Below are 113,552 nucleotides of genomic sequence, written 5' to 3'. Positions count from 1 at the left end.
CGCCGCATCGGCATGATTTTTCAGGAATATGCCCTGGTCGAACGGCTGACCGTCATGGAAAATGTTCTGTCCGGCCGGCTGGGCTATGTCGGGTTCTGGACCAGCTTCACCCGCCGCTACAGCGCGGACGATATCGGTCTTGCCTATCGGCTGCTGGATCGCGTCGGCCTGATGCACCAGGCCGACAAGCGCGCCGACGCGCTCTCCGGCGGCCAGCGGCAACGTGTCGGCATCGCCCGCGCGCTTGCCCAGGAACCCGAACTGCTGCTGGTCGATGAGCCGACGGCCAGCCTCGATCCCAAGACAAGCCGCCAGATCATGCGGCTTCTGATCGAAATCTGCGCCGAACGCAATCTTCCCGCCATTGTGAACATTCACGACGTGCCGCTGGCGCAGCAGTTCATGCAGCGCATTATCGGACTGCGTGCCGGCGAGGTGGTGTTTGACGGCCCCCCCGACGCGCTGAGCGAGACAGCGCTGACCGAGATTTACGGCGCGGAAGACTGGAACGCGATGCGCAAGGGCGCGCAGGAAGACGAGAGCGCCGAAGCCGAAGAGGCGGCCGTGCTTGCGAGGCTCGGCGCATGAGCAATTATCCGACGACTTATCCGACGACATGGAAGCGTCCGCCGCAGGTATTCACCCATCGCGGCTGGCGGATAGGGCTTCAGATCGGGTTTGCGGCCTGGTTCGTTCTCGCGCTTGCCACGCTCGACCCGAACTGGGCGCGGATCGTCGAAGGCTGGTCGCGGGGCGCGCGCTTTCTGGTCGGCTTTCTGCAACCCGATTTTACCAGCCGCTGGAGCGATATCTCAAAGGGGCTGATCGAGAGCCTGACAATGACGCTGACCTCGACGGTGGCCGGCGTCATCATCTCCGTGCCGGTCGGCATCGGCGCGGCGCGCAATGTCTCGCCCAAGATTGTCTATCTTGTCTGCCGTTCGATCATCGCCGTCAGCCGCTCGCTGCAGGAAATCATCATCGCGATCTTCTTTGTGGCGATGTTCGGCTTTGGCCCGTTTGCCGGGTTCCTGACGCTGAGCTTTGCCACGATCGGCTTTTTGTCGAAGCTTCTGGCGGAAGACATCGAGGATATCGACGAGGCGCAGGCGGAGGCGATCAGGGCAACCGGCGCTTCATGGATGCAGATGATCAACTACGCCATCCAGCCGCAGGTCATGCCGCGCCTCATCGGCTTGTCGCTCTATCGCCTCGACATCAATTTCCGCGAAAGCGCAGTGATCGGCATTGTCGGCGCGGGCGGCATCGGCGCGACCCTGAACACCGCCATCGACCGCTATGAATATGACAGCGCCGGCGCGATCATCCTGGTCATCATTCTCCTCGTCATGGCGGCGGAGTACGGTTCCAGCTATATCCGGAAGTTCCTGCAATGAGCGACGCCCCTTATCCCGCGGTCTGGCGCCGCCGCACATCCCGGCAATCGCTGATGATCTGGGCCGGCTGGTTTGGCCTCGTTGCGCTGACCGTCTGGTGCTGGCAGGTTATGACGCGCGACACGATCTGGGCTTTCGTGAGCGATGCGCCGAAGCAGGCCGCCGATATCGGCAGCCGGATGTGGCCGCCGCGCCTGTCTTACATGAACGAGCTCTGGGCGCCGCTCTGGGACACTTTGAACATGGCCACGCTCGGCACCATGCTGGGTGTCGTTCTTGCCGTTCCGGTCGCCTTTCTGGCGGCGCGCAACACCACGCCATCGGCCATGATCCTGCGGCCTGCGGCCCTGTTCGTCATCGTGGCCAGCCGTTCGATCAATTCGCTGATCTGGGCGCTTCTGCTGGTCGCCATCATGGGGCCGGGCCTCCTGCCCGGCGTCATAGCCATCGGCCTGCGCTCGGTCGGCTTCATCGGCAAGCTGCTCTATGAGGCGATTGAAGAGGTTGACGCGACGCAGGTCGAAGCCATTGCCGCGACCGGCGCCAGCCACGCCCAGATCCTGGACTATGCCATCGTTCCGCAGGTGCAGCCCGCCTTCTGGGGCATCACCGTGTTCCGCTGGGACATCAATATCCGCGAAAGCGCGATCCTCGGCCTTGTCGGCGCCGGCGGTCTCGGTCTGAAACTGCAGTCATCGCTCAATGTGCTGGCCTGGCCGCAGGTCACGATGATTCTCGTCGTCATTCTCGCAACCGTCATTGTGTCGGAATGGGTATCGGCAAGGGTGCGACAGGCGATTATCTAGATGTGGACTGTCAGGAGGTTGTCCGCTCGGAGCGGCGAAGGAATGGCCGGAGCATCGCCCGATGCTCTGGTGCGCACCTGGTTTCCTGCGTCAGCAGAGTTGAGCGGGACAGCGGATAGTGCTGCCCCGCTCCTTCATTCTACGCCGACAGCCAGGCCTCGAGTTTGGCCTTGTCCGGCAGTCCCCCCGCGTGAACGAGCCTGCCGTCAACCGCTATGCCCGGTGTCGACATCACGCCTGCCATCGCTATTGATTTCGGATCGGTCACCTTTTCAATGTCGGCGGCAATGCCGAGCTTTTCGGCGGCGGCTTTCACCATGGCTTCCGTTGCTTCGCAGCGTTTGCAGCCGGGGCCATAAATCCTGATCGATTTCATGATCGTTCCTTTCAGAGGATGAGGTTGAACAAGAAGCCCGTGGCCAGAATACCGGCAGACACAACGGCGATGAAAATCGCGATCAGCCGGTAGGTCAGCACCTGTTTGAGGATGATCATCTCGGGCAGGGAAAGCGCGATGACCGACATCATGAAGGCCAGCGTCGTGCCAAGGGCAGCGCCCTTGCCCAGGAGCGCTTCGACGATCGGGATAACGCCCGCGGCATTGGTGTACATCGGCACGCCGACGATGACGGCAGCCGGAACAGACCACCACGCCTCGCCGCCCATGACCCGGAGCATGAGCGCTTCAGGAACATAACCGTGGATCAGCGCCCCGATGGATATCCCGACCACGACCCAGATCCAGACCTTGCCGACAATCTCCCGGACCTGTTCAAGGCCGATCTTCAACCGGTCGGCAAAACTCGTCCGCTCCTCGGGGAGGTCGCCCGCCGGTCCCGCATTGATATCCCGCACCCACGCCTGAAGGTAGCGCTCCAGCCGCATCTTCCCGAGAGCCCAACCGGCAATCGTGGCGATGGTGAAGCCGAAGACGAGATAGATCGTCGCAATTTTCCAGCCGACAAGGCCATAAAGCAGGCCTAGTCCGACAGGTCCGACCATCGGACCTGCGATCAGAAAGGAAAACGTGACGCCAAGCGGAATCCCGGCTGAAACGAAGCCGATGAAAAGCGGTACGGAGGAACATGAACAAAAGGGTGTGAGAACGCCGAGAGCCGCGGCCATGGGGTAGCCGAAAATCTGGCGTCTTCCGGCAAGCAGTGCGCGGGTTTTCTCCGGACTGAACCAGCTGCGCAACACGCCGGTGACAAACACGATGCCGGTCAGAAGCAACAAGACCTTGGGAACATCATAGAAGAAAAAGGCAATCGCCTCGCCGGTGTGGCTTTGGCGGTCGACGGGAAAAAGCGTGGTGGCCCATTCGGAGAAGGCGATCAGTTGACCATAGGCCAGCCACCAGATCACCGAAGCGCCCGCGATGCCGAGATACCATCTGAGGGCGGAACCATCCCGCCCGCTTTTCAACCTCTGCGTCGCGATAGTCATGCGCTTTGCCTTTCCGCATAAGCTTCAGCGGCCAGAACCGCATCGATCACCGCCGCGAATTCGGGCCTGATGTCCGGATTCTTGCGATAGCGCACCCATTGTGCATCGCGCCGGTCGAGGATCAGCCCGGCATCCCGCAGCACTTTCAGATGGCGCGACATGCGGCTCTGGGTGGCCCCCAGCCGCGTCATCAATTCACACACGCAATGCTCCCGATCATTCCAGATCAGGGCCAGCGCCGCGCGGCGGGTCGGGTCGGAGATCGCGTCCAACAAATCCTGCATGACTGTTTCTTATGCGTATCAGCGCATATGCGTCTTGATTCATATCAACGGCGCGCGTGAAAAGCGCCCCGCGGTACCCGCAAGCGTGGGAGGCTCTCCGAAACCATGCCTCGATTTTGAAGTTCAGCTGAAGTCGTTGCTGATCTCGCTTCGCTTTGGACGCTATGACGGAAAACCAGAAGGATATGCATTCTGCACCGGCATTTCGGCCACAACGCCGGCGCAGAGTTTTAAAATGAATTAGGAGTTCTCGGAGGTGACAGGTCCCGGCGCCTGCCTGCCGGCAGGCAGCACGACCACCTTTGCACCGTCCGGCACACGGCGATAGAGATCCATGACGTCCTGGTTCATCATCCGGATGCAGCCTGACGACATGGACTGGCCGATCGACCATGGTTCGTTGGTGCCGTGGATCCGGTAAAGCGTATCCTTGCCATCCTCGAACAGATAGAGCGCCCGGGCACCGAGCGGGTTCGTCGGCCCGCCATCCATTCCGCCTGCCCATTTCTGATAGGTGTCCGGATCTCGCCTGATCATGTCCTGCGTCGGCGTCCATGTCGGCCATTCGCGCTTGTAGGCGACATTGGCCGTACCGGACCATTCCATGCCTGCACGACCGACACCCACGCCGTAGCGCATGGCCTTGCCGTCATCCATCACCAGATAGAGGAACCGGTTTTCCGGATCGACGACCAGCGTGCCCGGCTGCTCGCCGGTCGGATCATCAACGATCTGGCGCCGGAATTCGGGGTCGAACTGCCTCAGATTGACGGCCGGTACATTGAACGGCTCATCGGTGACGGCCGCGTATCGCGCGTCCTCAAGAACCGGCTTCGGCATTTCCGGCTGAGGGGGCGCACCAGTTGATGCGCAGGCAGAAAGACCTGCGACCACGAGCACCGGAAGCAACCTGACGGGAAGATACCTCATTCGACGCGTTCTCCCGCGGCATGACGGCGCCGGGCCTCCGCCACCGTTTCCCTGAAGCCATCGTAATCGAGCGTCGACGTCATCATCGGGCCAATCAGATAGGTCGGCGTCGACACAAGGCCGAGCGCGTCGCCCTGTTCCATCGTGCGCCCCAGAAGCGCGGCGATCTGGTCGTGATGGCCGGTGACGTCATCCTGCAACTGCTGCATGTCGACGCTCGTCGCGCGCACCGCTTCGAGCATCTGGTCCTCGCTGACCTGATGACCCGGCACGGCCATCAATGCGTGATGCACTTCGTCATATTTGCCCTGATACTTGGCCGCGAGCGCCAGTTGCGCGCCATAGACAGAAGCCTCCGAAAGCACCGGCCAGTCCTTGTAGACGAGCCGGATATTGCCATCCTCTTTGACGATGCGGTCGAGGTCGGGCGCCGACTTCTTGCAGAACGGGCAGTTATAATCGAGGAAGGCGACGATGGTGACGTCACCCTCGGGATTGCCCGCCTCGGGCGCGTCGGGGTCGTGCAGAATGGCGTTGATGTCAATATTCTGGGTCATTGCGGGCATGCCCCCGACAACTGTGAAAGCCGCCAGCATGGCGGCGGCCAGGAAGGTCCTGCGCTTCATATCGGTCTCCTTCATTGGTCCTCAGGCGCCGGCCCGGGACAGGTTTTGAGCGATGGTTTCGGTGGTGATGGCGCCGGTGATCCGCGAATTGCCGACCTCCTGGCCGTCGCGATCGACGAGGAAGAGCGTCGGCGGGCCGACGACGGAAAACCGGTCCATCAATGCCCGCGCGTCGCGGTTCTGACGGGTGACGTCGACAATGATCACGGCAACGTCCCGAAGGCGCGCGGCAATCGCCGGTTCGGCCATGATCTTCTCGTTGGACTTGCAGATCGTGCACCAGTCAGCGGTGAACGAGACCAGCACCGGCGTTCGCCCGGAGCCGGCAAGCGCTTCGTCAAACGCAGACAGAGAAGTGACCTGCTTTTCAGCGACCTGATGCCGGGGTTCAGAAGCGCCGGCCAGAAATGCCAGCGGACGCAGCGGGTCGCCTTCGCCGGCCGCCGCGCCGACAAGCATGACCGCGCCGGCAATGAACGTCACGAGACCGCCGGCCTTGGCTGCGCGCTGTCCCCAGCCGCTTGTGGCAGAAAGGCGATCAAAGGCGCCGGCAAAGACGGCGAGACCGATGGCCACCGCGCCCCAAAGGGCAAGCGAGACGGCCGGCGGCAGAAGCCGCGCAACGAGCATCACGGCGACGCCAAGAAAGACGATACCGAAGGCCTGACGGATCACGACAAGCCAGGGACCGGATTTCGGCAGGATACGGGCCCCGAAGGTGCCGAAGGCAATCAGCGGCATCCCCATTCCGAGCCCCAGTGCAAAAAGCGCGATGGCGCCCTTGGCCGCCTCGCCGGTCTTGATGGCATAAAGCATGGCCGCCGCCAGAGGCGGGGTGACGCAGGGGCCGATGATGAGCGCGGAGCCAAAGCCCATAACAGCGGCGCCCGCCACCGAACCACCGCGACCGTGACCGGCAAGACGTGAGGCAAGCCCCGGGGGCAGTTGAAGCTCGAAAACACCGAACATGCCGAGGGCAAGCACCACGAACACGGTCGCCGACAGGCCAAGCGCCCAGGGCGTCTGGAGCGCCGCCTGCAGATTGGCGCCGGACAGGCCGGCGAACAGGCCGACCAGCCCGTATGCCGCGGCCATCGCCAGCACATAGGAAAGCGACAGGATAAACCCCCGACCGGTCGAAAGCCTTTTGCCCGCTCCGGCCAGCGTGGCCGACAGGATCGGAATCATCGGGAAGACGCAGGGCGTCAGCGACAGCAGCAGGCCGAAGCCCAGAAATCCCGCAACCATCAGGAATAGATTGCCGGTGAGATAGGATGCCGTCCGATCGGCTTCACGCGTTCCGTCCGCCTTGCCGGTGGTGTCCGGATCGGTTTGTCGAATGATCGTCGGGGTTTGCCAGGGACCGCGCTCGGCCGCGGCAGCGCTCAGCCGGCTCTCGCTCCCCGATATCGAAAGGTTTGCCAGATCAAGGGTCTTTTCGACCGGCGGGTAGCAAATCCCCTGTTCGGCACAGCCCTGATAGGTCACCGTCAGCGTACCGGTTACAGGCTGTTGCGGGAGCGCGGCCCTGACACGATTGTGGTAGACTTCCACACGGCCGAAGTTCGGATCCTGTTTTTCTTCGCCTTTAGGCAAGGCGAGTGGAACCGGTGCTCCGTCCTCGCCTGCCTTCAGGCTGTCGCGATAAAGATAGGTGCCTGGCGCGATCGTCCAGTCCAGCGTTACGGCGCCTTTGCTGTCGCGGTCGGCCTGCAGGCGAAAGACCTCATCGGCTGGTCGTGGCATCTCAGCGCAGGAAACGCCCGCCATGCCGGCAAGCAGCAAAACGGCGACAGGGAAGGCAAGCAGGAACCTGATCATTGCGGTCATGGGCCATTCTCGATTGAGCAAGTGGCCCCAGATCGTTGCGTCAGCTTAAGCCAGTCTTAAGCTTTCGGGAAAAGAAGGGTCCCGTTCATACGGGAAGACGGAAAACGCCATGCGCATACTTGTGATCGAGGATGATCCCGTCCTGGCCGATGGCCTTGCCGTTGGCCTGGGGCTGAATGGCGAGACTGTCGATGCCGTCGCCACCTGTGTGGATGCGCGCGCGGCAATCAGTGCCGGCCGGTTCGATGCGATCATCCTCGACCTCATGCTGCCGGACGGCTCCGGGCTCGACCTGTTGGCAGAGATAAGACGGGCCGGCAACCGGACGCCCGTGTTGATGCTGACCGCGCTTGACGAAACGTCGGACCGGATCCGCGGGCTTGATGTCGGCGCCGACGATTACATCGGCAAGCCCTTCGATCTGGAGGAACTCGCCGCGCGTCTGCGCGCCGTCACGCGCAGGGGGCATGGGCGCGCCGGACCGACCCTGACCGCCAATGGCATCGCGCTTGACCCTTCCAGGATGCTGGTGAGCGTTGACGGACGGGACGTCATCCTTTCACGCCGCGAATTCGCGATCCTGATGGCGCTGATGGAGCGGCCAGGCGTTATCCGATCCCGGCAGGAGCTCGAAGACCGGCTCTACGGCTGGCAGGAAGAAATCGAGAGCAACGCCATCGAGGTCCACATCCATAACCTGCGGGCCAAGATCGGCCGGACCAGCATCGACACGGTTCGCGGGCTTGGCTACCGCATGAGGCCGGTCTGATGAACTCTCTGCGCCGCCGCCTGTTCATTCTTCTGGTTGTCGCTTCCGCCGCCATCTGGGCCGCGGGCGTGATCTGGATTTCCACATGGAGCCGGCTGGAGGTTCAGCACGTGCTCGACACCCGCCTCCAGGAGGCCGCACGCATGGTGCATTCGCTGGTTTCCACCAGCGATATCAATGCCGCGCGCGAAAATGGCGCGTTTGCGCCGGTTGACTATGAAAAGCAGCTTTCCTGCCAGATCTGGTCGCTCGACGGACATCTTGTTGCCCGTTCCAGCGGTGCGCCGGCTGAAAGCATCGCGCTGAACGAAGCGGGTTTCGGTGACGCCGAGGTCAATGGCGAGGCATGGCGGGTTTACACCATCATTGATGTCGACAAGGGCGTACGCGTGGCGGTGGGCGACCGCATCGGCCTCAGAGACCGGCTGGTGCGCGACCTTCTGGCCGGCCTGGTGATCCCCGCAGCGCTGATATTGCCGGTGTTCGGCTTCCTGATCTGGCTCAGCCTCGGGCGCGGCCTTCGTCCGCTCAACCGTATCGCCCATGATATCACGGCCCGCGATGGCGAAGACATGCGCGCCATCGATGCCGAGGACGCGCCGCTGGAAGTGCGGCCGCTCGTGGATGCGCTGAATGGCCTGTTCGGCAAGGTCGATGCTGCCCGCAGACACGAGCGCGAACTGACAGCCTTCGCCGCCCATGAGCTGAAAACCCCGCTTGCCGGACTGCGCATGCAGGCCCAGATCGCCCGCGCGGCCAAGGACGACACGATCCGCGACCAGGCGCTTGGCCAGATCCTCGTCTCGGTCGACAGGACCGACAGGCTGGTTCGTCAGTTGCTGACGCTGGCGCGACTGGAGGCCGAACCGGAGAAGGTCAGGCGTGAGCGGCTCATCATCGGCGACATACTGGACGATGTCGTCGAAGGCATTCCGAAGAGTGGCGAGACGATGTTCGATGATGAACTCGCCCGCACGGCTTTGGTCACCAACGCCGAGATGCTGCATCTCGTCCTGCGCAACCTGCACGAAAACGCGCTTCAGCACGCCGGGAAGGACGGTCGCGTGCGATGGCGCGTCACGGCCAATGGCGCGGGAATTTGCGTCGAGGACAGCGGGCCAGGCGTGCGCGAAGACGATCTGGCATTGCTGACGCGGCGCTTCTATCGCGGTCGCGACAACAGAATGCCGGGAACCGGCCTCGGGCTTACGATAGCAGCGATGGCCGCAAGCCGCCTGGGCGCGGCACTCACCTTCGATAATCTCCCTGACCGCAAGGGCTTCCGCGTGACCATCAGCCCGCTTTGAGATGGCATCGGGAAGGCCAGAAAAGCCGCGAGGTTTCGGCGATTTACCTCAGTCGGCAAACTGCTCATCCGGGGATCGAGAGCCGGACAGGAATTCACACTTGGTCGATTGAGCGGTATTGCACCGCTGAATCCTGGGCGCTTCCTGCACGCTCAGGCACCGGGTTGGGGGGTTCAGAATAAGGAAGCCGCCGCCCTCACGGAAAACGGCCATTTCAGAACGAAATGGTTACCGTTCCCATATGGTCCCGATCAGTGTTGCCTCCGGCGCAGCCTTGTGTGACGACGCAGCACTTTGCAAAGCCATCCGAGATGACGTCTTTCGGCAGATTGCGGCCGATAAAGACCAGCCGCGTCGTGCGCGGCTCTTCAGACTTCCAGGCGCGCTGATGATCGCCTTCGAGCAGCATGTGAACACCCTGGATGACATAGCGATCATCATCGCCGTCAAACGAGACAATCCCCTTCATACGCAGCAGATCGATACCGAAATTCTGAACGGTGGACTGAATCCAGGGAAAGAATTTTTCCGGGTCCATCGGGCGACCTTCGACGAGGGAAAAGCTGTTGATGTGGTCGTCATGCTCGTGATCATGCGCCTCGTCGAGGAATTCGGGTTCGACCTCGAGAACCCGGTCGAGGTCGAAAGCCTTGCGATCGAGAAGACTGGCGATATCAAGGTCGCAACGTTCCGAGCGCAGGATGCTGGCGGTTGGATTGAGCCGACGGATCCTGTCTTCGGCGGCGGTCAATACGCGCTCGTCGACGAGGTCGACCTTGTTGAGGACGATCGTATCCGCAAACGCGATCTGTTCCTGCACTTCATGCGCCTTATCGAGTTCGTCGAGAAAGTGCTTAGCGTCAACGAGGGTGATGATCGAGTCGAGTCGCGTTTTTGATCGGACGTCTTCATCGACAAAGAAGGTCTGAGCGACGGGTGCCGGATCGGCCAATCCGGTCGTCTCGATCAGAATGCCATCGAAGCGGCCACGCCGACGCATAAGGCTTTCTAGGATACGGATCAAATCGCCGCGAACCGTGCAGCAGATGCAGCCATTGTTCATCTCGAAAACTTCTTCGTCTGTATCGACGACAAGATCGTTGTCGATGCCGACCTCGCCGAATTCATTGACGATGACAGCGAATTTCTTGCCATGCGGCTCCGTCAGTATGCGGTTCAAAAGCGTTGTCTTTCCCGAGCCAAGATAGCCGGTAAGCACCGTAACGGGTGTTTTGGTATTGGCGATGCCAGCCATAATTGAGCCTCGTTCAAACTTGGCGATACGTTATAACATTATAATTATTGACTGATGTAATACCATTACATGCCCACTATCTGTCAATGCCAAGTGCGGCGGCGCAATGCCAACATGTCCAACGCAAGGAGGAATGGTTTGAAACAGCTTTACGAACCGGTTGCCGTAACGCTGCTGACCGGTTTTCTCGGCTCGGGAAAGACTACGCTGATCAATGACCTTGTCGGCGATCCCCGCATGGCCGACACAGCCGTCATCATCAACGAGTTCGGCGCCATCGCCATTGATCACGATCTGGTTCGCACCGGTTCGGAGCGCTACATGCGCACCACGACAGGCTGTCTCTGCTGCTCGGCCGCCAGCGACATCCGCACCTCGCTTTACGAATTGCACGAAGCCCGCATGAAAGGCGAGATCAGTTCTGTCGGCCGGGTCGTGATTGAAACCACGGGGCTTGCCGATCCCGCTCCGATCATCAATAGCGTGATCCCCGGTGGCGCCCCCGCCCTGGGGCTGCGCGACCATGCCGTTGCCCGCCACTTTTATCTCCAGAGCGTCATAACGACCTTCGACACGATTGACGGACGCTCCACGCTCGCAAGTTTCATCGAAGGCTGGAAGCAACTGGCCTTCGCCGACGAGGTGATCCTCACAAAAACCGATGCCGCCAGGGAAGAGCGGGACTGGGCGGCGGAGCTTGGCGTCCTCAATCCCGCAGCGCGCTTTCATGACCGGCACGCGCCCGGCTTCGACCTCGTTTCGCTTTTCGGCGCCACGCCTTACTCCGTCGCGCACAAGGCGGAGGATGTCGTAGGGTGGCTGGCTATGGAGCGTCTTTCCCCCCACCCCGAGCACGAACACGACCCCAATCGCCACGGCGACGAGATCGAGGTCTTCTCACTGTCGAGCGACGTCCCGCTTGATCCCGATGCGATCGGCATCTTGCTGGCCGTGCTCGTCAGTCCGCAAAACAGCGGTCTCCTGCGCATGAAAGGGCTGATCGCCGTCAGCGATGACCCCGAAAGGCCGATGGTGGTCCATGCCGTCCAGCACAAGATGGACCCGACCGTGCGCCTGCCGCGGTGGCCGGGCGAAGAGCGCGGCACACGGCTCGTTCTCATCGGCATGGATCTGCCGGAAAAGCAGATCCGCGAACTGTTCGCCGCCCTCACAGCCCGGTCTCAAAAAAGCAGGAGGAAGCCCGCTTGAGCAATGCATTTGTGAACCCGCTCGCGCCGAAAAAGCCAAGTGTCGTTGAGGCGGCTCGGAAAATCAAAAGCTGGACGCGCGAACTCCTTGAACTGGAGGACGCTGCCGTCGTCTCGACAAGCGAACTGGCCTGCCATCTTCCCGGCTGCCCGCCAAGGGAAACGGTGGTTCTGGTCATGCAACACAGGCAAAACACCGTTCAGTTTTCCATCCACAAAGCCATGATAGACGTCACGCGCGATGATGTTCGAAGGGCCGCGACGCACGAGGAGCGCTGAGGCTGCGCCTTGCGCATCCTGAGTCTGGCTTGCATTTCGCTTGCGTCAAATTGACAAGTTGCAATAAATAGCGGCTTGCATTCTTGTTCTGCGGAGATTGTGAGGCGCACTGCGCCTCGTCAGAACGGCGGGGAGGCTTGAGGCTTGCGGGGATTGAAGGCAGCATTGCGGGAGCTGGCGGCGGCACTGGCCGTGATCGCCGTCTTCGCGCTGTCCTTCGTTTATCAGCCCTACATGTCGGCCCTGACGAACCATGACGACAGTTCGCTTCTGGCGTCTTCCCAGACCGTTCTCTGCGGCAGCGGGCCCGCCGATGACGGCGGCTCAAGCCACGGCCCCTGCCATGCCTGCCGCCTGAAAGCCGCCATCCTGCCGCCGCCGCCGGACGAGGCCGTCCCGGCCTATACCCGCCTTGTCGCGCATCACTTCGCCGTTCAAGACGAAACGCCGTTCCGTGTCGTCCACACAGACCACTACAATCCGCGCGCACCACCGTTTGCAGTCTGATTTTGCAACCCGGCCATCACTGGCCCGAAAATCCAGACAATTGCAAACGGAGTATTTTCCATGAACGCTTTCATGAACCGGCTCGCATGGGCAGGCGCGCTCAGCCTTGCCGGCCTTTCCGCAGCCAACGCCCACATGACGCTCGGAACCGGCGAAGCCGCTGCCGGCGGCAGCTACAAGGCCGTCATCCGCGTGCCCCATGGCTGCGACGGCGCGGCCACGACCGAAATCCGGGTCAAGGTGCCGGAAGGCTTTTACAGCGTGAAGCCGATGCCGCATGCCGGCTGGCAGCTCGAAACCGTCATCGGCGCCTATGCCAACACCTACATGAACCACGGCACGCCGGTCAGCGAGGGCGTCACCGAGGTGATCTGGAACGGCGGCGAACTGCCGGATGCCTTTTACGACGAATTCGTGATGCGCGGCTCGCTCTCGGCCGACATTGCACCCGGCACGGTGCTCTATTTCCCCGCCGAACAGCTTTGCGCCGATGGCAGCGCCAATCACTGGACGGGCATGGGCGAGACCGGCGACGCCGAACCCGCGCCCAAGCTGACCGTCACCGCTGTTGAAGTCGGACAAGGCCATCACCATCACGGCGACCAAGAAGCCATGGCGCCGGAGCATGTCACGCTCGGCGATCTCGACATCACCGATGCCTTTGCCCGCGCCACATTGCCCGGCGCTCCGGTCGGCGGCGGTTTCCTCACGATCACCAACAATGGCGATACCGACGACCGCCTCATGGCCGCCTCTTCCGACGCCGCCGGCGAGCTGCAGCTTCACAACATGCGCATGGATGGGGAAGTGATGAAGATGTACCGGATGACCGATGGCATCCCGGTTCCCGCCCATGAAACCGTGACGCTTTCGCCCGGCGGCATGCATGTGATGTTCATGAAGCTCAACGGGCCGCTCGCCGAAGGCAGCATCGTCGACGTCGAGCTGACCTTCGAAAAGGCCGGCACGGTGACCGTGCCCTTCGCCGTGAAAAGCATCGCAGCGAAGGATGCCGGCCATTCCATGCATGGCATGGACCATGGCGCGATGGACCACGGTGACATGAAGATGGATGCCGGATCCCGGTAACCCCTCCCGCGCGAACGGCCGGACACGCTCCGGCCGTTCATCGTTTTCAACGCCGCGTCATGCGGCGGGCGACATGCCTGCTGCATGTATCGCTGTGGCAAGAGGCAGGATACCAGGATGAAAAATTTTCGACGCGCCCTGTGGGCCGCCATCGTCGTCATCTGCGCCGTGATCGGCTGGCTGGTCTATCAGATCGACGAGACCAACACGGCGATGATGCATGTCCCGATGGGACCGGACTTCACGCTGACCGCCGGTGACGGCTCGCAGATTACCGAGGCCGCCTTCCGCGAGAAGCCAACCGCGCTGTTCTTCGGCTTCACCCATTGCCCGGAGGTCTGCCCGACGACGCTCTACGAGCTCAACAACTGGCTGCACGAGGTCGATCCCAATGGCGACATGATCGACGCCTACTGGGTGACGGTCGATCCCGAACAGGACACGCCGGAGATGATGCGGCTCTACCTCGCCAACGTCACCGACCGCGTCACCGGCATTGCCGGCGATCCGGACAAGGTCCGCGCCATGGCGGACGGTTTCGGCATCTTTTACGAAAAGGTGCCGCTCGATCCGAACGACCCCGACGGCGACTACACGATGAACCATACGGCTTCGGTGTTTCTGCTGAACGATGGCGGCGTGCTGCAGAGCACCATCGCCTATCAGGAGGATCACGATACGGCCATCGAGAAGTTGAAGAGGCTGATCGACACCGACGATGGCTGAGTTGCGCCGAAACCGCGATCTGATCGGCGGTATCGTGCTGGCGTTCTTCCTGCTGTTCTCGCTGGCGCCGGCCGGTATCATGCCGGTTTCGACGCCGGAAGGCGTCAAGGTCGTCATTTGCACGGTGACCCTGCTGACCTTGGCACTCGGCACCCTAGGCCGTAAACCCATAAATGGGGTTCACATGGGTGCGATGACTTGATTCAATGGTTTCTGGAAAGGAGACCATTGATGCGCCGACGTTTTGACCTGACGGATTTCGAGTGGGCGGTGATCGAGCCGCTTCTGCCCAATAACAGCCGCGGCGTACCGCGGGTCGATGACCGCCGTGTGATCAACGGCATACTCTGGCGCTTTCGTACCGGCAGCCCATGGGCCGATGTTCCGGAACGCTATGGCCCTCACACCACCTGTTATAATCGCTTTGTCCGCTGGCGGCGGGCTGGTGTCTGGGATCACCTTCTCACGGCGATTTCTTCCGCCTTCGACGGCGATATTCAGATGATCGACTCGTCTTGTGTTCGCGTGCATCAGCATGGCGCCACCGGTAAAAAGGGGGCGCCAATCGAAGCATGGGACGTTCCAGAGGCGGCCTGACAACGAAGATCCACGCTCTCGTCGATGCCGATGGGCTGCCGATTGATCTTCGCCTCTCAGAAGGTCAGCATGCTGATTGTCGCTACGCCGAAGATCTGCTCACCAGACTTCATGCCGGAACGACGCTTTTGGCAGATCGTGGCTATGACACCAACGCCATCCGCGCCACGGCAACTCAGGCGAAGGCATTCGCCAACATCCCGGCGAAGCGAAACCGAAAAAAGACCTTCGCTTTCAGTTCGTTCCTCTATCGCTATCGAAACCTCGTCGAGCGGTTCTTCAACCGCATCAAAGAAGCGCGTGGAATTGCAACGCGTTACGACAAACGCGCCGACAACTATCTCGCGGCAATCAAGCTCTTCTCTGTGCGACTATGGTTAAAGCGTTACGAGTCTACGGCCTAGGATGCCAATCCGGTTTCGGCGCATTTCATTGCGGCGTTGATTTGCGAAAAGAGGTCGCTCACCTCTTCATCGCTTATCGAGATATGAAGATATCGTTCCAGAGAGGCAAATAGTCCGGATATCGAGTCGTTGCATCGCCTAAGAGCTGCCCCCGCCTCGACTTCGGTAATGCCCAGCCTCTGCGAAAGGAAGGTTTGCAGGATCTTCATCGCGTAAGGGTTTGGCAGGATAAACTCGGGCCTGGTATGCGGCCCGACCTGTCTCCAGGGCAGATCCGACGGCATGAGACGCAAGTCGATGCTCGCCTTGATGTTTTCGCTGGATGTGCCGATCAACAGACGGGCATTCTCATCCTCCAGCACCCATTTGCCTCGTTCGGGATGCCAGACGGCCAAGTCTCTTCCTTCGATGCAAACAGTGACCTGTCGGGACTCGTTCGGGTGCAGAAATGTTTTTGCAAATCCCTTGAGTTCACGCACGGCTCGACCGACCTGTTTTCCTTTTGCGTCCAGATAGATCTGGGATATTTCCGCGCCCGCAACATTGCCAATATTGGTCAGGGTGAACGATACGGAAATAGTTCCGTCGATGGAAATGCCATCACTGGAAAGCGCAGGCTGATCGTATCGGAATTGCGTGTAGCTTAAGCCGTGGCCGAATGGAAACAGGGGTCTTACTTTCCCTTTTAGATACCCCCTGTAGCCGACATGAATGCCTTCCGAGTAATAGTACTTATCGAGTTCGCCCGGATAGGACAGATGTCCCGGCACGTCCTCAAGCCTTTGCGGGAAGGTGACGGAGAGCTTGCCGGAGGGCGTGACTGCTCCCGAAAGCAGGTCGGCCACGGCGCCTCCCAAGGCCTGGCCGGGGTAAAAGCAGATCAGAAGAGCTGCGATCTTGTCGATCCAGGGCATTTCGACAGCGTCTGGACAGCTCAGGACAACGACAAGCCTGTCGCTGACGGCGGCCAGCGCCTCGATCATGTTATCCTGGCCGGGACCGAGACCGAGCGTGACGCGGTCCCGCCCCTCTCCATCGCCAAGACCTTCCGTAGACACGAAGGCAATGACCGCATCCGCCGCTGCAGCACATTCCAGCGTGTCTGCGTCCAAATCGGGCCGATGGCTGATCTTTACCTTCTCACCCAGCGATTTTCTCAATTCCTCCAGCGGGGCATCGATCATCGTGGGCAAGGTCGTGGCGCAACCAGATCCCTGAATCACCGGGGTCAACGCATCGCGCCCCACCACCAGAACGGATTGCACGTCACGCAGGGGAAGGAGGTTTCCCTCATTTCTGGCGAGAACGATCGAGGCGGCGGCCATGGCGCGTGCGCGTTGATGATGCGCCGCGTGATCACATCGCTCGACGGAATGCGCGCGGCCGCGTTCGATCCGGCCCAATAGGTCGAACATACGGGCACAGGCCTTGTCTGCGGCTTCCTCGGGAATTTCGCCATCCTCGAGCGCCTGTTCCAGCCGGGCAATGCGGCGCGGACTTTGAGGCATGTCGAGGTCGCAACCGGCCATCAGGGATGCCGGTCGATCCTTGATCGCGTTCCAGTCGGAGACGACAAGCCCGTCAAAGCCCCATTCATCCCGGAGAACCTCCGTCAGCAGCCAATGGTTCTGGGAGGCTTCGACTCCGTTGAGGAGATTGTATGACGACATCACTGTCCAGGGACGGCTCTCGCGAACAGCGATTTCGAACCCCTTGAGATAGATTTCCCGCAACGCCCTCTCATCGACGATGCTGTCCATGGTCATGCGTTCGTTTTCGCAATTGTAACAGGCAAAATGCTTCAGCGAAGCGCCAACGCCCTGGGACTGTATTCCACGGATGACGGACGCCGAAAGCTTGCCGGCCAGAAACGGATCTTCCGAGTAATATTCATAGGCGCGGCCGGCAAGCGGCGTACGACGGATGTTGATCCCCGGTCCCAGCAGAAGATCGACGCCCAAAGACCGGCATTCCCTTCCAAGCAGGATCCCGAGTTCCTCCATCAACGCCGTGTCCCAACTGTTTCCCAAGGCAGATCCATTCGGGAAACAGGTTGCCGGTTTGATTTCGCCCGCCGCGTCCTCGATCTCGCTGGCGCGCTGATTGACGGTGTTCAGAAAGGCATCCAGCTCTTCTCCCGGCGCAAGTTCACCGTCAATCTGCGCAATATCATACCTCAACCCATAAGTGCCGTCCGTCATGACCACCGGATCGATGCCCAGCCGCTGGAGCCTTGCGGACTTCCACATGCCGTTGCCAGACAGGAACGCGGCCTTTTCGGCTGCGGTCATGCTGGCAAGCAGCTCCGGGGCTCTTTTATCTTCCATGAGGTCAATAGAGGGCGAAGAAGGCATGTTCGGTTCCTGGTCTTGCGGGTTGGGCGCTGGGCGAGCGGTTCAGGATCGTTGTTTGCAGAGATCAACGAGCGCTGCCGGAAAGGCCGTCTTCAGGCGGCATCGTGTTGCCTTTCGATGGGCGCGGCTTCCCAGTCGGTTCGAAGCAGGGACATCAGGATGAGATCCATCCTCCGGCCATCCGGATAGCGCAGTGCGCTGCGCATCAGGCCCTCTTCGACGAATCCCACCTTGGAATAGAGATGCCTGGCACTCAGGTTGGAAGGCAGGACATCGAGCCATAGTCTGTCATTGTCGAGATCTGCAAAAACCTCTCCGGCGATGCATCGGACAAACTCGGTTCCAATCCCGCGATCCTCGGGATGGACGGCGATCCGGTTCAGATTGACCACGCCCATGCCGTCGTCATTCTGCCGCAGAACGGCAAAGCCAACCGGCTTGTCGCCGAACACCGCAATGTAATAACGGCATCCAGTCGTGCCCAGCTTCTTGGCATGAGCCTCCGCATCATAGGCGCCGACGCGTTCGGCATAACCGGGCTGCCGTTCGACTGTCATGATAAAGCCGATATCGTCGGCGGTTGCCCGACGGATGGCCAGATTTTGTTGGTCTGTCATTTTCTGTTTCTTGTGTTGCTTTGAATGGCCTGTCTCAAACGGAGCGCCTGGGCCTGACTTCGGCGATATCGGCGCTTTGCCAGCCATGATCACGGGTGAGATAGGAGATCTGGCTGTAGCCGGCGGCGCAAATGGCTTGCCGGGACTGTTCGAGCCCGACGCCAACAGTGTCCACGCCGTGACTGTCATCTCCGAAGGTGGCCGGAATCCCCATTTGTCTGGCGCGCGACAGAATTTGCGGCAGAGGATAGACTGGACCATAGCCATTGCGGAATGCCGCGCAGTTCACGTCTATGACGCCACCATATGCCTGGATCGCATCCAGAAGCCGTTCGATCTCCTTGGCGACCCGGTCGGAGAAGGAAAAGCCCGGCGGTTCGAATTTGCGCACCAGATCGAGATGGGCGACGATGTCGGGGCGCAACTGTTCGACCATGTCGGTCACGGATCGAAAATAGGCCAGTTGCAGCGCTTCCGTGCCGCCCAGATCTTCGGCCAGCCGACTTGTCTCCTGCGGGGAATAGTCTACCCATCGACCGTTGATGTCATGGACGCTTCCCACGACATAATCGAAGGGATGGGCGCTTTTCAGCGACAGCATCGCTTCGAGCCAGTTCTCCGGCGGCAATTTCTCGGTCTCGAAGCCGACCAGCAACTCGATATGCCGGGCATATTCTTCGCGCAATGCGAACGCGCGGATCACATATCCCTCAAACGCCCTGATCAGTCCTTCAATGCCGAGCCTTTCCTCGCCGGGATAGAGATCCTGTTCTCTGTAGCGCGGGCAATGTTCGCTGAGGCCGTAATGGGTGAAGCCTTCGTCAATGGCGGCCTGAACAACCTGCTGCAGAGAGGAGGAAGCGTGATCACAGAACTCGCCCGAATGCCCTCCGTGATAGCTGAACCAGACCATTGCCCATTTCCCCTGCGGCGCGTCAAATTACTCAAACACAAATACGATCAGGCGTCTTTCGCCGGCGAGCGATAGATCGAGCCCTTATAGTCTTCGATGTAGCTTTTCATCAGCGCCTCGACGGCCACGAACTCGGACACCACCTCATCCTGCCGGAAGTCGAGAACCGTGTAGCCGAGCAGTTCTTTTCCATGTTGTGGCGGCATGGACTCGTCGTGGGTAAGGAAACTTGATGCCGCCGCCCAGATAAAGGCCGGTCCGCCCTCGCAGCGCCGATCCAGAACTCTGTGGATGTGACCGACAATGACGGCCTTGATGGCGTGTTCCTCAATGAGAAGCCGCAGGCGTTGCCGCGCCGGCGCGGGAATGGCCCATGCGGGGCGATCCGGCTCGTCCCAGTGTTCCAGAAAAAGCGGCATGTGGGAAAAGAGCGCGAGTTTTCTCTCGCCGCGGCCCTCGGCGGCCTGTTCCAGTGATGACCACTGCGCGCTTTCCTCCGGGAGGCCTGTGGCGAGGATCTGGCTGTTGACGCCCAGCAATCGCCACCCGTCAACCGCGTCAGAATGCCAGTGCCAGGGGCCGAAATGCTTTTCCCATTGGGCAAGCCGGTCATTATCCGCCGGTTGCAGCGTGTCGCGGGCGATGTCGCCAACGTCATGATTGCCCGGCAGAACAAGAACCGGCGCCCGCAGCGCCGCGATGGCATCGCGCCCGAAGGCCCGGTCAGCGTCCAGCTTGGCGCCATCAAGGGTGAGATCGCCAAGCACCACAATGAGATCGATGTCGGATCGCTCATTCACGTGGCTTACAACCTTCTCCCAATTGGGAACGAAGACAGGTTTTTCAGTGCCGATATGCGCGTCGGCCAAAACAGCAATTTTCATGAAAATTCTTGCCTCAAGCAGGAAGGTCTACCCTCGAGCATTTCCGGTGAAATCGGGATCACTGGAAATGCTCCAGAAGAAATGCAAGGCGGCTCACAGCGGGGCCGCCTGAACGATGGTCAGAATAGACTCGACATTGAAGGCCAGCCGCTCGGCTTGCGCCTTCTTGGTCATCAGCCGGCGACCGTAGACGATGGAGCTGGTGGCGTGATTGGTCAGATAATAATAGCAAACAGAAGTAATGGTCAGGCTTAGCTGCACCGGATCGATACCGGGCCGGAACACGCCTTCCGCCACGCCTCGGGCGAGAACCTCCTCCACAAGATCCTGCGAATGTTCCGCGCCTTCCCGAAGTATCCGGGAATGGCGGAAATTCTGCGCCTTGAGCAGGTTTTCCTCATTCAGCAGCGTTATGAACTCCGGATGGTCCAGATAGTAGTTCCAGACAAAGGTCACGAGCTCGGCAAGCGCTTCGCGTGGCGGCAGCCGATCGAGCTCAAGCGCGGCCTCTGCCGCCCAGAGATCGAGATAGACCTTCTCTATGACCGCCAGGAACAGTTTCTCCTTGTTTCCGAAGTAGTGATAAAGCATGCGCTTTCCGATTTCGGCGCGCTCGGCGATTTCATCCACCCTGCCGCCTGCGAAGCCCTTCTCGGAGAACTCCAGAATTGCCGCCTCCAGAATGCGGTTGCGGGAGCGGTCCGGGCGCCGGGGATGGCGCGGAGCAGACGGTGTCTCCGTTTCAGGCACATCAGCGATATCGGGGGCATTCTTCATCTTGTCTCATTTCCATCGGCCACGCACACAAGCTCCACGCAACGGCTTGGTCATTTCCTGTTCCGCCTGATCGCGCGATTCTTGCTGCCATCAACATGGCAAAATGCCTCAAAAGTCGTCCTTCAGACCCGGCAGTCCTCTTCGCCGCCTTGCAGGCCATTCGCTGCCTGACAGGGTGATCGCCGCGTCGCCAAATTCCCCGATCAAGAGCCATTGGGACACTCGTTTCACCCGTTCTTTTCAGCTTCTCAAGGCTCGGTATATGTGACTGTATAGTTATTTGTCAATGTAAACCATTTGAATTCATTTAATAAATTTTTCTCAAAAGAGATACCCCTGTCATCGATCTGTCAACTTGGGTGCCTATAGAGACCTCACGAAAAGCGATCCGGCACAGTCCGGTGAGATCTGCAAAATCAAGTTGGAGCGACGCAATGAATGGTCGCGGGATCAAGATAGCCAATGTCAGGAAGCACTTTGGAGGAACGGAAATCCTCCAGGGAATTGATCTCGACATCCAGCCGGGAGAATTCCTGACGCTGCTTGGCCCGTCGGGATGCGGAAAATCGACCTTGCTGCGCATGATCGCGGGGTTCGAACAATTGAGTTCCGGCTCGATCCATATCGGCGCGCAGGAGATCACGCAGCTGCCCCCAAAGAAGCGCGACGTCGCCATGGTGTTCCAGTCCTACGCGCTCTATCCGCATATGAGCGTCGCGAAGAATATCGGCATGCCTCTGGAAATGAGCCGCCTGTCCTTTCGGCAGAGACTACCTGGTAGCCGGCTGCTCTCGCGGAAGGTCCGCCAGACGCATCGGGAGATCGCGCAGAGCGTCGCCAGGGTGGCGGGGCAGCTCGACCTTCAGCATCTGCTGGATCGCAAACCGGCGCAGCTGTCCGGGGGGCAGAGACAACGCGTGGCCGTTGGGCGCGCCATTGTCCGGCAGCCATCGGTCTTTCTCATGGATGAGCCGCTTTCGAACCTCGATGCCAAGTTGAGAATTCAATTGCGAGAAGAAATTTCCGATCTGCATCGGCGCACCGGCATCACATTCCTCTATGTCACCCATGACCAGACGGAAGCCATGGCGATGTCCAGTCGGGTCGCGGTGATGCAGGCCGGACGCATCGTGCAATGTGCAAGACCGCAGGACATCTACAATCGCCCCGCCGAGCTTGCCGTCGCTCGCTTTGTTGGCTCCGTCGCCATCAACGAATTGCCGGTGACGGTTGCCGACGGCGATATCCAGTTGGCGCGGACATGCCTCAATCTGAGCACATCCGATGCGCCGGACGGCGACTACATCCTCGGTCTGCGCCCGGAATCTCTGGATGCCGTCCCCCTGGGCGGCGAAGCGGATTTCACGTTGCCGCTCACGCATGTGGAGTTTTCCGGCTCGGAAGTCACGCTGCGTTGCGATGGATCGGCGCTTGGCGTCGAGCGGATCCGGATGCAGATGCGCGCCGAACGCTTCGAACGCTTGCGCAATGATGGCGGCATCAATGACAGGGTCGCGCTGCGCATTCTCCCGCAGAATGCCCTCCTGTTTTCAAGCGCGGGCCAATTGATGCCGGCGCCTCTCAGGATAATGGGCACAGACTGATGACCCACGCCCTCTCCGTTTCGAGCGAAGCCCCGCCTGCCGTCGCACCGATCGGCAAAAGCGATGGCGGAGGCTACAAGGCCTATGCCTATTACTTTTCCGCGCCAGCCTTCCTGTTGCTTTTTGCAACCGTGATCGCGCCGGTCATTGTCGTCTTCATCGTCAGCCTGACCGACTACAAGCTGGGGCGCGCTTCACTGTCCCTTGTCGGGCTGGGGAATTACGAAAGGCTCATCCGCGACCCCTATTTCTGGAACGCCCTGAAGAACAGCGCGATCTATACCTCGCTTGTGGTGCCCATCTCGGTCGGTCTGGCGCTGATACTGGCGGCTCTCCTCAACAACAGAACGCGCTCTCGCCGGTTTTATGAAATCATCTACTTCCTGCCGGTCACCAGCACGTTGACTGCCATGTCGATTGTCTGGAGCTACCTGCTGAACGGCAATATCGGCCCGCTGGCGACGCTGATGACGTCCCTGGGCATGAGGCCGTTCGATTTCTTTGCCGATAGCGATCTCGCCCTCATCGGGCTTGCCATTATCGGCATCTGGCATTCGCTCGGGTTCAACCTCATCCTGTTTCTGGCCGGGTTCACCACAATTTCAAAGGAATTGACGGATGCGGCCCAACTGGACGGGATCGATAATTTCTGGGATCGCATCCGCTACGTCATCTGGCCGCTGATTGCGCCGACAACCATTGTCGTGATCACCATCAGCTGCATTCAGGCCTTTCAGGCGTTTGATACCGTCGCCGTGTTGACCAATGGCGGTCCGTACGGCGCAACCGAGATGTTGCTCTACAAGATCAATCAGGACAGCTTTGTCGGCCTCAAGGCGGGATATGGCAGCGCCCTTACGGTCATCTACCTGGCCCTGATCGGCCTTTTCAGCATCTTCCAGGTTATGGCGAACAACAGGAAGGCGCATTTCTGATGGCTGTCCGCTTGTTTCGCCATACCAGGATCGTCGCCGTTCATGCCTTCCTGATGCTGACCGCCGTGCTGATGGTCTATCCCTTCTTCTGGATGTGGCGGGCGTCTTCCAAAAGTGCCGGCGCGATTTTCGGCGCCGTCTCCAATCCGCCGGCCGTCTGGGATTCGATTGCCGAGAACTACGGGCGCGCCCTGTTCGAGACGCCCCTTCTCCGTTTCATGCTGAATGGCCTGATCATGACGGGCGGGATTCTGATTGCCCAGATCCTGACAACAGTGATCTGCGCCTTTGCCCTGGCCAAATATGACTTCAAGGGCCGCAGGATTCTCTTTGCCCTTGTCCTGCTCAGCCTGGCTGTGCCGGCACAGGCGACGGCGTTGCCGATTTTCATCGTCCTGGCAAAGGTCGGGCTGCTGGACACCTATTTCTCGATGATGGTGCCTTACCTGACCTCGGGTTTCGCGATCTTTCTGTTCCACCAGTTCATCAAGTCCTTTCCGGACGAGATCCTCCTCGCTGCCCGTCTAGACGGCATGAGCGAGATCGAAATCGTGTTTCGCATCGTCATGCCCGCCATGCTGCCGGCGATCGCAGCCTTCGCGATTTTCTCGGTAACCTTTCACTGGAATGACCTTTACTGGCCGATGATCGCCATCCGGTCCGCAGATATGGCCCCTCCGACCCTGGGGCTGCTTTTCTTCCGCAGCCAGGGAGGGGGCGGCGACAGCTTCGGTCCCCTGATGGCATGCGCCACCCTCGTCACCGCTCCGCTCATTTTGGTTTCCCTTATCGCTCAGCGAAAGTTCGTCCAGGGCATCACGATGACCGGGGTCAAGTGAACTGGATCTGCCGGATCGCTCCGGCAGGGCCCGTGTTTTCCTCGCAACCCGCACACAACCATCCAAAGGAACTGCAATGCGTAGACTGAAAGCTACTCTGGCCGCGACGGCCACCCTGCTGTCGCTTGCTTTGCCAGCCTGGGCCGATGAGCCTGTCACTCTCACCTTCTACCATCCGCAACTGCCGTGGATCGGCAGCGTGATCGAAAGCTTCAATGCTACGCACACGGGCGTGGTGATCGAGGATCAGGCCCCGGCGGAGAACTACAGCGCGGGTGACCAGAATGTCATTCGCGGCCTGATGACCAATTCCGCCCCCGACGTCTACCTCGCCTCCTATTCCGGCGTCCCGAGCCTTGCGTCCATTCTCGAGGATCGCGGGCTTGACGTTTCCCTCTCCGGGTTCATGGAGGAGGAGGGCGAGGCCTGGGTCGAGCAGAATTATGCCGATGCCATTCTTTCCCTCGCCAGGGTCGGGGACGAGCAGTATGCGATGCCGTTCACCGCGTCCCTTCCCATTGTCTATGTAAACAAGGAAATGATCGAGGCGGCCGGCGGCAGCGTCGATGACTTCCCGACCACCTGGGACGGCGTGATCGAACTGGCTCAGAAGGTCAACCAACTGGGTGACGGCAGTATCGGCCTCAGTTTTTCCGTTGGCGGACTGAGCGATGACTGGTTCTGGCAGATGCTCGTCATGGCGTCCGGAAACAGCATGCTCAATGCCGAAGCAACCGGGATCGGCTTCGACAATGCAGCCGGAATGGAAGCTCTGCGCATCACCCAGGACATGGCGGTCAAGACCGATATGACGGTCTATGCCACGCCAACGCCCGCGACCCAGCAGTTTCTGGCAGGCAAAGTCGGCATGGTCGTCGAATCTCCATCTGAAATCGTCGGCTACGGCAAGGCGATCGGCGATCGCTTTACGATGCGCACTGTCAAATTCCCCTTGATTGATGCCGAAAACGGCGGCCTGCCGGCTGGCGGCGCGGCCCTGATGATGCTTGCTCAGGATGAAAAGAAACAGGCCGCCGCCTGGGAGTTCATGAAATACATGACCAGCGGCGAAACCCAGGCAAATGTTTCCAGGGCGAGCGGATACATGCCGACAAACAAGCAGACGGCGGAGGTTCTCAAAGACTTCTATGCCGAGAACCCGAACTTCCTGACGGCCTTCAGCGAAATGGATGCGGCCAGGCCCTGGTTTGCCTATCCGGACAACACGGCCGACGATGTCTGGAAGGGCGTTGCACCGGTTCTCGATCAACTGCAGCGCGGCAAGATCTCGCCGCAGGAGGCGATGACGATGGTGCGCGATCACGTCACTTCGGTTATGGCCAACAAGTAAGCTGGCATTGTTTTACGAATAGAAAAACAGCCGATCCAACATTAAAGCTCTGGCACGGCCAGAGCTTTTTTGCATTCACAATTTGTGGCCATGCCCGCCTCGGCTTGTCGCGGGGAAGCCGAACTGGATACGCGCCAGTTCAAGAGCGGTTAATCCGAACATTCGGGATCCTTCCCATCTTGCGATTTACGAACATGCTTCAACTCCGAAAACGAAGGCCTGGGCGTTTCAAAAGTGACGGCTACTTTCGGCGTGGCGTTTCGCCTGGTCGGAGAAGATCTGGCTCATGTCGACGCCGGTGCCGGTAATCCCGAAATCGCGGGCCCAGGTGCAAAGCATCTCAGCCGAGCCGCTGCCGTGATCGAGCACGCTGGCCCCTTGCTCCAGGCAAAGCACCTGTCCGAGCGTGTCATACTTGTCGGGGGGACGGGTTGTGAAGCCGGTGTTTGCGTTCCGTGATGTTGAAAATACGTAGACGTAGTTCTCGGTTTCGTCGGCTTCGGCCCTCCACACGGTTATTTTAGCTTTGGAGGGCCATGTCAGAACAAGTCAAGACAATGACTATTCCTGCTCGACTTCGTCATCGGCGCCACCGGTATGGCAGGCACGGTGAACGATCTTGTCCGCGGGCTGAACTGGAGCCCTCTGGCCACGATGCTGATGATCCTCGGGATCTATCTGGTTCTCGGCATGTTCATGGACACGCTGGCGATGATCGTACTGACCATCCCGATCGTCAGGCCGATCGTCATCGGTCTCGGCTATGCCCCGATCTGGTTCGGGGTGATGATGGTGCTGGTCGCCGAGACCTCGGTGCTGACGCCGCCCATCGGCATGCTGTGCTATGTTGTGCATGGCGTGCGGGGCAGGGGCGACTTGACCGATGTCTTCATCGGCGTGCCCCCCCCCTTCATCATTGCGCTGATGGCAATGATCGCACTGATGCTGGCCGTTCCGCTCCGTCTGCTCAAACTACCTTCAATTCAGCCCGCGCACGGGCAAGTCCAACTCCTGCCGCAATCGGCTCAACGATAGGCACGGCAATCAGGGGTGCGATCGCTCGGGCAGCGTCGGCCAACGGCCCCCCGCCGATCAGGATCACCTCGGCACCATCTTCCGAAATGGATTGCCGGCAGGCCAGCAGCAGAGCCTCGCGAAGGCGCGGTGGGTCGTGCATCACCTCCTCGGGGCCAGCGAGGCGCACGCAGATGAGGCTCTCGCCATGGCCGAGCCGAATGGCCCGCGAAATGATTGCCGCCTTCAGTCTGGGCGTTGTGGTCACAATGCTAAAGCGGCGCCCTCCTTGGGTCGCATCCCTCATTCCGGCCTCCGCAATGCCGGTTACAGGGATGGCAATTCTGGCGCGAAGCCGGTCGAGCCCCGGGTCGCCGAAGCCCGAGATCAGCACGCCGTCAAACTCGCCCCCACCAAGCTCTTCACCGCGCGCGATGACCATTTGTGCGGCGGCCTCGAGCGCTGCTTCATCGGCGACGATCATGGGACCAGCCGGGGCGGTGAAACCTGTGAAGACAATATCGGGACCGGCGGTCTCCGATGCTATCTCCGTCATGCGCGCGGTGGTTTCTTTGTTTGCATTGGGGTTAAGAAGCGCAATACGGATCACGCAGGCACACCCTCCACCCGGATGCAGGCCACTGTCCTGTTTCCTGCAATGTGCCCCAGGGGCGGAATGCCGGCCCGACACGCCGCCGATGCGAGAGGGCAACGCGGCGAGAACGCGCAACCGGGCGGCATATTGGCCAAATCCGGCGGCATGCCCGGTATGGCCTCGATGCGCTGCCCCGCCATGGCGCCGTGGATGGTCGAGGACAGCAGTCCCCTGGTATAGGGGTGGGCGGGAGACTTCAGCACTTCGGAGGCCGTCCCGGCTTCGATAATGCGGCCAGCATACATGACGGCGATCTGGTCCGAGATTTCGGCAGCCACGCCAACGTCGTGGGTGACGAAGATCGTGGCCATGCCCAGTTCCTTCTGCAACTCCCGGAGGAGAAGAATGACCTGAATCTGGACAGTGGCGTCGAGGGCTGTGGTCGGCTCGTCGGCCAGCAACAGTTTGGGTGAACAGGCGAGCGCCAGCGCGATCATGGCGCGCTGGCGCATACCGCCGGACATTTCATGCGGATAATTGTCCAGCCGCGATTTTGCCGATGGGATGCGGACCAGTTCCAGCATATCGAGGGCGCGCGCATAAGCGGCATCCCAGGACACGCCTTTGTGGCGCACGACCGTTTCGGCGATCTGCCGGCCAATGGTGAAGACCGGATCGAAGGCCAGCATCGGTTCCTGGAAAATCATTGCTACGCTGCCGCCGCGATAATTGGCCAGGTCATTGCCTTTGAGGGAAAGCACGTCTTTGCCTTCCATTGTGATGGACCCGGTCATGGTCGTCCGCCTAGGCGGCAGGATGCGCAGCAGGGCACGCATGGTAACGCTCTTGCCGCTGCCCGATTCCCCGATCAGGCCGAGAACTTCCCCACGCCCGAGATTGAAGGATATTTTGTCGAGGGTGGTGATCATCCCCCGTTCGGTCGGGAACTGAACAGTCAGGTCTCGCACCGAAAGGAGCGGCGCGTGTGGCGCGGGCGCGGTCATGCGGGTTCTCCTTCGACCCAGTAAGGCGATTGCGCATCATTGCGATGGCACGCTGCGACATGCTCCTCCCCGGCCTCGTATAGCTCGGGAGCAGTGCTTGAACAGGTTGGCCGGGCCAGAGCGCAGCGCGGGTGGAAACGACAGGCGGCCGGCGGGTCAATGGGGCTGGGCGGATCGCCTGACACCGGAGCGGCCTGCGTCCGGTTCTCGGGGTCGAGGCTCGGCATGGAAGCAAGAAGTGCCCGTGTATAGGGATGGGACGACCCGGCGAACAGCGTCTCGGACGGCCCATATTCGACGACCTTGCCGAGATACATCACCATGACATTGTCGCTGATATAGCGCACCACGTTCAGGTCATGGGAGATGAAGATATAGGTAAGGTTCAGCTCTCGCTTCAGATCGATCAGCAGGTTCAGCACCTGCGCTTCGATGGATTTGTCGAGCGCCGAGACTGACTCGTCGAAGATCACCACCTTTGGTCCCAACGCGAGAGCCCGGGCGATGTTGACGCGCTGGCGCTGACCGCCCGAGAGTTCATGCGGATAGCGACCGGCGAAGCGGGCGGGATCAAGCCCCACGCGCTCGAGCAATTCATAGGCATGGCGCCGCGCCTTGTCGGCAGCCTCGCCATGCACGAGCGGCCCGAACATGATCGAGGCCTCGATGGTGAGGCGCGGATTGAGCGAAGCGGAGGAATCCTGGAACACCATCTGCACCTGACGGCGGAAGGCCTTGGTTTCAGCCGCCGATCGGCCGACTGGCCGATCATTGTACAGGATGTCGCCTTGATCCATATCGATCAAGCCCATGATGAGACGGGCTGTCGTCGACTTGCCGCAGCCGGATTCTCCGACGATGCCGAGCGTCGTGCCTTCCGGTATGCGGAAGCTGACATCGGACACGGCCTGCACCGTCTTGGGTGGACGGCCAAAGCCGCCGCCGGACACCGGAAAATGCTTGGTCGTTCGTGCGATTTCGAGAATGTAGCGAGGGGAGCTTGGGGTCTGTTCCATCATTTGACATCCATGGCGCTGCGCAGTCCGTCGGACAGCAGGTTGAAGCTCAGGGAGACGATGAAGATCATGACGCCCGGCAGCGCGGCGATCAGGGGCTGACTGTAGATGGCGTTTCGCAGCGTATTGAGCATCAGGCCCCATTCCGCGGTTGGGGGCTGCGCGCCCAGTCCGATAAAGGAGAGGCCCGCCGCCAGAATGATCGAGACCGAGAGGAGGCTCGAGGCATAGACCAGCACCGGCCCCATGATGTTGCCCAGGATATGGACGCGGATGATGGTCAAGGCAGCCGCCCCACTGGCGCGTGCCGCCTCGACAAAATCAAGCGAACGCACCTGTGTCGTGGCGCTCTCCGAAATCCGGATCAAAGGAGGAATCAGCACGACGGTGAGCGCAAGGAGCGTGTTGAAAAAGCCTGCGCCAAGCGCCCCGGTGACGGCAACAGCGAGAAGAACCGAGGGAAAGGCGAACAGGATATCGGCAGCGCGCATGATGATCGCATTGGTCAACCCGCCGGCAAAACCGGCAATGGTGCCGAGGCTCCCCCCGATCAGCAAAGCCATCACGACCGGCAGTATGCCCATTGTGAGCGACATGCGGCCGCCATAGAGCAGGCGCGTGAGCATGTCGCGTCCCAGTTCGTCCGTGCCCAGGATATGGCCGGGCGTGCCAACTGGCTTCAACCGGCTGGTCACGCTGCCGATTGATGGATCGCTCTGCGCGATAAGCGGGGCGAATACGGCTGCGAGGATCATTGCCACAAGAACGGCAAGGCAAATCATCGAGACGGCGTCGCGGGAAAGTCTCTGCCACACGCCGGCCCAATAGCCGCGAGAGGCGATGATGACCTTTCGGTCATCGACTGCAATAGCTGTGGTGGTCATGCGCGTTTCATCCTTGGATCGAACAAGGGCTGGACAATATCGACCAGCAGGTTGAGGGCGACGAAGATCAGCGCGAGCACCAGAATCGTTCCCTGCAGAAGCGGGATGTCGCGCTGGAGGATAGCGGTATTGAGCAGCAGCCCGGTTCCGGGCCAGGAGAAGACTGTTTCGACGAGGATGGACCCGGCCATGAGATAGCCAAGCTGGACCCCGATCACCGCAATGGCGGTTGGGGCGGCGTTCTTGACCACATGCAGGAAGATCGTACCCTGGTTCAGACCCTTGGCTTCGAGTGCGGTCACGAAGTCCTTGTTCAGCGTGTCGGCCACCAGCGCCCTCACCGAGCGCGTGATAATGCCGGCGGGCATGGCGGCGAGCGTCAATGCCGGGAGTACCATGAAGCGCAACCGGTCGACGCCCCAGGCTTCGCCCGCGCCCATGGCGGGCAACAGGTTGAGGTTTACAGAAAAGACGACGACCAGAACGATGCCCAGCCAGTAATGTGGCACTGAAACCCCGGAGATGGCGACAGCCGAAGCCAGTTTGTCGATGACGGTCCCATTCCAGTAGCCGGCCACGGTCCCGAGCACCGTACCGACGACAAAGCCGATAGTGGCCGCGACCAGCGCCAGAACCAGCGAATAGACAAGGGCGTTGGCGATTTCGGTGACGACGGGCCGGCCCGTTGCGATCGATGTCCCGAAATCACCCCTCAGTACATTACCGAGCCAGAAAAGATATTGGGTCGGGAGGGGTTGATCGAGGCCATATTTGGTCATTGTGGCATTGATTAGCGCCTGATTGGCATCAGATGGCAGCACGAGGGAAAGGGGGTCCCCCGGTGCCATATGAACCAGAAGAAAACAGATGACGCTGACCGCCAGTGTGACCGGTACTGCATAGGCGACGCGTTCCAGGATGTAGACGAACATGCTCAGGCTCCTTCTCAATGGGGGAGCAGTCCCACCGGCACGCCGGCGGGCCGGGAGTGCTACTCGACGGTGACCTTGGTGAGGTCGATGAACCAGTTCTGCGGCTGCACGAAGCCCTGGACCCTGGTCGACATGGCGCGCGGCGCCACATCATGGGCAACGAACAGGAACAGCGCCTCGTCGACCATCTTCTCGTGCATCGCCTGGATGGTGGCGAGCTGGGTCTCGGGATCGAACTCGTTGCGAACGGCGTCGATGAGGCCGTCCATTTCCGCATCCTCGTAATAGCCCCAATTGGTGCCATTGGGGGCGATGAGGCGGCTATCGATATGCCGCATCAGTGCGGTGAATGGATCCTGGCTGAAATAGGAGCTGTTTGTGGAGGTCGCCCCGTCGGTGGAGGGATCTTTCGCGCCTGCGCGCCAATTGGCCAGAAGAGCGTTCCAGTCCCGGACATCGAATTCGACATTGATGCCGATTGCCGCCAGGTTCTGTTGGATCAACTCGTTCATCAGCATGGGCTGCATCTGGCCTGAGCCCGATGGAGAGATGATCGCTTTGACCGTCAGGGGATTGGCGGGGGAATAACCGGCCTCGGCCATCAGGGTCAGAGCGGCATCGGGGTCATAGGTGACCCTGAATTGGGGCGTGCCGAACCAGTCGCTGGTGGGGGGGGACCATGCCCTCGGCTTCCACCATCATGCCGCCAAGCAATTCCTTCATGCCTGCCCGGTCGATCGCCAGATTGGCGGCCTTGCGGACGCGGATGTCGGCCCAGGGGGAGTCTTCGAGCAGTGAAAAGTGCCATGGCCAGACATGGGGATAGACATTGAAGGTGATCTCGAACCCGGCGCCACGCAGGCTGTCTATGGCGTCAGACGGCGGCGCCTCGATCCAGTCGACCTGGCCCGAGCGCAAGGCGGCAACGCGGGCGGAGGGGTCGGGAACAGGTAGCAGTACCAGCTTGTCGAGGGTGGAGATGCGCGCCTCGTCCCAGTATTCGGTATTGGGAACAAGTTCGACACGTTCGCGCGGCACATAGGTCTCGACCTTGAAGGGGCCGGTGCCCGAGGGGCTATGCAGGAAGGCGTCCCAACTGCCGCTCACTTCCCATTGAGCCGGGCTTGACATGGCGATCCAGGCGATCTGATAGGGGATCAGCGCCTCGGGCGCGCTTGTGGTGATCTGCAGGGTGAGATTATCGATGGCTTCATAACCAACGATTGAGGGAATACGTCCGCGACCCTGCGCCGCCTGGCGCTCGTCGAACTGGGGAGCCTCCGCATCGAGAATCTTACCGAGATTCCAGACCACGGCATCGGCATTGAAATCGGAACCGTCATGGAACGTGACGCCAGGCCGCAGCTTGAATGTCCATTTTGTCAAGTCGTCAGGATCGACCGACCACTCGGTGGCGAGCGAGGGCACCAACGTCACCGGCTTGTCGGCCGAGGACAGGTCATAGCCGACCAGCGAGTCGAAAACCGTGTAGCCCATGAACCGCATGCCTTCGGCACCTTGGTCGGTCTGGCCATTCGGCAGGGGAATATCCGAGGCCGTCATGGCGATGCGCAGAGTCCCCTGGGCCCGGCCGGGCAGGCTGGGGGCGAGAAGAAGGCTGGCGGTAACCACCGGCAGCAATGCCAATCGGGAGATGCTTCTTCCTGCGGATGATGTGAGAGAGGTAAGTCTCATGCTTCGTTCCTTTTGAACATTGCTGGGTCCATTCCCAGTTACGGTATAAGAAGCATTTTTCATGCCACATATATATGAAAATATATTTTCATTGAGATTCAAGGCTTTGCCAAGGCTTGGCTGGTAAGCCAACATTAAGTGCAATTTCCTGAAATGCATAAATTATAGGCGTATTGCCTATGACGTGGGCTGTGCCCACGTCGTCATCGCCACTGTCGGATCAAAGGCGGGGCGGAGAAGCGCCGCGTCTGTTCGGCATCCTATTTAGCGGCACGGGCCATTTTTCTGGCGGGGAAATGCGTTCACGCGCAGCGCAGACTAAAGTTCATCCAGCAGATCATGCGCCACTTCGATGGCGGAGAGCCTTTTGCGGCCAGGCTTGCCCGAGAGTTCGACCACACGGGTAGCCAGCACATGGCAATAGGCCAACACCGCTGCGTGGTTGAACAGCGGGCCGGGCGCAGGCGTCTGGCACTGGACATGCCAATCGACGTCACTGCGGCGCTCCAGCGACTCGTCGCTGATCAAAAGGATTTTCGCCTTTGAGCGCACGACCTGTTTCAACAGGGCCCCGAAGGAGGCCGTGCGACGCTTGAGGCCGAACAGGATCAGGACGTCGCCGGCTTCGATACTCGTCAGATATTCCGCCAGTGTCTCGCCGGGACCGGGAAAAAGGTAGACTTGGTCGATCGCCTGCAGCGTCTGCCAGCGCAAATAGCTGGCAAAGGGCTGTCCGGTCCGAAAGCCGGTGATCCAGACCCGCCTCGCCTCAATCATCGCGGTAGCGACGGCATCGATCTCCGGCATGGAGATGGTCGCGAAGGTGCGATTGAGGTTGGCCTGCGCCTGTTCCAGATGCGAAGCGAGCCTCTGATCGGGCGTGTCCGCATTCGTGGCTCCGAGAAAGATGGCGGCGCCACCCTCCTTCTCTGCCCGCACGCGGCGGCGCGCATCGTCGTAGTTGACGTATCCCAGGCGCTGGATGAAGCGGGAGATGGTCGCATTGGAGACATTGGCCAGCCGCGCCAACTCCGAGGCCGAATAGCTGGCAATCTCGCCCGGAAATGTCAGTACGAACTCGGCAAGTCGCCGCTCGGCAGGATGCATGTCCGCAAGCTGGTTGCGCACCCTGGTGAGGAAGGCAGGGTTGTTTTCCGGCGACATGGCTTTTCCTACAATCGTTCTTTTTTGCGCGATCTCGACGTGAAAATATTGTCCGCTTCTCGACGACGATGCAACCAAATTCGCCAGCAATGCGATCTTGGTCCCCATATGCCTCCACTGCCCGGTTCCTGGTCGCCGACAGTGTCGCCTGAAGGACCGAAATGAGGGTGTCACTCGGCGTAGGGGTTCGACGCCGATTGGAACTATAAGTATTTGTAATCGTTGAAGTGAACGGGGTTCCGACACCATGCTTATTGACACGCCTCACACGCATGAGCCCCCCGCTCGGGCTACGGCCCTCCCGGGAGGCTCATGCGTGTGCCAAAGTGGCCGACTTTTGCAGGTTTATAATGCTCCGCCATTTGCCTTTCATGTCCATTCCGATCACTGGCTTACATTTCACTCTGGAGAGATGGTTGACACCTTCACCTCCAGATTGGGGCGTTCCGACAGGAGCCTCCCCGATCCGTAGTCCGTCCGCTCATAGGCGCGGGCCTCCAAGCGTGAAGCCGCCATCCACCACGATGTCTTGCCCCGAGACAAACCGTGCATCCTCAGACAGAAGCCATGCGACTGTTCCCGTCACATCTTCCGGTGTTCCGTTTCGGCGAAGGGGAGTGTGGGCGGCAAGTCGGGCCGAAAACGCTGGATCGAGCACCTCATCGGCCATCGGCGTCAGGATGATTCCGGGGCTTACGCTATTGACCCGAATGTTTCTCGATCCTTGCTCCATCGCGAGCGTGTGCATCATGGCGATGAGCGCGCCCTTGCTGGCCGCATAGGCACCAGCGCCGGGCATAACGCTGTTCACGGTCCATGAGGCGTTGATGACGATTGCGCCGCCTTCGAGATAGGGCAGGCAATGCTTGAGGCTGAGGAACGTCCCCAGCATGTTCGTGGCGACCAGTTCCTTGAAATTCGCTACCTCTGTTTCGACGAGCGGTTTGAACGCGCCCAGAACACCTGCATTGGCGAACAAGCCGTCGATGCGGCCGTTCGTGTCAATCGCCTGCTGAACCATGGCGCGGACAGCCGTCTCGCTGCCTATGTCGCAAGCGATGGCCAAGGCCGATCCGCCATCGGCAATGATCTCACCAGCCAACTGCTCAAGAGGTTCTGATCGTCGCCCAACGAGAACGCTTCGCGCGCCCTCCTTTGACAGGCGGATCGCCGTTGCGCGCCCCATACCTGTTCCCGCACCTGTGATAACGATTGTTTTTCCGGCAAACCGCGCGAGCGTCATGTCCAACTCCTTTGAAGATTTCATCGCAGGTGTTGTAATTGCAAATAATTTTAGTGATAATACGCCAAAAAAAGAGAATATTTTAAAGGATAACTATTGAATGGATCTTGTGCGCTGCATGCAGGCGTTCGTTACAACGGTGCAGGCTGGCTCCATGAGCGCTGCATCGGTGGCTCTTGGACAATCGCCCGCGATGGTTGGGCAGCACATTGCAGCTCTGGAAGAGCGCCTTGGCACCCGGCTCCTAAACCGAACAACACGCCGCCAGAGCCTGACGGATTTTGGTTCCAGCTACTTTGAGCAATGCCGCGACATCCTTGACAGGATCGCGCTTGCCGAAGAAGCGGCCGAGTTGCAGCGGACACGGATTCAAGGCCGGTTGCGCATCACCGCGCCCACGACGTTTGGCGCGGAAGCCTTGATGCCAGCGCTCTCCGGCTATCGAACTGCTGCGCCGGACGTCGAACTCGACATCATCTTGACCGATCGGAACGTCGATCTCGTCGAGGAAGGCTTTGATGTTGCGTTCCGCATCGGCACGATGTCGGACAACAGCATGATCGCGAGACCGCTAACGCCCTATCGCATGGTGATCTGCGCCGCACCGGGCTACCTCGCGGATAAGGGCACGCCCTCGCATCCAAGCGAACTGGACGGTCACGAGGCCATCGCCTTCACGCCCTCGGCGCGTTCGCCCTGGCGGTTCACGCGAGGCGAGGAAGATGTACGGGTCACGCCGACCCGAATGATCACGGTGAACAGCGGCCAGGCGGTTCGTGTTGCGGCGTGTGCCGGGCTCGGTATCATCATGCAGCCGGAAATCTTGTTGAAACGCGATATAGAAGCAGGCTTCCTCGCCCGGCTTTTCCCAGATTGGGGTCTTGGCGAGCGCCCCATGTGGCTGCTTTATTATCGCGATCGACGTATGACGCCTCGACTGCGTAGCTTTATTTCCTTTGCTGTTGCGACTTTCGGCCGCGACGGCGAACTTGTCGCTCAATAGCTCTGCAGCAACGCCACAGCGCCGTAGATTTTCCGGAGACCGTCTCTCATTGACGGCGCTGCGAAACGGAGAATATTGCTTCCCACATATTAAGCAGGGCCACGGAGGGCTATGGCGTAAACGTAGTTCTCCGGTTCGTCGTTCTCGGCCCGCCAGCCCCGCCGATTGCCGCCTACAATAGTCTATGCGCCGCCGATTACCACAATGCTGACGGCGAGGGAGGCGGCCGAACAATACCGCCGATATCACGCCCTCGCGACAAGCGGAATGGCTAACGCGATCCGCTCGAAGATATGATTTCCTGTCTTAGCTATCGCTGCGCGGCTTCGCTGACGCGACCCATTCAGTATGTTCGTTGAACAGATCACACGCCGTCTTCTGGCCAGCTTCGGTCAATGCGATGGCGATTTTGCGCCGGTCGTCGAGACCACCGCGCCGGGCTATGAACCCGTCCCGTTCAAGGCCATCGAGAAGCCCGGTGATTGTCGCCCGCGTCACGCCCGCACGTTCAGCTAGTTCATGCGGCGACAGCCCATCGGACTTGTCGTGCAGGAGGAACAGCAGAACGAATTTGCCTTCGGAAAGGCGATGCCGCGCTAGCCGGACGGCACAATCGCGATCGATTGCGTCAGTCAAAGCCAACAGTTCGAAACACGCGCGCGTGTTGTCCGTAGGCGCGATAGCCCGACGTTCGGCTTCCTCCAGCATCGCCATGTGTTTTTGCTCAAGCATTCTTATCATAAGGCGCCATATAGTATGTCGCCTAACTATTTTCATTCATTTTGGTGGACTATAGCGCAGACGTAGCTCTCTGTTTCATCGGTCTCGGCCCAGCAAGCGCATCTAGATTTATTATTCTGAGTCGCCGCCTTCGGAGAATTGCCGCAGTGCCTGCGGATCGATGACGGTGATTGATCGATAAGTGGAGTTCACCCAGCCGGCTGCAGCGAAACGCTGCATTGCCATGTTGACCTGCTGCCGTGAAGCATTCGCCATGACGCCAAGGTCACCTTGAGACAACGGGATTGGCATATCGCCGAGCCAACCGGCCCGCTCAAGCACGGACGCGATTCTGCAGCCCACATTGCGCTTTTGTAAGTCGTGAATAATCCGAATAAGAATATCAACGGTGAACGCGGTGTTCATTCCGATCGCCCGCGATACGCCAGCATCGCGAGCCGCCATCTGGTCCAGAGCGTCGAGCGGCACATGCATCATCAAGGCACCGCCAAGGGCCTTCAACTCGACCCTGCGTGGCTGGCCGGTCAAGAAGGGACCTTCGCCCGTCCATGTGCCCGGCATTCCGAGATGGACCAAACGAGGGGTTGCGTCGGGTGGCGCCGAATTGATGGTAAGGGAGCCGGTGACAAGCCCGTACATCCCCCCGGCCGGATGACCATACCGGTAGACTATCTGACCGGGAGCAAACTTCTGCAAATGCGCACGGCGCATTAGTTCTGTCCGGAAAGGCGCGGTCATATTCGCGAGCCAGGGACCCTGGCTCATGACTTGCACTGCCTTTTCTCGCGTCAAATCCAACATGGTTCCTCCCCATTGTCAAAATCCGGACAAAACGTCTTTCGCCAACCGGATACAAAGCAGACAAGCACATGCACGCCTTTCACGGTCCAAAAACAGCTACCGGGATGCCCGATCGATGGTATGCTAATACAATTTTTTACAGATTGTCCGGATTCGGACTGTCTTGTGCCGTCGAATGTGAAAAGTAGTCTCGTCGGTGATTATTTTCAGGATGGCTTCACAAGCGTCGATTGCTGAGAAGAGGTAAAACTCTTTGAATGGCAACACAATGTTCCAGACGGGAAATGGTTGTGCTGTCATCAAGCTTCGTGAGGCCTTCCGGCGAATTTTCTCCGAGCCAGATCTGAGAAATGGACTGGGGGATGTAATGAGTGCTGAAATCCGGAGGCCCTCTCCCTTTGCAAATATCAAATACAGCGGCGGTGTATTGGCGCTTGTTTTTGCTTTTCCACCGCTCGTCACTTTCTGTGGCGGCAATGCCTCTGCTCAAGAAACGTCTGATGATCTTTCGCAGAAGCTGGCCAATCTGTTCGCGAGCCTGATAAGCGTCCCGATCCCAAACAACTTCGATTTCGGCGCTGGCGCCGAAGGGGATGGTTTCGCCGACACATTGAATATCCAGCCCGTCATTTCGTTCGAATTGAATGAGACCTGGAATCTGATCACACGTACCATTATTCCCGTCGGCTACCGCGACTATCTGCCCGGCAGCGATGTCAACGGCCTGGGGACATCAATGCCAGCTTCTTCTCTTCGCCCAAGGATCCGGGACCTGGTGGAGTGATCTGGGGTGCCGGGCCTGTCGTTCTGCTGCCGACCGCCACGGACGATTCCCTGGGGGATGGCAAACCCGGCCCTGGCCCAACGGCTGTCGGCCTTGTGCAAAAGGGTCCTTGGACGATTGGAGCGTTGGCCAACCACATCTGGTCGGTCGCGGGTCCGGAGAGCCGACCCGATGTCAGCGTCAGCCTGCTGCAACCCTTCGCATCCTACAATTTCGGTGGCGGAACGTCGGTGTCCCTGAGTGTCGACGCCAACTACGACTGGAACAACGAAAGTGGACCGTTCCGATCAATGTCGGCGTCTCCCAGGTCTTCACCGTGGGGTCTCAAGACATGAGCTTTCAGATTGGAGGACGCTATTACGCCGATGCACCGACGGGCGGCCCGGAATGGGGATTGCAAACCACGCTCACACTCCTGTTTCCGCAATGGGTGCGAAACCGGATCCAGATTCTTACCTGATGACAGAGGGACTAGTCGATGAAAGCCTATGTAATATTGGCGGCGGTGTTATTCGGTGTTGCTGCGGGTTCTTCTGTCAACGCTGCCGACCTTCAGCAGCCATTCATCGTCCCTGAAGCCAAACCGGCCGAGAGTGACGGCTGGACCTTTGCGGCGAGCCCCTATTTCTGGGGCGCCGGTATCTCAGGCGATATCGGCCAGTTCGGTCTGCCCGCGGTTCATCTGGAATCCGATTTCGGCGACATCTTGAAGGATCTCGACTTCGGGTTCATGGCGGTTGGCGAAGCACGCCACGATCGGTTCAGCGTCTTCGGCGACGTCATCTACACCAAGGTGTCGTCTGGGGCGGCCACACCGCTGGGCATTGCTGCTGGACGGGTCGATGCCACGTCGGAGACATTCGCCGGACTGGTCGGCGCGGGGTATGCCGTCTTCCAGGATGGCCGCAGCAACATCGACGTCGTGGTCGGCGCGCGCATCTGGCACGCGAGCACGGAGCTCTCGTTTTCCGGCGGCCTTCTGGACGGGGTTTCAGGTCGTGACGGCGCCACATGGGTGGATGCCATGGCCGGTTTTCGCGGACGGTATTTCCTGACCGACAGCCTCTATCTCAGCGCTTGGGGACTGATCGGCGCCGGGCAGGCCGATCTCGACTGGGATCTCGCCGCCGGTGTCGGCTACGAGTTCAACGACAGGATCTCCGCAGTGGCCGGTTATCGTGCACTCGGCGTCGACTACAGCAACGACGACTTTGTCTTCGACGTGGTGCAGCAGGGGCCGATCCTTGGCCTTGTCCTAAGCTTCTGACCATTCGTCGGCCAGCCTGCGTCTTTATAAATTCAACTTTGGAGGACTTCCATGCTTCTTGCTAGATTAAACTTCTCGACAATTGCGGCGGCGGCGCTGCTTGCTGCCTTGCCTGCCGCCGCCGATCCAATCCTCGTCAATAGCGACAACTTCGTCCGCGCAGAGAGCGACCTTTACTTTTCCGGCATCGCCGCCAATGGCGGCTTCGGCAAGTTCGACCATACGCGCGAAATGGCACCGCTTGACAAGCAGACAGTCATTCGCCTGAACCGGGATACTCTCTATTCCTCGGCCGTCTTCGATCTGGATGCGGGGCCGGTGACTATTACCGTGCCGGATACCGGCAGCCGGTTCGTGTCGCTCCTTGTGATCGATGAGGACCACTACGCCCATGGTGTATATTACGGGGCTGGTTCATATACCTTGACGCGCAAGGACATAGGGACCCGTTATGTCGTGGCGGCCTTCCGTTTTTTTGCCGATCCCAACAACGCCGAAGACATGAAGAAGGTTCATGCGCTCCAGGATGCGGTTACGGTCAGGCAGGCAGCAGAGGGTAGTTTCGAGATTCCCGAGTGGGACGGCAAAAGCCGGGACAAGACCCGCCGCGCGCTCCTGGATCTCGGCGCTTTGCTCCCGGACACCGCGAAGATGTTCGGATCGCGCGACGAGGTAGATCCGGTCCGGCATCTGATTGGAGCAGCACTTGGATGGGGAGGAAATCCTGACAAGGAAGCGCTCTATCTCAACGTGACGCCGGAAAAGAACGATGGCAAGAACGTTTATCGGCTGACCGCGAAGGATGTTCCGGTCAAGGATTTTTGGTCGGTCACGGTCTACAACACGGACGGCTTCTTCACGCCGAACGAGTTGAATGCCTACTCGCTGAACAATGTGACCGCGCAGAAGAGCGCGGATGGCTCGATCACGATCCAGTTCGGAGGCTGCGACGGCAAGATCGCCAACTGCCTGCCGACGCCCGAGGGCTGGAACTACATGGTCCGTCTGTATCGGCCCGAGACGCAAATTCTCGATGGAAGCTGGAGATTCCCCGTTGCCGAGGAAGTGAAATGAAGCGTCGCACGTTTCTTGCAGGCACCACCGCATTGATAGTGCTGCCGTCAGTTCCGGTTTTCGCGCAGGAAGACATCAAGGCTGTCGCCCGCGAAGCTTACATCTACACCTATCCGATGGTGAAGAACTACCTCACCATGTATCAATACGCACTGGAGCCGGGCGGCAGCCAATATAAGGGGCCGCTCAACACTCTGGTCAGCATCGCCAGGGTATACACGCCTGAAGATACGGCAATCATCACGCCGAATTCCGACACGCCCTATTCCTTCATCGTCTTCGATCTGAGGGCGGAGCCCGTCGTTGTGACAATGCCGCCAATCGAGAAGAACCGCTATTATTCGCTGCAATTGATCGACCTCTACACCAACAATGTCGACTATCCGGGAACGCGAGTTGACGGCAATGGAGGCGGCGACTTCCTGATTACCGGCCCGGGCTGGAAGGGCGAGGTGCCGAAGGGCATCAAGCGGGTGATCGAAATGCCCACTACGCTCGCCATTGGCATCGTCAGGACGCAGCTCTTCTCGTCCGACGATCTCGGCAAGGTGAAGGAGATCCAGGCTGGCTACAAGGCACAATTGCTTTCCGGCTATGCCGGTACGCCGGCCCCCGATGCTCCGCCGTCGATCGACTGGATGCCGATCTCTGACGAGTTGATGGTCACGAATTACTGGTCGCTTGCAGCCTTCCTGCTGCAATTCGCCCCATCTTATCCGGGTGATGAGGCGCAGCGGGAAAACCTCGCCAAGCTCGATATCCGGGAAGGTGTAACGTGGCCTGGGGCGGATCTTTCATCCGAAACTGTGGCGCTGATGAAAGAGGTGCCGGTCGCAACGGAAAAGGAGATACGCGACGAGGCTGCCCGGCTGACGGATTCGTCCAAAATATTCGGTACGCCTGAATTCATGAAGGGCCAATACATGACACGCGCCGCGGCGGCGCAAGGCGGAATCTATGGCAATACCGTGCAGGAGGCGCTTTATGTCATCTATGCCTTCGATGCACAAAAGGTGCTACTTGACGGTAAGACAGGAAAATACACCCTGACCTTCACCCCGGAGAGGCTTCCACCGGTCGATGCCTTCTGGTCGCTGACCATGTATGACAGGCCCAAACAACTCCTTGTCGCCAACCCCATCGACCGTTACTTGATCAACTCGGCGATGCTTGCTGACCTCAAGAAAAACGACAAGGGCGAGATCGTTCTCTACCTGCAGCATGAAAGCCCAGGACCGGAACTGGAATCGAACTGGCTGCCAGCCCCCGCCGAAATCTTCTATGTGGTCAAGAGGCTCTATCTGCCGAGGGCGGAGGCGCTCGACGGACGCTGGGCGCCGCCGCCGATCGAAGCTCTTCCGTGACATCCAATTTTGGCCGTTCGCCCGCACCTCAACTTTGGAGGGCTATTGCGGTTCGAAACATGCCACGACGCGGGTTTCATGCTATCGGTGGATTTCATCTGTAACCGACTGTCGGCGAGGCGTGCGCGAGTCAGTACCGTTCAAAGCCCTCGAACCTTGCAGGGGGCTTTCCTGCTATTGATTGAAGAGGAGCGAGTTTCTATATAATAACCATTATATAGAAAAGCCGCCGCTATGCAGAGTGTGAAGATTACGACGGTTGGCGCATCGTCCGGCGTCATTCTCACCAAGGAAATAATGGCGCATCTGAAGGTTAAGAAGGGAGATACGCTCTATCTGACCGAAACAGCAGATGGAGGCTATCGCCTTACGCCTTATAATCCGGAATTCGTGCGCCAGATGGAAATCGCCGACCAAATTATGCATGACGACCGCGAGGTATTGCTTTCAAGGATTTCGGCATATCTTTCAGCTCCAGTTTGAGACAGCCTTGTTTCTTCGACATGGAAAAGCCGCTTTTTCGTCATATTTCTTGACCGTTGGGCGCAAATGCCGGACTTTGCACCGATGACCTCACCAAGCTCGATTTTCAGGCAGCACATCGCGCGTCTCGCCGAAATTCCGACGCTTTTCAAAGCGACGGCGCTTCCACTGCACTGGGATCGCGACGAGCCGGGCGTTTTTGATGCTCGCAGGCAACTGGAGATCCGGCAGTTTCTTTACACGTTTCTGCCTGATTTCGGCCTTCCCGGCGCTGTCTTCGACGCTGGCGGCTGCAAGGTTTTGAGTGTCGATGAAACCGAAAAACTGCCAGAGAAGCTGGCGCTGCCTGAAAGCAATGACGACGGCGTCGCCTTTCGCGCATGCAATGGCAGACTGGTTGTGCTGTTCAATTTGAGGCGCTATTGGCCCGCTGCGCCGGATGGTGCGCTGTGGCTGGCGCTCGAACTCGAGCGCGCCTTTGTCGAAGAGTTGATCGTCACTTCGGGCGCAGGCCTTACCAACAGTGAATACCAACTGCTTGCCTGCCTGCTGGCTGGCCTTGACCTGAAGGAAGCGGCCGTAGCGCTCAATACCTCTTATGATACCAAGCGCAAGCAGTTGCAGGTCATCTTCCAGAAATTCGACGTCGCCAGTCAGGCGGCGCTCACACGTACGCTCTCCATCCGTCTGCTGGGGTATTTCACCGAGGCATTCGGGCGCAGGTCGCCGGCCAGTCCGGAGCGGGCGTTGCTCAGGCGGCATTATGGCCGCGATGTTCTCGTTCACTCGGTGGCGCTGGAAAACGGCACGGAACTGCCGGTCTGGGAATTTGGCGACCGGAAAGGAAAGCCCTGCCTTTATTTCCACAGCCTGCTTTCTCCGACCGTGCTCTGCGACGACAAGATAAGGATTCTCAACCGCAACGGGCTGCGCTGGCTGGTTGTGCCGCGTTTTTTTTCTCCCGGAGCGTCAGGCGCCGACCCTTCGCGCTTTCTGGAAACCCAGACCGAAGCCGTCGCGGAATATATCAGCCACTTCGTTGGCGGCCCGGTGACATGCGTGGCGACAAACTCCGGCATCTCTTGGGCGGTCCATTTCGCGGCGCGTTTTCCCGAACTGACCGATTGCCTGATGCTTGCCGGCGTGCCCTATCCGCCCTCCATGGCTTCAGGGTCCACAAATCGCGGGCTTCAGAGTGCACTCACAAATGTCTCGCGAAAAAACCCGCACGTTCTCGCCGCTCTTGTCAGGGCCTATGCGGCCATTGCGCGTAAACCCGAGCTTGCCGGGCGCGCCTATCGCCACGGCTATCGCGAATCGCCTGCCGACCTTGCGGTGATAGAACGCTATCTCGAAACCGGGTGGGCGCTGGACTGGCTGTCCCTGATTGCCGAGCGTTCAACGACAAGCATCGTGGCCGATCTGACCATTAATCAGCGCGATTGGGCCGCGCAGGCAAAAAAGCTCCCGGTGCCAGTGTCGCTTCTGCAGGGGGGGCAGGACAAAATGTGTCCTCCCGAAGTCGCTTCCGAGCTGGCAACACAGATAGCCGCGCCCCTTGCCGTCGTACCGGACGCCGGCCACCTTCTCGTCGCCAGCCATTTTGAACTTCTGGCCGCACATTTGCGCGACGCCCCATCGGAACGGTGCGCGGAAGTCAAAACTTCGGACGAGGGAACCGGCGAAAAGCAAGCCTGCACCTCTGGCGTTTGATCCCTGTCGCCAATGCGTATCGCAATAACTTCGGAACAACATCACAACAACGGATAGCCGCTTACCAAATGATAATTTGGTAAGCCAACCGTTTCACCCCCCAAATGGGGGGCGCGCTTCCGATATCATCGCTTTACCCTGTCAACGCGAAGCGCTGTTAATGCGCGATTTGAAAGCGAATTGGAGTTAGGGGTAATGAACAAGATCTTTCTGGCTGCTCTGGCTGGCACCGCAATGATCGCGGTGGCTGGATGCAGCAGCACGTCCGGAAACAATTCCTCGGGGGACCAGGGCACTGGCGGCGGCGGCTCGCAGGGAGGCGAACCCTCCGGACCCAGCGGCGGTGACGGCGAATATACTTTCGGCGGAACCACTGCTCAACTGAGGGATGGCTCCGTCACCACGGTTGCCGATACGACCGGTGACTATACCGAAGATGACAATGGCAACATCTCCGTCAGCTTCACATCCGGCCCCTATGACGGCCAGAGCCTGTCCTTCAGCGAGGTCGGCAGCACTGCCGATCTGGACGGCCAGACGGCTACACTGGAAGCGTTCCTCGGCTCCGACAATGACGCGAGCACATCGGGGGCGCTCTACATCTCCGTTGACGGTGAAAGTGGCGAGGGGAACGGCGACTTCATCGCTCTTTACAGCGGCGATACCATATCCGATCTGCCGCAGGAAGGCACCGGCACCTACCGGGGCGACTATTTCGGCGAAGCGCAGAATGGCGCGACCGGCGGCCTGGTTTCCGGCTCCAGCGAAATTGCTGTCGACTTTCAAAGCGGCGCGGTTTCAGGCGATTTCAGTGGCCTGACCATCTATGATGGCGATGACGCAATCGGAGCGATGGACGATGTCGGTTTTGCCGGTACGCTCGACAAGAACAGCGCCGCCTATGTGGCTGACAGCGTGACGATCGGCGGCGATGCGGCCGGCGAAGGTTCCATTGTCAAGGGCTCGCTCTTTGGCGGCGGCGCGAGTTCGACGGCCGGCAGTGTGGCCGCCTTCGACAATGCCGACAATCCGACCAAGGCAACCATCGGCGTGTTCCAGGCGAATCGGGCAGACTGAGACTGATGGCCAATCGCCGATTTGAGCCGCGCGCCGGAAACCCGGCGCGCGGCCTGGGTCAGGGGTTGAAACGCATACGGCGCGTCTGCCTGTTTGTGTTCACCCTTGGGTTCTTCATGATAAGCGCCCCGCAATGGGTCTTCGCAAAAAAGTCCACCGTCACCGGCTTTGACGCGGTACGCGTTCTGGTTGAATACGGCCAGTATGAAAATGCGATGGCGCTGGCGGAAAGCTTCGCCACTGACGAAAAGGGCAAGACGCTCGCCGCCGCCTTCACGCAGGCGCTCATACTGGAACAACAGGGCCGGTTGCCGGAAGCGGCAAGCGCTCTTCGTGCCATCCTTTCGCAGAACCCCGAGGCCCGCAATGTCCGGCGTGAGCTGGCCAGCGTTCTCTACCAACAGGGCGAGGGCAACGCGTCGCTGCATCACTTCGAACTTCTGGCCGGCAGCGCCAACAGCGCCGATGAGCGCGCGTTCTACGAGCGCCTTGCCGCCAAGGCCCGCACGATCCGTCCCTGGTCGCTTGGCGGCTACATCTCCATCGCGCCCAGCACCAACATCACCGAAGCCCCCGACGCCGATCTCGTCTATATCGGCGGCATTCCCATACTGCCTGCCGAAAAGAAGAGCGGCATCGGCTATGGCTATGGGCTGAACGGATCATACCGGTTCGACCTCGATGAAGTCTCATCGATCACGATAGGCGGCGGGGTCAACGGCGACTGGTATCGCGATACCAGCTTCAACACGAGTTACTTCGACAGTTTCGTCGACTATCGCCGGGAAATCGGAGACTGGACGGTGACCGGAGGCCTTGTCGGCCAGTATGTGATGAAGGGCGAAGAGCCTTATCGCTGGTCGCTCGGCCCGGCTTTCTCGCTGCGGCACAATATGGGCCGAAAGGGGGTCACAACGCTGCGCGGCATGTGGCGCAAGCTCGATTACCATGACCGCGATGAACTTGACGGCAGCGAAACCGTGCTGGGGATCAGTCATCTCTATGCCATCTCATCCGCGAGCTCGGTGCGTTTCGGCGGCAATATCGGCTATGTCGATGCCGCGAACGACACCAACAGCTATGTCCGCCTTTCCCTGAACGCGCAGTATTTCCGGGAATGGAGTTTCGGCGCGATTTCCGATATTTCGATTTTCGCGGACGATCGCAAATATCAGGACATAACCTATCTGGCCGGCGAAAAACGCTCCGATCAGCGTATCCAGGCATCGCTCGGCATCACGCTGCGCAATCTGGCGATCCAGGGCTTCGCCCCACGCATCGAATACGCCTACACCCAGAACTTCTCGAATGTCGATGTCTATGATTTTTCGAAGAACACGCTTTCAACCTATCTGACGAAGAAATTCTGAGTGAGAGCGGTGGTGCGAAATTAGACCACGGTAGCGGCGGGATTGACCCGCTGCGAGCGGCGTAAATGAGGCCCTGTTCAAACCGAGCCACTTCACACTGCCATGCGGCTGAACATGAGCCAGCCCGCGGTCAGCCATGCGCTGGCGCGTTTGAGGCTGCTGTTCGATGATCCCTTGCTGATCCGCCGCGGCGGGCAGCTTGTCCCGAGCGCCACCGGAACCCGCCGAGGAGCCGGCCACCGTCTGTTTCAAGGCGCCAAGATAAGGCCTGGTTCGGGATCTGCGGGGTGCTTGCAATTGCTGTGTCGCATCCGGGATTAATCACACGCCTACCCCTCAGTTTTTGCTTTCAGGTAGCCAGGAAGGCTCGCTACCGCTTTAGACGCCGCCTATAGCTGTCACTCATTGCGTGATCCCTTCCAGTTTCATGATGATGGCTACCACCACTGATACGGCGGCAAGAAGCATTAGCAATAGAGGCCAATCCATGGGGGATCCATCGCCCCTCCATCTGTTTTGAGCGCCTCGGGCGTGCTTCCTGCCTACCACCCTAGGGTTCGACGATTCCGAACGACGACTATCCCAAAAAGTCATGATTGCTGCACCTTTGCCGCATCCCTTGCTTCGCAGCGGACAGGCGTCGAGAAAAATTGACCTTGAAAATGCGTTGGCCCAGCCGCATCAATCCGAGCGGCAGTTTCGACGCCCTCCACAATGATCAGCGGGACAAAACCCGATGCGAAGCCAACGATAGTCTGAAGGCTATTGCGCGCCCCGGCCGATGGCCGGATATCGTGAACAAGCGCCTTGTCGATCCTTACGATACTGGGGCACGATACTGGGTCGCAAAGGCAAAAGTGAGTGACACACCGTTACGAAACGGTATGAACCGCTATTTCGTTGATAGCTCGTCCACAACGAGGCCAGCCTTGGTGAGGCTTTCGGCGAGTGCTTGAACCAACGGTTTCGCCCATCCGAGGTTCTCAAGCCATGGATAGAACGTCGCTTTGATATCTGGGTTGGATTCCAGCAGTGTTTCGATAATAGGGGCGGCTTGTTCGCCAAGGCCGAGCTCGCCGAGTATCGCAACTTTAAGAACTTGCACGAATCTCAGATTGGAAGTTGATCGAAATATCTCGCGATACGCGGACTCGAAATCCATCTCAGCATAATGAGCAACCGCGATTCCGGGGGACCAATTCTTGAGGTTTATCCCAAATTCATTTTCTGCGGTTTCAAAAATCCGAAGGGCTTCCTGACTGCGACCAAGCCTGGCCAGGCGGGTGGCTAGATCGTGTCCCGTAGCGTGGTGTAGGTTCGGCGGTTGCCGTGCCTTGCGGACGGAGCCGGGAATGGATCAGCTTGCGGCAGGCCGGCTGATGAGCGGATCATCCGCTCATTGTGGCGATAGTCTCAAGGGTCATGTAACGGGACCGCTGGACGGCCCATTCGTCGTTCTGTTCGAGCAATAGCGCACCGACCAGGCGCACGATGGCGTCATCGTTGGGGAAGACACCGACGACTTCTGTGCGGCGCTTGATCTCGCCGTTAAGGCGTTCGATCGGGTTTGTGCTGTGAAGCTTGGCCCAATGCTGCCTGGGAAAGGTCATGTAGGCGAGCACGTCCTGTTCGGCGCTGTCCATGAGCGTGGCGAGCTTGGGCACCTTCGGCCTGATCTGGTCGGCGACATTGCGCCACTGGGTGCTCGCCGCCTCCGGCGTGTTCTGGGCAAACGCGGTGGCGATGAAGGCGGAGACGACGCGCCGCCCGCTCTTTCCTGCATGGGCGAGCGCATTGCGCATGAAATGGACCCGGCAACGCTGCCAGGTGGCGCAGAGCACCTTCGACACGGCCGCCTTGATACCCTCATGGGCGTCGGAAACAACAAGCTTGACACCACGTAGCCCGCGTCTGGTCAGGTTGCGGAGGAATTCCGTCCAGATCGGCTCGGCTTCTGATGTTCCGATCTCCATACCGAGCACTTCGCGCCGGCCGTCGGTGTTCACGCCCACCGCGATGATGACGGCGACAGAGACGATGCGTCCGCCGCGTCGGACCTTCATGTAGGTAGCGTCAATCCACAGATAGGGCCATTCTCCTTCGATGGGCCGGTCGAGGAAGGCCTTCAACTTGTCGTCTATTTCCGCGCAAAGTCGGGAGACTTGGCTCTTGGAAATGCCAGACATGCCCATGGCCTTGACGAGGTCATCGACGGATCGGGTGGAAACACCCTGGATATAGGCTTGCCTCGGATGACCGCCGTCAGAGCCTTCTCGGCCATGCGGCGTGGTTCGAGGAAGCTCGGGAAATAGCTGCCTGTGCGAAGCTTCGGGATGCGAAGCTCCACCGTCCCCGCTCGTGTCTCCCAGTCCCGGTCGCGATAGCCGTTGCGCTGGGCAAGCCGGAACGCATCCTTCTCGCCATAGCCCGCGCCGGTCTTCGCGCTCACTTCCAGCGCCATCAGCTTCTCGGCGGCAAAGCCGATCATCTCGCGGAGCAAATCCGCATCGGCGCTCTTCTCAACAGCCAGGCGCAGGTTCATCATATCGTCGGTCATCGGTGGTCTTTCCATCAAGTTGGTCTTCAACAACCCGACCCTACCGGAAAACACTGGTGACCACCGCTACCCTGCCACACCACGTCCTGGGACACGATCTCAAGGCATTCTGCGAGGCGCGCGGTATTATGTTCACGGCCTATTCGCCGATCGGGAGCGGTCGACTGATCGCCGACCCTGTAATCGGAAAGATCGCGGCGGCCTGCGGCAAGAGTCCGGCCCAGATCATGCTGCGCTGGCATCTGCAGCGAGGAAACATTGCGTTACCCAGATCAAGCGATCCGGGCCGGATCGTCGAAAATATCGATATTCTCGATTTCTCGCTCGGCGAAGCCGATATCGCGCATATCAACGCTCTGGATTCCGATGACGGACGGATGATGAACCCGAGCTGGGTCAAGAGCTGGTCCTGATTGTCAGTTCGGAAACGCTCGTATGGTTCTCAAGCCTGTCTCTATACGTGTCCGTCGTCGAATGATCTGAGACCTTTTGGGCCTTGGCAGACTGGAGTTTCCGGCTCGGTTTTCGGATTGATTTAAGCCGCCTTTTTGTGGTGGTTCAAGCGGCGCTGTTTGATGGTGTCTTGTTTGATCCTTTCACGTTCGAGCGGGATGATCTGGCCGCGTCCGAAGTAGACGTCGGCGGGCGTGAGATTGTCGAGGCTCTCGTGGTATCGGCGATGATTGTAATGCTCGACGAAAGCCGCAATCTGCGCCTCAAGAACTATTGGCTCTACATTCACGAGTATCGGCTCTTCGACAATCTGCCGGAAGGGATGCTTATCGACCCAAACTACGCGGCATACTATCTCGACCGCTCTTTCGGTGAACCAAAGCGACAGCCGCCCGCCGACTGGCCATCCGCAATACTGGCTCTCCACGATGACACCGCACAAGAACACAAGAGGCGGAGGCTGGCTACAGGCCTTCCGGAGATCGAGGCGCAACGCCTGACGATATCTTGAACGCAGGGTGATTGATAGGAATTAGGATACCATGGTTATCGGCGCTAACTCCCCATCAGAGAACACAAATTCCTGGATCAGCAGGCGCAAGGCGGCGGCTGGTCGCTAAGGTGCGTTACGTTCATTTTCAAGCGGCTACGGCTCCGGCCAATGGTATGGCGCAAGTGCAGCGTTTCAATCTTCAGCCTATGATGGAGGTCATGACTTTTACCACTTCCTGGGATGCGATCTCGCTGTCTTTGTTGCTTTACGTGAAATTCTTTGGACGCGATCAACAGTCCGGACGGGGATTTTTTGAGCGCGCTGAGGATTCGCGCACCACGATTTCCGGCTCTGGGCCTTTGATCGACAGCGGCTGAGCATCTCCTTCCATGGCGCGCATGAGGCCTGCCAGCGCCAGTCGTGCGATTTCGTCGAGATGCAGGTTGAAGGCGGTGAGCCGCGGCGTGCTCTCGCGGGCGCGCAGGCCGTCATAGCGGGTCGCGACCCGCATCCTGTCGGGCATGGCGATGCCGCGTTCGTTCAATGCCCGCACCGCGCCCGTCGCAAATGTGTCGATCAGAACGAAAAGCGCGTCGATACCCGGCCGGCTGTCGAGGATGCGCAAGGTTGCCTGATGGCCGGCCTCTTCACCGTCGGCCTCGTCGAGATAGGCGACGACCGGCTCGAAACCGGTCTCTTGCGCCAGCCGCCTGTAAGCGGTTTCTGTTTCGTGGAAAGCGGCCCGGTTGGTCTTGCCGATGAAGAGGGCGGGGCTGCTGGCGCCGGTCTCGAGAAAATGTCGGATGACCTTTTCCGTCACCACCTTGGGCTGAAGGTCGATATAGGGCACCGTGTTGGAAAAGCCGGGCCCAGGGCGACCGATTGCCACCGTCGGCACCCCGCGCCGCATCAGTTCGGCGATATGCGGATCGTCGATCGACGGTTCGATGACGATCGCGCCGTCGGCCTCCAGGTGGTCGAAACCCGGGTCGTTGACCGGAAGCGGCGGCACCAGCACGAGGGAGAGCCGTTTTTCCAGCGCGGCAACGGCGGCGGACGCGGCGATTTCCATCATGAAGCCCAGCCGTGACGGACCGGCGGAAATCGAAAACGGCATGGATGAAAAGACCGCGATCGCGTTGGCCTTGCCGGTGCGCAGCCGTCGCGCCTTCAAGTTCGGCACGTAGCCGAGATCGGCGATCGCCCTGTCGACACGCTTCTTCGTTTCCGTGTCGACATAGCGGGCGCTGTTGATCGCGTTGGAAACGGTGGCTGGCGATACGCCCGCCCGTTTGGCAACCTCGATCAATGTGACCTTCGCCGGTTTTGACATGCGTTCTTTCCGCTTCCTATGGATATCTGGCTATAAAATAGGCAATCGCATAAATGATGTTCAAATGTGCATTTCTGAAAATTGACCTCTTGACTCCCATAGCATTAAAACGTTTTACTATAGAAATGAAGCTTAAAATTGCGTAGTAAAACGTTTTAATAGAGGTTGGCATGCTGAATATGAAATCCCAGGATGTGGCCGCCGATGCCGATCAGGTCACCGTCCGTCGCCGTCGCACGGGGTTGACCTTGCTCGACCGCGCACACACCGCGGGTGGTTACACGCTGTTTGCTCCGCAGACCTCGAAGGGCCGCGTCTATCTCGTCGATATCGAGGGTAAGCCGGCGCATGAGTGGCAGATGCCGGTGCGCGCCGGCCGTGACGCGGTGATCCTGAAGAACGGCAATCTCGGCTATAATGGCAGCCACGACACCTCGCTTGGGCTCTATCCTGCCTGGAATCTCTGGCATGGCGGCGACTTCTACGAAGCCACGCCGGATGGCGAGATCGTCTGGCGCCATGAGGACCCGCGCCACCACCACGACTGCCAGTGGCTGGAAAACGGCAATCTCCTTTATACGGCGGCCGAACCCATGCCGAAGTCGATTTCGGCGCGCATCATTGGTGGCGATGAAAGCAAGGATGGCGCGGACGGCATTGTCCAGAGCGACGTCGTGACCGAGGTCAACCGCAAGGGGGAGGTCGTGTGGGAATGGCGCGCCTGGGAGCATCTGCGCCCGGAAGACTTCCCCGTCCACGACATCTTCGACCGGCGCCATTGGCCGATGATCAATGGCCTTGGTCAGACCCGCGACGGGCTGGTGCTGATGAGCCTGCGGGTCACCTCCGGTATCATCGCCGTCGACAAGGCGACCGGCAAGGTGGTCTGGCATGTCGGCCCTAATGTCGTCGCCCAGCAGCATACGCCGGTGGAAACGCCCGAGGGCAATATCCTGGTGTTCGACAACGGCAATATCCGCAAGGGCGTCACCTCGCCGCATTCGCGGGCGCTGGAATTTGCGCCCGTCACCGGCAAGATCGTCTGGCAATACGCCGATCCATGCCCGCCCGCGTTTTTCTCGCCCTATATGGGCAGTGCCCAGCGGCTGGAGAACGGCAATACCTTCATCTGCGAATCGGCCTTTGGCCGGCTCTTCGAGGTGACGCCGGCAGGCGACACGGTCTGGGAATATGTCATTCCCTATTTCGCGCCCTATCCGGCGATTGTCGGCCCCTACATCACCGGCGAGCACAACAGCCTTTTCCGGGCGCATCGTTACGCCGCCGAGCGGATCGGATGGCTCTGAGATGCCGGCCTCAGCTTTGGGAGTATCGCTCATGACCGATGCCAATGAAGACAAGGAGGTTGCGCCGCGCTATCCGGGCCTGACCGAAACCTTGGCCAATGTCGCCGGCGGGATGATCAGCCCGGTCATGTCGCTGACGATCGTTCTGGCGATCTGGAGCATTGTCGCCCTTATGCAGGTCGTGCCCGAGAGCATCTTTCCGGCGCCCTGGACGGTTGCGGAAGCCTTCGGCGAAATGGTCTCGAACGGCGCCTTCAGTTCCGATCTCGTCGTTTCGTTAAGCCGTGCGGCGATCGGCTTTGTCATCGGCGCGTCGCTTGGCGTCGCGGTCGGCGTGCTGACGGGCCGGGTTGCCACCGTCCGGCTGTTGCTCAACCCGTTCATGACGATCCTGCGGCCCATTCCGGCAATCGCGCTGGTGCCGGTCGCCATCGTCTGGTTCGGGATCGGGGAGGGGTCGAAATATTTCGTCATCTCCTACACCGTCTTCCTCGCCGTCTGGTTCAACACCCATCACGGCATGGAATATATTCCTGAAATCTATCTGCGCGCGTCGCGCTCGCTCGGGGCAGGACGCTTGCGCGAATTCTTCGCCGTCGTCATTCCCGCCGCCGCGCCGCATATCTTCGCCGGCATCCGGCTGGGCGTGGCGCTCGCCTTCCTCAGCCTCGTTGCCGCGGAACTCTCCGGTGCCTCCTCGGGTATCGGCTACCGATTGCAGGAATCGCGGCAATATATCCGCACCGACCGCATGTTCGCGCTGTTGATCGAGCTCGGCGTGCTTGGCGCGCTGGTCGACACGATCGTGCATCGTATCGGCAAGCGGCTGGTGCATTGGGAACAGAACTGAAGAGGGCCGAAAGGATAGCGACCATGACCTCCGGCAATATCATGTCCAATGGCGATGGCCGGGTCGAGATCGACCACGTCTCCATCCGCTTTACCTCCCGCAAGGGCGACTATTTGGCGCTGGCCGAAACCGCGCTCACGCTCGAACCTGGCACCTTCACCGCGTTGATCGGCCCGTCTGGTTGCGGAAAGTCGACGCTGCTCAATGCGCTCGCCGGCTTCGTCGAGCCGACCGGCGGCCAGATCCGCATCGACCGTGAACCGGTGGCGGGGCCGAGCCCCAAGGTCGGCGTCGTTTTTCAGCAATATGCGCTGTTTCCCTGGTTTACCGCGCTCGGCAACGTCAAGTTTGCGCTGAAGCGTTTCAAGCTGCCGAAGAAGGAGCTTGAGGAACGCGCCATGGCGGCGCTGGCCGAGGTCGGCCTCGAAACCCAGGCCGATAAATATCCGGGCCAGTTGTCGGGCGGCATGAAGCAGCGCGTCGGCATTGCCCGCACGCTCGCCTATGCGCCGAAAGTGCTCTTGATGGATGAGCCCTTCGGCGCGCTCGATGCGCAGACCCGCCGCGTCATGCACGACCTGCTGCTGAAGGTGTGGGGCAAGCATCGCGCCACCGTGCTCTTCGTCACCCACGATGTCGACGAGGCGCTGCTTCTGGCCGACCATGTGCATGTCATGTCGCGCTCGCCCGGGCGCATCATCCGCAGCTACGACCTGACCACGCCGCGCCCACGCGCCATCTCGCGCGATAACCCGACACTGCTCGATACGCGCGAGGAAATCCTCACGCTCCTCAAGCCCGGTCCGGCGGATGAGCAGGCCCACGCGGCCTGAACGGCCTTACCCAGACGCATTCACCTCAATCAGGAGATAAAGACAATGACTTTCAGATTCTTGCCTTCCAGCTTTGCAAGCTTTGCCGGCGCGCTGACGCTCGCCGCCCTGTCATTCACCGCTTCCGCAAAGGCCGACCAGGCCGTCAATTTCGCCTGGTCGCCCAATCCGCAGACCCCGCAGGTCGACGTCGCCATGGCCAAGGGCTATTTCAAGGAAGCTGGTCTCGATCTCAACATCGTATCCTTTCCCTCCGGCCGCGAAGGTTTCGAGGCGCTCATCGGCGGTCAGGTGGATTTCGCCTTCATGGCCGAATTCCCGGCGGTGACCGGCGCGCTGACGGGTCAGAAATTCGGCGTCGTCGCCGATCTCGCCCGCTACACCGGTTCGCGCATCATCGGCTCCTCCAAATATAGCGAGCTGAAGTCGCCCGCTGACCTTAAGGGGCTGAAAATCGGCACCACGCTCGGCACCAATGTCGATTACTATCTGAGCGAAGTGCTCAAGAGTGCCGGTGTCAGCGCCGAGGTGATCAATGCCTCGCCGGTCGATCTCGTGCCATCGCTGGTCAAGGGGGATATCCAGGCCGCCGTCCTCTTCCCGACCTTCTATGCCCAGGCCGAGAAGGCGCTCGGCGACGATTATCGCGAGTTGCGCGCGCCCGGTTATCAGGTCCATTACATTGTCGCCGCCTCGCAGAACGCGCTCGACGGCAAAAAAGACATGGTCGAGGCCTTCCTCGGCGCGCTCGTCAAGGCGGATGCCGACGTGAAGGCTGATCCGAAGGCCGCGATGGAGGCCGTCGCGGCCAACATGAAGGGTGCCATGGATGTCGAAGGCCTGCAGGCCATGTGGAAGGATGTCGACCTCGGCATCACGCTCGACGACAACCTTCTTGCGCTCCTCGTATCGGAGGGTGACTGGATCGTTTCCAAGGGCGTGATCAAGGCCGAGGCTCCGACGTCGGAAACGATCCGCCCCTATCTGGTCGATGCGCCTCTCAAGGCGGTTTCGCCGGCTGCGGTTAAGCTGCCCTGAGCTGGAGGTAGGGCCACTCGCCCTCAACGGACCTGTCGAGGAAAGCCTTCACCTTGTCGTCAATCTCCTCGCAGAGCCGGGAGTCCTGGCTCTTGGAAAGACCGCTCATAACCATCGCCTTGAACAAGTCGTCGACCGAGCGGGTTGAGACGCCCTGGACGTAGGCCTCCTCTATGACGGCGGTCATCGGTGGTCTTTCCTGCTCGGACGGCCATTCCAGCGCGCGTCATATGGGTCCTAATCATCGGTCCTCGGAATTAGACCCCGCAGCAGGGATCGAGGGTCGATATTATCGCAAGAGCGGCCTGCTTGCTGCCTGGTTATCCCATATCCGCCGCTATATCGAGGAGGGCGCCTGTGACTTCGATGCCACGCTCGCGGCAACGATCGCCCTCTGCCTCGCCGATTTCGGGCGTCCCGAGCCGGCGCGACCTTTCTGCGTCTACCCTCAGATCCGGTTGCTATAGACGTTGCGACGCATTCAGGCTTTCGACAAGCAAGTCGCCGGTTGCGAGGATGTGCTTTCGAAGCGTGTCGCATGCACGTTCGGTGTCGCGGATCTTGCAGAGTTCAAGGATAGAGCGGTGTTCGGCTTGCGACTGCTCGCTATGATGCGTCTCTTCCCAGGTGAATCTCAGATAGCGCTCGAAGTTCATTCGTAGATTTTCAATCAGTTCGAGCGTTTTCGGCCGCCGGGCCGGGGCATAGAGCACTGCGTGAAAGCGGGCGTTGAGCGAGATCTTCTCGTCAACAGAGCCTGCGGCATCCAGCGCGTCCAGAACGTCCTCGCACTTGACGAAGTCGGCGCGCACCATGTTCGGAATGGCCCATCGCAAGGCCTGGCACTCCACAAGCGCGCGAAGCTGTGACACTTCCCATGCTTCGTCGGCGCTGAGGACTGCCACGCTCACGCCGCGCCGCGGTTCGGCCTTCAGGAAACCTTCGGCGGTGAGCTGCTTGAAGGCCTCCCTGACGATCATCTGGCTGACGCCATATTGCGTTGCAATCGCATCCTGGCGGACGCGTTCGCCGCCGGCGAGGCGATTGTGCAGGATCGCGGTCCGCAATTCATCGATGACAAGGGTCGCCGTCGACCGACTGCCGCCATAATGGTGCGGCTGTGCATTATCCGGGTCACTCAAAATCTCAGTCCTCTTTGGGAATTTTAGCGATAATTATTTGGGTCTCTAATGCTGTATGTGCCGTTCATTTTTCTCGAACTCTCCTCATAAGTCAATATTTACATGCGTTTATCTCGCGATAGCTGGCAGCTTTGTGGCTACTGATCCGGAAAAGAGGTCGCTTGACACACTATCGATTAGCGATTATCGCTAAAAATGCCAAATAACAGCCATGTGGATTTTTCGATGTTGCGACTTTCCGATTTCGACGCCGTCACCTTTGATGTCTATGGGACCCTTATCGACTGGGAGCCGTCCATCGTCGCCTTTCTGACAGGATGGGCCGGGAAGGCCGGCGTGAAGGCGGATGGCGAGGAGCTGATCATGGCCTTCGATCGCGCCCGGGCCGAAATCCAGAAGGAGCGACCGGCCCATCTCTACCCGGAGGTGCTGCGCCGCTGCTTCGATCGCATCTCCGCCGAATTCGGCGTGCCGGCGGATGCTGCGCAACGGGAAGCCTTTTCCAGGACGCCGCATGACTGGCCGGCCTATTCCGACGCCTCGGAAGGGTTGAAGGCGCTGCAGGCGCGCGTGAAGATCGGCGCTCTCTCGAACATCGACAACGCCTCGCTTTCGTCCTCATGCGCGAAGATGGACATACGGTTCGACGTCGTCGTCACGGCTGAAAGGGTAGGTGCTTACAAGCCGGCTCAGGAACACTTCGATACGGCTATCGCGGACCTGCAGGCGCTCGGCATCCCGCGCAACCGCATCCTTCACGTCGGCCAAAGTTTACGCGCCGATATCACCCCAGCCAACAGGCTCGGGCTGAAAAGCGCGTGGGTCAATCGCCCGCAAAGATTGCTCGGCCTTTCCGGCGAGGGAGCCGCCGAGGCGCGGCCCGATCTGACGGTCGCAAGCCTGGCCGAACTGCTGGACACTATCGCTTGATCAACCTGAAAACAGGAAAAGGGGAATGACATGAAATTTCGGACATTATCTGCAGTCACCATGATGGCGGCATCGCTGTTCTCATCGACTTTCGCGCTTGCCCAATCCGGCGATGCGGTGATCGACCGGATCAGGGAGAAGAACGCAATCTCGATCGGCTACCGCGAAGCGTCGATTCCGTTTTCCTACATAGACGACGAGGGCCAGCCGGTCGGATATTCGACCGATCTCTGCAAGGAGGTCGCCGAAACGGTGAAGACGGCTTTGGATTTGCCTGACCTGAAGATCGAATGGGTTCCGGTCAACCTTCAGAACCGGATTCCGCTGGTGGCGAACGGAACAGTCGACATCTCCTGTGAATCGGCCGTCAATACGATCGGACGGCAGTCGCAGGTCGACTTCTCGAACCCGTTCTTTATCTCCCACACCCGCTTTCTCGTGAAGACCGGCTCGGGGATTACCGAACTCGCCGACCTCGAGGACAAGTCGATCGCGCTGCCGATCAATTCCGTTCCGGAGCGGCTGATCAAATCCCTGATCGAAAAAGACAACCTCAACATGCGGATCGTCCCCGTGAAGGACAATTCGGAAGGCTTCCTCGCTCTGCAGACAGGTCGCGCGGATGCATTTTCGACCGACGATATCCTGCTGTTCGGGCTGAAAAACAAGGCGGTCGATCCCGCGGCTTATGAGGTCGTCGGAAAGCCGCTCTCCTACGACAGCTACGGTTTTCTGGTTCAGAAGAACAGCACGGTCTTCCTTACCCTCGTGAATGCAACACTGGCACGGCTTTCGCGCGACGGTGAACTGCAGGCACTCTACGCCCGTTGGTTCGACCCGATGGGTGTCCCGCTTTCACCTGACCTTGCGACGGTCTTTCACGTGATCGCCATTCCGGAATAAGGCGCCGGAACCGATCTCGCGGCGGCGTACAGAGGGACGCAAGGATGAACTATTCGTGGAACTGGGCCGTTCTGATCTCGGAACCCTATCTGCAGTGGCTCTGCTGGGGCACGCTGATGACAATCACGATCTCGCTCGTCTCCTGCGCGATAGCCCTTACGATAGGGACCTTTGTTGGCGTCCTTCACAGCACGGGGAACCCCTGGATCAGGCTGCTGACGCGCAGCTATATCAGCCTCTTCCGGAATATTCCGCTATTGCTGCAGATGTTCCTCTGGTTCTTCGTGGTTCCCGAACTGCTTCCGGATGCGACAGGCACGTGGCTGAAGCGTGACCTGCCGTATCCGGCGGTGGTGACGGCCATCGTCGCCCTCGGGCTGTTCACCGCGTCCCGCGTCGCCGTGCAGGTCAGCGCCGGCATCGCCGCGTTGCCGCCCGGCCAACGGATGGCGGCGATAGCCTCCGGCCTTTCGACGGCACAAACCTATCGCCTTGTGCTTATTCCCCAGGCTTTCCGCGTCATCGTGCCGCCGTTGACGTCAGAATTCCTGACGATCTTCAAGAACTCGTCGATCGCGATGACCATCGGCGTCTTCGAGCTGACAGCGCGGACGCAGCAGATCGAAAGCTACACCTATCAGGGCTTCGAGGCGTTCACTGCGGCCACCGTCATATACGTATCGATCGCGCTCGCCGTCACGATGCTGATGCGCCATGTCGAGCGCCGCACGGCAATAGCCGGAACCATCTGAGAAAGCGCAACAATGTCTGGATTTGATTTCTCTGTCATAGCCGACGCCCTGCCTTTTCTCGGCAAAGGTTTGGCCATGAGCTTCATGTTGACGGCGATTGCCATGGTGGGTGGTTTGGTACTCGGTTTGTTTCTCGCCATCCTGAGACTGTCGAACCTCCGGTTCGTCAGCGCCATTGCCGCTCTTTATGTCAACGGTTTCCGCGCAATACCACTGATTCTGGTGATCTTCTGGTTCTACTTTCTGGTTCCGCTTGCGGTCGGGAGGCCGGTCGGCGCTCTTCACTCGGTCATCATCGCCTTCATCCTGTTCGAAGGGGCCTATTATTCGGAAATTCTCAGGGCCGGCATGAGGAGCGTGCGCCCCGGTCAATGGCAGGCGGCGAAAGCGAGCGGTCTGAGTTATCTGCAAACCATCCGGCTGGTGGTGTTGCCGCAGGCATTGCGCAAGATGGCGCCGCTGATGGTTACCCAGGGCGTCATCCTGTTTCAGGATACGTCGCTGGTCTACGTCGTCTCGCTCCACGACTTCATGACCTCCGTAACCATTGTCGCCAATACGCAGAACCGCATCGTCGAAATGTATGTATTCGCGACGGCTGTCTATTTCGTTCTCTGCACGCTCGGCGGTGCGCTCGCCGAGCGGCTGAAACCCAAACGGGACCGTGCCTGAGCCATCTGCGGACCTGGCGGTTCTCCCACCCATGACTGGATATACCAATGACGTCGCGCGAAATGATCAGGGTTGAAAATCTGAACAAACGCTATGGCCATCTGCAGGTCCTGAACGACTGCAGTCTGACCGTCAGGCGCGGAGAAGTCGTCGTCGTCTGCGGACCGTCCGGCTCCGGAAAGAGCACGTTCGTGAAATGCATCAACGGCATTGAGCCCGTTCAGTCCGGACATGTGGCGATTGACGGCGAGGCTCTTGCGACCAAGGGCGGGGCGGCAGCGAAGCTCCGTGCTCGCGTCGGCATGGTGTTCCAGCATTTCGAACTCTACCCGCATTTGTCCGTTCTCGACAATGTCTGTCTGGCGCAGATCCATGTTCTCAAACGCAGCCGCGAGGAAGCGGTGAGCAAGGCCGAGGGCCTTCTCCGGCGCGTCGGATTGCTGGACAAGAAGCAGTCCTATCCTGCCCAGCTTTCCGGCGGCCAGCAGCAGCGCATCGCCATCGTCCGGGCGCTGGCCATGGATCCCGTCGCCATGCTCTTCGACGAACCGACCTCCGCTCTCGATCCCGAGATGATCGGCGAAGTTCTTTCCGTGATGACCGAACTTGCGCAGGAGGGCATGACGATGATCGTGGTTACCCACGAGATGGGCTTTGCAAAGGCCGCCGCCGACAGGATGGTCTTCATGGATCACGGGTCAATCATCGAGGAAGCAGAGACCGAACGCTTCTTCGCCTCTCCTAGCTCCGAGCGGGCTCGTCTTTTCCTCTCTCGCATTCTGGTTCACTGACATGACTGACCTCGTTGCCCCCACCATCGACGACATTCTTGAGGCGCGCCGAACGCTTGCCGGCGTGGCGGTCCGGACGCCGCTGCTTCGGTCCGAAAAGCTCGACGCCTTGACCGGCGCCAGGATATTGATCAAATGCGAGAACCTTCAGCGCACGGGCGCCTTCAAGTTCCGGGGCGCCTATAACTGCCTGTCGCGGCTGGATCGCGCGGCTTTTCCCGGCGGGGTCGTGGCCTATTCTACCGGCAATCATGGTCAGGCGATCGCAACGGTCGGCCGGATGCTCGGCATCGCCGCAACCATCGTGATGCCGGACGATGCGCCCGCGATCAAGATCAGCAAGGCGCGCGAGAACGGCGCGCGCGTGGTGCTCTATGATCGCCAGACCCAGTCGCGCGAACAGATCGCCGCGGAAATTGCCGAAAAATCGCCCGTCGCCATCGTACCGCCCGGCGACAATCCGCTTGTCATCGCAGGGCAGGCAACCGTCGCGGCAGAAGCGTTCGAGCAGGCGGGGGACGTCGCGATCGATGCCGTCATGGTGCCGTGCGGCGGAGGCGGTCTGTCGGCGGGAACCTGCCTTGCTGCAAGAGCGACGCCCTCCCGCGCCGAGATTTGGGCCGTCGAGCCAGAGGATTTCGACGACACGCGGCGTTCGCTCGCCACCGGAAAGCGCGAAGTCAACCCGGCTCTCGGCGGCTCGATCTGCGATGCGCTTCTGGCACCCACGCCCGCCGAACTGCCGTTCTCGATAAACCGCCAGGGTCTGGCAAAGGTGCTGGTCGCATCCGACCTGGAGGTGATGCGGGCAATCCGCTACGCTTTCGAGGAACTGCGCCTGGTTGCCGAGCCGGGGGGCGTCATCGCGCTGGCTGCGCTTTTGAACAATCCTGAGGCCGTCCGCGGCAAGAACATCATCGTCATTGTCTCCGGCGGCAATGTCGAGCCGGCGATTTTTACGCGCGCGCTTAAAGCCGACGACCGGCAGTCGGTCACGCAGTAATTCTCTCTCAACGAGGTTGAAATGGTCTCCATCATCGAAAAATTCGCCACGCTCGCAACCGACAATGCGCCGGGGCAGGAAGTCCGACAGAATTCGGGCAATATCAGTGAACTGATGCGCGGCGGGAAACTGTCCGGTCGTCCCGTTGATTTTTCACATGGCGACGTCGATGCCTTCGCGCCCACGCCGGGCGCATTCGACCGGTTTTCGGAAGCGGTCGAAGCCGGCGGCCGTCAGGCCTATACCGAATATCGCGGGTCGTCCGACATCCGCGCCGAACTGGCCGAGCGGCTCGCCGCCTTTACAGGGGCATCCGTTTCTACCGACGATGGGGTCATCCTTACGCCTGGTACGCAAGGCGCCCTGTTTCTGGCGGTTGCTTCGGTCGTCTCGGATGGCGACAAGGTGGCGATCGTGCAGCCCGACTATTTTGCAAACCGCAAGCTGGTCCAGTTCTTCGGCGGCCAGGTGATGCCGGTTGCCATGAATTACATGGACTCCACTGCTGAAGCCGGGCTGGATCTTTCCCAGTTGCGCGCCGCTTTCGAGGCGGGGGCACGAACCTTCCTGTTTTCCAACCCGAACAACCCCACCGGCGCCGTCTATTCAACAGGTGAGATCGACAGCATCGTCGAACTCGCCCGGGAATTCGACGTCACCATCATCGCGGACCAGCTCTATTCGCGGCTGCGCTATGACGGCGAGAGCTACACCCATATCCGGGCGCGCGGCATGCCGGACGACAAGGTGCTGACCATCATGGGGCCGTCGAAGACGGAGTCGCTCAGCGGCTATCGTCTCGGGGTGGCCTTCGGCTCTGCGACGATCGTCGGGAGGATGGAGAAGCTACAGGCTATCGTGTCCCTGCGCGCGGCAGGCTATAACCAGGCCGTGTTCAGGACCTGGTTCAATGAGCCGGATGGATGGATGGACGAGCGGATCCGCCTGCATCAGTCCATCAGGGACGATCTGCTCGAGGTTTTCCGCAGTGGCGGTCTCGATACACGTACACCACAAGCCGGAAGCTATCTGTTTCCGACCCTGCCCGCGCTTTCCGTCGGCTTGCGGGATTTCGTGCGGCTGCTTCGGCATCAGGCCAACGTCATCGTTACGCCTGGAACTGAATTCGGGCCTCATTCCCATAGCGTTCGCCTGAACTTCTCGCAGGATCACGCGGCGACCGTCGAAGCCGGAAAGCGCATCGTCGAGATGGTTCACCGTTATCGCAGCGAGGACGACTGATGGACCGGAGCACACCTCGACCACAGGGAGTTTACGTCCCGGCAAAGCGCCATCGCGACATGATCTTCGTCTCGGGGATGACGCCGAGAGAAAATGGCTTGCTCGTTCATGCGGGGCAGGTGGCGCCGGATGTGCCGGTGGAAACGTACCGGCAGGCGGTGGAACTGGCTGCCGGGAATGCGCTGAGGGCAGCGCAGTCCCAACTGATTGAGAATGAGCGGATAATTTCGATTCTAAACCTGACGGTCTATGTTAACGCACCGGCGGGATATGCCCTTCACAGCAAGATCGCCGATTTTGCTTCAAGATTCCTGGAAGAGCACACAAATGATGGCGTACCCAGTCGGGCCGCAGTCGGGGTGAGTTCCTTGCCGGGAGATGCTACCGTTGAAGTGTCTGTGATCGCAGCGGTAGGCCATGTCGTGCCCGAAGCGGTTTCTGAATGAGACCGGTGATCAGGCGGCCGATTACGGTCTGGTCGGGAGTATTCCCTGCCATCAGGCACCTAACCGCTTATGCATAACGCCTGTGAATCTCGCGAACAAAGATATCAAGCAATTGGATGTTTCGGAGATGTTCATCATGCCGACCGAGCAGGGCTGGTAAAATCTTGCGGCGGCCGCACCGCGCCGGCCGCCGCGCAGCATTGGAGATAGCGCAATGAAGGAAATCGATCCTGGACAGAGCTACCGGCTGATCGAGCCGGGTCCTGTTTTGTTGGTAACGACGCATGGTTCCGACGGGCCGAACGTGATGACGATGGGGTTCCATGTGATGGTCCGCCACGATCCGCCGCTGATCGGCTGCGTCATTGGCCCGTGGGATCACAGCCATTCCGCTTTGCTGGAAACGGGCAGATGCGTTCTCGCGGTCCCGCGCGCCACGATGAGCCGTGTCGTAACCCGGATCGGCAATTGTTCAGGGGCGGATATCGATAAATTCGGGACCTTCGACCTCTCCACCCGGGAAGGGACGGACGGCAGTGCCCCGTTCCTGACTGACTGCATCGCGAACCTGGAATGCCGCCTGGTGGATGATGTGCTTGCGGATCGCTATAACCTACACATCCTCGCGGTAACCCGCCTCAATGTTGCCAAGGACTGGAAAACCGCGGCGATGCTGCACCACGTCGGTGGTGGCCGCTTCAGGGCGGACGGTGATGTGTTCGACGAAAGTGAGCACATGGTTCTCTGGCGCCATCTTGATCATGACTGAGCAGAAGGACTTCTGCATTGCGTGTGGGTGTGCCCGGGCGTCTCATGAAGCTGGGCCATTTTCCGGACCTTCAGCCGGTGCGCCAGAACTTCGATGATATAGCATTCGCCCCTCTTTGACAGGAAACTGATGAGCACGATTTTTGGGCGATGCTCAGCCGATCCTGAAATGCGTCACCAGCATGTCGGTCAGCAGATCGGCTTGCCGGACGAGTTTGGCGCCGACAGTATCCTCATCGGTCGGCCGCTCGGCGAAACTCGTGATCAGCAGCACGCTGAACCGTACAACAAAGTCGAATTCGCCCTGGATCCCACCGGGGCAAAGCTCGTGCTCGGGTGTTAGAATTTTTAAGCGAGTGAATATCATCACTACGGGCCCACAGGTTCATATCCTTTCAAGACCCCAGATGCTCACTGTTTCACCGCTGTCTCTGTCGCTCGACCTCGCAAGCGACATTGCCAACGGCAGCTTCGCGTCCCCATTCTGGCCGTTTGCTTTTCCGAGACACCGAACTCCTCATAGCGGTCGTTCGTCATACTCCACCCGTTCGGCAGTGTACCATCGACTGCCCACTCAGGCGTTGGCTTTCCGCGCAACCGATTTGATGACACTCGCTCATCGTTTGCAATGCCGTGTCTTCGGAAAAAAGCAGGTCGGCGACACTTCAGTTACACTGCCTTGAAAGCCGTTGCAGATCGACATGCTCGTACACTTGATGTTCCGGCGGCGTCTTTCCCGCGAACTGAACGATTGCCTCCGCTACTGTATTCGCTGTGATAACGCCGTAGCGGGAGAGGCGGCGTGGGAGGATGGGCGAGAGTGCGGCCAGGACGTGCTGTGCAACCGCTTCCAAAACCCTCGTCTCGTCGCGCTGACCGAGCAGGAAGCCCGGGCGGATTATGTCGATCCGTACGAAGCCAAGCAGGGCGACCGCCTGTTCAATGGCACCCTTGGTCTTGAGATAGAAGCCGGTTCCGCCCGCGCCGACCGAACTCACTAGGATAAACTGACGGGCGCCGAGCGCTTTTGCGCCTTTTGCGAGGGCAAGGACGTAATCATGATCAACGCGGAACATGGCGGGTTGCGATCCGGCGGTGCGCATTGTGGTGCCAAGGCAGGAGATGGCAACATCGACAACGCTGGGCGCGACCGGCCTAAGCGCCGCTTCCGGTGCGACACATAATCGTTCGAAATCGATGGGATAGCCGAACGCGGTCGAACCGTTGCGAACGAGGCTGATCAGACTAACGTCGGGCCGCTCCACGAGTTGCTGACAGACGATCCTGCCGATAAGCCCGGTGCTGCCGGCAAGCAGAATGTTTCGGGTCAAGGTTCGACCCGGGTGGTTTCAGTGCACGATCTTCTTGTCTTTCCCCGGTATCAATCTAACTAAGGCAGTGCTTGTGGTAATGATGGTGTCGGAAGTCGCGGCATGCTTCCGCGCGATGGAATTCAAAAGCGATCAGAGAGTTCAGTTCTCCTAGGTCTGAGTGTGATGCGGAGTGCATTCAATTGACAGACGACACGAAACGCGCGGCAGGCGGCTCTTCTGAGAGTTTTCCGCTGCCCTCGTTTCAGCTTTCAACCGAAGATTTTCCGGCAGCCGAACAGTTTGATGTCTGGCGAGAGCTCTTGTCTCCGATTTGCGATGTCAGGCCTTCGGAGCCTCTGGATAATGGATTTCGCGGGTCTGCCCAGTCTATCGAGATCGGCATGTTGCACATGGTTTCGTATGATACGGGCGAGAATGTCGATTTCCTGCGCACCAAGGCGCATGAGCGCAAGTATGGTATTGATCACTGGTGCCTGAGTTTCGTCGGTCAGGGGCAGCTTATGGTTGAGCCTGACGAAAGCCCCGGTGTATTGAAAGGCGACATGCTGCTACAAACCTATGCTTCGTCTTTCACCGGGTTTGTCGGCGGCAATCAGATATCCTCTATGTTTTTGAAGCGAGACGATTTTGGCGAGTATGCCAGTCAGCTGGACAGTCAGACGGACCAAAACCTCGCAGGACCGGTGGCGGTGATCTTGCGAGAGTTTCTTGTGTCTCTTCGAAATCAGGCTGGTCGTCTGCATGCTTCAGATGTCCCGGCGATCAATGATGCTTTTGCAAATCTTCTCAAAGCCGTGATTACGCCGAATGCAGATACCTTGCAGGCTGCTACGGCGCCGATGTCAGCAACACAGCTGACGATGGCTCGGCGTATTATCAATATGAATCCGAAATCACCGGATCTTACGCCGGACTTGCTTTGTGCCAGACTTGGTATCTCAAGGCGCCAGCTTTTTTATATTTTTGAACCCTTTGGCGGTGTCATGAAGTATATCACGCAACGGCGTCTGGCCGCCTGCTACAATGAGATTGTGCGACAATCCGGGCACAAGATGATCAGCACAATTGCTTACGAATTCGGCTTTACCAACCTCTCTTCGTTCTATCGCCAATTCCACGCCCGATATGGAATCCGTCCGGGTGAGGCGCGCGCTGCCTGGCTGGAGGCACAAAGCAAACCCGGTAGAAGCGCGGCCGGCACTGTTACAGACGGGTTGCTGAAATTTCCCGCCAACTGATTCTCGGTATCAGCCTGCACGGTTCGTTGCCCCAACAGGTTCGAGAGTTGACCTGCTGGAGGTAGCCGCACGCGCAGCTTCAATTGTACATACGTGCAAATCTGTTTGCGTTGAGTGCAAAACAGCCTAACCGGGATTTCCCTCTTTTTATAATCAACTTATGATACAATAGGTTGTATATTCTTGCGTTCACCACCGGTGCACTCGCCATCCCGCCTCGTTCTCGGAGCGGGTTTTTTCACGGGTGGTGTTTCGTGACTGGCAAATGACAATTTTCGCAAGATAGATTTTTCAGGGGGCGCTGCACTGATGGATAGGGATGCGACGAGGGTGGGCGGCCGATCATCTGTTTACCGCATGGTTTTGGCGCTCATTTGTTATCTTTCTGTCAGTCTTGGCGTCTCGGTTGCTATGGCTCAGGGTGCAGCGCCACCCGAACCCGGCAAAGATTCAACGATCGGGCAGGAAGTCACTAATCCCGAGACGGGTATAACCACGACCGTCACGACGCTCATTTAGGATCCGTCGGGAACGGCGACCGCGGGCGAGACCGCTTTTGTTCAAACAGCTGATGGTTACACCTTTCTGGTCAAATCCACCGGTGAGACGTTTTACAATACGGATGATCCGCCGGTCTCCTTCACCATTGTCTCGATTTCGGGTGGCGAGGCCGTCATCAGCAGTCCGGCTGCGGATGGAACCGACTTAACGACAGGTTTTCCGGTCGAGCAGCAAACGACCAGTTTTGAACAAGACTTTTTCAGCTCCGGCTCGGAAGGAACTCTGGAGCCGCCGGTTGATGTCGACGGGCCGAATGGCGTCAAACAGGTTGAATTCGGCAGGAACGGCAGGAACGGTCGCAATGGTGCTGCCTTTGTCCCTCCACGTTCGGGTGGCGATGGTCAGGATGGCCCGACCCAAACCAAAACGCTTGTCGGTGATGTGAACGCGACCTCGAATATCGGCTGGGAAGTGGGCAGTGTCGGCGGCGATGGCGGCGAAGGCGGCGATTCCTATCTGAGTTTTTTTGATGGTCGCGATGGCGGCGATGGCGGCGCGGGCGGCACGGTCAATGCGACGCAAGGGGCGTCGAGCAGGATCGTGACGGAAGGCGACGACCACTACGGTATCTTTGCCTTTAGCCGCAGTGGCGAGGCCGGCAATGGCGGTTCCGGTTTTGCTGCGCCCGGCGGTGGTACGGGCGGTCACTCATCCGATGGCGGCAGTGTAACGGTCACGCAGCGGGGAACGGTATCGACGTCGGGGCAGAACTCCCATGGAATCTATGCGCTGAGCGTCAGCAATAATGGTGGCAATGGCGGTGATCAGTGGGGGCTGGTCGGTTCTGCCGGCGACGGCGGATTTGGCGGCAGCGGCGGAACGGTTGTTGTCAACACGACAAGCGGCTCCACAATCCTGACCACCGGCGACTTTGCCAACGGTATTTTTGCCCAATCCATCGGCGGAACCGGCGGGTCGGTAGGCTCCAGCGGCAACCTTCTGGTCTCACTGATTGGCAGTGCCGACAATGGCGGCAATGGTGGAGCGGTGACGGTCAGCAATGGCGGCACCATCGAAACCCGCGGGAATGGATCCAGCGGCATTTTGGCCCAGTCGATCGGTGGCGGTGGCGGCCATGGTGGCACAGCCGGCGGCCTTGTAGCGCTTGCGCTTGGCGGTGTCGGCTCCAATGGCGGCAGCGGCAGTACGGTTGCCGTCACCAATACCGGAACCGGTTCGATACTTACGCTGGGTGATTCTGCCGACGGCATCATGGCCCAGTCGATTGGCGGATCGGGCGGTGATGGTGCGAATGCTTTCGGCCTGGTCAGTATCGGCGGTAACGGTAGCAAGGGCGGCAGCGGCAGCGCGGTCAGTGTCACGAATAAAGGCGTCATCGAGACACGCGGCGAGGATTCGGTCGGCATCACTGCCCAGTCGATCGGCGGCGGCGGCGGCGATGGCGGTTCCACCGGTGGTATGGTTGCCGTTGGCGGCAGCGGTGCCGGCGGCGGCGACGGCGGCGTGGTAACGGTCACCAATGATGGAGCAATCAAGACCAAAGGCGATGATTCCCAAGGGATTCTGGCCCAGTCCATTGGCGGCGGCGGTGGCAATGGCGGCTCTGCCGGTGCCGTCGGTGCCGTCGGTGCCTTTGTCGGTGTTGCTGTCGGCGGTACTGGCGGCGCCGGCGGGAAGGGTGGCGACGTGGATGTCGTCCTGTCCGATGAAGATACATCGCAACCTTCGCAAATCGTGACGGAGGGAGATCGTTCGACAGGCGTCTTCGCACAGTCTGTCGGCGGTGGCGGCGGCAATGGCGGCTATTCGGTATCGACGGCTGTTTCGGCCGGGCTGGTTTCCGGGTCATTGGCCGTCGGCGTCGGCGTCGGCGGCTCTGGCGGTTCCGGGGGCAAAGGCGGCGATCTTCGGGTCGGCACGGTCGATGGCTCCGGCAATCTTGCTACTGCTGGCGTTTCGGGCAGCGTCTTGACGCAGGCCGACCGGTCCGCAGGCATGGTTTTCCAGTCGATTGGCGGCGGCGGCGGTAATGGCGGCCTTTCCGTGGCGGCGAGTGCAGCCGGTTCGCTGGCATTTTCCGGCAACTTGTCCATTGGCGTCGGTGGTTCCGGTGGCAGCGGTGGCAATGGCGGCGAAGTGAAGGCCTATACCGATGCCGATATCACGACGCTTGGTGGTTCTTCGACGGCCTTGCTGGTGGAATCTATCGGTGGCGGCGGTGGCAATGGCGGCGGCAGCATTTCTGCCGGCGCCAGCGGCAGTGGTGTCGGCGCTGCCAGCATCAATGTGGGCGTTGGCGGCTCCGGCGGGACGGCTGGCCGGGGTGGTGCCGTGACGCTGATTGCAGGCGGCGACAAAATTCACACCGAAGGCCAGTTTTCCTCAGGCGTTATCGCGCAGTCGATTGGCGGCGGCGGCGGCGGCGGCGGTTATGCTATTGGCGTCGGTGGCGCCGGTGCGGGCGTGGGTGCGGGCGCAGTCAATGTCGCTGTCGGCGGCGGTGGCGGTGCTGGCGGCGACGGCGGAACCGTCGATGCAAGCGTCGGCGCCGATGTCGCCACGCTTGGCGATGATTCCGGTGCGGTCTTGATCCAGTCGGTCGGCGGTGGCGGTGGCAATGGTGGCTACTCGGTTGCCGCCGGCGTGGCAGGTGCTGGCACGGGCGCTGGAACGGTTTCGGTTGGTCTGGGAGGTTCGGGAAGCGCTGGCGGTGCCGGTGGCGTGGTCGATGCCACAATTAAGGGTGAGGTTTACACCGAAGGTGATCGCTCCGCCGGTGTTGTCGCGCAGTCGATCGGCGGCGGTGGCGGTAATGGCGGATTCAACGTTTCGGGAGGCATCGCGGGTGCCGGGGTCGGCAGCGGGACCGTATCCGTCGGCCTTGGTGGCGATGGCGGCAGTGGCAGCGCTGGCGGGGCCGTCACTGCCAAGGTGCAAGACAATGTGACCACGAAGGGCGGCGATTCAACGGCTGTACTGGCCCAATCCATCGGCGGTGGCGGCGGCAATGGCGGCTTCAATGTGTCCGCGGCGGTTTCCGGTGGCGGTACCGGTGCCGGTGCCGTGACGGTCGGGCTGGGCGGTTCGGGCGGCGATGGTGCCGAAAGCGGTGCCGTCACGCTTGTCAGCGAAGGCAACATCCAGACATCCGGTGAGCGTTCCTCCGGTTTCGTTGCGCAGTCGATCGGCGGCGGCGGCGGCAATGGCGGTTTCAATGTTTCCGGCTCTGTCACGGGCGCGGGCACAGGGGCCGGAACGATCAATGTCGGCCTTGGCGGCTCCGGTGCCGGTGGTGGCAATGGTGGTACCGTCAATGCAACATCCAACGGCACGATCCTGACACAGTCCTATGGCTCTTCCGGCTTTGTCGCGCAGTCGATCGGCGGCGGCGGTGGCAATGGCGCTTTCAATGTCAGTGCCGGCGTTGCCCTTGCAGGAACGGGGGCGGGATCGGTTTCCGTGGGACTTGGCGGCAGTGGTGCGGGCGGCGGCGATGGCGCGGCTGTGACAGCGAAGACGACTGCGAATATCGAAACCAAAGCCGATGCCTCGACCGGTGTGCTCGCACAGTCCGTCGGTGGCGGTGGCGGCAATGGCGCGTTCAATATCGCGCCGGCGATCGCAGGCGCGGGCACCGGGTCCGGCGCTGTTTCTGTCGGCCTTGGCGGCAGTGGCGCAGGCGGCGGCAATGGCGGCACGGTTGATCTCACCGTTGAAAATGATGTGCTCACCCGTGGCGCAGATTCCGCCGCAATCATCGCGCAGTCGATCGGCGGCGGTGGCGGCAATGGAAGCTTCAACGTGACCGTCTCCGGCGCAGGTGCCGGAACCGGTTCGGGTAGTATCGGGGTCGGCCTCGGCGGCCGCGGTGGCACCGGCGGCAATGGCGATGTCGTGACTGCGGACGTCACGGGCAATGTGGCCACCGAAGGCGAAAATTCCGCAGGTCTGCTGGTCCAGTCGCTTGGCGGCGGCGGTGGCAATGGCGGCATGAATGTAACGGCGTCCGTGGCTGTGGCCGGAACGGGTTCTGGCGGGGCTTCTGTCGGTCTCGGCGGGGCTGGTGGCGACGGCGGCGATGGCGGCACGGCGTCCGGAACGCTTGAGGGGGATATCAAGACATCAGGCAACCAGTCTTCGGCCTTCGTGGTCCAGTCGCTCGGCGGCGGTGGCGGCAATGGCGGCATGAACGTTTCGTCGACCGTCACGCTTGCCGGTACCGGAACGGGGGGCGTCAGCGTTGGCATCGGTGGCTCTGGTGGCGGCGGTGGCAAGGCTGATACCGCAACCGGCAAGTTGACCGGCAATATCGCTACATTCGGCACGGATTCGACGGGCTTTCTCGTTCAGTCGCTTGGCGGCGGCGGCGGCAATGGCGCGCTCAACGTTTCTGCCGGTGTCAGTGCATCGCGCAGCGGGTCGGGAGCATTGGGCGTTGGTGTCGGCGGTTTTGGTGGCGACGGCGGCAACGGCGCTGCGGTGACGGGAACACTGAACGGAGACGTCTACACGGCCGAAGATCGCTCGGGCGCTGTGGTGATCCAGTCGCTTGGCGGCGGCGGTGGCAATGGCGGCATGAACGTAGCGGGCACGGTATCGCTTTCCAGCCAGAACAGCGGTTCCGTCGGGGTTGGCATTGGCGGCTTTGGCGGAGGCGGCGGCAATGCCGATACCGCGACGGGTACGGTGACGGGCAATGTTACGACTGAAGGCGATGATGCGACCGGCGTTCTGGTTCAGTCGCTCGGCGGCGGCGGCGGCAATGGCGGCCTCAATGTTACGGGTGCGGTCAGTGTTTCCGGAAACGGCAGCGGCGCGGCTGCTATCGGGGTCGGCGGTTTCGGCGGCGATGGTGGTGAAGCCGGCAATGTCGTTGCCAGTTATGACGGCACAGCTTCGACCAACGGGGATAGATCAAACGGCGTTGTCGCGCAGAGCCTTGGCGGCGGTGGCGGCAATGGCGGCGTCAATGTCTCGGCCGGCATTACGTACGCAAACAAGCTTTCCGGCTCGCTTGGTCTCGGCGTTGGTGGTTTCGGTGGCGGTGGCGGCAATGCGGGATCGGTCAATCATACCGTTGCCGGCTACGTGCAGACCAAGGGCGATGATGCCGTTGGTATTCTCACACAGAGCCTTGGCGGCGGTGGCGGCAATGGCGGCCTGACTGTCGACGGCGCGGTTTCCCTTTCCCGCCAGACCAGTGCTGCTGTCGCGATCGGTGTTGGCGGTTTCGGAGGAAGTGCTTCCGATGCGGGCGCTATGACGCAGTCGGATATCGCAGCCGGTGTTCTGACCTACGGCAATAACGCGACCGGCATTCTGACCCAGAGTCTTGGCGGTGCGGGTGGCAATGGCGGCACCAATATTGCCGGCGCGCTGGACCTTTCCCAGGAGAACGGCGGCTCGGCTTCGCTTGGCGTTGGCGGTTTCGGCGGCGGTGGCGGCAATGGTGGTACTGTCGAAAGCAAGGTGCGCACGAGCGACATCTACGATGCCATCACGACCATCGGCGATGATAGTATCGCGGTCATGGCGCAGTCGATCGGCGGTGGCGGCGGCAATGGCGGATTGGCCGTGGTCCTGAGTGGCAATGACCTGGCAAACCAAAGCACCGGGGCCTCGTTTTCCAAAATCGCAGTCGGTGGCGCTGGCGGAGATGGCGCTGATGGCGCTGACGTGACAGTCAACAATACCGGTACGATCCTTGTCCGGGGCGACAACAGTTATGGCATTCTGGCGCAGTCACTTGGCGGCGGCGGCGGCAATGCGGGAATGTCGATTTCGACGCCGGCAGTCACGATCGCCGATTATGTGATCTCCAATGTACTGGGGGCGAGGACCGGAACGGATGGCGTCGCAGGCGTCGTCACTGTCAACAATACCGGCGACATTGTCGTGACAGGCGTCGGCAGTCAGGGCGTTCTCAGCCAGTCGATCAATGGCGGCGGCGGCAACATTGACATCTTTCTCGATTTTGCGAGTTCGGATGAGGCCGCGGACCCGGAAACGGTTTCCGATCCGTCGGTCTCTCTGGCCAACACAACCTCGCTCGGTGGCGAAAATCTGGACGGGGCTGCCGGTGCCGATGTTTCGCAGCGGCACAACGGCGATATCCTGACGATTGAGGACCGGTCGTCTGGCTTCCTGACGCAGACGATTGGCGGCGGTGGCGGGACATCGACCATAATAGTCAATTCCGGCGAAAGCGCCGATATCACCGTGACCGCCATGCTGGGTGCAATCGACACGGATAATGCCGGCGGTGGCGATATCGTATTTGAGCGCTCCGGCACGATCAGTACATCGGGCGCGCTTTCAACCGGCAGCCTTTCGCAGTCGATCGGCGGCGGCGGCGGCCGTCTGGTGATCGTTGGCGGCGCCGGGGCGGAAGGTGCGGGACAGCGCGATGCCAGCGTCATTCTTGGCGCCGATCCTTCTTTCAACAATCCGGGCGGCGATATCTCCCTGACGTTGAACGGCAATGTTTCAACGCTCGGCGACAATGCCAGCGCCCAGATTGTGCAGTCGATCGGTGCGGGCGGCGGCGAAACCTACCTGACCGGGCTCGATCAGGCGACGGTGACCCTCGGCGCGACGGACGGTTCGACCGGCGATGGCGGTGCTGTCACCGTCAACAATATCGGCGGGACAAGCACGGCCGGCACGCGCGCGCACGGCTTCGTTCTGCAGAGCATCGGCGGTGGCGGCGGGCTGATCGGCACGGATCTGGATGCCTCCGACGTCGACGTCGTTCTGTCGGACTTCAACGGCGGCGATGGCGGGAATATCAATTTCAGCAATACCGGATATGTAGCTACATCAGGCGATGGATCCATCGGCATTCTGGCGCAAAGCCTCGGCGGCGGCGGTGGCTCCATTGACAGTCTCTTCCATGGCAGCGCAGGCGGCGACGGAAGCGGTGGCAGTGTTTCCATCGACCAGACCGGCAATGTGCTTGCGACCGGCAGCCGCGGGATCGCCGTTCTGGCACAGTCGCTTGGCAAGGATGGTGCAGGCGACATCGATATCGCGCTCGACGGCGTCATTGTCGGCGGGAGCGATGCCAATGGCTCCACCGATACTGCGGCCATCGTCATGGGCGGCGGAACAGCCAATACGCTGTCGCTGTCTTCCGACAGTTTCCTGACAGGCGTGAATAACCGTATCCTGCTCGGTAGCAGTGGATCCGAAGCCGTGAGGCTCAATGGACAGGCTATCGGGAATATCGACCTTGGCGGCGGTCTCAACACCGTGCTGGTTTCCGAGGGCGCCTCTTTCTGGGCGCAGGATAAGGTCGATCTCGGTACTTCAGGCACGCTGACGGTGAACGGCAACCTTTATCTCGGAGGGGCCGCCTATCTTTCCGGAATTGTCCTGGGCGCCGACACGAAGGCCTCGGACTTCAGCGTCACTGAAAATGTCAGCCAGACGACGACCGTCAACGGCTCACTCGTTTTCGGCCAGACTGCGACCTACACACCGGATGTCTATTTCGATGAAGCCGGGACAGCCGGCGGGAGAAGCGATCTGATCAAGGTCACGGGGAAGGCAACCCTTGCCGGAACCATCTATCCGATCTTGAACGACCTTGATCGTCTGGGACCGCTGGCGTTGATCACCGCTGATGGCACCCTCACCAATAACGGCGTGACTGTCGTCGGAACCCCGGTCGTCAGCTATAAAATCGGCATCACGACGCTTCCCGGCGGACTGAGCGCAATCGACCTGATCCCGAGCGCCAATTTCCAGATGCCCGGGATGAACCGCAACCAAACCCTGACGGCGGAACATATCAATCGTGTTCTCGAAGGGCAGGGGACTGCCGCAATGGGCGACATGTTCGGTCTGATTGCCAATATGGCGACCTCCGATGAGGTGGTGAGCGCGGTGGATAATCTGAGTTCCTACGGTTTTGCGACCACCCAGATCGATGCGCTTTACTCCGGCTATCGTTTTGCCCAGACGCTTGAGGATTGTGGTCCGAGCAATTTCGGTGCGAAATTCGGTGACGAACGCGGCTGCGCCTGGGCGAGCGGCAGTGCCGGCCGGTTGAATGGTTCGGCCTCGTTTGCGTATCAGGGGTATGAGGCGGAAGATGCCGGGTTCTCCACAGGCATTCATGTGCCGCTCAACGACAATGGACTCTATCTCGGTGCGGGTGCCGGCCTCGAGAGCTTCAGTATCACAAGCGGCGGCAATTTTTCGGCCGGCGGCAATCGTGGCCTGGCCGGTGCTTCGCTGTCACAATATGTCGGTAACTGGAAGACCTACGGCAGCGTCAGTGGCTCCATTTCCCACTATAGCACCACGCGTTACATCGATATCGCCGGGACCTTGCCCAACGGGCAGGTTGTCATCGGCGGTACGGGGCGCGCCGACCAGCACATCGGACAGGCCAATTTCCGTATCGGAACCGCCTATCGTTTCGACGATTTCGCGACGGATGTCTATTTTGAGCCCGGCCTGCATTTCGATGCCGCATACTTGCATTCTTCCAATGCGTCGGAGAGCGGGACGCAGTATGGGCTTGAGCTAAGAGATACTGATCAGTGGATCCTGTCGGCCACGCCTTCGGTGGAAGTCGGTGTCGAGACTCAGGTCGGTGAAGCGATGCGAATGCAGGCGTTCCTGCGCGGTGCGGTCAGTTTCTCCGATAAGGACAATGTCTACGTCAACTCGACCTTTGCCGGAGCCAGCTCCGCCGACGGCGCGTTCCGCAACTACAGCCAGATCGGCAAGGTGACAGGCAAGATCAACGCCGGTCTGACCTTCTCGAATACCGCAAACAGCGCCCAGGTGACGCTCGGTTATCAGGGCATGTGGAGTGATGACACGGTCAGCAACGCAGCCACTGTGGATTTTGGCTTCCGCTTCTAAAGCACTGTTTATGATCGTCATAGCGGGGGCGCATTGCAGGCAGGCGATAAAACGGCATCTTCAACTTGACGGAATGTGGAATTCGATGTGTGATTGTAATGCCTGGCTGCCTGACGTCGGCTCATCCCTTCCGACACCGCCAGTCGCGCCTTCAGACGAAGATCCACGGTATAAATCCTCTGTCCCTCCTGCGGCCGTTGCAGAAGGAAAATAGGTGGCCGGGTTTCAGGCCGCCCGCGACCGAATTATTCCACCGCTTCCGCGTCCGACTGTTGCACCGCCGGTCTCCCAAAAAGATCCACCCCGAAAGATCCGCTCAAGACCGGTTTCAGCTATAATCGAGTTCTATTCCGGCCATGACGATGCCTTGTCTTGCGCCACCCGTACCGACTTTTGTATGCCTCTGGAGGCTTTCCTCTTTTCTCCGAAAAGCGAAAAAGCCCTATCTCTTTGTTTTGACGCATTTTAGCGTAGGGCAATCTGGTGAATGCCGTCGTTGTGTATCGCGTCGACGGGGATTGCTCCACCTTCGCTGTCCCAGCGATCCAGGGCCGAGTTTTTTCGGTCTGGCACCTGCAGGTAGTCTCCGAGCACGTCTAGAAGCTCTTCTCTATTCAGCGCTCTTGCTTCGAAAATCCTGATAAGCATTCTGGAAAACACGATGACAGATGCGGTATCCGGGAGAATATTCTTCCGGCGCACCTCGTCCATGAAGCCAGCGATCATTTTGATGTCGGAAGATGTCAGGTAGCCCTCGGGCATGATGCGCTCCTTTCCTGTCACTAAATTGTTAAAACATGTTCTTTGGATAATCCTGCGCAAGAGTGAGCGTTCTGCAACGCCAGCGCCCACAGCACCGATACTCGCAAACAGGACCCGGCATGGACCCCCTCATGATCTGCGGACCGAATTGCCACCTGCGATGATGCGATTGATCAACGCCGCCACAGCCACGTGCATTTTGCGGTCTGCCTTTGTGCCTTCAGCGTTCTCATGTGCGGCCGCCGCGTCCTTGAGCACGCCCATGATCTCGCTTTCCGGCAGGACCTGAGCGACGTTCAGCGCAAGAAGCAGGGCCTCGCAAATCGAGAGCGCCGCTATACCCGAATGAATGTCATGATCCGACATGCCGTGCTGGCCTCTTTTATGATATACGCGCGCCACATTGAGGAACGAGCGGCGCATCAGGCAGCCTCTCAAAATATCTGCTATGTTGCGCTGATCGACATCAGTCGCCGGTCAGATTTCGCTGACAGGATTTCGGCAGATGTCGAAGATTGGTATCCATTTTGGAAAACACCGCGCTCGTCCGCAAGCTTGGCGCATTCGTTGCCCTTTCGGGGGCCGAGCTGTCGGTGCTGGAGGCGTTGCACAAGCGCCGCCGGGTCTTAGTCGCCGGCCGTGACCTTGTCCATCAAGGGCAATCGGAACAGGCGGCCTATATTCTGGCCTCCGGCTGGGCGTGCTCCTACAAGATCCTGCAGAATGGGCAGCGGCAGATCGTCGATTTTCAGATTCCGGGCGATTTCCTCGGGCTGCGCAGCGTGCTGCTGCATGTGTCGGATCACAGCATCGAGCCCGTGACCGACATAGAGGTGACGGAGGTCCTTGCGGCCGACCTTCTGGATGCGTTTGCGCGCCCCCCCCCCCCCCGGCTGGCCGCGGCTGTGCTCTGGGCTGCGTCCCGGGACGAGGCGATGGTGGTGGAGCATCTGGTGGATGTCGGACGCCGAAATGCGGCCGAACGCATGGCGCATTTCCTGCTGGAACTTGGCGCCCGGCTGTCCCTCGTCGGTCTGGGCAGCAGGGCAGGTTATGCCTGTCCGTTGACGCAGTATCTTCTGGGCGACGCGCTGGGACTGAGTGCTGTCCACGTCAATCGGGTGCTGTGGCAATTGCGCGAGTCGGAAATGGTGACGTTTCGCGATGGCCACGTCGCATTCCATGCCTATGATCGCCTAGCCGAATGTGCAGATTTCGACCCGACTTATCTGGATCAGGTCGGACCGCCCTTGATCGAACCACCAGAGCATTGTAGGCGCCGGAACGCAGTGCCATGACGGGCCCCTCGCCGCTGATTGCGGGTTTGACGTGTATCGAAACTTCGATGCCGTCCTAAGTATGAAAATCGGCCGGTGACTCGGCAAACTCACCGCTCGTCCTGCCCCAGGATGTGCATTTGAGCAGGCCCTTCTCGAAATATCCGATCTCTTCTACGGAGGGGGTGTCGACCGTCAGGGTGCGCATCAGTGCGACCTGGGCGTCGGAACAGGGCACGAGGGATGTTGCGCCGACTGCATACGAACAAGATTGTCGTTGCGAGTGCAAACAAGGCTGCCCGGATCGTCTGGGCGGTCTTATCCAGGAACAAACCCTTTCAGCTGGTCGCCACCTGACGGCGCGAGGCTGAACGACTTGCGAGAAGAAATCGATGGCACCGTGATTTGATCGGATGTGAAGCCTGATGGTTCCAGTAGATCGCCTTGTTTCGACCGGGACATGCAAACCCTGGTGGTGGCAGTGGAGCAAAAGTCTGGTCGTCTTGTAAGGAACGCATCCCAGCGGCTCCCATTGTGGCTCGGGCATTCGCCCACAAACAAGCCGGATACGCTGAAGCAGGGTTTTCTGGGACTATCGTTTCTTTTTGCATACCGGAGGCGAACCATACACTGGAACCAGATTTCGATCATCCTTCCTTTGGCGGGGCTGGCGGCGATCTCTGCCACTGCGGCGGGGACGTTTTTTTAAATGTCTCGGCGGCCTCGGCATCCTGCGCATGAGGCCTGGGGCGAGCCGAAAGCTTGCGGTAGCCCATGGCCGCACTTCGCGACCCAGGGTCTCCTCGCTCACTGAGATGCGGAACTCTTCCCAAATCCACTGGGCCACAGACGCCAGCGTACGACACCATCCAGATACGGGGTCGGCCCGCGCTCGACGGCTTGCGCCAAGGCCGCCCGTTGTTGATCGTTCAGCAGCGAAGGCTTGCCCGGAGCCTTGCCGTTGATCAGTCCGTCGGGACCGCGATCATTGAAGCGCGCCACCCAGTCGCGCACGATCTGAACCGTAACGCTGCCGAGCCGGGCGGCATCGCCGCGTGATCCGCCATCATAGATCGATGCAAGCGCGAGAAGGCGCCGGGCCTGGTCGGCATTGCGTGTCTGGCGAGCCAGAAGCCGCAACTTGGCCCCATCAAAATCCGACCGTAGAGAAATCGCCGAACCCATCCCAAACCTCCTGTTTGCGACATCGATTCAGATTCGTCGGCTTTTGGGAAGCCCGAGAGTCAGCATTATTGAAAGTTGGTATTACGCCCTGGCCGCTTGCGGGTGAAGGCACGCACGGTTTGGGTTTTGGCGGCAGCCGCTTCTGAAGCGATCTCGTCTTCGGTCGCATCGGCAACCAGCTCTTCGAGATGCAGTTCCATCTGGTCGATCAGCCGCTGGGTGCGCTCCCGGCTCGGACCGTGTTTGTCCCGCTCCAGCCTGGCGATCAGCAATTGCAGATGGGCGTTGAGCGCCTCGATGCTGGAAAGTTTTTCTTTGGCTTTGGTCGCTTCGGCCTCGGCCTGCAACCGCGCCTCGCCTTCTGCCAGCAGTGCGGCGTGGGCGCTGGCAAGATCGTCAGGAGCGGCGGTAACGACATGCCAACATAGGAGCATATTTCTTCAACGAATTCAATGAATAAGACACTCAAATCCGTGTCGGACGCCAGGTTTCCCGAGGGGCCCGCCAGTCAATTGCGGACAGCAAACAGGAGAGCTGTGCCGGCGTGATCGCCACCGCACCGCCCTCCACATTTGGCCAGATAAACCGGCCGCGTTCCACTTTTTTTCATGAACAGGCAGGCGCCCTGGCCATCATGCCAGATCAGTTTTATCAGATCACCGCGGCGGCCCCGGAAGCAGAACAGATGACCGCCCAGCGGATCGTGCTTCAGTACCTCCTGTACCCGCAACGCCAGCGAAGGGAAGCCGCACCGCATGTCTGTGTGTCCGGTCGACAGCCACACCTTGATCCCCGTTCCCATGGGAAACGGGTTCATCGCAACGTCTCCAGTCCACGCATGATCCGCAGCAGGACGTCCACGTCGACATCCTTGCCGACGATCACACGGCGGCCGTTCGCACTCACCACCTCCATGCGGCCGCGGTCGGTGATGGGAGGCGGCATAGCCGCAGTTTGCGCGGGCGGCGTGCTCGCAATAACCGGATTGCCAACAACGACCGCCGGAACAAACCCCTTCGTCGAGCGGTGGACAAGCCGTCCTTCCCGCGCGGCCCTGCGCCAGGCATTCAACTGCCAGCGCGTGATCCCGTGACGCTGCGCCGTGGCCGTGACCTGCCGCGGCCCTTGATAACTCTCAGCCACAATCGCCAGCTTCGCTTCATCCGTGAAACGCCGCCGATGCCCGCTATCGACAATCTCCATCCGGCTGAAATGACCTACGAGATCGCTTGTGATGTCCATGATGAAAGCACCGTCTGTATTGCCGTCCATATAGGCAGAGCATTCACACGATCACTGGCATCCGCAATGCGGCCCTGCCGGATGCGCACCTTCATCAGGGCTGTGCTGGGGTTCTATCTCGACGGATTGCTGATGTCACGGAGGACCGAATAGGGTCCCTCCGTGACACGACGACGTCGTAACCAGCCTTGCCCAATCAGCAACCATTTCTCACGAAGAGGAATAGCCCTCCGGCTTGCTGTTGTAGGGGGTCATTACCCCGGTGATCGGGTCCGCCGAAACGACATTGAGCTGATCATGATCCGCGAGCGTCAGGCCGTTCAGGTAAAGTGTGTTGAAGGCAGTTGTATCGCCAGACAGTGTCAGTTCGAGCATCTTCGTGCCGTCGGCGGATCGCCAGCCGAGAATGTTCTGTCCCGCTGTCGCGGTTCCCGAGCAGGAGGTCTCGCCGACGCTGTCTAGCACGGGCGAAGGGACATAGAGCTGCTCGATCGTGCGCACGAAGGCATCCGAGGCCGTTCCACCCTTGCCGAAACTCGCCGTCGCCGATACGATCACGCCATCTGTCACCGGCGGATCGAGATCGACCGACCAGTTCCCATTTGCATCCGTCGGCACAGCCGGAAGCGTATTTGGTGTTCCACCCGAAGGTGTTACGGTCACGGTGACGTAGGTATTCAGCTGGACGGTACCCCAGACCTGATTTGGGAGCACGCTATCTATGGATGGCGGAACGGGGCGGTTTGCGACGGGAGGCGTCGGCGGTACCGTCGACGCCAGCGTAGAGGTCCATATGTGATCGTGATTCACGCCGCACCACACGGCCCTGATGCCCGTCGCATCGCCGCACAAACCGGGGGACTTTTCCGTGCCGCCCGGCGTTGTCCGAGTTGGGGTGCTCCAATCTTCTGTTCCATTCGGACAGGTGGACCAATAGATTGTATCCGGAGATTGCCACCATAACATCGCAAGCCCGTTGTCATAACCTGCCAACGCAGGCGCGTCTTTCGATTGGGCCTGCGGCAGCACATGAGGAACCGACCATTGACCGGAATACACGGAATGGTTGAGTTGTCCGTACGCGTCAGGCCAAGCCAAATGTAGCGCATTGTCAGCGGCGGCAAGTGCCGGGCTGTAACTGATGGTGAATTGAGGCTGTGAGGGGTTTGACACATGCTCCGGCGGAGACCACGTTTTTCCATCATATGTGCAATACCAGATCAGGTTATCCATGCCCGCCCATGCCATGTACAACGTATTATTGTAGGTGGCGAGTGCCGGCCCGTTAGCTGTCGTGGGCGAGAAAGTAAGCTGGGTTTGGAGAGACCAGCTAGGATTTTCATCGATGGTTGCATACCAGATGCAGGTGTCATCGCTTCCGCGCCATGCGACGAAAAGGCGATCATTGAAGGCTGCAATTGCGGGGGCGTCCAGCGTTCCCCCGTCGGGTTGGATCAAAGGGACGCTCCAGTTTGTTTCCGACCCGCAGCTGAAATAGATGTTGCTGTGCCTCTTGTTTCGCCAAACGACATAGTCCTTATCGTTCCATCGAGCGCACCGCGGTCCTGCTGACGTTTTGTCCGTCCCGATTTTAACTTGGTTGGTCCAGTCCGGGGCCGCGTCATACTTTGTCTGCCTGCTCATGTCAGTTTCCCTTCGGGTTCCATGGCGCCACATTGACTTTGGCGAGAGATTCTCAACCAACAAACGTATCGCGCGCCTAACTGCCACTATAGATTGCATATATTCTCTGAATAAATCAACCATGGATTGCAAAAGAGATCGAGAAAAGCCGCCGCTTCGACGCGAAGCCTGGCGGCATGTCAGCGTGAGTAAGTATCTCCCGGCAAAGCCGGGGCGGTTCACATCTTCGGACAAGGCTTTCAATACAAGCACGAACCCTGGCCGCTCGAAGAACAGGAGCTTCATCCGGGTGCGCCGGCGGTTGCAAAAGACGAAGACGGCACGTTCGAACGGGCTCAGGCCCATTGACTGCTCGACCAGGATCGCAAGGCTGTTGATCCCGCGCGAAAGTCGACCGGGTCCCGGTGAAGATAGACGCGAAGATCCTCAGCCAGCCGGAACATTGCACCGCCCCAGAACTTCGATCATCGCGCAAAGGGCCGCTCATCGACATCCTCAAGCTCAAGCCGCACACCATTTGGCAAAGACGCCATCAGCCGCATGCCTGCCGATGATGGCCGCGCCGGCATGTCGGACTGCCGCGCAATCGGCGACGCTGCAACCACAGGAACAAAGACCGACGTTTCCTGCCCCGCAACAACCGTCACAGCATCCGGGGTTGGCCCACTCAAAAACTGCCGATTTCGGCGAAGCTTCACCCAGTTGCGTAACTGATTGGCGTTGACGCCGTGCGCCAGTGCAAGGCGGGCAACCGAGACGCCGGGCTTCATTGCCGCGTCGATCAGCCGGTCTTTCTCGACGGGATCGAAACGCCGCTTCCCGTTGGAAAGAACCTTCACAGCCCGAAGGCCCCCTGAGCCGTGCAAGATATCCAATGTCATTGTGTCCAAAGTCTCCCTTGTGGACACAGACTCCTTCATTCCCCGTCCAGTGAACAGGTGCGGGGAATTGTGCGCTTACTTTCGTCTGACATGGGCCAGGGTGGACCGGAAATGGCGGCGAGGGCCGCGTTGCTGCGACCCTGCGCTTTTGCTTCATCTATCGCTCAAGTATGACGGATCTCCGTGCCGAGGACCTTGAGGCACTCACGCATGAATGCGGCGAGGCCGGTCCAGCCTTTTGCCGACACCATCGTGCCATCGACGAAGGCCTCTTTCGGCTCGACGTCGATATAGGTCCCTCCGACCGCCGCTACCTCCGGGGCGCACGCGCCGAGACCGGCGACCTTTCGTCCCTTGAGGACTCCGGGCACAGCCATGAGTATCTGCACGCCGTGGCAGATTGTGAAGATGGGCTTCCCGGCATCGTGAAAATGCCGGACCATCGCCTGGATGCGAGGGTCGGTCCGGATATATTCCGGTCCGCGACCGCCTGCGGCGTAGACCGCGTCATAGCTTTCGAGCTCGGCTTCGGCCTCGGAGAACGTCTTGTTGATCTCGGCGAAATGGCCTGGCTTTTCGGTGTAGGTCTGATCACCCTCGAAATCATGGAGCGATGTCTTGATCAGGTCGCCTTCGCTCTTGTCCGGGCAGACGACGTGAACCGTGTGACCGACGGCCTCCATACCCTGTTGATAGACGTAGATTTCATATTCTTCCGTGAATTCGCCGGTGAGCATGAGGATTTTCTTGCCGCTCATCTCGATCTCCTGATTATGGGAATGGTAGGTCCGGCCGCTGCGAGAACGGCCGGACAAGTTGTTTCGGTTCAGAACGGGGAGTCGGGGAAATAGAACTGGTCCGCGTTCTCGGGGGTGATCAGCGGGGCATCCAGCTTGAACGATCCGCGCATCGGCGCCTGACCCGCAAACTGCGCTGCGGTCATGTACATGGCCGAGGCGATCATGGACGGCGGGTACGGGGTGGAAATGGGGGTCCGCTCGTCGCCCGCCTTCACCATCTCGATCACCTGTTTCATGCCGTTACCACCAAGGGCGAACTTGATGTCTTCTCGTTCGGCCTGATCGACAGCTTCGATGACCCCGAGCAGCATGTCATCGTCATTGGCCCAGACCGCATCGATATTCGGATAGCGGGCGAGGTAGTCCTGCATCAGGGTGAAGGCTTCATCCTGGTTCCAGTTGGCATACTGCATGTCGAGGATCTTGATGTCGGACTGGTCGATGACATCCTTGAAGCCCTGGATGCGTTCGTCATCAATTACGGTGGGGATGCCGCGCAGCACGACGATCTCACCTTTGCCACCCAGTTTCTCGACCAGCCACTTCGCCGTGTTTGCACCAACGGCGATGTTGTCGCCCGCGACGTACAGGTCCTGGATCGAAGGGTCCGAAAGTCCCCGGTCCACGACGGTGATGAAGGTGCCATTCGAGGCGACCTGCTCCACCGGGCCGGTCAGTTCCTCCGAGGTAAAGGGCAGGATGACAAGAGCGTCAAGCTCGTTCGTCGCCGACAGGTCCTCGAGTGAAGACACCTGCGCCGTCGCTGACGAGGCTGTCGAGACGATAACGTCGATGTTCGGATACGCGGCCTCTATCTGCTTTTCCGCCTCCTGTGCATGGTAGACCACACCGCCTGTCCAGCCGTGCGTGGCTGCCGGTATGGACACCGCGATGGTGAACGCCTTGTCCTGGGCCAATGCAGTGTGCCCGAACAGCGTTCCCGCCATCATTGCCGCTGACAAGAGCCCCAGCCCGCTGATTTTGATCTTCATAGTTTCCTCCTCCTTTGTTTAAGTATGAGCCCCGCCCTTTCAGCGCGAGCTCGTGAAGCGGTGAGCCAGCATGGCGATGATGATGATCGCCCCCTGGACCGCGGCCACGAGGTATTCCGACACCATGTCCGAAAGAACCATGACGTTGGCGATAACCTCGAGAATGAGAGCGCCGGCAACGGTGCCCCAGATATGGGCCTTGCCGCCGCGCAGAAGCGTGCCGCCGATAACGACAGCCGTGATGACCTGAAGCTCCCAGAGCTGACCGGTGGTCGGTGTCGCGGCGCCAAGGCGCGGGACGTAGCAGATGGCCGCGACGGCGACGCAGAAGCCCTGTATGACGAAGGCCATGGTCCGGATCCGGCCGACATGCACGCCGGAAAACCGCGCGACATCGGAATTCGATCCGACGGCGGTGACACGGCGACCGTATTTTGTCCGGTAGAGTATGAACGCGCCGAGCAGGGCGATAACAGCGGTGATCAGGACCGGGTAGGGAATCCCGAGGAAATCACCGAAATACACAGGCCGGTAGGCATTCCGCAGGCTGCGATCGATGGACAGCGAGCCACCATCGGTCATGTAGGTTATGAAGGCGCGGAAGATGCCCATTGTGCCGAGCGTGACGATGAAGGGTTCTATTCGCCCTACGGTGATGATCAAACCGTTCAGCAGGCCGCAGAGCGAGCCCACGATCAGCGCCACCAGCGCACCCGCCGGGATCGCCCAGGGGCCAAGCCACGGGACGAGCGCGTTCATTGCCATGATCATGACGCCGACGACGAAGGCCATCATCGAGCCCACGGACAGATCCAGCCCTCCGGTCGCAATCACGAAGGTCGCGCCGACGCCGATGATCGCTATGAAGGCGCTGCGCGTGATGACGTTCAAGATATTGTTTGTCGCCATGAAGTTGGAATTGATCATCGTGCCCAGCAGCACGATCACTGCCAAGGCAATAAACGGAGCAAGGTCGCTCCAGCGGATCTTGAAGCCTTCTCTTTCCGGAAGTGCTGCGATTTCTGCGCTGCTCATGCGCGTTTCCTCCCCCTAAGTGTCATGTCTGCTGCTTGCAGCGGCATAGACGACGTTCTGTTCAGTGATATCGTCGCCCGCCAGCTCAGCAACGAAACGTCCCGCACGCATCACCAGCACGCGGTCGGACAAGCCGACGAGTTCGGGCAATTCGGACGAAATGACGATGCAGGCCTTGCCGGCCCGGACGAAGCCGTCGATGAAACGGTAGATCTGGCTCTTGTTGCCGATGTCGATGCCGCGTGTCGGCTCGTCTATGATGACGACCGAGGGTTCGGCGAGCATCACCTTGGCCAGCAACAGCTTCTGCTGGTTGCCGCCCGAGAGCTGGCCAGCCTCGACCGAGAGCGTACGAACCCGGATGTCGTAATCCTGGACAGCCGATTGCACGGCGCTTGCTTCCTTCCTGCGGTTGAGACGCAGACCGGGAATTATCATGTCGAGCGCCTGGAGCGTCAGGTTCGGTCCTAGTCTCTCGTTGAGGAGAAGACCTTTGCCCTTGCGGTCTTCGGTCAGGTAGACGACGCCTGCGGCCATCATCGAACTGACATCGGGCTTGGCGACAGATGTGCCGTTGATCGAGATCGCGCGCGCCTGGGCGGGGCGAAGTCCCAACAGCCCTTCGATCAATTCCGTGCGGCCAGCCCCGATCATGCCGCCGATGCCAAGGACTTCCCCCGTCCGGACGCTGAAGGAACCGGCGAACCGGCCGTGATCGACCGAGAGATCTTCGACCTTGAGAATCGGTTCCGCTGTCGCCGGCTCCCGTTTCGGCGGATAAAGCATCGAGAGCTCCCGCCCGACCATGAGTTCGGCCATCTGGCGCTGATCGAGTTCCTGCGCAGGCCAGGTTCCGATCATCTTGCCATCGCGAAGCACGGTGACGCGATCAGCCAGCGCCTCGACCTCTTCCAGCCGGTGCGAGATGTAGAGCACCGCCACGCCGTGCGCGCGCAGGTTCCTGACGATGTCCAGAAGCGCGTCGACTTCGTCATTGGCCAGCATCGCCGTCGGCTCATCCAGGATCACGACCTTGCGATCGTCGAGCAGGGCTCGGGCGATCTGAACAAGCTGCCGCTGCGCGAGCGGCAGATCACCCACCCGCGTGGTCGGGCGCGCCGTGGAGCCGACGCGCGCCAGCACCTCGGCCGTGCGACGGTTCATCATCCGGTCATCGACGGCAAAGCCGCGGGACAGTTCGCGCCCCAGGAAGAGGTTCTCTGCCACGGTAAGATCGGCGGCGAGCAGGATTTCCTGATGCACCAGCACGACTCCGCCACCTTCGGCCTGAACAGCGTCGGCGAAGGTGACCGGCTTTCCCGACATCGACATCGTGCCGCCGGTCGGTGTGGCGTGACCCGAAAGAAGCTTCATCAGGGTCGATTTGCCAGCGCCATTCTCACCGATGATCGCGTGCACCTCGCCCGCACGGATATCCAGCGTTACATCACTCAAGACCGTGATCGGGCCATAGGCCTTGGAAAGGTCCTCGGCGCGGAGCACAGGCGGTTCCTGCACTGTGCCGGTGCAGGCGGCATCAGTCGCAGGGAATGTCATTCGAAGGCCGCCGCGAGCCGGTCCCGCGACCGCTCGATGTGATCGTACATTGCATGGTAGGCGGCGTCCGCATCGCCCGCGCGGAATGCGGCGAGCAGGCGTTCGTGCTCCTCCAGCGCTTCCTGGGTCACGCGGCTGTGGAACATCAGGCGAAAGATGTGCAGGTGGATGTGCCGGTCGTTCAGCGCCTGCCGGGCGAACTCGTTGTCCGCAACCTTCAGAATCTCGTCATGAAAGTGCGCATCCGCCCGAGCAAAACGGGAATAGCGGCTGTTGCGGCTCACGGGCTGCTCGCCCTTCTCCATGTCGGCAGCGGCGCTCACGATCCGTTCGAGTTTCTCAGGTGTCAACCTGAGGCAGGCCTGCCGGGCGCTCTCCGGCTCGAGCATCAGCCGGAACCGGTAAAGCTCGTCAAATTCCTTCGGCGTGAGCTGCGGTGATGAAGAGTAGCCGATCAGGTGCGCCTTCCGCACCAGTCCTTCGCGCTCAAGCCGCGTGAGGGCGTCGCGCACCGGGGTCTGGGAGACATTCAGTTCTCGCGCCAACTGATCGATGGGGATTCGGGCTCCCGGAGGAATCTCCAGCGACATGATGCGTTGATAGATTTGTTCGTGAACGCTTTCGGAAATGCTCAAGGGCCGCGCGAACCCGCCTTTGTGGTCGTGATCCGTCGTTACAGCCATCTGAGCCTCCCAGTTCTGCATTCTTGACATGCTCTGCTTTATCGTCGATATGATATCAAATGTCAAATACAATATCATATACGATTTGATCCGGGAGGGTTGGCATTTGTTGGTTTCGGCCGGTTATCTGCGTGAGATTGCGGAGAAAGCGCTTGTTGCGCAGGAGGTCGCGCCATCGAATGCCCGGCTTCAAGCCGACCTTCTGATCGAAGCGGAACTGCGGGGCCTGCCGTCTCATGGGGTCCAGAGACTGCCCCGCCTCATCGCGCGGTTGCGGGCCGGACTTGCCCATCCGGTCGCAGGCGGCAAGGCACGCAGAACAGGTTCCGGCGCTTTCACCATAGACGGAGAGCGGGGCCTCGGCCCGGTTGTGATGATGCGCGCTATAGAGCGACTTGCGGCGGTGGCGCCAGAGCAGGGCATCGCGCTGGCATCGATCCGGAACGCAAATCACATCGGGATGCTGGCCTACTATGTCGAGGCTGCGGTCGAGCGGGGATTGATCGGCATCGTGATGACCACCAGCGAAGCGCTGGTCCATCCCTATGGCGGCACGCAGGCGATGCTGGGAACCAATCCGATCGCCATCGGCATCCCCACCGGTGCCGAGCCCTTCGTCCTCGACATCGCAACCAGCCGCGTCTCGATGGGAAAGATACATCACCACGCCCTGACCGGCACGCCGATACCGGACGATTGGGCCGTTGACGCGGACGGCCACCGCACCACCGATCCCGAAGCAGCGCAGACCGGCGCGATCGCACCCTTCGGCGACGCCAAAGGATACGGTCTCGGTCTCGGCGTGGAACTGCTTGTCGCGTCACTGGCCGGATCGGCCTTCGCGCCCGAGGTGGGCGGCACGCTGGACGCAATCAACGTCGCGAACAAGGGCGACATCGTCATTCTGATCGACCCCGCGGCAGGCGAACGTGGTTCATCCGGACTGGCCGCTTACCTGGATCGCCTGCGCGCGTCGCGGGCGGCCGATCCTTCGAGGCCGGTGGCTGTTCCAGGCGACGGAATGCGAGCCCGGAGGAGCAGGGCGCTCGCTGACGGCATCGACCTGCCCGACCCGTTGCATGAAGAAATCCGGGCCCTTTCGGAAGGCTGAGGAAAAATCAAAGGAGACAGGATGACCCTATTCGGCACGATCAGAGCCCCGAGAGAATTGATCTTCGGCTCGGGCCAGCGACAAGCCCTCGGGGCGGTCGCTTCAAAACTCGGGCAGCGTGCCTTGGTGGTGACTGACGAGCGGCTGACCGGCGACGGCGACTTCAAACGCATGGTGGCGCAACTCAAGGCGGCGGGCCTGTCCGTGCGGGTCGATGGTTCGGCTCTTCCGGACGTGCCCGTTGAAGCGGCGGCTGCCAGCGCCGAGGCAGCCCGTGATTTCGCGCCCGACCTTGTGATCGGCGTGGGCGGCGGGTCCTGCCTCGACATGGCGAAGTGCGTGGCCGTGCTGTTGACGCATGGAGGGAGGCCGCAGGACTATTATGGCGAGTTCAAGGTGCCCGGTCCGGTGATGCCCCTGATCGCGGTTCCGACCACCGCAGGCACCGGTTCAGAGGCGACGCCGGTCGCGGTGCTCTCGGATACCGAGCAGCAGCTCAAGGTTGGAATTTCCTCGCCCTATATCATCCCGACGGTCTCGATCTGCGATCCGGATCTGACGCTGACCTGTCCGCCCTCACTGACGGCGATCGCCGGAGCCGATGCGCTGACCCACGCCATCGAGGCCTTCACTGCTATCCGCCGCGATCCTGTGCCGGGCCTTGCGCAGGAACGGGTCTTCGTCGGTAAGAACGCGACCTCCGACCATTTCGCTCTGACGGCCATCGGGTTGCTCTGGAACGGCCTCGAAAAGGCGTTCACCGATGGGAGCTGCGTTGAGGCGCGCGCCAAGGTGATGCTGGGAGCAACGACTGCCGGCCTCGCCTTCGGCGTTGCCGGAACCGCCGCAGCCCATGCAATCCAGTACCCGGTCGGCGCGCTCACCCACACCGCGCACGGGGCCGGAGTGGCCTGTTTGATGCCCTATGTCATGGCGTGGAACGCCCCCGCGATCGGGCCCGAACTCGATCAGATCGCAGCGGTTATCGGTCTCAAAGGCAGGGCGGAGGTCATCCCGGCCATCGCCGCGCTTTTCGCTCGTATCGGCATTCCCCGCACGCTGCGCGATCTCGGGCTTGCCGAAGACCGGCTCGACTGGGTGGCCGAGCAGTCCTGCGGCATCGCCCGGTTGATCCAGAATAACCCGCGCCCGCTGCCGCTTTCGGACATGCGGCGGTTGGTTGGCGCGGCCTATCACGGCGAACTGACCGTATTTGAAACGAACTGAGGGAGAAATCCAATGACGCTCGACACCGCCTTCTCCGGCTATGCTGATCCCGCTCTTCACGCCAGGGGCTTGTTCATAGGCGGGAAGTGGGAGGCTGGCACCGCAAGTATCCCGGTGCATGATCCCTCAACAGGAAACATACTTGCAGACGTCGCCGATGCGGGGGTCGACGATGCGTTGCGGGCGGTAGATGCCGCCGCTTCTGCCGCTGAAAGCTGGCGCAACACGTCGTCCCGCCAGCGGTCGGAGATCCTGCGCTGCTGGTTCGACCTGATGCGCAAACATGCCGAAGAACTGGCCCTTCTGATTTCGCTCGAAAATGGCAAGGCGCTGGCAGATGCGCGTGGAGAGGTGGCTTATGCCGCCGAGTTCTTCCGCTGGTATGCTGAAGAGGCAACGCGGGTTGGCGGCGAATTCCGTCATACGCCCTCCGGAGCGCACAATATCCTCGTCGATCACGAGCCGATCGGTATTGCCGTTCTCATCACGCCTTGGAATTTCCCGGCCGCAATGGCGACGCGCAAGATCGGCCCGGCACTGGCCGCCGGTTGCACAGTGATCCTGAAGCCCGCCTCCGAAACGCCGCTGACCGCCTATGCGATGGCCCGGCTCGGCGAGGAGGCCGGCGTCCCGCCCGGCGTCGTGAACGTGCTGACGACCTCGAAGCCCGGCCCCGTGACGGCGGCCATGCTCGCCGACAAGCGGGTTCGCAAGCTGTCTTTCACCGGGTCGACCGGGGTCGGGCGCACGCTTCTGGCTGAAGCGGCGAAATCGGTGGTGAGCTGCTCGATGGAACTGGGCGGCAACGCTCCCTTCCTTGTGTTCGATGATGCCGATATCGATGCCGCGCTCGATGGCGCGATGGTTGCCAAGATGCGCAATGGCGGCGAGGCCTGCACCGCAGCCAATCGGTTCTACGTGCAATCCGGCATCCACGACGCTTTCGTGGAAGGGTTGACGAACAGGATGGCGGCGCTGAAACTTGGACGGGGCTACGATCCGGATGTCCAGTGCGGCCCGATGATCACCACCAAAGCGGTGGAAAAGATCGACCGTCTGGTGTCGGAGGCCAAGGCCCGCGGCGCCCGGGCGACGACTGGTGGGGAGCCAGTGGCGGGAAGCGGATACTACTATCCCCCGACGGTGCTCGTGGACGTGCCGACCGACGCCGCGCTGGCGCAGGAAGAGATATTCGGCCCCGTAGCGGCCGTTTACCGCTTCGAGACCGAGGAGGAGGCGGTGCGTCTCGCAAACGATACCGAATATGGGCTTGCGGCCTATGTCTATTCGCGCGACGTCATGCGGGCGATGCGTGTCGGGCGCGGGATCGATACCGGGATGGTGGGTATCAATCGCGGGTTGATGTCTGACCCCGCAGCGCCTTTCGGCGGCACCAAGCAGAGCGGCCTTGGGCGTGAAGGCGGTGTTACGGGCATCCTTGAGTTCATGGAGCCCAAATACTTCGCTGTTGAGTTTTGACGGGGGACGAAAAGGCCATGGCGAAACGCGATCTCTACCGAAACCGGGACTTCATTCCCGACTTTGATGCGATCATGGCCGAAACGGAGGCGCGCAGCCGCGCCTTCGCCGACCGGTCACGCATCGAGCGAAATGTGCGTTACGGGCCCACCCCCAGGCAGAGCTTCGACCTTGTCTTTCCGCCGGAGCCCGCTCCGGACGCGCCCCTTCACATGTTCATCCACGGCGGCTACTGGCGGGCGGGCAGCAAGGAGACGCATACGCTCGTCGCCGCGCCGGTGATTGCGGCAGGCGGTATCGCGGCGCTGGTCGGTTATGATCTGATGCCGGATACCCGGCTGGCCGAAATCGTCGCGCAGGTGCGTTCGGCTGCGCGACACCTCGTGGAGCTTGCGCCGGATATCGGCGCTGACCCGAAGCGGTTCACCGTCAGTGGCCATTCCGCCGGCGCTCATCTGGCCACGCTCCTTGCTTCCAATGCGCCCGGCGACGACCGGCCGCCCGTTTTGCCGAAGCTGCGCGGCATGCTTCTGGTGAGCGGCATTTACGATCTTTCCGACATTCCCGGTTCCTTTCTGAAAGACGAAGCCGGAATGCGCGCAGACGAAGCGCAGGCATGGTCGCCGCTGGCTTCCCGGCATACACCGGGACCGCTGCGGATCATCACGCGGGGGGAGGTCGAGACGGCGCCATTCCAGGACCAGGCGGTTGCCCTGCATGCCCTGCTCACCCGCGACGCGCAGCAGGCGGAACTGCGGACAGAACCTGGCGCCAATCATCTTTCGATCGTCTTTGAACTTTCCGATCCGCAGGCAGCGCTTGGCCGAAAGCTTTCTGGATTGGTGGCGGCATCCTGAAGGGCTTTAACTGCCCGTCGCATCTTCCGCAATCATCATGTGAATGGAACTTCGCCCAGGAAGATTGCGGAAGCGCCAACCGTGAAGACGTGCCTGCGCCGCGCTCTCAATAGCGGGGCGGATGATGGTCGAGCGGCCCGGACATTCGGCGCGCGAAAGCGAGACGGGAACCTGTGCCAACCTTCTCGAAGACGAAGATGAGAATCACCAGTGCGCGACCGTTCCGTCCGACAGGCAGGCTTCCATTGCCGGGATGACCTCCTGCTCGAAGGGATGCCTGGCGGCTTCCTCTTCATTGATCTCGATGCCGAGGCCGGGGGCCTCCGGGGCGTGCCAGAAGCCGTTGACGAGATCGAGCGGATAGGCGCTGCAGATATCCGTGAACCACGGCACGAGGCCGACGGCCTCCTCCTGGATCACGAAATTCGGGGTGGCGACGTCGAACTGCAGGGCGACGGCTCCGGCGACCGGGCCCATCGGGTTGTGCGGGCAGACACCGATGCCGGCGGCCTCGGCGATCGCGGCGATCCTGCGGCCACCGGAAAAGCCGACGCAATGGGCGAGGTCGGGCTGGATGTAGGCAACGGCGCGGGTTTCGGCCACCTCGGCGAATTCGCGCGGGGTGAACAGCCGCTCGCCGGTCGCGAGCGGGCAGTCGACGCGGCGGGCGAGATCGGCCATGGCGGGCGTGTTGCCGGGCTGGATCGCCTCCTCGACGAACAGCGGGCGGATCGGGGCGATCGCGTCGATATAGGCCTTGGCGGCATCGATCGATTGCGGCCGTCCGTGGAAGTCGGTCATGATGTCGATGCCGTCGCCGACCCGCTCGCGCACCGCGGCGGCGAGCTTTTCGACATGGCGTACGGAGGGCAGCGGCGCGTCGTAGCCGCTATAGGGCACGAAGCCGAGCTTGACCGCCTCATAGCCCATTTCCACGGTTTCCTGCACGGCGTCGCAGAAGGCGGAGATGTCGCCGGTTCCGACCTGGGCGCCGATCTTGGCGCGACGCAGGTGGGTGTAGACCCGCACCTTGTCGCGCACCCGGCCGCCGAGAAGCTCCCAGACCGGAACGCCCAGCACCTTGCCCTTGATGTCCCAGAGCGCCTGCTCGATGCCGGAGACGGCCGAAAGGCCGATGCTGCCGAGCGGCCAGAAGCTGAAATGGGTCATGCGGCGGACAAGATGCTCGATCCGGGCCGGGTCCTGGCCAATCAGGAACGGGGCGAGGTCGTCGACGGTGGCGGTGACGGCGCGGGTCTTCCATTCAAGCGTCGCCTCGCCCCAGCCATGGAGTCCCGGCTGGTCGGTGACGACTTTTACGAAGATCCAGTTCCGGTGGATCGCATTGACGACAACGGTTTCGATTGCGGTTATTTTCACGGGAATGGCCTTCGATATCAGGGATTGAGAAGTTCGGGCAGCCAGGTCGAGAATCCCGGCACCAGGCAGAGAAGCGCGACTGCGGCAAGCTCGGCGAGCAGAAACGGCATCAGCGCCCGCATCAGCGGATACATGCCGATGCGCCCGACCCGCATGACCACGAACAGGACGACGCCGACCGGGGGTGTCACGAGGCCGATGGCGAGCGTGATCATCACCACCATGCTGGCCTGAACCGGATCGATGCCGAGTTCGCGCACCGCCGGCATCAGCAGGGGAACGAAGATCAGGATCGCAGCGCCGATATCGAGGAAAGTGCCGAGGATCAGCATCAAAAAGGCAACCGCGAACAGGAACAGCACCGGGCTGTCGGAGAACATCTCCGCCGCGTTGCTGATCCAGGAGGCGATGCCGAGCAGGTTCAACGCATAGGAAAGAATGGTCGCGGCAGCGACCAGCAGATAGACGGAGGCGGAAATTCGCGCCGCCTTCATGATTGCGCGCCACAGCCCGGCCATGTCGAGGCCGCGGAACACGAACAGCGACAGGATGAGCGCATAGGCAACCGCGATGCCGCCGCCCTCGGTTGCCGTATAGGCGCCGATCACCATGCCGCCGACGATGATCAGCGGCAGGGTCGCGACCGCCACGCCTTCGATGATCATCCGGATTGCGCTTTCGCCGGTATGAGCCGGCTTCGGCATCGGCACGCGCTTGCGCAGCGCATCGACGAATACAATCCCGACACAGGCAAAGCCGATCAGCAGACCGGGGATCACACCGCCGAGAAAGAGGTTGATGACTGACTGGCCGGACACGGCGGCAATCAGGATCGCAAGGCCGGAAGGCGGTATGATCGGCCCGATGATCGAGGAGGCGACGGTGACGGCCGCCGCATAGGGCTTGGTATAGCCTTCCTTCGGCATTTCCGAGATGAACACGCGGCCGAGGGCGGCGGCATCGGCGACAGCAGAGCCGGAAATGCCGGCAAACAGCACCGAGGCGCCGATATTGGCATAGGCCGTGCCACCGCGCACCCATTTGGTGGCGTGCTGGGCGATCGAGATCAGCCGCGTGGTGATCCCGCCCTGGTTCATGATCTCGGCGGCGAGGATGTAGAACGGCACGGCGAGAAAGACGAAGCTGTCGACGCCGGTGAACATCCGGGTTGCCGCGATCGAAAGCGGCACGTCGGCGACCAGAATGCCGACGAGGCCGGCGAGGCCGATCGCGAAGGCGACCGGGACGCCGATGAAAAGCAGGCCGAGGCCCGTGAGCGCGACCCAGATCATACCGAGCCTCCGGTATCGGAAAGGTCGTCATGCTCCGGCTCGAAGCCGGCAAGCCATGACAGGGCGATCTGCACCAGCATCAGCGCCGAGCCGACCGGCAGCGCGAGATAGGGATAGATCATCGGAATGCCGGAGGCCGGCGCCACCTGGCTCGCGTTTCTGAGCGCCTGCGGCCAGCTGTATGCCAGCAGCACGACGCAGAAGATCGCGGCGATCGAATAGAGCGCGGATTTGACCAGCGGCGCGCGGCGGGGGCCGGCGAGGTGCTCCAGCGCCTCGATGCCCATGTGCTCGGCGCGGAAGATGCAGGCCACCGATCCCAGCATCATCAGCCAGATCATCAGGTAGCGCATGTATTCCTCGGTCCAGCTGAACCCGGTGTTGAAGAGATAGCGTCCGCCGACCTGGGTGAGGTTCAGCGCCGTCACGACGATCATGATCAGCGTCGCGAGGATTTCGGTGGTTCGGGCGAGCGCCCGGGCGAGGCGAAGGGCAGTTGCGCGCATTGGAAAAACTCCATGGCGCCACCCCTTGCCAGAAGGGATGGCGCCGTCCGGATGGATCAGTCGTAGAGCTTTACCTTGGCCTCTTCGACCGTGGAGAGAAGCTGGTCGACGAGAGCGTCGCCCACCTTGGTGCGGATGAAGGTCTCGACCGGGGCCTGGGTGATTTCCTTGAAGGCCGCCTTTTCTTCAGGCGTCGAGACATGGATCTCCATGCCGAGTTCGTCCTTCAGCTTTTCGGAGAAGCGCCAGTCGCCCTCGGTCTTCTGCAGGTTCTCGGTCCAGGCCATCAGGTTCGCCGCATCGGTGATGATCTGCTGGTTGGACGGGGAGAGACCGGAGAACCACTTGTCGTCGGCGATGATCACGTGCAGGCCGAAGACGTGTTCGTCGAGCGTGTAATATTTCTGCACCTCGCCGAGACCGCCGCCATAGACCACGGCCGGCGGGTTTTCCTGGCCGTCAACCACGCCCTGGCGCAGCGACATCAGCACTTCGGCACCCGAGATCGGCGTCGCGGTGGCGCCGAGCGCGTTCACCAGTTCCATGAACACCGGGCTTTCCATGGTGCGGATCTTCAGGCCGGAAAGATCTTCCGGGTTGATGATCGGGCGCACATTGTTGGTGAACGACCGGAAGCCGTTCTGCGAGAAGGCGAGCGCGCGCATGCCGGTCTTGTCGAGAATGTCGTCGCGCATATTGTCGGCGAAATCGCTGTTCATCACCTGCCAGGCGATCGGCGCGCTTTCGAACAAATAGGGGATCGACCAGACCTGCATCGGCGGATAGAAGCCCGCCATCGCGCCATCGGCGGCAAAGGTCAGCTCGAGGCTGCCCTGCTGCACCTGTTCCAGCATCTCGCGTTCGCCGCCGAACTGGTTGTTCGGAAACAGGCGGACCTCGATCTCGCCATTGGTCTTGAACTCGACATATTCCTTGAAACGCACGAGGGCGTTGTATTCCGGAAAATCGCCCTCGGCGATGCCGATGCCGAACTTGATGGTCTCGGCGGATGCCGGAAGGGCGACGAGCGCACCCGTTGCCGCGACGCATGCCGTCGCAAGCCATTGCCTGATATTCATGATTTCCTCCCTCACGAAAGTCCCCACGGGACTTGACGATGTCGGACACAGTCCGATTCAATGTCAGCGACGATAGACTGCCGTTTTCTACATCATATGTAAAGACCCGAGATGACAAAAAACAATCGCCGGAGCGCGCTCGCCTTTCCGATCGACCTCAGTTCGTCGCTGCCGACCGGGGCGGCCAAGGAGGCTGTGACGGTGCTCGGCCGGCGGATCACCAATGACGTCTATCGCCCGGGCGAGATCATGCCGACCGAGCCGGAACTGGCGGTTTCGCTGAATGTCAGTCGGGCGACGATCCGCGATGCGATCAAGGTGCTTTCCGGCAAGGGGCTGGTGCGCACGGCTCGGCGCTACGGCACGCGGGTGCGTCCGCTCGATGAGTGGAACCTGCTCGATTCCGATGTGGTGTCGTGGCACGAGCCGAACCACCCGCGCATCGGGCGGATGTTCGCCGAGACCACGGAGCTGCGCTGCATCATCGAACCCGCCGCCGCAGCGCTCGCCGCCGAGCGCGCCACCGAGGCTCAGGTCGCGCAGATCCTCGCAAGCGCCCATGCGATGCATCCGGGTGACGATGACCTGCAGGCGATGTTTGCCGCCGACTGCCTGTTTCACGCCACCGTGCTCGATGCCACCGGCAACATGATGATGCGGCAGATGCAGAACATCATCCTGACCATGCTGCGCATCTCCTACGAATTCGGTGTTCTCGTGGTCGATGGCGAGCCGGTCTCGCGGGAGGGTCATATCCATGTCGCCGAAGCGATCCGCGACCGCAACGCAGCCGCCGCCGAACAGGCGATGCAGACCATGCTGCAGCTCAATCGCCGGACCGCCGTCGAATACTGGACCCGTGCGGCTGCGGAGGCAGCGAATAAGCGTTCATGATCTGGAAATAGTTATCTTCTGTATAGCGCTGCGTGGAACATGCTGATTGCCTGAGATCGGCAGCGCAAAGCCGGCCGTTGATTTCCACCGAGACTTGACCCGCCTCTTAGGTATGTTTCGGCGCGGCGGCGAGTTCTGTGATCAGCCCGCGGATCAACGTCAGCCAGCGCGACTTTTCGCCTTCGCGGTAGTAGAGGATCACCGGTGACGTCGCATGGGCATCGGCGAGCGGGCGATAGTGTACATCGGAGCGCATCTGCCGGGCCGAGGCCGGGATCACGCAGACCCCGGCGCCGGCCGCGACCAGGCCGAGCGCCGTTTGCAGTTCGCGCACCTCCTGCACCTCGCCGGCGCGAACGTCGGACTGGAGCAGCAGGTTCAAAACCTGATCGGCATAGCTCGGGCGGGGCTCTCTCGGGTAGACGATCAGTCTCTGCTCGCCCAGCCTGACAAGAGCAAGCGGCCCGTCCGCCTCCGCCAGTTCGGAGCCCGGAGGGACGGCGAGAACCAGCCGCTCTTCGTAAAGCACGGTACTGACGATGTTCGGGTCGGTCTGGCGCAGCCGCCCGAAACCGAGATCGATCCGCCCCTCCTTCAGGGCCGGAATCTGCTGGATGGACAGAAGCTCGACAAGCTGGATGTCCAGCTCCGGGGCCGATTGCCGCAGCCGGCCGATCAGGGTCGGCAGTCCGGCATAGAGCATCGAGGCGACAAAGCCGATGGACAGCACCTGCTTCTCCTTCAGCCCCGCCCGGCGCGTGGAGGCCACCATCTGGTCAATCCGGCCCAGAACCTGAAGTGCCTGTTCGTAGAACAGCCGCCCGCCATCGGTCAGGCGGACGGGACGGCTTGTCCGGTGGAACAGCGCAACCCCCAGCTCTTCCTCAAGCAACTGGATCTGCCGGCTGAGGGGCGGTTGCGTGATGTTCAGGATTTCCGCGGCGCGGGTAAAATTGCGCTGTTGTGCCACCACGATGAAATAGCGCAACTGACGGAGTTCCATCGCTTTCCTCACAAATCATTGTTTTTGGTATTTTGTGGGTGAAAATGACCACTTAAACCCGCGTTAATTCAATATTATGCTCAAAAGGTATCGCTGCCAATCGAAATAGTGTTGGACGCGGCAGAGGATCGAGCGCCAGTATTCCTCCATGAAAAGCTCTCTTGCTCACGATTCCTTTTTGTCCGCCGCGCCTTGCCCCGTCATCGAGCGCGTGGAAACCCTGCTGGTCGATCTGCCGACGATCCGGCCGCACAAGCTTTCGGTCGCGACCATGGACGGCCAGACCCTGATGCTGGTGAAGGTGCATTGCAGCGACGGCATCACCGGCATTGGCGAAGGCACGACCATCGGCGGGCTGGCCTATGGCGGCGAAAGCCCCGAGAGCATGAAGCTGGCCATCGATACCTATTTCGCACCGCTTATGGCCGGGCAGGATGCCACGCGGGTTCAGGCGCTGATGGCGCGGATCGGCAAGATGGTGAAGGAGAACCGCTTTGCCAAATGCGCGGTGGAAACCGCGCTCTTGGATGCCCATGGCAAGCGGCTTGGCCTGCCGGTCAGCGAGCTTCTGGGCGGACGCCGTCGCGACCGTCTGCCGGTCGCCTGGACGCTGGCCTCAGGCGATACCGGGCGCGACATTGCCGAGGCCGAGCGGATGCTGGACCTGCGCCGTCACAACATCTTCAAGCTGAAAATCGGCGCCCGTCCGCTCGCCGAGGATATCGCGCATGTCGCCCGCATCAAGGCGGCGCTTGGCGATCGCGGATCAGTCCGCGTCGATATCAATATGGCGTGGGACGAGATCGAGGCTGCCTATGGCATGGCGGCGCTTGCCGATGCGGGTTGCGAGTTGGTGGAACAGCCGGTTGCCACGGCCTCGGGTCTTTCGCGGCTGGTCCGCCGCTTCCCGATCGCGCTGATGGCGGATGAATCGCTCACCGGACCGGAATCGGCATTTGAACTCGCGCGTATCCACGGCGCGGACGTCTTTGCCGTCAAGCTGGAACAGAGCGGCGGCGCCTTCAACGCGCTCAGGGTGGCGGCCATCGCCGATGCCGCGGGCATCGCGCTCTATGGCGGCACCATGCTGGAAGGCGGGGTCGGCACGATCATTGCGGCCCATGCCTTCGCCACATTCCCCAACCTGCAATGGGGCACGGAACTGTTCGGCCCGCTGCTTCTGACCGAGGAAATCCTGGCCGAGCCGCTGGACTACAGCGATTTCTCGCTGACCATTCCCGATGGCCCCGGGCTTGGCATCACGCTCGACGATGATCGTGTGGCCTTCTTCGCCCGCGACGGGTTTCACCGCAAAAACGCCGTTTAGGAGACCGAGATGCTGTTTCATGTGCGTATGGATGTGAATATCCCCCACGACCTTCCGAGCGATGAGGCTGCCGATATCCTCGCGCGCGAGAAGGCCTATTCGCAGGATCTGCAACGACAGGGCAAATGGCGCCATATCTGGCGGATCGCCGGGCAGTATTCGAACATCAGCATTTTCGACGTGGCCGACAATGAAGAGTTGCACACGCTGCTCTCGGGCCTGCCGCTGTTCAAATTCATGCAGATCGAGGTCGCGCCGCTGCTGCGCCATCCATCCGCCATCCGTGAGGATGACAGCTGAATTCGCACGGGCGAACCGCCCAAAACCACGTAAATCAAGGAGGAGAAATCATGACCGTAAAAATCTTCGACCGTCCCGACGTGCAGGAATTCCTGAACGTCCTCAGTGGACTTGACAAGGCGGACGGCAATCCGCGCATGAAGGAAATCATCCACCGGCTGGTGTCGGACCTGTTCAAGGCGATCGATGACCTGAACATCACCCCCGACGAATACTGGACCGGCATTGCCTGGCTGAACGATCTGGGTGCTGCTGGGCAGGCGGGCCTGATTTCGCCCGGCCTCGGCCTTGATCACTTCATCGATGAGCGGCTGGATGCCATCGATGAAGCGCTGGGCATCGACAACCCGACGCCGCGCACCATCGAGGGGCCGCTCTATGTCGCCGGCGCGCCGGAAGCGACCGGTTTTGCCCGTCTTGACGATGGCACCGACACCGACGGTCAGACGCTGATCATGCACGGCGTGGTCTATGGCGCCGGCAAGAAGCCTATGCCTGGCGCGAAGGTGGAGGTCTGGCACTGTGATACGCGCGGTTTCTATTCCCACTTCGACCCGACCGGCAAGCAGGCGCCGTTCAACATGCGCCGCACCATCATCGCCGACGAAAATGGCCGCTACAAGTTCCAGAGCATTCTGCCGAGCGGCTATGGCGTGCCGCCGGGCAGCCCGACCGAAAAGCTGTTGTCCGCGCTCGGCCGCCACGGCCAGCGTCCGGCGCATATCCACTTCTTCATCAGCGCCCCGGACCATCGCAAGCTGACCACCCAGATCAATATCGAGGGCGATCCGCTGATCAACGACGATTTCGCCTATGCCACCCGCGATGGTCTGATTCCGCGCGTGATCGAGCGGACCGACGAGGAAAGCATCCACGCCAATAATCTGAACGGGTCGTTCGCCGAGATCGAGTTCGACATCTATCTGACCGCTCTGGTCGATGGCGCCGACAATCAGGTCAACGAAATGCGCAAGCGCGCCGAAGGCTGAGCAAAGCCTTGCCGCCGCCCGGCTTCGTGTCGGGCGGCGCAGATTACAAGACGGCGACCCGGCACAAGGGTACGCCGTATCTTTATGAAAAACAGGGAGGAAGAAAATCAATGGAGACATTGCTGAAGCAACTTGGCCGGATTCCCGGTGCGCTTATGATCGTGCCGCTATTCCTGGGGGCGGTGGTCGCCAGCGTAGCGCCTCAGGCGCTTGAAATCGGCAGCTTCACCACCGCGTTGTTCAAAAGCGGAACGGCTGTGCTGATCGGACTGTTCTTCGTCTGCGTAGGCTCTCAGATCGACCTACGCGCGGCGTTGCCCGCCGTGGAGAAGGGTATGGTTCTGCTGCTTGCGAAGTTTGGCATCGCCGTTGCGGTCGGTCTGTCGGTGGCGTTCGCAATGCCCAACGGCACCCTGTGGGGAATGCTGCCGCTTGCGATCATCGCCGCAATGTCGAATTCGAACGGCTCGCTGTTCGTGGCGCTGACCAGCGAGTTCGGGAATTCAAGCGACAAGGGCGCAATTTCGGTGCTGTCGATCAATGATGGTCCCTTCCTGACGATGATCGCGCTGGGCGTGGCGGGGCTGGCTGCCTTTCCTGCGCTGGCTTTGTTCGCTGCCATCTTCCCGATGATTTTCGGCTTCGTTCTGGGCAATACCAGCCCCACCGCAAAGGCCTTTCTTGGTCCGGGGGAGAAGTTGATCATACCATTTGCGGCCTTCGCCATCGGCGCGGGCATCAAATTCGACGTTTTGTTGACCTCGGGCGCCATCGGCATTCTGCTGGGCCTCATGACGGTGCTTCTGTCCGGTGGGGCTGCTGTTCTTTGTCTGTGGCTGTGGCATGTTCTGCGCGGTCATCCGCGCAAGACGCGCAACCTGATTGCGGGGGCGGCCGAGGCCAGCACGGCCGGCAATGCCATCGCAACGCCCGCCGCCCTTGCGACCATCGATCCGTCCATTCTGCCATTTCAGGAAATGGCAACGGCCCAGATCGCCACGGCCGTGGTCTGCACGGCTTTCACCATGCCCTTTGTGGTGGCCTGGCTTGCGGGCTGGCAACGCCGCAATGGTATCACGCCCGAGGCCGAGCAGACTCTGTATGAAGGACACAGCGCGAGAACCGAGGCTGCAATGGTCAACAGCTGAAAGGCGGAGATTGAAGGCGCGCCCTGACGGAGGGCGCGCCTTCACCACCGAAGAAAGAGGGAAACGATGACACGTTTCAAGGGCAAGCGCGCGGTGATCACCGGCGCCGGACAAGGGATTGGCCGGCGTGTTGCCGAGCGCATGGCGGCCGAAGGCGCGAATCTGGTTCTGGTTGACCGCTCCACGACGCGCGACGAGGTGGTTGCGGCCATCACCGCGGCTGGCGGCAATGCCACCGCCTTCGGCGCCGATCTGGAGACCTGGGCCGGCTGTGCAGACGCCCTGAATTTCGCGGCCCGGACCTTGGGCGGGATCGATATCCTGGTCAACAATGTGGGCGGCACCATCTGGGCGCAACCCTATGAACATTATAGACCGCAACAGATCGAAGCCGAGGTTCGCCGGTCTCTGTTTCCCACGCTTTATTGTTGCCGGGCGGCCCTTGATCACATGCTGCCCGCAGGTAGCGGCGTGATCGTGAATGTCAGTTCCATCGCGACGCGCGGACTGAACCGGGTGCCCTATGCCGCGGCCAAGGGCGGTGTGAACGCAATAACCGCCAGTCTTGCCTGGGAAGTTGCCGAGCGTGGCATCCGCGTGGTCGCTACTGCCCCCGGCGGAACTGAGGCGCCGCCACGTCCGGTACCGCGCAACCCGAACGCTGCGCAGGACCAGCGCGAGGATTGGTATCGAACCATCGTCGATCAGACGGTACAGTCCAGCCTGATGAAGCGTTATGGTACGCTCGATGAACAGGCGGGAGCGATCCTGTTTCTGGCATCGGACGATGCGTCTTACATCACAGGCGTTACCCTGCCCGTAGGAGGTGGGGATCTGGGCTGATGGAAGGCCGGGACCTGTCGCCATACCTGACCACGAATTCGGAGTTGTGCCATGCCCTATCTCGACCTGCCTTCCCATCGCCTGCACTACCGCGTCGACGGTTCGACGGGGCCGTGGCTGGTATTCTGCAATTCCCTCGGCACAGAACTGACCATGTGGGATGCGCAGGTTGCCGGATTGGAGGACCGTTTCCGCATTCTGCGCTATGACCGGCGCGGCCATGGCGGATCGGGCGCGCCGGGCGGCCCTTACACGATGGGTGATCTCGGGGGCGATGTGCTGGCGCTGATGGATGCGCTCGAGATCGGGCGGGCGCATTTCTGCGGGCTTTCAATCGGCGGGCTGACCGGGCAATGGCTGGCGCTGAATGCGCCGGAGCGCTTCGACCGCCTAGCGCTATGCGCGACCGCTGCCCGGATCGGGAGCGCGGAGAGCTGGAGAGACCGCATTGAAGCCGTCCGGGCCAACGGTCTGGCCGGCATGACCGATGCCACCCGGGAGCGCTGGTTCACGCCGGAATTTGCGGCGCAGAACCCCGCCATCGTCGACGCGATCCTTGACCGCTTTGCCGCGACCAGCGCCGAGGGCTATGCCGGCTGCTGCGCCGCGCTCGCGCGAGCGGATTTCCGGGATACGCTGGACAGGATTTCCAATCCCGTGCTCGCCATCGCAGGCGCCGATGATGCCGTCTGTCCGCCGACAGATCTCGCGATGATCGCCGACACGGTTCAGGACGGGGCGCTCCGCGTCCTGCCCGGCCGTCACATCGTCAACGTGGAATCCGCAACGGCATTCAACACGGCGCTCATCGCATTCCTGTCGCAGGACCACCCGTGTAATAATGCCGAATATGCCCTCTGAACCGATGAAAAGCTGCTTCAAATCCAACCCAGCATTGTCTTTTGAGAGTTTGCCGAGATGCGATATGACCCTGCCGTCGGGTAAAACAGCTTCCAGGCCAAGCACATGCTTGCGTGTCATGCCATGGCGTAAAACACGAATGCCGCCGGCATTGGTCGCCACGGTTCCGCCAATCGTGGCGGTTCCGCGTGAACCGATATCAACTGGATATTCCAGGCCATATTCAAGCGCTGCCGCCTGAACCGTTTGCAATGGTGTGCCGGCCCAGGCTGTCAGTGTCATGGCTTGGCTGTCTACTTCGATAATGCCGTTCAATAATTCGGTGGAGATTATAACGCTGTCTTGTGTCGCGCAGGCACCTGCTGAAAGACCGGTGCGCCCGCCCTGGGGGTATCATGGCAACGTTTTCTTCTGCGCAGGCTCTGACCACGCTCGAAAGCGTCTCAATGTCGCTCGGCCGAACCACTGCGAGAGGCCGCACGCCCTTGAAGCCTACCGTACACGACAGACTGGCTGAGGACGTCATGATATGCTGAATTGAAAGGTTCATGACCAAAAGGATCTTCGATGTTTTCAGCTTGTCATGCCGCCCTCATGGGGACGTTAGAGCGTGTGCGTTGAACGCGGAATCGTTTTGAGGCTTCCCCTTGCTGGCGAATTCCGATTCCATCGCGCCGACTGGTGATTTGGTCGGAGGCAATATGACCCGGGCTTTCAGCGATGATCTGCGTAGCCGTGTTCTGGCTGCGTCACGGGATGGGATGTCGGCACGCTCAGCAGCGGCCCGATTTGGGATTGGCATTTCAACGGCCGTCGCCTGGATTGCGCGTGCGCGCGCTGGTCGGTTGACGCCTGCGAAACAGGGTCGGCGCGGCGGTTCACGCCTGGATGTCCAAGAGGACTTCATCATCAGCATGATCGAAGAGGAAAACGACATCACGCTCAACGAGATGGTTCTGCGATTGCGTGAGGAGAGAGCCGTATCGATCGGCCGCAGCGCGCTTGATGTCTGGCTGCGAAAGCGTGGCTGGACTTTCAAAAAAGACCGCACATGCTCTGGAGCAGGAGCGCCCCGACCTTCTGAAGCGTCGCCGTGACTGGTTCGACGGCCAACTCGACCTCGATCCGGCGCGGCTCGTCTTCATCGATGAAACCGGCCTGAGCATGAAAATGTCTCGGCTTCGCGGACGAGCCATTTGTGGAGAGCTATGCCGCTCCCCGATCCCACACGGGCACTGGAAGACGACGACATTCACCGGAGCGCTCAGGCTCTCGGGCATGACAGCGCCCATGGTCCTCGACGGTGCGATGAACGGAGTTGCGTTCCAGGCCTATGTCGAACAGGTTCTCATTCCAACCTTGGCACCAGGCGACATCGTCATCATGGACAACCTGCCTGCACACAAGGTGGAAGGAGTGCGTCACGCAATCGAAGGTGCGGGATGCCGGTTGCTCTACCTTCCTCCCTACAGTCCAGACTTCAATCCCATCGAGAAGGCTTTTGCAAAGCTCAAGGCTGTCTTGCGCGCCAAAGCCGAGCGAACGGTCGAGGGCTTATGGAGCACGATCGGCCAGATCGTCACACTGTTCGAACCGCAGGAATGTGCCAACTACTGCAAATCCTGCGGATATGACCCCGAGTAAAGTGGATGGGCTTTAGATTCAATTGAGGTGGTGCGCGGTTCTGACGATCGTTCTCGTTCTGACCATCGCCGCGGGCTTTCTCCTTTGGCGGCTGGCCGACCATGACCTCGACCGACGCAACAGCGAGAGCTTTGACTTCGTATCCGCGGGCGTGCCCGTGTCGGGGACGCTCTGGCTTCCCGACGGGGCGCCAAGGGCAGCCGTTGTCCTCGTGCATGGCGATGGTGCCCAGGATCGCACGTCGGCCGGCGGATACGCTCCGCTGATCAACGCCATGCTCGACCGAGGCATCGCCGTGGCGTCGTGGGACAAGCCGGGCGTCGGTTCGTCTGAGGGAAACTGGCTGCACCAGACCATGGAAGAACGTGCGGACGAAACGCGCGTGGCGCTTCAGCGCCTGGCCCGGCGGCTCGATGGCCTTGCACACGGGGCTCTCGGCTTCTCGCAGGCTGGCTGGGTGCTGCCGCGTCTTTCATCGGACGACGCGGATTTCATCGTGCTGATCGGAGCGGCCGCGTCCTGGCAGGATCAAGGGGATTACTACATGCGCACACGGCTTGCGCGCGAGGGGTTAGATCCGCAGGCGGTCGATCTGGCGATTGCCGATCAGAGCCTCGAAGACGAGCGCATCTTCGGGCCGGATGCGGCCAATGCGCCCGCCGGGATGTCCGCGGATCGCTGGCAGTTCATCAGGATCAACCGATACGCCGATGCGCGCGCTGCGCTTGCCCGGCTCGATCTGCCATTGCTTGCCATCTGGGGCGCGGATGACCTGAATGTCGATCCCGCGCGCAATGCGGTAATTTTTCGCGAGCTGATGGCCGGGCGGAATGACCATGCCGAGATCATCATCTGGCCTGAGGCCACGCACGGCCTTCTGAAGTCATCCGCCTACAACTGGCAGCCGACCGATGACTGGTCCTGGTTTGCAATTATGCGTTTTGTCCTCGAGGGCCGTCACGCCTATGCGCCCGGTGCGCTTGACACGGTAACCGAATGGATCCTGGCCAGAGGCAAAGTCGGAGCGTCGGTGCGGCAACACTCATGAGAAACCATCCCAGGGGATGAAAGGTTGCCGGCTATTGCACCGTGACCAACACGAACCCGGTCAGTTGCAAGCGCCATCTTTGAGCAGCATCGCCTCGATGTCATCGAGTTGCGATTGCAGATCGACGCTGTCCTCCGCCCCCCAGATCCGCAGCGTCACCAGCCCCTCCACGGCCAGAAACGCGGTTCGGGCCGCACGCGCCTCCTGGGTGTCGCCCATTTTCGACAGGATCGACCGGTACCAGTTCGCGGTCTCCATGCGGTTTTGAGGGTTTTGCATGTAGGCGATCATGAGCCCCGCCAGCTTGGCATCGATGGTCCCCTGCGAGGTGCGCATGGCGGCGATGTAGCTGCGCACAAAGCCGATCGGCCCCACGCTCTCGATGTCGGCTACAAGGGCATCGAACTGGGTGGTCCAACGATCGACCAGCCCTTTGACCAGTTCATCCTTCGACGAAAATGAATATTGAACGCCGCCTTTCGATATGCCCGCAGCTTTTGCCAGGGCATCGATCGTCAGCGCCTGTGGCCCCTCGATGTTCACGATGTCTTCGGCGATCGTCAAAAGCCCGTCCCGGCTGATCGTCGGCTTTCTTCCCATCGTCTTTCCTTTAACAAGCGAAGTTCAATATTGAAATCCATACGTATGTATTTATATGGAGCACGTCAAATTATCATCCAGGTGTTCCGATGTCTGCCCCTCTCCGTGATCCGAAGCGATGGCTCGTCCTCGTCGCCGTGACGCTCGCCTTCCTCCCCGTCGTCATCGACATGACCGTGCTCCACGTCGTGATCCCGACACTGACCCAGTCGCTTGGCGCCTCCGGCACGGAAGTGCTCTGGATCATCGACATCTATCCGCTCCTCATGGCGGGCCTGCTGGTGCCGATGGGCACGCTGGCCGACCGGGTGGGAAACAGGAAGGTGCTATTGTCGGGCCTTGCGATCTTCGCCGTCGCATCGGTTGTGGCCGCCTTTTCGACAAGCGCGCCGATGCTGATCGGAGCGCGCATCCTGCTTGCGTTCGGCGGCTCTATGATCGTGCCCTGTGTGCTGGGCATCATTCGCCGCAGCTTCGAGGATGCCGACGAGCGTGCGCTCGCGCTCGGGTTATGGGGAACGATCGGATCGGCGGGCGCCGCCCTTGGCCCGCTGGTCGGCGGTGGTCTTCTGCAGCATTTCTGGTGGGGTTCGGTGTTCCTCATCAACGTTCCGCTCATGCTGGTGGTCGCTCCGGCATGCTATTTCCTTTTGCCAAGAAAGGAAGCGACAACGCCCGGCAAATGGGCTTTCGGCCAGGCGCTGCTGCTGATCGCCGGCATGATTTCGCTTGTCTACGCCATCAAGGCGGGCTTTGGCGGCAGCAAGCCGCTCGCGGTCATTCTCCCGATCATGGCATTCGGCATCGCGATGCTGACGCTTTTCATACGCGCGCAGCTTCGCTCGGACAATCCGATGCTCGACCTGTCGCTGTTTTCCCGTCCCGCGATTGTGGCCGGCATCATCATGGCGCTCGTTGCCACCGGCGCGCTTTCCGGCGTCGAGCTGACGCTCGCCCAGGAACTGCAATATGTCATCGGCAAGACGCCGCTCGAAGCGGGCATTTTCATGCTTCCGATCATGGTCGCGGCCGCGATCGGCGGCCCCGTCGCCGGCTGGCTGTCGAACACGTTCGGGCTGCGCCGGGTGGCGACGCTGTCGCTGCTGCTCGCCGCCGGTTCGCTGGCCTATCTCGGCAGCGCCGATTTCCGCTTTCCGGGCTTCGATGTCCCGGCTGCGCTCGCCGTTGCCGGCCTCACCCTCAGCATCGGGCTGACGGCGTCATCGATCGCCATCATGGGATCTGTGGAGCCTGAAAAAGGCGGTGCGGCAGGCTCGCTCGAGGGCACTGGTTATGAACTTGGTTCCGGGCTCGGCATCACACTCTTCGGCGTGTTCATGGCGAACGTCTTCGGCCGGGCGATCGAGATACCGCCGGATCTGGCATTGCCGCTGGCCGAACAGGCCAGCCGTTCGATCGGCGACACCTATCTTGTGGCCAGCCAGTTGCCGGGCGAACAGGGCGCGGCCCTGATCGCCGCCGGCAAGGCTGCGTTCAGCGCGGCCCATGTCACATTGCTGTCCGTGGCGTCTGCCGTGATCGCGGCCCTTGCCATCACCGTCTACATGCTGTTGGCCCGGTATCGCCCGATCGGACGCGCCAGCCACTGATCGCGCGCGGCAGGAACGGTCCCGCCAGCCCGGTCGCCGAAGCGACGACCATGAGCAGCATGACCGCCGCGATCCGCTTCCGATAGGGGGCGAACAACGCCAGCACGCGCCGCATGGACACATGCTGCGCGGCAAGGCCGTCATAATCATCGGGCTCATCGAGATGATCGGACATTGGTATTCTCACAAAGAAACGGGCCGGGAAACAGGCTGCTCCCGGCGCGGCAGCCGGAATTCGACGGAAAGCCCGGTGTTGTGGGAGGGCAGGATCAGCGCATCGCCGCCATGCGCCTGCGCAATCGCCCTGACGATGGGCAAACCCAAGCCGGAGCCGCCTCTGGCCCGCCCCCGCGAATCGTCCGCGCGCCAGAACCGCTCGAAGGCGCGCACGCGGTTTTCGTCGGCAAGCCCGGGGCCGGTATCAGTGCAACGGAAGAAGATGTGCTCTCCGGCGCGGCCGGTCTCCACGAGCACGGTGGTTTGCGGCGCATAGCGGCAGCAGTTTTCGAGGAGCGCGACAAAAGCCTGACGCAATCGCGAGCGGTCGGCATGGGTGACCACGCTCTCCAACTGCCGTTTGATGGTGATCCCGGCCATGGCGAGCGGCTCCTCGAGCGAGGTCAGCGCCGCCTCGGCCTCCTGCGCAAGATCAAGATCCGAGACTTGCAGATCGAGCTGGCCGGCATTGCCCAGCGCCAGCGTTCCGAGCTCTTCCACGATGGCCGACAGATCATCGACATGCTCGATCAGCCGGCCATAAAGCGCCGGACTGGGGTCAAAGGCGCCATCCAGCAGGCCCTGCAAGCGCCCGCGCAAAATGGTCAAAGGGGTCCTGAGCTCATGCGCGATCGCCGAGTTCGAGTATTGCAATTCGGCCTCGGCGCGCTGCAACCGCTCCGCCATCTGGTTGAAGTCGCCGACCAGATCGCCGGCCTCGCCGAAATTGCCGCGGCGCAACGAGGCGCGCGCCGAAAAATCGCCCTCCGCGACCTGGCGCGCGGCCTCGGCAACCGATTTCAGCGGCGCGACAATCCGCCTTGCGAGAAACCAGCCCAGCAATGAGGCCGACGATATGCCGATGCCGAGCAGCAAGCCCAGGGTCACGACGTCACCGGTGCGCAGGAAATCCTCGTCGGTGAACTCCGGATAGAGCCAATCATAGATGAAGAAGAAATAGGCGATCAGTCCGAAATAGACGACGGCGAAGGCAAGCAGCGTCAATGCGATCATCGCCCGGACGATCTGGGAATTCAGTTTTCCAGCCACGGGTCTAGCCATGAGCCCAACCATCCGCCCAACCATCCGCATTGTCCAGCCGGTAGCCGACGCCGCGCACGCCGGTCAGCAATCCGCCCGCACCGGCGGCAGTCAGCTTGCGGCGCAGATTGCTGACATGGCTGTCCACGGTCCGGTCGAGCGCCTCGCCTTCCGGCAGGCAGGCATCGACCAGTTCCGAGCGCTCGAACGCCCGGCCTGGGCTCGCGGCCATATGGGCGAGAATGCGGAATTCGGTCCGCGTCAGGTCGAGCGTCACCGGTCCGGCCAGGGTTTCGACCGCCGCGCGATAGGCCTGCGGATCCACGGCCAGCGGCCCGACGCGCAGCACCTGCTCGCCACCGCCGCGCCCCATGGTCCGGCGCAGCACGGCTTTGGCGCGGGCCACGACCTCAAGCGGGTTGAACGGTTTGACGACATAATCGTCGGCGCCGATGCGCAACGCCTGCAGCTTGTCGAGATCCTCCGCCAGCGCCGTGACCATGATCACCGGCGTGTCGCCGCGCCGCCGGATCGCCGCCAGCACCTCGTAACCGTCCTGCCCCGGCAACTTGATGTCGAGCACCACCAGATCAGGCCTGAGGCGCAGATGATGGGCAAGCCCGACAATCCCATCGCCGGCGGCGATGACCCGGAAGCCCTCGCGCGCCATGTAGGTCCCGATGATTTCAGCGATCTCGGGTTCGTCTTCGATAATCAGGATCAGAGCATTGTTCATGGCCATGTCTTCGATCTTTGAAACACCCTCTCCGGATGTTCACGCGGCTGGATCCGTGCTTTTCTTCGGGACCTTTTCCCGCGATTTGCGCGTCGTCAGTCGACTGACTGTAACGTAGAGCACCGGCACGAAGAAAACCGCAAGCACGGTCGCCGACAACATCCCCCCAAACACGCCGGTTCCGATTGCGTTCTGGATTTCGGAGCCGGGGCCGTGCGCGATCATCAATGGCACGACACCGAGGATGAAAGCCAGCGAAGTCATCACGATCGGCCTGAGCCGCAACCGGGAAGCCTGCAGCACCGCCCGATGAAGGCTCATTCCGTCATTCCTCAGGTGTCGCGCATATTCGACCAGCAGAATAGCGTTCTTGGCGGAAAGCCCGATGATGGTAATCAGCCCCACCTTGAAGAACACGTCATTCTCCAGACCGCGCGCCAGCACCGCCAGCACCGCGCCGAGCACGCCGAGCGGCACGACAAGCATCACCGAGAGCGGGATCGACCAGCTTTCATAGAGTGCGGCAAGCACGAGGAACACGACCAGCATCGAGGCCGCCAGCAGCATTGGCGCCTGCGCGGCGGATTGTCTTTCCTGCAGGGATTGGCCGGTCCACTCCAGCGCGAAGCCCTTCGGCAATTGTTGCGCCAGACGCTCCATCTCCGTCATCGCCGCGCCGCTCGAGACGCCCCGCGCCGCCGAACCCGAGATATTGGCAGCCGGGTAACCGTTGTAGCGCTCCAGTTGCAGGGGCGTCGTTTCCCAGACGGGCTCGACGACCTCAGACAGGGCGACCATGCCGCCATCGATATTGCGCACCTTCAGACGCAGCACATCCTCGACATGCATCCTTGCGGGCGCGTCGGCCTGCACGACCACCTGCTGAAGCTGGCCCTTGTTGGGAAAGTCGTTGACATAGCTCGATCCGATCGCCGTCGAAATCATGTCGCTGATGGCCGAGAACGGCACGCCAAGCGCCAGCGCCTTCTGACGATCGATCCTGAGGGCGATGCTCTGGCCATCGGGTAGCCCATCCGCCATCACGCCGGTCACCAGCCTGCTTCCGGATGCCAGCGCGATCAACTGGTCCTCGGCCGCCTTCAGCGCTTCCGGGCCGGAATTGGCCCGGTCCTCCAGCCGCAGTACGAAGCCGGAGGTGGTGCCGAGCGATTCGATCGCCGGCGGCTTCATGATCATCGCCATGCCTTCGGGAATATCCGCCATCGCGGCTTCCGCCGCCGCGATCTCCGCGTTCACCGTGGTCTTGCGCTCGCCCCAATCCTTCAGGCTGGTGAAGGCCTGGGCGGCATTGGGACCGGAGCCGGAAAAGCCGAAGCCCAGGATCACGGTGCTCTCGACGATATCGGGCCGGGTCGCGGTATAGGCCTCATAGGTCGAGACGACCGCGCGCGTCCGTTCGGCGGTGGCGCCGGCCGGCAGCTCGAACATCGCCATGAAGTTTCCCTGGTCCTCTTCCGGCACGAACGACGTCGCCACCCGCGCATAGCCGACGCCGAGCACCACCAGCAACACGACATAGATGACCAGCATCCGCCCGCCGCGCCGCAACACCCAGCCGACGCCCCCGGTATAACGCGCGGTCAGGCTATCGAACTTTCTGTTGAACCACCCGAAGAATCCGCTTCTGGCTTGGCCTTGCCCGGGTTTAAGGATCGTGGCGCAGAGTGCCGGCGTCAGAGTCAGCGCGAGGAAGGCAGAAAACAGGATCGAAACCGACATCGACAGGGTGAACTGGCGATAGATCGCGCCGACGGAACCGGCGGCCATGCCCATCGGTATGAAGACGGCGGCAAGCACCAGCGTGATGCCGACGATCGCGCCTGAAATCTCGCGCATGGCC

At 60.7% G+C, this 113,552-nt stretch carries 110 protein-coding genes and 9 pseudogenes (2 of these 119 cut by a window edge); 59 read left to right on the top strand and 60 right to left on the bottom strand.

Translation table 11 applies throughout. From position 1 onward, the window contains the following. The 3 genes in view from phnC to phnE (HQ843_RS00840) are tightly spaced (each overlapping or abutting the next) and all read left to right on the top strand, a layout consistent with a single transcriptional unit that may run on beyond the window. Positions 1 to 588 carry the 3' portion of a phosphonate ABC transporter ATP-binding protein gene (gene phnC, locus HQ843_RS00850; protein WP_180900260.1) on the top strand. It extends 234 nt beyond the left edge of the window, so only the last 588 of its 822 coding nucleotides appear in the window; its start codon lies beyond the left edge, outside the window; it ends in the stop codon at positions 586 to 588. Beyond that, positions 585 to 1,397 carry a phosphonate ABC transporter, permease protein PhnE gene (gene phnE / locus HQ843_RS00845; protein WP_180900261.1) on the top strand — a complete coding sequence of 271 codons (813 nt, stop codon included), beginning with the start codon at positions 585 to 587 and terminating at the stop codon, positions 1,395 to 1,397. The genes phnC and phnE (HQ843_RS00845) overlap by 4 nt, the downstream gene beginning before the upstream one ends. After that, entirely contained in the window at positions 1,394 to 2,203 is an 810-nt protein-coding gene (gene phnE, locus HQ843_RS00840) for a phosphonate ABC transporter, permease protein PhnE (protein ID WP_180900262.1), read from the top strand. The genes phnE (HQ843_RS00845) and phnE (HQ843_RS00840) overlap by 4 nt, the downstream gene beginning before the upstream one ends. 139 nt (positions 2,204 to 2,342) lie before the next feature. Here phnE (HQ843_RS00840) and HQ843_RS00835 read toward each other — a convergent pair whose 3' ends face one another. From HQ843_RS00835 to HQ843_RS00825, 3 genes are read right to left on the bottom strand one after another with little or no spacing between them, the layout of a single operon-like run. Next, entirely contained in the window at positions 2,343 to 2,579 is a 237-nt protein-coding gene (locus HQ843_RS00835) for a thioredoxin family protein (RefSeq protein ID WP_180900263.1), read from the bottom strand. An 11-nt stretch (positions 2,580 to 2,590) separates the two neighbouring features. Then, positions 2,591 to 3,649 carry a permease gene (locus tag HQ843_RS00830; RefSeq protein ID WP_180903378.1) on the bottom strand — a complete coding sequence of 353 codons (1,059 nt, stop codon included), beginning with the start codon at positions 3,647 to 3,649 and terminating at the stop codon, positions 2,591 to 2,593. Then, positions 3,646 to 3,921, bottom strand: coding sequence for an ArsR/SmtB family transcription factor (locus tag HQ843_RS00825; RefSeq protein ID WP_371824609.1), 276 nt, complete (start codon positions 3,919 to 3,921; stop codon positions 3,646 to 3,648). The genes HQ843_RS00830 and HQ843_RS00825 overlap by 4 nt, the downstream gene beginning before the upstream one ends. Positions 3,922 to 3,931: 10 nt before the next feature. Between HQ843_RS00825 and HQ843_RS00820 the strand changes: the two genes are divergently transcribed. Continuing rightward, positions 3,932 to 4,177, top strand: coding sequence for a hypothetical protein (locus HQ843_RS00820; protein WP_180903376.1), 246 nt, complete (start codon positions 3,932 to 3,934; stop codon positions 4,175 to 4,177). On the opposite strand, the gene HQ843_RS00815 is transcribed toward HQ843_RS00820, so the two are convergent. From HQ843_RS00815 to dsbD, 3 genes are read right to left on the bottom strand one after another with little or no spacing between them, the layout of a single operon-like run. After that, on the bottom strand, positions 4,174 to 4,863 hold the full coding sequence (locus HQ843_RS00815; protein WP_180900265.1) for a L,D-transpeptidase: 690 nt from the start codon (positions 4,861 to 4,863) through the stop codon (positions 4,174 to 4,176). The genes HQ843_RS00820 and HQ843_RS00815 overlap by 4 nt on opposite strands. Further along, on the bottom strand, positions 4,860 to 5,489 hold the full coding sequence (locus tag HQ843_RS00810; RefSeq protein ID WP_180900266.1) for a DsbA family protein: 630 nt from the start codon (positions 5,487 to 5,489) through the stop codon (positions 4,860 to 4,862). Before HQ843_RS00810 ends, HQ843_RS00815 begins: the two co-directional genes overlap by 4 nt. A gap of 21 nt (positions 5,490 to 5,510) precedes the next feature. Then, a complete protein-coding gene (dsbD, locus tag HQ843_RS00805; protein WP_180900267.1) occupies positions 5,511 to 7,319 on the bottom strand; it encodes a protein-disulfide reductase DsbD in 1,809 nt (602 codons plus the stop codon). 109 nt (positions 7,320 to 7,428) lie between these two features. Here dsbD and HQ843_RS00800 point away from each other — a divergent pair, with 109 nt between their 5' ends. Both HQ843_RS00800 and HQ843_RS00795 read left to right on the top strand, forming a co-directional pair. Beyond that, positions 7,429 to 8,088, top strand: a complete 660-nt coding sequence (locus HQ843_RS00800; protein ID WP_180900268.1) for a response regulator — start codon at positions 7,429 to 7,431, stop codon at positions 8,086 to 8,088. After that, positions 8,088 to 9,395 carry an ATP-binding protein gene (locus HQ843_RS00795; RefSeq protein ID WP_180900269.1) on the top strand — a complete coding sequence of 436 codons (1,308 nt, stop codon included), beginning with the start codon at positions 8,088 to 8,090 and terminating at the stop codon, positions 9,393 to 9,395. The genes HQ843_RS00800 and HQ843_RS00795 overlap by 1 nt, the downstream gene beginning before the upstream one ends. 214 nt (positions 9,396 to 9,609) lie before the next feature. Here the strand turns inward: HQ843_RS00795 and HQ843_RS00790 are convergent, their stop codons facing one another. Beyond that, positions 9,610 to 10,650 carry a CobW family GTP-binding protein gene (locus tag HQ843_RS00790; RefSeq protein WP_180900270.1) on the bottom strand — a complete coding sequence of 347 codons (1,041 nt, stop codon included), beginning with the start codon at positions 10,648 to 10,650 and terminating at the stop codon, positions 9,610 to 9,612. Between the two features lie 138 nt (positions 10,651 to 10,788). Here HQ843_RS00790 and HQ843_RS00785 point away from each other — a divergent pair, with 138 nt between their 5' ends. The 7 genes from HQ843_RS00785 (at position 10,789) to HQ843_RS00755 (ending at position 15,460) form a co-directional block, all read left to right on the top strand. Next, a complete protein-coding gene (locus HQ843_RS00785; RefSeq protein ID WP_246710243.1) occupies positions 10,789 to 11,859 on the top strand; it encodes a CobW family GTP-binding protein in 1,071 nt (356 codons plus the stop codon). Further along, positions 11,856 to 12,137, top strand: a complete 282-nt coding sequence (locus tag HQ843_RS00780) for a hypothetical protein (protein ID WP_246710242.1) — start codon at positions 11,856 to 11,858, stop codon at positions 12,135 to 12,137. Before HQ843_RS00785 ends, HQ843_RS00780 begins: the two co-directional genes overlap by 4 nt. Before the next feature lie 144 nt (positions 12,138 to 12,281). Beyond that, entirely contained in the window at positions 12,282 to 12,644 is a 363-nt protein-coding gene (locus HQ843_RS00775) for a hypothetical protein (protein ID WP_180900272.1), read from the top strand. Between the two features lie 60 nt (positions 12,645 to 12,704). Further along, the gene (locus tag HQ843_RS00770; protein WP_180900273.1) at positions 12,705 to 13,733 is read left to right on the top strand and encodes a DUF1775 domain-containing protein; all 1,029 of its coding nucleotides are present in this window, start codon (positions 12,705 to 12,707) and stop codon (positions 13,731 to 13,733) included. Positions 13,734 to 13,850: 117 nt separating this feature from the next. Next, the gene (locus HQ843_RS00765; RefSeq protein ID WP_180900274.1) at positions 13,851 to 14,459 is read left to right on the top strand and encodes an SCO family protein; all 609 of its coding nucleotides are present in this window, start codon (positions 13,851 to 13,853) and stop codon (positions 14,457 to 14,459) included. Next, positions 14,452 to 14,661 carry a hypothetical protein gene (locus HQ843_RS00760; RefSeq protein WP_180900275.1) on the top strand — a complete coding sequence of 70 codons (210 nt, stop codon included), beginning with the start codon at positions 14,452 to 14,454 and terminating at the stop codon, positions 14,659 to 14,661. Before HQ843_RS00765 ends, HQ843_RS00760 begins: the two co-directional genes overlap by 8 nt. Positions 14,662 to 14,687: 26 nt before the next feature. Then, positions 14,688 to 15,460 (top strand): IS5 family transposase gene (locus HQ843_RS00755; RefSeq protein ID WP_246710122.1). Its coding sequence is split into 2 segments (ribosomal slippage): positions 14,688 to 15,018 and positions 15,018 to 15,460, totalling 774 coding nucleotides; the frame shifts between segments, so codons are not numbered across the junction. Here HQ843_RS00755 and HQ843_RS00750 read toward each other — a convergent pair. The 5 genes from HQ843_RS00750 to HQ843_RS00730 all read right to left on the bottom strand — a co-directional run bounded on the left by HQ843_RS00750 (position 15,457) and on the right by HQ843_RS00730 (position 21,005). Beyond that, a complete protein-coding gene (locus tag HQ843_RS00750) occupies positions 15,457 to 17,814 on the bottom strand; it encodes a glycoside hydrolase family 3 C-terminal domain-containing protein (RefSeq protein ID WP_246710241.1) in 2,358 nt (785 codons plus the stop codon). The genes HQ843_RS00755 and HQ843_RS00750 overlap by 4 nt on opposite strands. Positions 17,815 to 17,906: 92 nt before the next feature. Then, positions 17,907 to 18,431, bottom strand: a complete 525-nt coding sequence (locus HQ843_RS00745) for a GNAT family N-acetyltransferase (RefSeq protein ID WP_180900277.1) — start codon at positions 18,429 to 18,431, stop codon at positions 17,907 to 17,909. 34 nt (positions 18,432 to 18,465) lie between these two features. Beyond that, complete coding sequence (locus HQ843_RS00740) at positions 18,466 to 19,344, bottom strand: histidinol-phosphatase (protein WP_180900278.1); 879 nt, start codon at positions 19,342 to 19,344, stop codon at positions 18,466 to 18,468. A 47-nt stretch (positions 19,345 to 19,391) separates the two neighbouring features. Next, a complete protein-coding gene (locus HQ843_RS00735; protein WP_180900279.1) occupies positions 19,392 to 20,228 on the bottom strand; it encodes a metallophosphoesterase family protein in 837 nt (278 codons plus the stop codon). Positions 20,229 to 20,321: 93 nt separating this feature from the next. Then, positions 20,322 to 21,005, bottom strand: coding sequence for a TetR/AcrR family transcriptional regulator (locus HQ843_RS00730; protein WP_180900280.1), 684 nt, complete (start codon positions 21,003 to 21,005; stop codon positions 20,322 to 20,324). A 434-nt stretch (positions 21,006 to 21,439) separates the two neighbouring features. Here HQ843_RS00730 and HQ843_RS00725 point away from each other — a divergent pair, with 434 nt between their 5' ends. The 4 genes from HQ843_RS00725 to HQ843_RS00710 all read left to right on the top strand — a co-directional run bounded on the left by HQ843_RS00725 (position 21,440) and on the right by HQ843_RS00710 (position 25,734). Continuing rightward, positions 21,440 to 22,609, top strand: coding sequence for an ABC transporter ATP-binding protein (locus HQ843_RS00725; protein ID WP_180903374.1), 1,170 nt, complete (start codon positions 21,440 to 21,442; stop codon positions 22,607 to 22,609). Next, positions 22,609 to 23,544, top strand: coding sequence for a carbohydrate ABC transporter permease (locus tag HQ843_RS00720; RefSeq protein ID WP_180900281.1), 936 nt, complete (start codon positions 22,609 to 22,611; stop codon positions 23,542 to 23,544). The genes HQ843_RS00725 and HQ843_RS00720 overlap by 1 nt, the downstream gene beginning before the upstream one ends. Beyond that, positions 23,544 to 24,383, top strand: a complete 840-nt coding sequence (locus HQ843_RS00715) for a carbohydrate ABC transporter permease (protein ID WP_180900282.1) — start codon at positions 23,544 to 23,546, stop codon at positions 24,381 to 24,383. The genes HQ843_RS00720 and HQ843_RS00715 overlap by 1 nt, the downstream gene beginning before the upstream one ends. A gap of 76 nt (positions 24,384 to 24,459) precedes the next feature. Further along, positions 24,460 to 25,734 (top strand): ABC transporter substrate-binding protein, encoded by a 1,275-nt coding sequence (locus HQ843_RS00710; protein WP_180900283.1) that lies wholly within the window; start codon positions 24,460 to 24,462, stop codon positions 25,732 to 25,734. Between the two features lie 228 nt (positions 25,735 to 25,962). Here HQ843_RS00710 and HQ843_RS00705 read toward each other — a convergent pair whose 3' ends face one another. After that, positions 25,963 to 26,247: an SAM-dependent methyltransferase gene (locus HQ843_RS00705; protein ID WP_180903372.1), complete on the bottom strand. Its 285-nt coding sequence runs from the start codon at positions 26,245 to 26,247 to the stop codon at positions 25,963 to 25,965. A 54-nt stretch (positions 26,248 to 26,301) separates the two neighbouring features. Here HQ843_RS00705 and HQ843_RS00700 point away from each other — a divergent pair, with 54 nt between their 5' ends. Further along, positions 26,302 to 26,769: a TRAP transporter large permease subunit gene (locus HQ843_RS00700; RefSeq protein WP_371824626.1), complete on the top strand. Its 468-nt coding sequence runs from the start codon at positions 26,302 to 26,304 to the stop codon at positions 26,767 to 26,769. Here HQ843_RS00700 and HQ843_RS00695 read toward each other — a convergent pair. The 8 genes and pseudogenes from HQ843_RS00695 to HQ843_RS00660 form a co-directional block, all read right to left on the bottom strand. Next, positions 26,702 to 27,358: an aspartate/glutamate racemase family protein gene (locus HQ843_RS00695; protein ID WP_180900286.1), complete on the bottom strand. Its 657-nt coding sequence runs from the start codon at positions 27,356 to 27,358 to the stop codon at positions 26,702 to 26,704. The two genes, HQ843_RS00700 and HQ843_RS00695, sit on opposite strands and share 68 nt — an antisense overlap. Further along, a complete protein-coding gene (locus HQ843_RS00690; protein WP_180900287.1) occupies positions 27,355 to 28,347 on the bottom strand; it encodes an ABC transporter ATP-binding protein in 993 nt (330 codons plus the stop codon). The genes HQ843_RS00695 and HQ843_RS00690 overlap by 4 nt, the downstream gene beginning before the upstream one ends. Further along, a complete protein-coding gene (locus HQ843_RS00685; protein WP_180900288.1) occupies positions 28,344 to 29,366 on the bottom strand; it encodes an ABC transporter ATP-binding protein in 1,023 nt (340 codons plus the stop codon). The genes HQ843_RS00690 and HQ843_RS00685 overlap by 4 nt, the downstream gene beginning before the upstream one ends. Beyond that, on the bottom strand, positions 29,363 to 30,247 hold the full coding sequence (locus HQ843_RS00680; RefSeq protein ID WP_180900289.1) for an ABC transporter permease: 885 nt from the start codon (positions 30,245 to 30,247) through the stop codon (positions 29,363 to 29,365). The genes HQ843_RS00685 and HQ843_RS00680 overlap by 4 nt, the downstream gene beginning before the upstream one ends. Continuing rightward, positions 30,244 to 31,179, bottom strand: a complete 936-nt coding sequence (locus HQ843_RS00675) for an ABC transporter permease (RefSeq protein ID WP_180900290.1) — start codon at positions 31,177 to 31,179, stop codon at positions 30,244 to 30,246. Before HQ843_RS00675 ends, HQ843_RS00680 begins: the two co-directional genes overlap by 4 nt. A gap of 59 nt (positions 31,180 to 31,238) precedes the next feature. Continuing rightward, positions 31,239 to 32,874, bottom strand: a pseudogene (locus HQ843_RS00670) (ABC transporter substrate-binding protein). A gap of 318 nt (positions 32,875 to 33,192) precedes the next feature. Next, positions 33,193 to 34,038, bottom strand: a complete 846-nt coding sequence (locus HQ843_RS00665) for a MurR/RpiR family transcriptional regulator (RefSeq protein ID WP_180902006.1) — start codon at positions 34,036 to 34,038, stop codon at positions 33,193 to 33,195. 481 nt (positions 34,039 to 34,519) lie between these two features. Further along, complete coding sequence (locus HQ843_RS00660) at positions 34,520 to 35,281, bottom strand: SDR family NAD(P)-dependent oxidoreductase (RefSeq protein WP_180900291.1); 762 nt, start codon at positions 35,279 to 35,281, stop codon at positions 34,520 to 34,522. A 100-nt stretch (positions 35,282 to 35,381) separates the two neighbouring features. Here HQ843_RS00660 and HQ843_RS00655 point away from each other — a divergent pair, with 100 nt between their 5' ends. Continuing rightward, positions 35,382 to 36,284 (top strand): LysR family transcriptional regulator, encoded by a 903-nt coding sequence (locus HQ843_RS00655; protein ID WP_180900292.1) that lies wholly within the window; start codon positions 35,382 to 35,384, stop codon positions 36,282 to 36,284. 330 nt (positions 36,285 to 36,614) lie between these two features. Here HQ843_RS00655 and HQ843_RS00650 read toward each other — a convergent pair. Further along, positions 36,615 to 37,022 (bottom strand): annotated as a pseudogene (locus HQ843_RS00650) (MarR family winged helix-turn-helix transcriptional regulator); the annotation flags it as partial. A 114-nt stretch (positions 37,023 to 37,136) separates the two neighbouring features. After that, positions 37,137 to 37,826 carry a Crp/Fnr family transcriptional regulator gene (locus HQ843_RS00645; RefSeq protein ID WP_180900294.1) on the bottom strand — a complete coding sequence of 230 codons (690 nt, stop codon included), beginning with the start codon at positions 37,824 to 37,826 and terminating at the stop codon, positions 37,137 to 37,139. Positions 37,827 to 38,079: 253 nt separating this feature from the next. On the opposite strand from HQ843_RS00645, the gene HQ843_RS29915 reads away from it, so the two are divergent. The 9 genes from HQ843_RS29915 to HQ843_RS29910 all read left to right on the top strand — a co-directional run bounded on the left by HQ843_RS29915 (position 38,080) and on the right by HQ843_RS29910 (position 47,279). Further along, positions 38,080 to 38,610 carry a hypothetical protein gene (locus tag HQ843_RS29915; protein WP_371822096.1) on the top strand — a complete coding sequence of 177 codons (531 nt, stop codon included), beginning with the start codon at positions 38,080 to 38,082 and terminating at the stop codon, positions 38,608 to 38,610. Positions 38,611 to 39,088: 478 nt separating this feature from the next. Further along, positions 39,089 to 39,877 (top strand): hypothetical protein, encoded by a 789-nt coding sequence (locus HQ843_RS00635; RefSeq protein ID WP_180900295.1) that lies wholly within the window; start codon positions 39,089 to 39,091, stop codon positions 39,875 to 39,877. A 51-nt stretch (positions 39,878 to 39,928) separates the two neighbouring features. Further along, positions 39,929 to 40,951: a DUF1214 domain-containing protein gene (locus tag HQ843_RS00630; protein WP_180900296.1), complete on the top strand. Its 1,023-nt coding sequence runs from the start codon at positions 39,929 to 39,931 to the stop codon at positions 40,949 to 40,951. Beyond that, complete coding sequence (locus HQ843_RS00625; RefSeq protein ID WP_180903370.1) at positions 40,948 to 42,315, top strand: DUF1254 domain-containing protein; 1,368 nt, start codon at positions 40,948 to 40,950, stop codon at positions 42,313 to 42,315. Before HQ843_RS00630 ends, HQ843_RS00625 begins: the two co-directional genes overlap by 4 nt. A gap of 234 nt (positions 42,316 to 42,549) precedes the next feature. Continuing rightward, positions 42,550 to 42,798: an AbrB/MazE/SpoVT family DNA-binding domain-containing protein gene (locus HQ843_RS00620; RefSeq protein WP_180900297.1), complete on the top strand. Its 249-nt coding sequence runs from the start codon at positions 42,550 to 42,552 to the stop codon at positions 42,796 to 42,798. A 66-nt stretch (positions 42,799 to 42,864) separates the two neighbouring features. Then, the gene (locus HQ843_RS00615) at positions 42,865 to 44,511 is read left to right on the top strand and encodes an alpha/beta hydrolase (RefSeq protein WP_180903368.1); all 1,647 of its coding nucleotides are present in this window, start codon (positions 42,865 to 42,867) and stop codon (positions 44,509 to 44,511) included. Positions 44,512 to 44,706: 195 nt separating this feature from the next. Further along, entirely contained in the window at positions 44,707 to 45,588 is an 882-nt protein-coding gene (locus tag HQ843_RS00610; protein WP_180900300.1) for a HupA family protein, read from the top strand. 5 nt (positions 45,589 to 45,593) lie between these two features. After that, entirely contained in the window at positions 45,594 to 46,958 is a 1,365-nt protein-coding gene (locus HQ843_RS00605) for a surface lipoprotein assembly modifier (protein ID WP_180900301.1), read from the top strand. A 102-nt stretch (positions 46,959 to 47,060) separates the two neighbouring features. Further along, the gene (locus HQ843_RS29910; RefSeq protein WP_371822097.1) at positions 47,061 to 47,279 is read left to right on the top strand and encodes a LysR family transcriptional regulator; all 219 of its coding nucleotides are present in this window, start codon (positions 47,061 to 47,063) and stop codon (positions 47,277 to 47,279) included. A 571-nt stretch (positions 47,280 to 47,850) separates the two neighbouring features. On the opposite strand, the gene HQ843_RS00590 is transcribed toward HQ843_RS29910, so the two are convergent. Continuing rightward, positions 47,851 to 48,120, bottom strand: coding sequence for a hypothetical protein (locus HQ843_RS00590; RefSeq protein ID WP_180900302.1), 270 nt, complete (start codon positions 48,118 to 48,120; stop codon positions 47,851 to 47,853). A 195-nt stretch (positions 48,121 to 48,315) separates the two neighbouring features. Further along, positions 48,316 to 49,515, bottom strand: a pseudogene (locus HQ843_RS00585) (IS256 family transposase). A gap of 56 nt (positions 49,516 to 49,571) precedes the next feature. Between HQ843_RS00585 and HQ843_RS00580 the strand changes: the two are divergent. Further along, complete coding sequence (locus tag HQ843_RS00580) at positions 49,572 to 49,928, top strand: aldo/keto reductase (RefSeq protein ID WP_180900303.1); 357 nt, start codon at positions 49,572 to 49,574, stop codon at positions 49,926 to 49,928. 122 nt (positions 49,929 to 50,050) lie between these two features. Here HQ843_RS00580 and HQ843_RS00575 read toward each other — a convergent pair. Next, positions 50,051 to 50,236, bottom strand: a pseudogene (locus HQ843_RS00575) (integrase core domain-containing protein); the annotation flags it as partial. Positions 50,237 to 50,750: 514 nt separating this feature from the next. After that, on the bottom strand, positions 50,751 to 51,794 hold the full coding sequence (locus HQ843_RS00570; RefSeq protein WP_180900304.1) for a LacI family DNA-binding transcriptional regulator: 1,044 nt from the start codon (positions 51,792 to 51,794) through the stop codon (positions 50,751 to 50,753). Positions 51,795 to 51,964: 170 nt separating this feature from the next. Here HQ843_RS00570 and HQ843_RS00565 point away from each other — a divergent pair, with 170 nt between their 5' ends. Genes HQ843_RS00565 through HQ843_RS00550 form a run of 4 tightly spaced genes read left to right on the top strand, consistent with a single transcriptional unit; the run spans position 51,965 to position 55,822 of the window. After that, positions 51,965 to 53,101, top strand: a complete 1,137-nt coding sequence (locus HQ843_RS00565; protein WP_180900305.1) for an aryl-sulfate sulfotransferase — start codon at positions 51,965 to 51,967, stop codon at positions 53,099 to 53,101. 31 nt (positions 53,102 to 53,132) lie between these two features. Then, positions 53,133 to 53,951 carry an ABC transporter permease gene (locus HQ843_RS00560; protein WP_180900306.1) on the top strand — a complete coding sequence of 273 codons (819 nt, stop codon included), beginning with the start codon at positions 53,133 to 53,135 and terminating at the stop codon, positions 53,949 to 53,951. A gap of 23 nt (positions 53,952 to 53,974) precedes the next feature. Continuing rightward, entirely contained in the window at positions 53,975 to 54,784 is an 810-nt protein-coding gene (locus HQ843_RS00555) for an ABC transporter ATP-binding protein (RefSeq protein WP_180900307.1), read from the top strand. 45 nt (positions 54,785 to 54,829) lie between these two features. Continuing rightward, a complete protein-coding gene (locus HQ843_RS00550; RefSeq protein WP_180900308.1) occupies positions 54,830 to 55,822 on the top strand; it encodes an ABC transporter substrate-binding protein in 993 nt (330 codons plus the stop codon). Here the strand turns inward: HQ843_RS00550 and HQ843_RS00545 are convergent. Together HQ843_RS00545 and HQ843_RS00540 are read right to left on the bottom strand one after the other, a co-directional pair. After that, positions 55,815 to 56,009 (bottom strand): annotated as a pseudogene (locus tag HQ843_RS00545) (transposase); the annotation flags it as partial. The gene HQ843_RS00550 and the pseudogene HQ843_RS00545 overlap by 8 nt on opposite strands. Before the next feature lie 274 nt (positions 56,010 to 56,283). Then, positions 56,284 to 56,964, bottom strand: a complete 681-nt coding sequence (locus HQ843_RS00540) for a GntR family transcriptional regulator (RefSeq protein ID WP_180900309.1) — start codon at positions 56,962 to 56,964, stop codon at positions 56,284 to 56,286. 225 nt (positions 56,965 to 57,189) lie between these two features. Here HQ843_RS00540 and HQ843_RS00535 point away from each other — a divergent pair, with 225 nt between their 5' ends. The 9 genes from HQ843_RS00535 (at position 57,190) to HQ843_RS00495 (ending at position 64,472) form a co-directional block, all read left to right on the top strand. Next, a complete protein-coding gene (locus tag HQ843_RS00535) occupies positions 57,190 to 57,894 on the top strand; it encodes an HAD-IA family hydrolase (RefSeq protein WP_180900310.1) in 705 nt (234 codons plus the stop codon). 30 nt (positions 57,895 to 57,924) lie between these two features. Further along, positions 57,925 to 58,797, top strand: a complete 873-nt coding sequence (locus HQ843_RS00530; protein WP_246710240.1) for an amino acid ABC transporter substrate-binding protein — start codon at positions 57,925 to 57,927, stop codon at positions 58,795 to 58,797. A gap of 44 nt (positions 58,798 to 58,841) precedes the next feature. Continuing rightward, positions 58,842 to 59,549: an amino acid ABC transporter permease gene (locus HQ843_RS00525; RefSeq protein WP_180900311.1), complete on the top strand. Its 708-nt coding sequence runs from the start codon at positions 58,842 to 58,844 to the stop codon at positions 59,547 to 59,549. 12 nt (positions 59,550 to 59,561) lie between these two features. Continuing rightward, positions 59,562 to 60,221, top strand: a complete 660-nt coding sequence (locus HQ843_RS00520; protein ID WP_180900312.1) for an amino acid ABC transporter permease — start codon at positions 59,562 to 59,564, stop codon at positions 60,219 to 60,221. Positions 60,222 to 60,283: 62 nt separating this feature from the next. Next, the gene (locus tag HQ843_RS00515; protein ID WP_180902010.1) at positions 60,284 to 61,012 is read left to right on the top strand and encodes an amino acid ABC transporter ATP-binding protein; all 729 of its coding nucleotides are present in this window, start codon (positions 60,284 to 60,286) and stop codon (positions 61,010 to 61,012) included. Between the two features lies 1 nt (position 61,013). Continuing rightward, a complete protein-coding gene (locus tag HQ843_RS00510; protein WP_180900313.1) occupies positions 61,014 to 62,015 on the top strand; it encodes a threonine ammonia-lyase in 1,002 nt (333 codons plus the stop codon). Positions 62,016 to 62,036: 21 nt separating this feature from the next. After that, positions 62,037 to 63,257, top strand: a complete 1,221-nt coding sequence (locus HQ843_RS00505) for a pyridoxal phosphate-dependent aminotransferase (RefSeq protein ID WP_180900314.1) — start codon at positions 62,037 to 62,039, stop codon at positions 63,255 to 63,257. Then, positions 63,257 to 63,703: a RidA family protein gene (locus tag HQ843_RS00500; RefSeq protein WP_180900315.1), complete on the top strand. Its 447-nt coding sequence runs from the start codon at positions 63,257 to 63,259 to the stop codon at positions 63,701 to 63,703. The genes HQ843_RS00505 and HQ843_RS00500 overlap by 1 nt, the downstream gene beginning before the upstream one ends. 214 nt (positions 63,704 to 63,917) lie before the next feature. After that, positions 63,918 to 64,472: a flavin reductase family protein gene (locus HQ843_RS00495; RefSeq protein WP_180900316.1), complete on the top strand. Its 555-nt coding sequence runs from the start codon at positions 63,918 to 63,920 to the stop codon at positions 64,470 to 64,472. 153 nt (positions 64,473 to 64,625) lie between these two features. Here HQ843_RS00495 and HQ843_RS29160 read toward each other — a convergent pair whose 3' ends face one another. Continuing rightward, positions 64,626 to 64,841, bottom strand: a complete 216-nt coding sequence (locus tag HQ843_RS29160; protein ID WP_210280279.1) for a hypothetical protein — start codon at positions 64,839 to 64,841, stop codon at positions 64,626 to 64,628. Positions 64,842 to 65,136: 295 nt separating this feature from the next. Next, positions 65,137 to 65,802 carry an NAD-dependent epimerase/dehydratase family protein gene (locus HQ843_RS00485; protein WP_180900317.1) on the bottom strand — a complete coding sequence of 222 codons (666 nt, stop codon included), beginning with the start codon at positions 65,800 to 65,802 and terminating at the stop codon, positions 65,137 to 65,139. Positions 65,803 to 65,984: 182 nt separating this feature from the next. On the opposite strand from HQ843_RS00485, the gene HQ843_RS00480 reads away from it, so the two are divergent. Beyond that, positions 65,985 to 67,043, top strand: coding sequence for a helix-turn-helix domain-containing protein (locus tag HQ843_RS00480; RefSeq protein WP_180900318.1), 1,059 nt, complete (start codon positions 65,985 to 65,987; stop codon positions 67,041 to 67,043). Between the two features lie 705 nt (positions 67,044 to 67,748). Here HQ843_RS00480 and HQ843_RS00475 read toward each other — a convergent pair. Continuing rightward, positions 67,749 to 68,165, bottom strand: a complete 417-nt coding sequence (locus HQ843_RS00475; protein ID WP_180900319.1) for a hypothetical protein — start codon at positions 68,163 to 68,165, stop codon at positions 67,749 to 67,751. Here HQ843_RS00475 and HQ843_RS00470 point away from each other — a divergent pair. Beyond that, positions 68,145 to 76,442 carry an autotransporter outer membrane beta-barrel domain-containing protein gene (locus HQ843_RS00470; RefSeq protein WP_180900320.1) on the top strand — a complete coding sequence of 2,766 codons (8,298 nt, stop codon included), beginning with the start codon at positions 68,145 to 68,147 and terminating at the stop codon, positions 76,440 to 76,442. The genes HQ843_RS00475 and HQ843_RS00470 overlap by 21 nt on opposite strands. Positions 76,443 to 76,907: 465 nt before the next feature. On the opposite strand, the gene HQ843_RS00465 is transcribed toward HQ843_RS00470, so the two are convergent. Next, positions 76,908 to 77,204: a hypothetical protein gene (locus tag HQ843_RS00465; RefSeq protein ID WP_180900321.1), complete on the bottom strand. Its 297-nt coding sequence runs from the start codon at positions 77,202 to 77,204 to the stop codon at positions 76,908 to 76,910. Between the two features lie 129 nt (positions 77,205 to 77,333). Further along, positions 77,334 to 77,627, bottom strand: coding sequence for a hypothetical protein (locus HQ843_RS00460; RefSeq protein ID WP_210275272.1), 294 nt, complete (start codon positions 77,625 to 77,627; stop codon positions 77,334 to 77,336). A gap of 104 nt (positions 77,628 to 77,731) precedes the next feature. Between HQ843_RS00460 and HQ843_RS00455 the strand changes: the two genes are divergently transcribed. Next, the gene (locus HQ843_RS00455; protein ID WP_246710239.1) at positions 77,732 to 78,502 is read left to right on the top strand and encodes a Crp/Fnr family transcriptional regulator; all 771 of its coding nucleotides are present in this window, start codon (positions 77,732 to 77,734) and stop codon (positions 78,500 to 78,502) included. Positions 78,503 to 78,557: 55 nt separating this feature from the next. On the opposite strand, the gene HQ843_RS29905 is transcribed toward HQ843_RS00455, so the two are convergent. The 15 genes and pseudogenes from HQ843_RS29905 to HQ843_RS00390 form a co-directional block, all read right to left on the bottom strand. Further along, entirely contained in the window at positions 78,558 to 79,028 is a 471-nt protein-coding gene (locus HQ843_RS29905) for a CSS-motif domain-containing protein (RefSeq protein WP_371822098.1), read from the bottom strand. Between the two features lie 100 nt (positions 79,029 to 79,128). Next, a complete protein-coding gene (locus HQ843_RS29900; RefSeq protein WP_180900323.1) occupies positions 79,129 to 79,257 on the bottom strand; it encodes a winged helix-turn-helix domain-containing protein in 129 nt (42 codons plus the stop codon). Between the two features lie 31 nt (positions 79,258 to 79,288). Continuing rightward, positions 79,289 to 79,666, bottom strand: coding sequence for a helix-turn-helix domain-containing protein (locus HQ843_RS00440; RefSeq protein WP_180900324.1), 378 nt, complete (start codon positions 79,664 to 79,666; stop codon positions 79,289 to 79,291). 83 nt (positions 79,667 to 79,749) lie between these two features. Next, positions 79,750 to 80,100: pseudogene (locus HQ843_RS00435) on the bottom strand (transposase domain-containing protein); the annotation flags it as partial. A gap of 31 nt (positions 80,101 to 80,131) precedes the next feature. After that, positions 80,132 to 80,221 (bottom strand): hypothetical protein, encoded by a 90-nt coding sequence (locus HQ843_RS29895; RefSeq protein WP_371824608.1) that lies wholly within the window; start codon positions 80,219 to 80,221, stop codon positions 80,132 to 80,134. Positions 80,222 to 80,327: 106 nt separating this feature from the next. Further along, a pseudogene (tnpB, locus tag HQ843_RS29890) lies at positions 80,328 to 80,423 on the bottom strand (IS66 family insertion sequence element accessory protein TnpB); the annotation flags it as partial. 56 nt (positions 80,424 to 80,479) lie between these two features. After that, positions 80,480 to 80,908, bottom strand: a complete 429-nt coding sequence (gene tnpA / locus HQ843_RS00425; protein WP_180902012.1) for an IS66-like element accessory protein TnpA — start codon at positions 80,906 to 80,908, stop codon at positions 80,480 to 80,482. Positions 80,909 to 81,118: 210 nt separating this feature from the next. After that, positions 81,119 to 82,366 carry a hypothetical protein gene (locus HQ843_RS00420; RefSeq protein ID WP_246710238.1) on the bottom strand — a complete coding sequence of 416 codons (1,248 nt, stop codon included), beginning with the start codon at positions 82,364 to 82,366 and terminating at the stop codon, positions 81,119 to 81,121. Between the two features lie 420 nt (positions 82,367 to 82,786). Next, positions 82,787 to 82,930: pseudogene (gene tnpB, locus HQ843_RS29885) on the bottom strand (IS66 family insertion sequence element accessory protein TnpB); the annotation flags it as partial. An 86-nt stretch (positions 82,931 to 83,016) separates the two neighbouring features. Continuing rightward, positions 83,017 to 83,433 (bottom strand): IS66-like element accessory protein TnpA, encoded by a 417-nt coding sequence (gene tnpA, locus HQ843_RS00415; RefSeq protein WP_371822101.1) that lies wholly within the window; start codon positions 83,431 to 83,433, stop codon positions 83,017 to 83,019. A gap of 164 nt (positions 83,434 to 83,597) precedes the next feature. Then, positions 83,598 to 84,191, bottom strand: coding sequence for a DJ-1/PfpI family protein (locus HQ843_RS00410; RefSeq protein WP_180900325.1), 594 nt, complete (start codon positions 84,189 to 84,191; stop codon positions 83,598 to 83,600). 68 nt (positions 84,192 to 84,259) lie between these two features. Further along, entirely contained in the window at positions 84,260 to 85,225 is a 966-nt protein-coding gene (locus HQ843_RS00405) for a substrate-binding domain-containing protein (RefSeq protein WP_180903364.1), read from the bottom strand. Positions 85,226 to 85,264: 39 nt separating this feature from the next. After that, a complete protein-coding gene (locus tag HQ843_RS00400; protein ID WP_180900326.1) occupies positions 85,265 to 86,260 on the bottom strand; it encodes an ABC transporter permease in 996 nt (331 codons plus the stop codon). 15 nt (positions 86,261 to 86,275) lie between these two features. After that, positions 86,276 to 87,817, bottom strand: coding sequence for a sugar ABC transporter ATP-binding protein (locus HQ843_RS00395; protein WP_180900327.1), 1,542 nt, complete (start codon positions 87,815 to 87,817; stop codon positions 86,276 to 86,278). Then, positions 87,814 to 88,500 (bottom strand): GntR family transcriptional regulator, encoded by a 687-nt coding sequence (locus HQ843_RS00390; RefSeq protein ID WP_180900328.1) that lies wholly within the window; start codon positions 88,498 to 88,500, stop codon positions 87,814 to 87,816. The genes HQ843_RS00395 and HQ843_RS00390 overlap by 4 nt, the downstream gene beginning before the upstream one ends. 106 nt (positions 88,501 to 88,606) lie before the next feature. Between HQ843_RS00390 and HQ843_RS00385 the strand changes: the two genes are divergently transcribed. Genes HQ843_RS00385 through HQ843_RS00370 form a run of 4 tightly spaced genes read left to right on the top strand, consistent with a single transcriptional unit; the run spans position 88,607 to position 93,174 of the window. Continuing rightward, positions 88,607 to 89,611: an Ldh family oxidoreductase gene (locus tag HQ843_RS00385; RefSeq protein ID WP_371822102.1), complete on the top strand. Its 1,005-nt coding sequence runs from the start codon at positions 88,607 to 88,609 to the stop codon at positions 89,609 to 89,611. Between the two features lie 21 nt (positions 89,612 to 89,632). Next, entirely contained in the window at positions 89,633 to 90,838 is a 1,206-nt protein-coding gene (locus tag HQ843_RS00380; RefSeq protein WP_180900330.1) for an iron-containing alcohol dehydrogenase, read from the top strand. A 12-nt stretch (positions 90,839 to 90,850) separates the two neighbouring features. Then, entirely contained in the window at positions 90,851 to 92,317 is a 1,467-nt protein-coding gene (locus HQ843_RS00375) for an NAD-dependent succinate-semialdehyde dehydrogenase (RefSeq protein ID WP_180900331.1), read from the top strand. Between the two features lie 17 nt (positions 92,318 to 92,334). Next, positions 92,335 to 93,174: an alpha/beta hydrolase gene (locus HQ843_RS00370; RefSeq protein ID WP_180900332.1), complete on the top strand. Its 840-nt coding sequence runs from the start codon at positions 92,335 to 92,337 to the stop codon at positions 93,172 to 93,174. 204 nt (positions 93,175 to 93,378) lie between these two features. Here HQ843_RS00370 and dgoD read toward each other — a convergent pair whose 3' ends face one another. Genes dgoD through HQ843_RS00350 form a run of 4 tightly spaced genes read right to left on the bottom strand, consistent with a single transcriptional unit; the run spans position 93,379 to position 97,431 of the window. Next, on the bottom strand, positions 93,379 to 94,554 hold the full coding sequence (dgoD, locus tag HQ843_RS00365) for a galactonate dehydratase (RefSeq protein ID WP_180900333.1): 1,176 nt from the start codon (positions 94,552 to 94,554) through the stop codon (positions 93,379 to 93,381). 17 nt (positions 94,555 to 94,571) lie between these two features. After that, positions 94,572 to 95,846, bottom strand: a complete 1,275-nt coding sequence (locus HQ843_RS00360) for a TRAP transporter large permease (protein ID WP_180900334.1) — start codon at positions 95,844 to 95,846, stop codon at positions 94,572 to 94,574. Next, the gene (locus HQ843_RS00355; protein WP_210275274.1) at positions 95,843 to 96,352 is read right to left on the bottom strand and encodes a TRAP transporter small permease; all 510 of its coding nucleotides are present in this window, start codon (positions 96,350 to 96,352) and stop codon (positions 95,843 to 95,845) included. The genes HQ843_RS00360 and HQ843_RS00355 overlap by 4 nt, the downstream gene beginning before the upstream one ends. A 56-nt stretch (positions 96,353 to 96,408) precedes the next feature. Next, on the bottom strand, positions 96,409 to 97,431 hold the full coding sequence (locus HQ843_RS00350) for a DctP family TRAP transporter solute-binding subunit (RefSeq protein WP_180900335.1): 1,023 nt from the start codon (positions 97,429 to 97,431) through the stop codon (positions 96,409 to 96,411). 111 nt (positions 97,432 to 97,542) lie between these two features. Here HQ843_RS00350 and HQ843_RS00345 point away from each other — a divergent pair, with 111 nt between their 5' ends. After that, positions 97,543 to 98,325 carry a FadR/GntR family transcriptional regulator gene (locus HQ843_RS00345; protein ID WP_180900336.1) on the top strand — a complete coding sequence of 261 codons (783 nt, stop codon included), beginning with the start codon at positions 97,543 to 97,545 and terminating at the stop codon, positions 98,323 to 98,325. Positions 98,326 to 98,431: 106 nt separating this feature from the next. Here the strand turns inward: HQ843_RS00345 and HQ843_RS00340 are convergent, their stop codons facing one another. Beyond that, complete coding sequence (locus HQ843_RS00340; RefSeq protein ID WP_180900337.1) at positions 98,432 to 99,328, bottom strand: LysR family transcriptional regulator; 897 nt, start codon at positions 99,326 to 99,328, stop codon at positions 98,432 to 98,434. Positions 99,329 to 99,506: 178 nt separating this feature from the next. Between HQ843_RS00340 and HQ843_RS00335 the strand changes: the two genes are divergently transcribed. From HQ843_RS00335 to pcaD, 6 genes are all read left to right on the top strand, one after another. Further along, a complete protein-coding gene (locus HQ843_RS00335; protein WP_246710237.1) occupies positions 99,507 to 100,655 on the top strand; it encodes a muconate/chloromuconate family cycloisomerase in 1,149 nt (382 codons plus the stop codon). A 9-nt stretch (positions 100,656 to 100,664) separates the two neighbouring features. Next, a complete protein-coding gene (catC, locus tag HQ843_RS00330) occupies positions 100,665 to 100,955 on the top strand; it encodes a muconolactone Delta-isomerase (protein WP_180900339.1) in 291 nt (96 codons plus the stop codon). A 50-nt stretch (positions 100,956 to 101,005) separates the two neighbouring features. Continuing rightward, positions 101,006 to 101,944 (top strand): catechol 1,2-dioxygenase, encoded by a 939-nt coding sequence (gene catA, locus HQ843_RS00325; RefSeq protein WP_180900340.1) that lies wholly within the window; start codon positions 101,006 to 101,008, stop codon positions 101,942 to 101,944. A gap of 110 nt (positions 101,945 to 102,054) precedes the next feature. Further along, positions 102,055 to 103,092: a 2-keto-3-deoxygluconate permease gene (locus tag HQ843_RS00320; RefSeq protein ID WP_180900341.1), complete on the top strand. Its 1,038-nt coding sequence runs from the start codon at positions 102,055 to 102,057 to the stop codon at positions 103,090 to 103,092. A 66-nt stretch (positions 103,093 to 103,158) separates the two neighbouring features. Continuing rightward, complete coding sequence (gene benD, locus HQ843_RS00315; RefSeq protein WP_180900342.1) at positions 103,159 to 103,935, top strand: benzoate diol dehydrogenase BenD; 777 nt, start codon at positions 103,159 to 103,161, stop codon at positions 103,933 to 103,935. Between the two features lie 51 nt (positions 103,936 to 103,986). Then, positions 103,987 to 104,796 carry a 3-oxoadipate enol-lactonase gene (pcaD, locus tag HQ843_RS00310; RefSeq protein WP_180900343.1) on the top strand — a complete coding sequence of 270 codons (810 nt, stop codon included), beginning with the start codon at positions 103,987 to 103,989 and terminating at the stop codon, positions 104,794 to 104,796. 75 nt (positions 104,797 to 104,871) lie between these two features. Here pcaD and HQ843_RS29880 read toward each other — a convergent pair. Further along, positions 104,872 to 105,174 (bottom strand): annotated as a pseudogene (locus HQ843_RS29880) (FAD-binding oxidoreductase); the annotation flags it as partial. 323 nt (positions 105,175 to 105,497) lie between these two features. On the opposite strand from HQ843_RS29880, the gene HQ843_RS00300 reads away from it, so the two are divergent. Beyond that, positions 105,498 to 106,440 (top strand): IS630 family transposase gene (locus HQ843_RS00300; protein WP_180902015.1). Its coding sequence is split into 2 segments (ribosomal slippage): positions 105,498 to 105,835 and positions 105,834 to 106,440, totalling 945 coding nucleotides; the frame shifts between segments, so codons are not numbered across the junction. Between the two features lie 22 nt (positions 106,441 to 106,462). Further along, on the top strand, positions 106,463 to 107,488 hold the full coding sequence (locus HQ843_RS00295; protein ID WP_180900344.1) for an alpha/beta hydrolase family protein: 1,026 nt from the start codon (positions 106,463 to 106,465) through the stop codon (positions 107,486 to 107,488). A 60-nt stretch (positions 107,489 to 107,548) separates the two neighbouring features. On the opposite strand, the gene HQ843_RS00290 is transcribed toward HQ843_RS00295, so the two are convergent. Then, entirely contained in the window at positions 107,549 to 108,052 is a 504-nt protein-coding gene (locus tag HQ843_RS00290; protein ID WP_246710236.1) for a TetR/AcrR family transcriptional regulator, read from the bottom strand. 125 nt (positions 108,053 to 108,177) lie between these two features. Here HQ843_RS00290 and HQ843_RS00285 point away from each other — a divergent pair, with 125 nt between their 5' ends. Continuing rightward, on the top strand, positions 108,178 to 109,698 hold the full coding sequence (locus HQ843_RS00285) for an MFS transporter (RefSeq protein WP_180900346.1): 1,521 nt from the start codon (positions 108,178 to 108,180) through the stop codon (positions 109,696 to 109,698). On the opposite strand, the gene HQ843_RS00280 is transcribed toward HQ843_RS00285, so the two are convergent. The 4 genes in view from HQ843_RS00280 to HQ843_RS00265 are tightly spaced (at most 39 nt apart) and all read right to left on the bottom strand, a layout consistent with a single transcriptional unit that may run on beyond the window. Beyond that, a complete protein-coding gene (locus HQ843_RS00280; protein WP_180900347.1) occupies positions 109,643 to 109,873 on the bottom strand; it encodes a hypothetical protein in 231 nt (76 codons plus the stop codon). The genes HQ843_RS00285 and HQ843_RS00280 overlap by 56 nt on opposite strands. 8 nt (positions 109,874 to 109,881) lie before the next feature. After that, on the bottom strand, positions 109,882 to 110,976 hold the full coding sequence (locus HQ843_RS00275) for an ATP-binding protein (RefSeq protein WP_246710235.1): 1,095 nt from the start codon (positions 110,974 to 110,976) through the stop codon (positions 109,882 to 109,884). Further along, positions 110,969 to 111,691, bottom strand: a complete 723-nt coding sequence (locus HQ843_RS00270) for a response regulator (RefSeq protein ID WP_180900348.1) — start codon at positions 111,689 to 111,691, stop codon at positions 110,969 to 110,971. The genes HQ843_RS00275 and HQ843_RS00270 overlap by 8 nt, the downstream gene beginning before the upstream one ends. Before the next feature lie 39 nt (positions 111,692 to 111,730). Continuing rightward, a protein-coding gene (locus tag HQ843_RS00265; RefSeq protein WP_180900349.1) for a multidrug efflux RND transporter permease subunit crosses the window boundary here: on the bottom strand, positions 111,731 to 113,552 show its 3' portion. 1,298 nt of this gene lie beyond the right edge of the window; 1,822 of the gene's 3,120 nt are visible here — the last part of the coding sequence; its start codon lies beyond the right edge, outside the window — the gene reads right to left on this strand; its stop codon occupies positions 111,731 to 111,733.

This window comes from Martelella sp. NC20, from assembly GCF_013459645.1.
GTDB lineage: Bacteria > Pseudomonadota > Alphaproteobacteria > Rhizobiales > Rhizobiaceae > Martelella.
The sequence above is the reverse complement of the archived record's forward strand: the minus strand, read 5'-3'. Positions and strand labels throughout refer to the sequence as shown.

Bases quoted from the DNA above. Each gene is read 5' to 3' on its own strand.
- phnE (WP_180900261.1), top strand. From the start codon at position 585: ATGAGCAATTATCCGACGACTTATCCGACGACATGGAAGCGTCCGCCG.
- phnE (WP_180900262.1), top strand. From the start codon at position 1,394: ATGAGCGACGCCCCTTATCCCGCGGTCTGGCGCCGCCGCACATCCCGG.
- HQ843_RS00835 (WP_180900263.1), bottom strand. From the start codon at position 2,579: ATGAAATCGATCAGGATTTATGGCCCCGGCTGCAAACGCTGCGAAGCA.
- HQ843_RS00830 (WP_180903378.1), bottom strand. From the start codon at position 3,649: ATGACTATCGCGACGCAGAGGTTGAAAAGCGGGCGGGATGGTTCCGCC.
- HQ843_RS00820 (WP_180903376.1), top strand. From the start codon at position 3,932: ATGACTGTTTCTTATGCGTATCAGCGCATATGCGTCTTGATTCATATC.
- HQ843_RS00815 (WP_180900265.1), bottom strand. From the start codon at position 4,863: ATGAGGTATCTTCCCGTCAGGTTGCTTCCGGTGCTCGTGGTCGCAGGT.
- HQ843_RS00810 (WP_180900266.1), bottom strand. From the start codon at position 5,489: ATGAAGCGCAGGACCTTCCTGGCCGCCGCCATGCTGGCGGCTTTCACA.
- dsbD (WP_180900267.1), bottom strand. From the start codon at position 7,319: ATGACCGCAATGATCAGGTTCCTGCTTGCCTTCCCTGTCGCCGTTTTG.
- HQ843_RS00800 (WP_180900268.1), top strand. From the start codon at position 7,429: ATGCGCATACTTGTGATCGAGGATGATCCCGTCCTGGCCGATGGCCTT.
- HQ843_RS00795 (WP_180900269.1), top strand. From the start codon at position 8,088: ATGAACTCTCTGCGCCGCCGCCTGTTCATTCTTCTGGTTGTCGCTTCC.
- HQ843_RS00790 (WP_180900270.1), bottom strand. From the start codon at position 10,650: ATGGCTGGCATCGCCAATACCAAAACACCCGTTACGGTGCTTACCGGC.
- HQ843_RS00770 (WP_180900273.1), top strand. From the start codon at position 12,705: ATGAACGCTTTCATGAACCGGCTCGCATGGGCAGGCGCGCTCAGCCTT.
- HQ843_RS00765 (WP_180900274.1), top strand. From the start codon at position 13,851: ATGAAAAATTTTCGACGCGCCCTGTGGGCCGCCATCGTCGTCATCTGC.
- HQ843_RS00760 (WP_180900275.1), top strand. From the start codon at position 14,452: ATGGCTGAGTTGCGCCGAAACCGCGATCTGATCGGCGGTATCGTGCTG.
- HQ843_RS00750 (WP_246710241.1), bottom strand. From the start codon at position 17,814: ATGCCTTCTTCGCCCTCTATTGACCTCATGGAAGATAAAAGAGCCCCG.
- HQ843_RS00745 (WP_180900277.1), bottom strand. From the start codon at position 18,431: ATGACAGACCAACAAAATCTGGCCATCCGTCGGGCAACCGCCGACGAT.
- HQ843_RS00740 (WP_180900278.1), bottom strand. From the start codon at position 19,344: ATGGTCTGGTTCAGCTATCACGGAGGGCATTCGGGCGAGTTCTGTGAT.
- HQ843_RS00735 (WP_180900279.1), bottom strand. From the start codon at position 20,228: ATGAAAATTGCTGTTTTGGCCGACGCGCATATCGGCACTGAAAAACCT.
- HQ843_RS00730 (WP_180900280.1), bottom strand. From the start codon at position 21,005: ATGAAGAATGCCCCCGATATCGCTGATGTGCCTGAAACGGAGACACCG.
- HQ843_RS00725 (WP_180903374.1), top strand. From the start codon at position 21,440: ATGAATGGTCGCGGGATCAAGATAGCCAATGTCAGGAAGCACTTTGGA.
- HQ843_RS00720 (WP_180900281.1), top strand. From the start codon at position 22,609: ATGACCCACGCCCTCTCCGTTTCGAGCGAAGCCCCGCCTGCCGTCGCA.
- HQ843_RS00715 (WP_180900282.1), top strand. From the start codon at position 23,544: ATGGCTGTCCGCTTGTTTCGCCATACCAGGATCGTCGCCGTTCATGCC.
- HQ843_RS00710 (WP_180900283.1), top strand. From the start codon at position 24,460: ATGCGTAGACTGAAAGCTACTCTGGCCGCGACGGCCACCCTGCTGTCG.
- HQ843_RS00690 (WP_180900287.1), bottom strand. From the start codon at position 28,347: ATGACCGCGCCCGCGCCACACGCGCCGCTCCTTTCGGTGCGAGACCTG.
- HQ843_RS00685 (WP_180900288.1), bottom strand. From the start codon at position 29,366: ATGATGGAACAGACCCCAAGCTCCCCTCGCTACATTCTCGAAATCGCA.
- HQ843_RS00680 (WP_180900289.1), bottom strand. From the start codon at position 30,247: ATGACCACCACAGCTATTGCAGTCGATGACCGAAAGGTCATCATCGCC.
- HQ843_RS00675 (WP_180900290.1), bottom strand. From the start codon at position 31,179: ATGTTCGTCTACATCCTGGAACGCGTCGCCTATGCAGTACCGGTCACA.
- HQ843_RS00665 (WP_180902006.1), bottom strand. From the start codon at position 34,038: ATGTCGCCGGAAAACAACCCTGCCTTCCTCACCAGGGTGCGCAACCAG.
- HQ843_RS00660 (WP_180900291.1), bottom strand. From the start codon at position 35,281: ATGACGCTCGCGCGGTTTGCCGGAAAAACAATCGTTATCACAGGTGCG.
- HQ843_RS00655 (WP_180900292.1), top strand. From the start codon at position 35,382: ATGGATCTTGTGCGCTGCATGCAGGCGTTCGTTACAACGGTGCAGGCT.
- HQ843_RS00645 (WP_180900294.1), bottom strand. From the start codon at position 37,826: ATGTTGGATTTGACGCGAGAAAAGGCAGTGCAAGTCATGAGCCAGGGT.
- HQ843_RS00635 (WP_180900295.1), top strand. From the start codon at position 39,089: ATGAAAGCCTATGTAATATTGGCGGCGGTGTTATTCGGTGTTGCTGCG.
- HQ843_RS00630 (WP_180900296.1), top strand. From the start codon at position 39,929: ATGCTTCTTGCTAGATTAAACTTCTCGACAATTGCGGCGGCGGCGCTG.
- HQ843_RS00625 (WP_180903370.1), top strand. From the start codon at position 40,948: ATGAAGCGTCGCACGTTTCTTGCAGGCACCACCGCATTGATAGTGCTG.
- HQ843_RS00620 (WP_180900297.1), top strand. From the start codon at position 42,550: ATGCAGAGTGTGAAGATTACGACGGTTGGCGCATCGTCCGGCGTCATT.
- HQ843_RS00615 (WP_180903368.1), top strand. From the start codon at position 42,865: ATGCCGGACTTTGCACCGATGACCTCACCAAGCTCGATTTTCAGGCAG.
- HQ843_RS00610 (WP_180900300.1), top strand. From the start codon at position 44,707: ATGAACAAGATCTTTCTGGCTGCTCTGGCTGGCACCGCAATGATCGCG.
- HQ843_RS00605 (WP_180900301.1), top strand. From the start codon at position 45,594: ATGGCCAATCGCCGATTTGAGCCGCGCGCCGGAAACCCGGCGCGCGGC.
- HQ843_RS29910 (WP_371822097.1), top strand. From the start codon at position 47,061: ATGCGGCTGAACATGAGCCAGCCCGCGGTCAGCCATGCGCTGGCGCGT.
- HQ843_RS00590 (WP_180900302.1), bottom strand. From the start codon at position 48,120: ATGGATTTCGAGTCCGCGTATCGCGAGATATTTCGATCAACTTCCAAT.
- HQ843_RS00570 (WP_180900304.1), bottom strand. From the start codon at position 51,794: ATGTCAAAACCGGCGAAGGTCACATTGATCGAGGTTGCCAAACGGGCG.
- HQ843_RS00565 (WP_180900305.1), top strand. From the start codon at position 51,965: ATGCTGAATATGAAATCCCAGGATGTGGCCGCCGATGCCGATCAGGTC.
- HQ843_RS00560 (WP_180900306.1), top strand. From the start codon at position 53,133: ATGACCGATGCCAATGAAGACAAGGAGGTTGCGCCGCGCTATCCGGGC.
- HQ843_RS00555 (WP_180900307.1), top strand. From the start codon at position 53,975: ATGACCTCCGGCAATATCATGTCCAATGGCGATGGCCGGGTCGAGATC.
- HQ843_RS00550 (WP_180900308.1), top strand. From the start codon at position 54,830: ATGACTTTCAGATTCTTGCCTTCCAGCTTTGCAAGCTTTGCCGGCGCG.
- HQ843_RS00535 (WP_180900310.1), top strand. From the start codon at position 57,190: ATGTTGCGACTTTCCGATTTCGACGCCGTCACCTTTGATGTCTATGGG.
- HQ843_RS00530 (WP_246710240.1), top strand. From the start codon at position 57,925: ATGAAATTTCGGACATTATCTGCAGTCACCATGATGGCGGCATCGCTG.
- HQ843_RS00525 (WP_180900311.1), top strand. From the start codon at position 58,842: ATGAACTATTCGTGGAACTGGGCCGTTCTGATCTCGGAACCCTATCTG.
- HQ843_RS00520 (WP_180900312.1), top strand. From the start codon at position 59,562: ATGTCTGGATTTGATTTCTCTGTCATAGCCGACGCCCTGCCTTTTCTC.
- HQ843_RS00515 (WP_180902010.1), top strand. From the start codon at position 60,284: ATGATCAGGGTTGAAAATCTGAACAAACGCTATGGCCATCTGCAGGTC.
- HQ843_RS00510 (WP_180900313.1), top strand. From the start codon at position 61,014: ATGACTGACCTCGTTGCCCCCACCATCGACGACATTCTTGAGGCGCGC.
- HQ843_RS00505 (WP_180900314.1), top strand. From the start codon at position 62,037: ATGGTCTCCATCATCGAAAAATTCGCCACGCTCGCAACCGACAATGCG.
- HQ843_RS00500 (WP_180900315.1), top strand. From the start codon at position 63,257: ATGGACCGGAGCACACCTCGACCACAGGGAGTTTACGTCCCGGCAAAG.
- HQ843_RS00495 (WP_180900316.1), top strand. From the start codon at position 63,918: ATGAAGGAAATCGATCCTGGACAGAGCTACCGGCTGATCGAGCCGGGT.
- HQ843_RS00465 (WP_180900321.1), bottom strand. From the start codon at position 77,204: ATGCCCGAGGGCTACCTGACATCTTCCGACATCAAAATGATCGCTGGC.
- HQ843_RS00460 (WP_210275272.1), bottom strand. From the start codon at position 77,627: ATGCGCCGCTCGTTCCTCAATGTGGCGCGCGTATATCATAAAAGAGGC.
- HQ843_RS29905 (WP_371822098.1), bottom strand. From the start codon at position 79,028: ATGCCCGAGCCACAATGGGAGCCGCTGGGATGCGTTCCTTACAAGACG.
- HQ843_RS29900 (WP_180900323.1), bottom strand. From the start codon at position 79,257: ATGGGCTACCGCAAGCTTTCGGCTCGCCCCAGGCCTCATGCGCAGGAT.
- HQ843_RS00440 (WP_180900324.1), bottom strand. From the start codon at position 79,666: ATGGGTTCGGCGATTTCTCTACGGTCGGATTTTGATGGGGCCAAGTTG.
- tnpA (WP_180902012.1), bottom strand. From the start codon at position 80,908: ATGGACATCACAAGCGATCTCGTAGGTCATTTCAGCCGGATGGAGATT.
- tnpA (WP_371822101.1), bottom strand. From the start codon at position 83,433: ATGACATTGGATATCTTGCACGGCTCAGGGGGCCTTCGGGCTGTGAAG.
- HQ843_RS00410 (WP_180900325.1), bottom strand. From the start codon at position 84,191: ATGAGCGGCAAGAAAATCCTCATGCTCACCGGCGAATTCACGGAAGAA.
- HQ843_RS00405 (WP_180903364.1), bottom strand. From the start codon at position 85,225: ATGAAGATCAAAATCAGCGGGCTGGGGCTCTTGTCAGCGGCAATGATG.
- HQ843_RS00400 (WP_180900326.1), bottom strand. From the start codon at position 86,260: ATGAGCAGCGCAGAAATCGCAGCACTTCCGGAAAGAGAAGGCTTCAAG.
- HQ843_RS00395 (WP_180900327.1), bottom strand. From the start codon at position 87,817: ATGACATTCCCTGCGACTGATGCCGCCTGCACCGGCACAGTGCAGGAA.
- HQ843_RS00390 (WP_180900328.1), bottom strand. From the start codon at position 88,500: ATGGCTGTAACGACGGATCACGACCACAAAGGCGGGTTCGCGCGGCCC.
- HQ843_RS00380 (WP_180900330.1), top strand. From the start codon at position 89,633: ATGACCCTATTCGGCACGATCAGAGCCCCGAGAGAATTGATCTTCGGC.
- HQ843_RS00375 (WP_180900331.1), top strand. From the start codon at position 90,851: ATGACGCTCGACACCGCCTTCTCCGGCTATGCTGATCCCGCTCTTCAC.
- HQ843_RS00370 (WP_180900332.1), top strand. From the start codon at position 92,335: ATGGCGAAACGCGATCTCTACCGAAACCGGGACTTCATTCCCGACTTT.
- HQ843_RS00360 (WP_180900334.1), bottom strand. From the start codon at position 95,846: ATGATCTGGGTCGCGCTCACGGGCCTCGGCCTGCTTTTCATCGGCGTC.
- HQ843_RS00355 (WP_210275274.1), bottom strand. From the start codon at position 96,352: ATGCGCGCAACTGCCCTTCGCCTCGCCCGGGCGCTCGCCCGAACCACC.
- HQ843_RS00350 (WP_180900335.1), bottom strand. From the start codon at position 97,431: ATGAATATCAGGCAATGGCTTGCGACGGCATGCGTCGCGGCAACGGGT.
- HQ843_RS00345 (WP_180900336.1), top strand. From the start codon at position 97,543: ATGACAAAAAACAATCGCCGGAGCGCGCTCGCCTTTCCGATCGACCTC.
- HQ843_RS00340 (WP_180900337.1), bottom strand. From the start codon at position 99,328: ATGGAACTCCGTCAGTTGCGCTATTTCATCGTGGTGGCACAACAGCGC.
- catC (WP_180900339.1), top strand. From the start codon at position 100,665: ATGCTGTTTCATGTGCGTATGGATGTGAATATCCCCCACGACCTTCCG.
- catA (WP_180900340.1), top strand. From the start codon at position 101,006: ATGACCGTAAAAATCTTCGACCGTCCCGACGTGCAGGAATTCCTGAAC.
- HQ843_RS00320 (WP_180900341.1), top strand. From the start codon at position 102,055: ATGGAGACATTGCTGAAGCAACTTGGCCGGATTCCCGGTGCGCTTATG.
- benD (WP_180900342.1), top strand. From the start codon at position 103,159: ATGACACGTTTCAAGGGCAAGCGCGCGGTGATCACCGGCGCCGGACAA.
- pcaD (WP_180900343.1), top strand. From the start codon at position 103,987: ATGCCCTATCTCGACCTGCCTTCCCATCGCCTGCACTACCGCGTCGAC.
- HQ843_RS00285 (WP_180900346.1), top strand. From the start codon at position 108,178: ATGTCTGCCCCTCTCCGTGATCCGAAGCGATGGCTCGTCCTCGTCGCC.
- HQ843_RS00280 (WP_180900347.1), bottom strand. From the start codon at position 109,873: ATGTCCGATCATCTCGATGAGCCCGATGATTATGACGGCCTTGCCGCG.
- HQ843_RS00275 (WP_246710235.1), bottom strand. From the start codon at position 110,976: ATGGCTAGACCCGTGGCTGGAAAACTGAATTCCCAGATCGTCCGGGCG.
- HQ843_RS00270 (WP_180900348.1), bottom strand. From the start codon at position 111,691: ATGAACAATGCTCTGATCCTGATTATCGAAGACGAACCCGAGATCGCT.